Source organism: Bradyrhizobium sp. Cp5.3 (assembly GCF_000426265.1).
Lineage (GTDB): Bacteria > Pseudomonadota > Alphaproteobacteria > Rhizobiales > Xanthobacteraceae > Bradyrhizobium > Bradyrhizobium neotropicale.
Map to the genome: position 1 here is coordinate 282,866 of NZ_AUFA01000003.1, position 111,245 is coordinate 394,110.

A 111,245-nucleotide genomic window follows, 5' to 3' on the forward strand; every position below is an offset into this window, starting at 1 on the left:
CCTCGTCCACGCATTTGATTTCCTGGAGGCAGACGATGTCCGGTTGGCATTCCCTGAGCCATGTGAGCAGAAGATCGATCCGCTGTCGGACCGAGTTCACGTTCCAGGTGGCTACTCTGATGGGCATTGTCGGGCGGCTCCAGGCGGGGCCACCGTTAGAACAAACTGCAAACGCGCCCGTCAAGGCGGCGGCCTGCCCGGCGCAAAATCACCCACAAAATTAACCCGGCTTAAGCGGCCCTTCTGCCATTGATGCCAAAAAGGTTGCTCGGATGGGATGGCCCGAAAAGTCCTCAAATCGACATCAGCCGCGTGACGGCCTCATCGGCGCGTTCCTGTATTGGCTCGGCGGCTTCGAGATCGAGGACGGCCTGACCGCCGATCTCAGCGAGCGCGAGATGCGCCGCATCCGCGCCAAGCAGGTCGATGCGGTGACGCGGCTGATCCCGGTGACGATGGCCGTGAACCTGCTCACGGTCGCGATCGTGCTGATCCTGTTCTGGGGTAGGGGCTGGAACAGCTTCCTGGCGATATGGGGCATCACTCTCGCCATCACCGCCTCGCTCGCGCTGCGCTCGTGGCGGCGGGCGCACCAGAACCCGCCGCAGGAGGCCTCGCCCCGCGCCACGCGGCAGATGATGCGGCAGGCGTTTTTCCTCGCGGCGATCTGGGGCACGCTGCCGCTTGCGCTGTTCAGCCGGATCGAGCCGACCGGCCAGCTCATCCTCGCCTGCCTGATGGTCGGCATGATGTCCGGCGGTGCCTTCACGCTGTCGACCTTCCCGCGTGCAGGCCTCGTCTATCTCGCGACCATGACCATCGCCTGCGCCGGCGCGCTGCTGCTGTGCGGCGCCGGGCCGTATCTCGTGACCGCGGGGTTCCTGCTGCTGTTCGCGTTCTTCATAGCGCGCAACATCGTCTCGCAGGGCAACCTCTTCCTCGGCAACCTGAAGGCCCAGCTCGCACTCGAACGGCAGACCGAGATCATCTCGCTGCTGCTGAAGGAATTTCAGGAGAATGCCAGCGATTGGCTGTGGCAGACCGACGCCGAGGGGCATCTGACCGACGTGCCCGAGCGCTTCGCAGCCGTCGCGCAGCTCCCGCTTCCGCTGTTGAAGGGATCGCACTTCGTCGACGTGCTCGACATGCTGTGTCCCGAGGACAAGACGGCGGCCTACAACGTCGTCGGCCTGATGGAGCAGGGCGAGCCGCTGCATGAGATGAGCATCAAGGTGGTCGCCGGCGGCGAGGCGCGGCTGTGGTCGCTGACGGCCAAGCCTGCCTATGACCGCGACGGCCAGTTCCTCGGCTATCGCGGCTTTGGACGCGACGTGACTGAGCGCTGGCGCGCCGAGAAGGCGGAGGCGGAGAGCCGCGCCAAGTCGGACTTTCTGGCGGTGATGAGCCATGAGATCCGCACGCCCATGAACGGCGTGCTCGGGCTCGCCAGCATGCTGCTCGAGACCAAGCTCGATCCGGAGCAGCACGAGGCCGTCACCACGATCCGCGAGTCGGGCGACAACCTTCAGCGCATCCTCAACGACATTCTCGATCTCTCCAAGCTCGAGGCCGGACGCTTCGCGTTCGAAGCGATCGATTTTGCTCCGCAGGCGCTGGTCGAGGCGGTTGCGACCGTGGTGCGGGCGAGCGCCAAGAGCAAGGGGCTGGCCGTCAAGGTCGAGCTCGACCCCACCCTGCCGCCGACGCTGCGCGGCGACGTCGCGCGCATCCGACAGGTGCTGCTCAACCTCGCCTCCAATGCCGTGAAATTCACCGACGCCGGCGAAGTGACAATCGCCGCGACCTGCCAGGCGCGGCGCGACCTGCTTGCCACGGTCGAATGGACCGTGACCGACAGCGGCATCGGTATCGCGCCGGAGAAGGTCGGCAAGCTGTTCACTGACTTCTCGCAGGCCGACGCCTCGATCAGCCGTCGTTTCGGCGGCACTGGGCTTGGACTCGCGATCTCCCGGCGCATCATCGAGCAGATGGGCGGCACCATCGGCGTCGCCTCGACGCCGGGCGAGGGCTCGACGTTCCGTTTCACGCTGGTGCTGCCCTGGAGCCAGGCGCTGGCGTCCGAGCAGGACGCCGCCCGCGACGAAGAAGACGAGCTCAAGGCCCGCATCGCCGCGCTCGATCGGCCGCTGAAGGTGCTCGTTGCGGAGGATGATGCCGTCAACCGCATGGTCGTGAGCAAGATGCTGGGCGCCTTCGACGTCGATCTTCGCGTCGTCACCGATGGTGTCGAGGCCGTGCAGGCGGCGTCCGAAGGCGATTACGACGTCGTCCTGATGGACGTGCGCATGCCAGACATGGATGGCCTTGCCGCGACCCGGGCGATCCGCGCGCAAGGCGACCGGTTCACGGCCTTGCCCATCACCGCGCTGACAGCCAACGCGTTCCCCGAGGACGTCAAGATCTGCCGCGAGGCGGGAATGTCAGACTTCCTGGCCAAGCCCTTGCGGAAGCCCGCGCTGGTCGCGGCGCTGCTGCGGGCGCTGGACCACGTGGGGTCGGAGGGGGCCCCGCTTCAGCCGGAGCTGATGCCGGTCGACGCGGATTGGACGGACGAGGAAAGGCAGATAACCGGCGCCTAGCCTGTCAGATCGAAAAACTCGTCCCGCAGCCGCAGGAAGCGGTCGCGTTGGGATTGTTGACGCGGAACGAGGCGCCGATCAGATCGTCGACGAAATCGACCTCGGATCCTGCCAGGAACGGCCGGGACGCGGAATCGACCAGCACCACAGCGCTGTCCCGTTCGATCACGAGATCGTCGTCGGCCCGCGCACGGTCGATGTCGAACTTATACTGAAAGCCGGAGCAACCGCCGCCCTCGACCGAGATCCGCAGCATCGCGCCGGAACCTTCGCCCTTGAGGATCTCCCCAATCCGGCGTGCGGCGCGGTCGCTGATGGTCACGTCAGTCGTCATCGTTCGCCTCCGGTCGCAGCGCAGTCATACCAAGTTCACTTGCCCAATTCAGTTGGTATCCCGCGTCCGGCATAGTTAAGTGCAAGGGTCCGCAGAATCAAATGGATAGGGACTAAATTCGTCGTGTCCGTCGGAATGGCTGCCCCCCGCGCGCCCTATGCATGTGATCCCGATCGCAGTCGCGGCCGGCTGGTCGCGGAGCCGCCGAGCCGGACTCGCAGCCCGTTCCGGCGCGATTGCGACCGCGTGATCCATTCCACCGCCTTCCGCCGCCTCAAGTACAAGACCCAGGTGTTCGTGTTCCATGAGGGCGACCACTATCGCACCAGGCTGACCCACTCGCTGGAAGTGGCGCAGATCGCCCGCGCGCTGGCCCGCCAGCTCGGACTGGACGAGGACCTCACGGAAACCCTGGCACTGGCCCATGATCTCGGTCACCCGCCGTTCGGCCACGCTGGCGAGCGGGCGCTCGACGCGTGCCTGAAAGATTTTGGCGGGTTCGATCACAACGCCCAGGCCCTTCGCGTCGTCGCGGCTCTCGAGCACCGCTATCCCGAGTTCGACGGGCTCAATCTCACTTGGGAGTCGCTGGAGGGCATCGTCAAGCACAACGGCCCACTGACGGATCGCAGCGGCGCGCCGGTTGGCCGCTATCGCGAGCATGGCATTCCCGTCGGCATTGCCGACTATATCAAGACCTATGACCTCGAATTGTGGAGCTTTGCCTCGCTGGAGGCGCAGGTTGCGGCGATTGCCGACGACATCGCCTATGACGCCCATGACATCGACGATGGCCTGCGCGCAGGCCTGTTCCACCTCGATGATCTCAAGGTGATGCCGCTCACGGCCGAGATCATCGCCGAGACGGCTGCGCACTATCCCGCCCTCGAAGATGTCAGGCGTGGCGCCGAGCTGGTGCGCGAGCTGATCTCGCATCTGATCGGCGCGGTGTTCGCGGAAGCTCAGAAGAACCTCGCCGCGGTCAAGCCGCAATCGGCTCAGGACGTGCGCCAGCAGAGCCGGGCACTGATCGCATTCCCGGTCGCGGTGGCCGAGGAGGAAGCCGCCATCAAGGCGTTCCTCTATCAGCACATGTACCGTCACAAGCGGGTGATGCGGGTGATGGGGGAGGCGGAACAGATCCTGTTCGACCTGTTCGCGAAATACCTGGCATCGCCGGCCGAGCTGCCGCCGGAGTGGCTGCTGGGGGCGGAGGGCGACGGCGAGGGCGACCGGGCCCGCCGGATCGGCAATTTCATTGCCGGAATGACCGACCGTTTCGCCCTGACCGAGCACCAGCGGCTTTTTGACTCGACCCCGGATTTGCGTTAGGCGGCGCCCATGCCCGACACATCCTCATCTCTGCACCTGTTCGCCGACGTGCTCGCGCGCGTGCACGCCGCTTGCCACGCGCTCGCGGCGGAAGCCAATTGGCCAGAGGGTATCGATTTCTCGCGCGTGGTGGTCGAGCCGCCGCGCGACCCGTCCCATGGCGACATGGCGACCAACGCCGCCATGGTGCTGGCGAAAGAAGCCAAGGCCAAGCCGCGCGACCTCGCCGAGCAGATCGCCGAGCGGCTCCGTGCGGATGCGCTGATCGCCATGGTCGACGTCGCCGGTCCAGGCTTCATCAATCTGACGCTGAAACCCGCCGCCTGGGCCGAGGCGCTGCGGACCGTGCTGCGCGAGGGCGCCGATTACGGCCGCGTTCGCGGCGGCTCCAAAGTCAATGTCGAATATGTCTCGGCCAATCCAACCGGGCCGATGCATGTCGGGCATTGCCGCGGCGCCGTGTTCGGCGACGCACTTGCGAGCCTGCTCCAGTTCGCCGGCTATGACGTCACGCGCGAATATTACATCAACGATGCCGGCGCGCAGGTCGACGTGCTCGCGCGCTCCGCCTTCCTCAGGTATCGCGAGGCGCTGGGCGAGAACATCGGCGCGATCCCGGATGGGCTCTATCCGGGCGACTATCTGAAGCCGGTCGGCGCGGCGCTCGCGAAGGAGCACGGCGACAAGCTGCTCACGATGAATGAAGCCGAGTGGCTGCCGACGGTACGCGCCAAGGCAATCGCGATGATGATGGACGAGATCAAGGACGATCTCGCCGCCCTCAACATCCGCCACGACGTGTTTTTCTCCGAGCGCTCGCTGATCGAGAACGGCAACAACAAGGTTGCCGAGACCATCGATTTCCTGCGCGCCAAGGGCGACATCTATGAAGGCCGCCTTCCGCCGCCGAAGGGCGCGCCGGTCGAGGACTGGGAAGACCGCGAGCAGCTGCTGTTCAAAGCGACGGCTTACGGCGACGACGTTGATCGTCCGCTGATCAAGTCGGACAATTCCTACACCTACTTCGCCTCCGACATCGCCTACCACAAGAGCAAGTTCGATCGCGGGTTCGCCGAGATGATCGACGTGTGGGGCGCCGACCATGGCGGCTACATCAAGCGCATGCAGGCGGCGGTGAAGGCGACGACCTCCGGCAAGGGCTCGCTCGACGTCAAGATCGTCCAGCTCGTCAAGCTCCTGCGCAATGGCGAGCCGGTGAAAATGTCCAAGCGGTCCGGGGACTTCGTCACCTTGCGTGAGGTGGTGGATGAGGTCGGCCAGGACGCCGTCCGCTTCATGATGCTCTACCGCAAGAACGACGCGGTGCTGGATTTCGACCTCGCCAAGGTCATGGAGCAATCGCGCGACAACCCGGTGTTCTACGTCCAGTACGGTCATGCCCGCGGGCACTCGATTTTCCGGAACGCGCGGGCGGAAGTATTCCCGGAACTCCCCGAGGATACGGAGAAGCGTATCGCCTGGCTCAGCGACTCGTCGCTCGAGCGGTTGTCTGATACGGCTGAGCTCGACCTGCTCAAGCGGCTCGCAATTTATCCGCGGATGCTGGAAGGGGCCGCCGCGGCCCATGAGCCGCACCGAATTGCCTTCTATCTCTATGATTTAGCCAGCGAATTTCACGCGCTTTGGACGAAGGGGCGCGATCTGCCCTATTTACGCTTCATTATCAATAATGATGCACAGCTTACAAAGGCGCGGCTGGCGATGGTCCAGGGCGTCGTCTCGGTCCTGGCATCGGGCCTCGCCATCCTCGGCGTCCATGCCCCGGACGAGATGCGGTAGTTTGGGGCGAACTACTTAATGGGAATTCGGGGGTAACCGGCAGAAGCCGGATCGCTTAGACTTGGTTCAAAGCCTTGTGGGTCGAAAGCCGTGTCTTGGTCGAGGGGCGCGCGGCTTTCCCGAAGGGACGCATCATCACGATGGCCGATCGATATCAGCAAAGACCGTTTCCTTCCGATGATTATGGTCGCGGCGACCAGCATGGGCGGGCGGAATCCGATCCCCTGGCCGAACTCGCCCGCCTGATCGGGCAGACCGATCCGTTCGCAGCGCAGAGCCAGCCCAGCGCGCGGCAGGCAGCGCCTGCGCCCGCAGCGTTTCAGGAGCCGGCCCAGCACTATCCGGAAGACGATTATCCGCAGAACAACTATCAGCAGGGCTACGAGGAGCCCGCACCGCCGCCGCCTCCACCGGGGCCGCCATCATGGATGCGCCGCGCCAATGTGCAGCCGCAGCCGGCTCCCGCGCCGGAGCCCGATTATCCCGTGACCGTGAATCCTGTGCATCCTCTGCATCGCTACTCGGCGGCGCCGGCACAGCCCGAACCTCACTTTCATCAGCCGCAGGCCCATCAGGGCCAGACGACGTATCAGGATCACGCTTACCAGAAGCAAGCCTACCAGGAGCAGGCCTACCAAGAGCAGGCCTACCAAGAGCAGGCTTACCAGGATCAGGCCTACCAGGATCAAGCCTATCAGGACCCGCACCAGCAGCCCGATCCGTCGCGCTACGATGAAGCGCTTTACGGACGGCTCGAGGCAGGCCACGAGGATTTCCAGCGCGAGCCGGCCTATCCGGACGATCCCTACGCGTTCCAGAGCGACTATCCCGAAGCGGATCTCGACGAGCCCAAGAAGCAGCGCGGTGGTATGATGACGGTCGCTGCGATCCTGGCGCTCGCCGTGATCGGCACCGGCGCCGCATTCGCCTACAAGAACTACATGGGATCGCCGCGCAGCGGCGAGCCGCCGATCATCAGGGCCGACAACTCGCCGACGAAGGTCGTGCCGGCGCCGACCGATTCCTCGGCCAAGGTGCCGGATCGCATGGTGAGCGGTGACGGTGCCGAGAAGATCGTGCCGCGCGAGGAGGCCCCCGTCGACCTCAACGCCAAGTCGGGCGGTCCGCGCGTCGTGTTTCCGCCGCTGAACCAGAATGCAAATCCGCCGCCGGTTGCGAGCGTCTCGCCGTCTACGCCGCCGCCACCGAACGCGGGGCAGATGGCCAGCAACGGGACGCTGCCGAATAACGAGCCACGCCGGATCAGGACGCTCGCCGTGAAGGGCGATCAGACCGACAGCACAACGCCGCAAACCGCGGCGGCTGCCGCGAAGCCCACGACGCCGCCCAAGCCCGTCGCGGCACCCGCTGCGCCGGCCCCATCCCACAATCCGCCGACCTCGGCCAATGCCAGCGCCAATCAGCCGATGTCGCTGGCGCCGCAGGCAACCTCCGAACCGCCTGCGCCGCTAGCGGGACAGCGGATGGCGGCGACGAACCCGACCCAAATCGTGCCCGCGAGCAGCGCCGGCGGCGGCTATCTGGTGCAGGTCTCCTCGCAGCTGAGCGAGGAGAGCGCCCAGGCCTCCTACCGCGTGCTCCAGGGGAAGTATGGCAGCGTGCTGGGCTCCCGGTCGCCTGTGATCAAGCGGGTTGATCTCACCGACAAGGGCAAGGGGGTCGTCTATCGCGCCTTCGCGGGTCCGTTCAGTTCGGCGGAGGAAGCGGTGCAGGCCTGCAACAATCTGAAATCTGCCGGTGGACCGCAGTGCCTCGTCCAGAGGAATTAACGGCGGTTTCCTTGACCCCCTAGCGGGGTAGGGTTAATCGGCCCTTATGAGCACGCGGGCCTTCATTACCGGCGTATCCGGAACGGAACTGACCGCCGCTGAGCGGGAGTTTATCCGTGGAGAACGCCCATGGGGCTTCATCCTCTTCAAACGCAACATCGATAATCCGGCGCAAGTTGCTTCGCTGGTTGGTGAATTGCGCGACATTGCGGGTGCCCCTGAGGCCCCCGTCCTGATCGACCAGGAGGGGGGCAGGGTGCAGCGGTTGGGGCCGCCGCACTGGCCGGTCTACCCGCCGGGCGCCGTTTTCTCGGCCCTGTACGACACTGATTCGGCCCTTGGGCTGACCGCCGCGCGTCTCAGTGCCCGGCTCATCGCCGCTGATCTCGCCGATCTCGGCATTACCGTGGACTGCCTGCCGCTTGCGGACGTGCCGGTTCCGGGGGCCGATGCCGTGATCGGCAACCGCGCCTACGGCACCGAGCCCGGCAAGGTTGCAGCGATCGCACGGGTGGTCACGGCCGGGCTGGAACAGGGCGGTGTGCTGCCGGTTCTCAAGCATATTCCCGGCCACGGACGGGCGACCGCGGACAGCCATTTGAAGCTGCCGACGGTCGACACGCCCAGGGATGAGCTGGAGCGGACCGATTTCGCCGCCTTCAGGCCGCTGGCGGACCTGCCGATGGCCATGACTGCACATGTTGTGTTTAGCGCCTTCGACCCCGCCCATCCGGCGACGACTTCTGCGACAATGATCGCTCAGGTGATTCGTGGCCTGATCGGGTTCCAGGGTTTGTTAATGAGTGATGACGTGTCGATGAACGCGCTGGCAGGAGGCATCGCCGAGCGAACCCGGGCTATCTTCGCGGCCGGCTGCGACATGGCTCTGCACTGCAACGGCAACATCGAGGAGATGCGCGATGTCGCCGGCCAAACGCCTGAACTCAAGGGCAGGGCGCTGGAGCGGGCGAACGCTGCGCTCGCCGCGCGCAAGCCGCCGCAGCCGTTCGACCGGGCGGCCGCACGCGCTGAACTGGATGCATTGATCGCACGGGCAAACACGGCTTCCGCATGACCGCAGAAATCCTATCGTTCGAAACCGGGCGGCCCGCCGAGCTCGCCGAGGGTGAGCCGGCGCTTGTCGTCGATGTCGAGGGCTATGAGGGCCCGCTCGACCTGCTGCTCGCACTGGCGCGGCAGCAGAAGGTCGATCTCGCCAAAATCTCGATCCTGGCATTGGCCGATCAGTACCTGCACTTCATCGAAGCGGCGCGAAAGATCCGCCTGGAGCTCGCGGCCGACTATCTCGTGATGGCGGCATGGCTCGCCTTCCTGAAGTCGCGCCTGCTGTTGCCGGAGCCGCCAACGGCGGAAGGTCCGAGCGCTGAAGAGATGGCGACCGCGCTCGCCAACCGGCTGCGCCGCCTGGAAGCCATTCGCGAAGCCGCCAACCGCCTGATGAACAGACAGCAATTGCTGCGCGACATCTTTCCGCGCGGCGAGCCCGAGCAGATCGCCGAGGTCAAGCATCCGAAATACACGGCCACGCTGTACGACCTGCTCACCGCCTATGCCTCGCAGCGCCAGTCGCGCGTGCTGGCGAGCGTGCATCTCGCCAAGCGCACGGTGTGGTCGCTCGCCGAGGCCCGCGCCACGCTGGAGCGGCTGGTCGGCAGCATTACTGAATCGGACGACTGGGGAAATCTCGACGACTTCCTGGTCCGCCATGTCGCGGATCCGTCGCAGCGCGCGACGGTGTTCGCCTCGAGCTTTGCCGCCGCGCTCGAACTGGTGCGGGAAGGTCAGCTGGAATTGAACCAGAAAGAGGCATTTGCGCCCATCTATTTCCGGAAGGGGCGCCACAAGCCGGTTCCGGACGCAGCTCCTGCGCCTGATGCGCCGGTCGGTTAAGTGCAAGAAGGAGAAGCTGCCATGGCAAGCCTGGCTGAAGTGCGGATAGAAGAGGCGGAGCCGATGGAGAACGAATCCCAGGCCCGTCCCGAAGAGCTGCGTCTTCTCGAAGCTCTCTTGTTTGCATCGAGCGAACCGCTGGATACCGCGACGCTGGCCAAGCGGATGCCGGAAGGAGTCGACGTCAAGGAAGCGCTTGCCCAATTGCAGGCCGAATATGCAACGCGCGGCGTGAACCTCGTGCGCGTCGCCAACAAGTGGACCTTCCGCACCGCCGGCGATCTCGCCTGGCTGATGACGCGGGAAAGCACCGAGACGCGTCGCCTGTCGCGCGCCGCGATCGAGGTGCTGGCGATCATCGCCTATCACCAGCCGGTGACGCGCGCCGAGATCGAGGAAATCCGTGGTGTCGTGACCTCGAAGGGCACGTTGGACGTGCTGCTGGAAACCGGTTGGATCAAGCCGCGCGGCCGGCGCAAGACGCCGGGGCGTCCGCTGACCTTCGGAACCACCGAGGGCTTCCTGTCGCAGTTCACCCTGGAACAGCTCGGCGATCTGCCGGGCCTGGAAGAGCTGAAGGGCACGGGTCTTCTGGATTCACGGCTGCCGACCGGCTTCAGCGTGCCGAATCCGTCCGACGATCCTGCATTGCGCGAGGACGAAGATCCGCTGGAACCGGGCGAGGATCTCGATTTGGCGCTGGCGCCTGCACCCGAGCCGGAGACGCCGGAAAGTGGCGGCGAGGGCGGCGGCGAGGACTGACGTCCCGGCCTTTTACGGGCCCCTGCGACCAGTTAACACTAGCAAGATTGCGTAGCGCCAACAGCGAATTGGCGCTGCCTTGGTCCTTGTTTTTGACACCTGCGAAGCCTAGGTTTCGGTAAAGATCGGCCGGGTCGCCGGCCATGCGTGTTTGGAGGGTTGCAGGATGGGTTCGCTTAGCATTTGGCACTGGATCTTGGTGATCGCAGTGGTCCTGCTGCTGTTCGGCCGCGGCAAGATTTCGGACCTGATGGGTGACGTGGCGCAGGGCATCAAGGCTTTCAAGAAGGGCATGCAGGACGACGACAAGCCCGCCGACAAGCCGGAGCCGGCCAAGTCCATCGAGCACAATGCTGCGCCGACCGCGGCACGGTCCGACGTCGGCAGCAAGGCCGTCTGAGCCAAAGATCGGACAGACGCGAGCGGTCCCGATCCCAGAGCGAAGAGGATTGGGCTGGTTGCGACTGGCCTGAACGGAAGACCTCATGTTCGACATCGGCTGGAGTGAACTGGTCCTCATCGGGGTCGTAGCGCTCGTCGCCATCGGCCCGAAAGAACTGCCGGGCGTGCTGCGCATGGTCGGACAGTGGATGGGCAAGGCCCGCAAGATGGCCGCCGAATTCCAGGGGCAATTCCAGGAAGCGATGCGCGAGGCCGAGATGGCCGACCTCAAGAAGAGTTTTGATGAGGTCAAGGAAGCCGCCTCCGGCTTCACCGGCAACAATTTGATGACCTCGCTGCAGAAGGACGTCAGCGACGCCCTGCGCGTCGACGCGCTCGACAAGCCGGCCGAGACCTCGACCACCACTGCGGTCGAACCGTCGGCGACTTCAAGTGAAGTGCCGGCAACTTCAAGTGAAGCGCCGGCAATTCCAACGACACCGGAAACTCCGACGCCCGAGACCTTTGTGGAAGCGGAGGCGCATGCGGCAGTGAACGAACCGCGCGCCATTACCCGCGAGCTTGACCAGGCGCCCGTCACCCAGGACACCGCGCCATCCGAAGCGATCAAGGACGCCAAAGCGTCATGAGCGACGCCGATATCGAGGCCAGCAAAGCCCCTCTGATGGACCACCTGATCGAGCTGCGTTCGCGGCTGATCAAGGCGCTGCTCGGCTTCGGCGTGGCCTTCATCTTCTGTTTCTTCTTCGCCAAGCAGATCTACAACGTGCTGGTCTGGCCGTTCGTGTGGGTCGCGGGGCCGGAGAACTCGAAATTCATCTACACGGCGCTGCTGGAATATTTCATCACCCAGCTCAAGCTCGCGCTGTTCGGCGCTGGCTTCATCTCCTTCCCGATCGTTGCCACGCAGATCTACAAGTTCGTGGCGCCGGGCCTCTACAAGCACGAGAAGCAGGCCTTCCTGCCATATCTGGTCGCCACCCCGTTCTTCTTCGTGCTGGGTGCGATGCTGGTCTATTTCGTCGTGCTGCCGATGCTGATCCGCTTCTCGCTGGGCATGCAGCAGTCGGGCGGCGAGGAGACCGCGCAGATCGCGCTGTTGCCCAAGGTCGGCGAATATCTGTCGCTCATGATGTCGCTGATCTTCGCCTTCGGCATCGCCTTCCAGCTGCCCGTGATCCTGACGCTGCTCGGCCGCATCGGCATCATCACGGCAAAAATGCTGCGCGAGAAGCGCCGCTATTTCATCGTCATCGCCTTCATCATAGCGGCGGTGCTGACACCGCCCGACGTGCTCAGCCAGTGCTCGCTCGCCATTCCCTTGCTGGCCCTCTATGAGGGCTCGATCATCGCGGTGGCGATGGTGGAGAAGAAGGCGGCCGCCTCGCAGGCTTCCGGCGGCGCCTCGTCGAGCGCTAATCCGGCGGAGTAGGGCGCCGTACCCGCCGGTGTCATTCCCCGCGAAAGCGGGGAATCCAGTACGCCGCTGCTATCGAGGAATTGCCCCCGTCTCTGGAATACTGGATCGCCCGCTTTCGCGGGCGATGACGCCTGTGGTAGTGGGAAGCGCGGCGCAAGCTTCCAGCACAAGCGTTGGCTGTTGCGCGCTCATCCAGGACCCTCGGCCATGCACGACATCAAATCGATCCGCGACAATCCGCAAGCTTTCGACGCCGGTCTTGCACGGCGGGGTCTGAAGCCGTTGTCGGCGTCGCTGCTCGCGATCGACGAAAAGCGGCGGGCGGCGATCCTGGCTTCCGAGCAGGCGCAGGCGCGGCGCAATGCCGCCTCCAAGGAAATCGGAGACGCCAAGAAGGCGAAGGACGAGGCGCGCGCGGCCAAGCTGATGGCCGAGGTGGCGGAGTTGAAGACGACGATGCCGCAGCTCGAGGCCGCTGCGAAGGCCGCCGACGAGGAGCTTGCGAAGGAGCTCTCCGCGATCCCGAACATTCCGCTCGATGAAGTGCCCGATGGCGTCGACGAGCACGGCAACGTGCAGCACCATGTCTTCGGCGACAAGCGCAATTACAGCTTCGCGCCCAAGCTGCACGACGATCTCGGCAGCGCGCTCGGCTACATGGATTTCGAGGCGGCGGCCAAACTCTCCGGCGCGCGCTTCGTCGTGCTGAAGAAGGGGCTGGCGCGGCTGGAGCGCGCGATCGGCCAGTTCATGCTCGATCTGCACACGACCGAGCACGGCTACACCGAGATCAACCCGCCGCTGCTGGTGCGCAACGAGGTCATGTTCGGCACCGGGCAGCTGCCGAAATTCGAGGACGATCAGTTCTGGGCGATCAAGGGCGAACTGCTCGCCGCGCCCGATCAGGAGCGGCTGCGGACCGAGCGGCTCGGCCTGATCCCGACGGCGGAAGTGTCGCTCACCAACCTCGCGCGTGAATCCATCCTCGACGAGAAGCAGTTGCCGATGCGGCTCACCGCGCTGACTCCGTGCTTCCGCGCCGAGGCGGGCGCTGCCGGACGCGATACGCGCGGCATGATCCGCCAACACCAGTTCACCAAGGTCGAGCTGGTGTCGATCACGACGCCGGAGGCCAGCAAGGACGAGCTGGAGCGGATGCTTGCATGTGCCGAGGAGGTGTTGCGCCGCCTCGACCTGCATTACCGCGTGATGACGCTCTGTGCAGGGGATATGGGTTTCTCCGCGCAAAAAACCTATGACATTGAGGTCTGGATGCCCGGGCAGGGCGAAGGTGGCATGTTCCGCGAGATATCGAGCTGCTCGGTCTGCGGCGACTTCCAGGCGCGGCGCATGGATGCGCGCTCGCGCGGCCCCGATGGCAAGCCGCGCTTTGTGCACACGCTGAACGGCTCCGGCACCGCGGTCGGCCGCGCGTTGATCGCGGTGATGGAGACCTATCAGCAGGAGGACGGCTCGATCGCCGTGCCCGACGTGCTTCAGCCCTATATGGGCGGGGCGAAGGTGGTCGCGCGCGAGTAGCGCGCCGATCGCGGGTTGCGAAGATTGGGCGGCCGGTTATCCTGACGGCAGCCCTAGAACTCGAAACGTCCCGTCCATGGCCTTGCATCGCGATATCTTCTGGGTCGGCAGACAATGGGCGGTGACCGGATTCGGCATCCAGGCCGTCGACCAGCGGCTGCGCGGCGTGCTGGATATCGAGATCGCGCGGCTCTGGGACGACGATCTCATCCAAAACCGGCGAACCAGGCCTGGCGTCAATGCCCAGGATTTTGACAAGGCGGTGACGGTGGCACGCGGACGCTATCCGCAAGAGCCGCCGGCGGCCCCCATCATCGCGCAACCGGATGTACTCGACGCGGCGCCGGCCGCGAGCCCGTTCGTGCCGGCGATGAAATTGCGGGCCGAAGGCAGGCTTGCGCGCTTCCTGCCGCAATGGCGCATCCGACGCTAGTCGGGCATGGCCGGTTTGGGCAGAACTCCTGCCCGGGAAAAACAGCGGATGGTGGTTCCCAGATCCAGAGCCGTCCCGGCGGCTGAAATCCCGCAAGCCGCCCGGTTTGCCTGATCGGCTATAGCCGGATAAGACGGCCCCACCCAATCCCTGGAAACGATCTTCGGTATGCGAATCCTCTGCACCAATGACGACGGTATCCACGCCCCCGGCCTCAAGGTCGTGGAGGAGATCGCGCGAGCGCTGTCCGACGATGTCTGGGTCGTGGCTCCCGAGCTCGACCAGTCCGGCGTGTCGCATTCGCTGTCCTTGAACGATCCTTTGCGCCTGCGCGAGGTCGGACCGCAGCACTTCGCCGTGCGCGGCACCCCGACCGACTGCGTCATCATGGGCGCGCGCCATATCCTGGGCGCCAAGCTGCCCGACGTCGTGCTGTCGGGCGTCAACAAGGGCCGCAACGTCGCCGAGGACGTGGTCTATTCCGGCACCATTGCCGGCGCGCTGGAAGGCACCATCCTGGGTCTGCCGTCGTTCGCGCTGTCGCAGGAATTCAGCATCGAGACGCGCGAGCGCCCGCCGTGGGACACCGCGCGCAAATTCGGGCCCGACATCCTGCGCAAGGTGATCGCCGCAGGCATCCCGAAGGATACGGTGATCAACGTCAACTTCCCGTCCTGTGCGCCGGAGGACGTTCTCGGCATCCGGGTGACGCGGCAAGGCAAGCGCAATCTCGGCTTCCTCAGGATCGACGAGCGCAGGGATGGCCGCGGCAATCCTTATTTCTGGATCGGCTTCGAGCGCACCGCGATGCTGGACACGCCCGCCGAAGGTACCGATCTCGCCGCGCTGCGGGATCGTTACGTCTCGGTCACGCCGCTCAGGCTCGACCGCACGGACGAAGCATTTTCCGAAGCGCTCGACGGAATCCTGAAATAGGAGCTAGCCGGCGCGAAGCGCCGCTTCGATGGTCTTGCCGAGCGCGTCGAGCTGAAACGGCTTCTGCAGCGCCGGCCGGTCGCGATATTGCTCGGGCAGTCCCGACGAGCCATATCCGGTCGCGAAGATGAAGGGGCAGCCCTTGGCCTTGATCAGATCGGCGACCGGCGAGATCACCTTGCCGTTGACGTTGACGTCGAGGATGGCGAGGTCGAACTCGGTCGATTGGGCAAGCCGCATCGCTTCGGCGATGTCGCCGGCCTCAGCCGCGACCTTGTAACCAAGCTCTTCCAGCATATCCGCGACCATCATCCTGATCATGACCTCGTCTTCCACGAGGAATACAGAACGGCCCGACAGCCTTCCCGCAGTCATAAGTGAGTCCTTGCCCATTCGCATAAACGTTCGCAGATAACGCCAAGCGGCGCAATGCGCGTTTCGGCTTACGGAAACCTGCAAATGACGATGGCAGTTGATCCGTTTGCTAGCCAAATGTGGTCAAACACTGCGCCAAAAGGTTATCATGAGTTCCTGAGCCGGAACAAGAATCTGCCGCGCCTGCACACCCATCACATCGACCTGAACTCCAAGAGACGAACACAGGCAAATGGCCTCCCATCAGCAGCCGCCGGAAAAAATGATGTTTCAGCTCACGCTGCGACGTCGGGGCATCAGCGACCAGGCAGTGCTGCGCACCATGGAGGAGGTGCCGCGCGAGTTGTTCGTCGATGAGGTCGATCGCGAGGACGCCTACCGCGACAGCGCGCTGCCGATCGCCTGCGGACAGACCATCAGCCAGCCCTTCGTCGTCGCCTACATGACCGAACAGCTGCAGCTGAAGAAGCAGCACCGCGTGCTCGAGATCGGCGCCGGCTCCGGCTACCAGGCTGCCGTGCTATCGCGGCTTGCCGGCCAGGTGCTGACGGTCGAGCGCTACCGCAGGCTCGCCGATGCCGCGCGCGGCCGGCTCGAGAAGCTCGGCTGTCACAATGTCGAGGTGATGCTGGGCGACGGCCTCAACCTGCCCGCCAATATCGGCCCGTTCGACCGCATCATCGTGACGGCGGCGATGGAGCAGATTCCGGAGAACCTGATCGAGCGACTTGAGGTCGGGGGGATCCTGATTGCGCCGGTCGGACCGCATCAGGGCGTGCAGACGCTGATCCGTCTGACCCGCGGTGAAGCGGGCATCGAGCGCAAGGAACTCGTCGATGTCCGCTTCGTGCCGGCGCTGCCGGGCGTGGCTCGGGAGCTGTAGATTCCCGGATCGGTTGTGCTGCCAACACCTTATTGGGAGGGTTAAGCCGTTATTTACTCGGCGCGTGTTTACTTAAAAGACCAGTTCAGTTGCGTACGAGTGAGTAACCATGTCCGCTGTCGCCGAGTTGCTTTACTCGCGCCGCGTGCCGCAGGTCGCGGTGCTGGCGCTGATCTCGTTCGGTTTCGCGGGGTGCAGTGCCGACATGTCGTCGCGCCTCTCCCAGTCGAATTTCTCCAATCCTTTCGCCTCCGACTCGACCGGTTCGGTGCAGCAGGCACCGCCGCCGCAGCGTGAGCTGCCGCAATATGCGCGGCCGCAGACCCAGCCGGGCTACTACCAGTCGCAGCCCTTGCCGCCGCCGGCGGTTGCTGCGCCGCAATCCTATCCGGTTTCGGGTGGGGGCGTGTCCGGAGGCGGGCGCGGTGTGAGTTCCTATGCGCCGCCGTCCCAGCCGCATCTCGAGACCACGGCCACCGTGCCGTCGCGCTCGGTCGCGGCCGCTCAGCCGGCCGGCGGGACCAAGATCATCGTCGGCACCAGCGACACGCTCGACGTGCTCGCCAAGCGCTACCACGTCACGCCGCAGGCGATCCTTGCCGCCAACGGCTACAAGGGGCCGCGCGCACTGTCGCCCGGCCAGCAGCTGATCATTCCGCGTCCGGGTGCAACGGCTGCTGCACCCGCACCGGCTCTGGCTCCCGTCGCCGCTGCTCCCGCGATGGCGCCGGCGACCAAGCCGGTTGCCGTCGCCGCGCCGCCGAGCATCCACTTCGTCAATCGCGGTGATACGCTCGCCAGCATCGCCCGCAAGAACCACATCTCCGCCACCGAGCTTGCCCGGGCCAACAGCCTCGAGCCGTCCGCCAAGCTCAAGCTCGGCACCAAGCTGACCGTGCCCGGCGCCAAGACCGCCGCGCTCGCTGCGCCCGCAGCTCCCGTCCCGGCGCTGGTTGCGCCGGCACCGGTGGCCGTCGCTCAGCCCGCCGCGGTTGCGCCAGCACCGGTCACCAGGGTCGCTGCCGCGGCGCCAGTGCAGAGCGCTCGCCTGGCTCAGCCGACCGCCAACATCGAAGAGAAGCCCACCGAGGCGCCGGCGAAGGCCGCGGACGCCACTGGCGCGCTGCCGACCTTCCGCTGGCCGGTGCGTGGCAAAGTGATCACGACCTACGGCGCCAAGACCAACGGCAAGTCCAATGATGGCATCAACCTCGCGGTGCCCGAAGGCACGCCGGTCAAGGCGGCGGAAGACGGCGTCGTTGCCTACTCCGGCAACGAGCTGAAGGGTTATGGCAATTTGGTTCTGGTTCGGCATTCCAACGGCTACGTCACCGCATATGCCCATGCGAGTGAGCTATTGGTGAAGCGCGGCGATACCATCAAGCGCGGCCAGGTCATTGCCAAGTCGGGTCAATCCGGGGAAGTGGCGTCGCCGCAGCTCCACTTCGAGATCCGCAAGGGATCTAGTCCGGTTGACCCGCTTCAATTCCTGAACGGGGCGTGAGGCCTACGTAGCATCCGCACTGAAGCAGTCGTCGTCCGGCTTGACCGGCCGACGCAGTATTCCAGAGACCGTGACTGGATGCGGATCAGCCGCGGCGTACTGGATCCCCGCTTTCGCGGGAAACGACAGTTGGGCACGAGGCGAAATCTCACGCTACTTCGCGGCCAGCTTCACACCCAGTCGCCCAGCGAGCTCCTGTACGAACTGCCAGGCGACACGGCCCGAGCGCGAGCCGCGCGTCGTCGACCATTCCAGCGCCTCGCGCTCCAGCGCTTCGTCGTCGATTTTGATGCCGAAATGGCTGCAATAGCCGCGCACCATCGCGAGGTATTCGTCCTGGCTGCAACGGTGGAAGCCGAGCCAGAGGCCGAAGCGATCCGACAGCGAAACCTTCTCCTCGACCGCTTCGCCGGGATTGATCGCGGTCGAGCGCTCGTTCTCGATCATCTCGCGCGCGAGCAGATGGCGGCGGTTGGAGGTGGCATAGAGGATGACGTTCTCGGGCCGGCCTTCGATGCCGCCTTCGAGCACCGCCTTGAGCGACTTGTACGAGGCGTCATTGCCGTCGAAGGAGAGGTCGTCGCAGAACACGATGAAGTTGAAGGAGGAGGCCCGAAGCTGCTCCATCAGCGCCGGCAGGCTCTCGATGTCCTCGCGGTGGATCTCGATCAGCTTCAGTCTGTCTGCGGCCTTGCGGTCGGCATTGATGCTGGCATGCGCGGCCTTCACGAGCGACGACTTGCCCATGCCGCGCGCGCCCCAGAGCAGCGCATTGTTGGCGGGCAGGCCGTTGGCGAAGCGCTCGGTGTTCTCCATCAGGATGTCGCGCATCCGATCGACACCCTTCAAGAGGAAGAGCTCGACGCGGCTGACCCGCGGCACGGCCGAGAGGCGGCCGTCCGGGTGCCAGACGAAGGCATCCGCCCGCTCGAACGATTCGGGCGCCGCGTCCGGCGTCGCCTGGGCGGAGAGGTGCGTCGCAATGGTCTCCAGCGCGCGGACGATGCGCTCCTGGGAGAGGTCGGCGGGGGCTGCCGTGGGGCGTTTTGCCGCGATGCGGGCGGGCTTTCGGGCAGGGGTCTTGGGGCCTTTGCCGGCCGGGCTTTTGCTTGGTTTTCTGGGCATGTCCGAAGTTCCTGAGAACGCAGCCTTATCGGGCCTGAACGCCCGCCGCAAGGTGGCCAAATCGACGGTCTGGCAGCGTTGCAATTGGGGCGGTGGCCGCTATAGTCCGCGCGAATTTGACCGAACCGGTCGCCTGAAGGGCCTGACCGGCTTTCCCCCGTTCTCACGAGGATCGTCCGAATGTTGATTACCCCTGCGTATGCCCAGGCTGCGGGCGCCGGCGACACCAACAGCATGTTGATGTCGCTGCTGCCGTTCGCCCTGATCTTCGTGATCATGTACTTCCTGATTCTGCGTCCGCAGCAGAAGAAGGTGCGCGACCATGCCGAGCTCGTGAAGAACATCCGCCGCGGCGACACCGTGGTCACGTCGGGCGGCCTCGTCGGCAAGGTCACCAAGGTCGTCGACGACGACCAGATCGAGTTCGAGATTTCCGATGGCGTGCGCGTTCGGCAGATGCGCCAGATGATCTCCGGCGTACGCGCCAAGGGCGAGCCGGCCAAGGAAAGCGCCAAGGACGATACCTCGGCAAGCTGAGCGCTCGTGCGAGCCTCAAGAGTCTCCTGATCTGACAGGTCCAGTCGATGTTGTATTTCACGCGGTGGAAGGCGCTGGGGATTATCCTGACAGCGCTGATCGTGTGCCTCTGCGCGGTCCCGAACTTCTTCCCCGAGGCGCAGGTCAAGACCTGGCCCGCCTGGGCCCAGCGCCGGCTCGTGCTCGGCCTCGACCTGCAGGGCGGTTCCTATCTGCTGCTGGAGGTGGACTCCAACTACATCAAGAAGCAGAAGCTCGACCAGATTCGCGACGACGTCCGCCGCGTGCTGCGCGACAACAAGATCGGCTATACCGGGCTTGTGACCAAGGGCGATGCGGTCGAGGTCCGAGTCAAGGATACCGAGGCAACGACCGCGCTGGAGAAGGTTCGCGAGCTGTCACAGCCGCTGGGTGGATTGCTCGGTTCCAGCGGACAGCGCAGCCTGGAAGTCTCGGACGCCGGAGGTGGCTTGATCCGGTTGACAGTACCTGAGGCGGCCGTCACCGACCGGATCAGGCAGACCATCGAGCAATCGATTCAGATCGTCGAGAAGCGCGTCAACGAGCTCGGCACCGTCGAGCCGGTGATTCAGCGGCAGGGTACCGATCGCATCCTGGTGCAGGTACCAGGCCTGCAGGATCCGACCCGACTGAAGGCCATTCTCGGCCAGACCGCGAAAATGGAATTCCGGATGGTCGACACCTCCGTGCCGCCCGATCAGGCGCAGCAGGGCAGGGTGCCGCCGGAATCCGAGCTCCTGATGAGCGCGTCACCGCCGCCGACCCCCTATGTTGTCAAGAAGCAGGTCCTAGTCGCGGGCGGCGACCTGACCGACGCCCAGGCGGCGTTCGACCAGCGCACGGGCGAGCCGATCGTCAGCTTCAAGTTCAATACATCAGGTGCGCGCAAATTCGCGCAGGCCACGACTGAGAACGTCGGGCTGCCCTTTGCGATCGTGCTCGACAACAAGGTGATCTCGGCGCCCGTCATCCGCGAGCCGATCACCGGTGGCCAGGGCCAGATCTCGGGCAATTTCACCGTGCAGTCGGCCAATGACCTCGCGATCCTGCTGCGCGCCGGTGCGCTACCGGCGCCGTTGACGGTGATCGAAGAGCGCACCGTCGGTCCGGGCCTCGGCCAGGACTCGATCGAGAAGGGCGAGCTTGCCGCCTATGTGGGCTCGATCCTGGTCATCGTGTTCATGCTGTTGACTTACCGGCTGTTCGGCGTGTTCGCCAACGTCGCGGTGGCGATCAACGTCGCCATGATCTTCGGCCTGTTGTCGCTGCTCAACGCCACGCTGACGCTGCCCGGCATTGCCGGCATCGTGCTCACCGTCGGTATCGCGGTCGATTCCAACGTGCTGATCTATGAGCGCATCCGCGAGGAGCTGCGCGGCGGCCGCAACGCGATCTCGGCGATCGACGCCGGCTTCAAGCGGGCGCTTGCCACCATCCTCGACTCCAACATCACGACCTTCATTGCCGCTGCGGTGCTGTTCTACATCGGCACCGGCCCGGTGCGCGGCTTCGCCGTGACGCTCGGCATCGGCATCATCACCACGGTGTTCACCGCCTTCACGCTGACCCGGCTGATCGTGGCCTGGTGGGTGCGGTGGAAGCGGCCGCAGAGCGTGCCGATCTAGGAGCTAAGACCGTGACTCACTACGTTCTCATCGGGCTTGGCATCCTGATTGCCATTCTTACCGTGGTTGCCGCGCTCGGCTTGCTGCCGTCGCTGCGCATCGTCCCCGACAACACGCATTTCGACTTCACGCGCTTCCGCCGCATCAGCTTCCCGATCTCGGCGGTGCTGTCGATCGTCGCCATCACGCTGTTCTTCACCCACGGCTTGAATTTCGGCATCGACTTCCGCGGCGGCACGCTGCTCGAGGTGCAGGCCAAATCCGGCACGGCCGACATTGCCGCGATGCGTACGACGCTGGATGCCTTGGGTCTCGGCGAAGTCCAGTTGCAGCAGTTCGGCGGCCCCGAAAACGTCCTGATCCGCGTCGCGGAGCAGCCGGGCGGCGACGCCGCCCAGCAGGAAGCCGTGCAGAAGGTCCGTGGTGCGCTCGGCGATTCCGTCGAGTATCGCCGCGTCGAGGTGGTGGGTCCGCGCGTCTCCGGCGAGCTGCTGGCCTTCGGCATGCTGGGCCTGATGCTCGCGATCGTCGCGATCCTGATCTATCTCTGGTTCCGCTTCGAATGGCAGTTCGCGCTTGGCGCCATGATCGCCAACGTGCACGACATCGTGCTGACGATCGGCTTCATGTCGATCAGCCAGGTCGATTTCGACCTGACCAGCATCGCCGCGCTTCTGACCATTCTCGGCTATTCGTTGAACGACACGGTCGTGATCTACGATCGCATCCGTGAAATGCTGCGGCGGTACAAGAAGATGCCGATGCCGCAGCTTCTCAACGAGTCCATCAACTCGACGCTGTCGCGCTCGATCATCACCCACGTCACCGTGACGCTGGCGCTGCTTGCGCTGCTCCTGTTCGGCGGCCATGCCATCCACAGCTTCACCGCGGTGATGATGTTCGGCGTGGTGCTGGTCGGCACCTACACCTCGATCTTCATCGCGGCGCCGATCCTGATCTATCTCGGCGTCGGCACGCATCGCGAGGATGCTGCGGATACGGCTACGCCGGCGAAGAAAAACCGGCCATGATCCGAACCGCGCGCCCTCGCACGAGTTTGCGAGGGCAGTAGGCCAATTCGGACGAAGCTCATGACCGGCGATCCCAACGCTCCGCATTTCCCGCGCTCGGCGCCGATCGAGGCCTATGGCAAGGGCGGCTTCGCCTTTGCCGGCATGTCGCATCGCGGCTCGCTACTTTGCCTGCCTGATGCGATCTGGGCCTGGGATGTGACGGATCCCACGAAGATCGACCGCTATTCGCTCGACCGGGTCTTCACGGCAGCCAATAGCATCGACACGCTGCTGATCGGAACCGGAACCGGCCTCTGGCTGCCGCCGCCGGAGCTGCGTCAGGCGTTGAAGGCGGTGAGGGTGGTGCTGGACACGATGCAGACCGGGCCCGCCGTGCGCACCTACAACATCATGATCGGTGAACGGCGGCGCGTCGCGGCCGCCTTGATCGCCGTGCCATGAGCAGCACTGAGGCTCCTGCCGACGCGGCCGCCTTCTGCGCAGATCTCGTGCGCAGCCACGACTTTCCGCGCTATGCCGCAACTCTGTTCATGCCCGCCGCCGAGCGCCGCGCCCTGCTGGCGCTCTACGCCTTCAATGTCGAGATCATCCGCGTACGCGACCAGGTGAGCCAGCCCTTGCCCGGCGAAATCCGCCTGCAATGGTGGACCGACATGCTCGCGGGCCAGGCCCATGGCAGCGCCGAGGGCAATCCGGTGGCGGCCGAGCTGCTGCGCGCGATCCACGATTTCGAGCTGCCGGTCGAACCGTTGTCGCTGCTGGTCGATGAGCACCAGTTCGATCTCTACAACGATCCGATGCCGACCATGGCGGCCCTGGAAGGCTATCTGGATGCGACCTGCTCAGCACTGTTCACGCTGGTGGCCCGGATCGTGGCGCCGCCGTCGGCGGCGATCGAGCATCTCGCACGCCATGCCGGGCTCGCCCAGGGCATCGTGCTGGTCGTGGCCAACCTGCCGCGCGATGCCGCGCGCCGGCAATTGTTCCTGCCGCGGCAGATTCTGGACAGCCATGGCTGCCGCATGGAGGATGTGTTCGCCGGCAAGCAGACGCCCAGCCTGCGCACCGTTCTGGATGAACTCTGCAATGAAGCCCGGCAGCATCTTGCAACGGCCTCGTCGCTGCTGGCTGAGCTCCCGCCATCGGTGCGATCTGTGTTTCTGCCGCTCAGCCAGGCGCGTGCCGACCTGAAGCGGCTGTCGCGGGCGGATCGCAATCCCTTCACGCCGGCCCCATCGTCGCGATTGCGCACGCTGTGGACGCTTTGGCGGGCCTCGCGCTCACGTGAATTTACCAAGTAGGGCTTGGCTTATCGCCTGGGCCACCCAAATGCTCTATGCTGTCCCATGGCTGAGTTGCCCCAAACCGCATCCGCTGCGACCGTCGATCCGGTCGATCTGACCGGCCTTCCGGTTGTGCCGGCCGATATCCGCGCCGCGGCCGACATCATTCGGGGCGCCGTCGTCGAAACGCCCTGCAACTACAGCCGCACGCTGAGCAGCATTTGCGGTTGCGACCTCTGGCTCAAATTCGAGAACCTCCAGTTCACCTCCTCGTTCAAGGAGCGCGGTGCTCTCAACCGGCTCACGGCACTGACGCCGGAGGAGCGCGTGCGCGGCGTGATCGCGATGTCGGCGGGCAACCACGCGCAAGGTGTCGCCTATCATGCCAAGCGGCTCGGCATTCCCGCCACCATCGTGATGCCAGTCGGCACGCCGATGGTGAAGGTCGAGAACACCAGGCACCACGGTGCCGAGGTGATCGTCACTGGCGCGACGCTGGAGGAGTCCGCGGCGTTTGCGCGCGGCCATGGCGAGGCCCGCGGCATGATATTCGTCCATCCCTATGATGATCCGTTGGTCATCGCGGGGCAGGGCACGGTCGGGCTGGAAATGCTAAGGGCGGTGCCGGAGCTGGATATGCTGGTCGTCCCGATCGGCGGCGGTGGCCTGATCAGCGGCATTGCGATTGCGGCGAAATCGCTCAAGCCCTCATTGCGGATATTGGGCGTCGAGGCTTGGCTCTATCCCTCGATGTACAACGCGATTCACGAAGGCAATTTGCCCGCGCGCGGCGACACGCTGGCCGAGGGCATCGCGGTGAAATCGCCCGGCAAGATCACCACAGAGATCGTCCGCCGTCTCGTCGACGATATCGCGCTCGTGAATGAAGCCGAGCTCGAGCGTGCGGTTGCGACCCTGATCTCGATCGAAAAGACGGTGGTGGAGGGCGCCGGCGCCGCTGGCCTTGCCGCGATCATGTCCGATCCGTCTCGCTTTGCCGGCCAGAAGGTTGGGCTGGTCCTGAGCGGCGGTAACATCGACACGCGGCTGATCGCGTCCGTCCTGACCCGCGAGCTCGCGCGCGAGGGACGGCTGACTCAGTTGTCGCTCGATATTCCGGATCGGCCGGGCCAGCTGGCTGCGGTTGCTGCACTGCTCGCCGAGGCGGGCGCCAACATCATCGAGGTCTCGCACCAGCGGACGTTTTCCGACCTGCCGGCCAAGGCGACGCTGCTGCAACTGGTCATCGAGACGCGCGACAGCGCGCATCTCGATGAAGTCATGGCGAAGCTCAGCGCATCCGGATTGAGTGCGCGCTGCACCTGAGCGGCAGGACGCCCGGGAACCTCGTATCAAGCGCGGACGTTCGAGGCAGAGGCTCGAGCGTCCGCCTCTGTTTCCAACGTAAGCAGTGCAACTGCGGCAGTTGGCCGCCCGTGGTGGCAGCCAGGCGAGGGAAGTTCTAAGCTGGCGCACGCATGGGGAGTGGGCGCGACTTAGAACCGAGACTTGGAACTGAAAGGACCTGCGATGGCGAAGAACACGATTTGCCTCTGGTACGACAAGGATGCCGAAGCTGCTGCCCGCTTCTACGCCGAGACGTTTCCCGACAGCGCAGTGCACGCCATCCACCGCGCGCCCAGCGACTATCCTTCAGGCAAGGCCGGCGATGTGCTGACGGTCCATTTCACCGTTGCCGGCGTTGCGTGTCTCGGCCTCAACGGCGGCCCTGTGTTCAAGCACAACGAGGCCTTCTCGTTCCAGATCGCCACCGACGATCAGGAGGAGACCGACCGCTACTGGAGCGCCATTGTCGGCAATGGCGGGCAGGAAAGCGCGTGCGGCTGGTGCAAGGACAAATGGGGCATTTCCTGGCAGATCACGCCACGTGTGCTCACAGAGGCGCTGGCGGCCGGCGGAGCTGAAGCGAAGCGCGCATTTGAAGCGATGATGGGTATGACAAAGATCGACGTCGCCGCGATCAAGGCGGCGCGGCGCGGTTGACGCCACGGGCGCTTGAACTCCTACGCCGATCGAGACGGTGTGCTCGCGATCGAGCGCGCCGTCTTACCACCAGCCCCGCTGCATCGGCTGCATTGGTTGCATCGGCTGATAGTACTGGTACTGGCCGCTGCGGCGGCGCGGATTGACAGGTTGCAGATTCGGATCGCGCTGCTGGAAGAAGAACCCGAAACCGCCGTTGTCCCCCCAGCCGCCGTCTTCGCTCGCCACGGCCATCGGGGCCGTCGGCTTGCGCGTGATGAAGCCGCCCTGCGGCTGGTTGCTCAGCACCGCGACGAACTCGGTGCGATAGTTGGTCTCTTTGCTCAGCGGCTCGTCCGAGATGATGATCGACGAGCGCGGCATGGCGGTCGGGGCGATGCGATCCAGCACATCCTGCGGGATTGTGATCCGGTCGAGCGCGTCCTTGGCGTCGTCGCCATTGTCGATCGTGACCACGCTCCAGCGCAGACCGGCATCGTTCTTCGCCATCGCCGTGAAGATGTGCGTGCCGAGCGGCTGGTCGGGATTGCGGATAGTGACGGGAACTTCGATGCTGGTATCGAACACCTCGCCGCCGCCGTCCGGCGCCGGCTTGTGTGTGTTGCGCCGCACGTAAAGCTTCTGCGTGGCACGGCTGATGTAGACCGAGACCGGCTCGAGCGCGAGCTTCGCCTCGGTCGCCGCCTTGACGGCATCGGCCTTCTTCGTCGCTGCTTCCTTGGCGGCCTCCTTGGTGGCCGCGGCGGCGTCGCGCTTGGGCTGCGCATCGGTCTTGGCGGCGTCGAACTGCGTTGCTGCATCCGCAGCCTTGGTGGCGGCCTTCTGCTTCAGCTCCTCGGCCTTTGTCCGGGCCTGATCCGTCTTTGCGGTTGCGAGCGCCTTGTCGGCGTAGGCGAGCTCGGCGTCGGCGCGCGCCTTCAGCCGTTCCAGATTGCGCAGCGTCGCCGGAAGCGCTGCGGCCTCGCGTGCCGCCGCAGCGGCAGCCTTCTTCGTCTCGTCGGCGGCCCGGGTGGCCTCCTCGGCCTCGCGGGAGAGCTTGTCGGCGCGCGCAGGGGCGGCCGCAATGGCCTCCTTCTTCGGCACGAACAGCGCGGGGTGGGAGAAATCGACCGGGGCCGCATCGTTAGGCGAGATGATCACCCGCATCCCGATGTTCGTCTTCTCGAACAGATTTTCTGCGAAGCCATAGGGCATCCGCACGCAGCCGTGCGAGGCCGCATAGCCGGGCAGCGGGCCGCCATGCAGCGCGATGCCGTTCCAGGTGATGCGCTGCATGTTGGGCATCCAGGCATCGTCATACATGGTCGAGTGGTGGTCCTTGTCCTTCTCGATGACGGCGAAGACGCCGGCCGGCGTCTCGCGTCCGGTCGTGCCGGTCGACACCGGGGCACGAAGGATCCAGCCGTCGGCGTCGTAGAAGGTGACTCTCTGGCTCTGGATCGACACGATCGCCATGATCGGCTCGCCGGCCTCGCGCGGCGCCGTCGCCTCGACAGCGGCCGCGGGGCGCACCTGCTTGGCCGCGGCGCCTGCGGTCTGCGCCGTCAGCGCGATCATCGCGGCGAGCGTGACAATGCCCGGAGAGCCCCAACGCCGGATCGCCGTGGTGGATTGCGCCGCCGTCAACCGATCTGCCATGCCATTCCTCGAAATGCCTATCCGCGCCTGCGTCGATCAGATGTCAGCTTGCGACACTCGGATTAACGAACCTGCCGCCATCAACGCCGCCAACTCGCTTCTGGGGGCATTTCGGTGGCAAATTCCTCATATATGACCGCCTGCGTCTGAGGAAGGGTGGCTCGCCCGTGGAGCTGGTCCCAAACTGGTGGTCGATTTGCCGCAGGTGGTCTTTCGCTTTGCAGCGAACGGCGCCAGCTGGCCTCAAATGCACAGACTGAGCAGCTTGATGTGACAGCTATCGGTTTTGGGCCGGCTTGGGGAGGGGACCTCACGCTTCACGGCAACGAGGGGTTCCTTGTCCTTTTTGCCCTTGCCCGGCTTCGGCTCGTAATCGCCCGCAATCACCATGGCCCAGTAGGTGCGCTTACCGCTGGCGTTCCTGGCGCTCGCGATCCCGACGCGGGATGCGTTGTGCAGCAGCAGGTTCTTGCGGTGCCCGGAGGAGTCGATCCACTGACCGAGCGTCTTCTCGAAAGTGTCGTAGCCGTAGGCGATGTTCTCTGCAGCGCGACCCGCATGCGCTGGCGCGACCCGCCTGGTGAACGGGCCGAGGGCGTCGTGGCTGAGATCATCCTTTGCCGCCATCGCACGGGCCTGCTCCATCGCGATGCGGTCGAGGGTTGCGTCACGGACGACGCGGGCCTCGCCATGTTTGACACGGAAGCTGGAGATCTGTTCGGCCGGGGACTCCGCGGCGATCGCGGGCGCGGCGGCCAACAGCATAAGGCCGGCGACCATTCCGCCAGCCACACGACCGGTTATCCTCCCCCAAATATCCATTCCCCACCAAGCGGACCGCAATACCCGGGTCGGTTGTCCATTGGCAATGTGGAGGCTTCAAGGCGCCGTCCAGGCTAGCTTGCCGGCAGGTCCGCCTCGAAATTGAAGCGGTCGCGCAGGTTTTTGCGCTGCTCCAGGATGTCCTTGAGAAAGGCGCGGTCCTGGTCGTTCTTCATCATCGGCTCGATCAGGTCGACCTGGTTCATGGCGACCAGTTGCAGGATCTCGGTGCGCGGCTTGCCGCTGATATCGCGCGGCAGCGCATGCACGACCTGGATGTGTTCCGGGGGCTTTGGTCCCTTGGCGGCGGTCAGCTCGCTGCGAAGCTGGCCCTCGAGCGCGGCCTGGTCGGCCTCGACGAAGGCATAGAGCCCGACGCCCGAGCGGCGGTCCGCGAAGGCGACGATCGCGGTGTCGCGTACGGCCGGATTCTTGCGGATCAGGGCGGCCAGCACCGGCGCGTCGTTGACCAGCCGGCGGCCGCCGCCCTCGCGGTCGGTGAAGTTGAACAGGCCGCGCGTGATGGCGCGGTAGACCTTCTTGCCGGTGGCGAGCCACAGGCTAGCGGCGAAGGATTTTTTCGCGAGGATCTTGCGCTCCCGCGGCGTCAGCGCATCCGGAGCATAGGAGCGCTTGTGCTTGAGGAGATGCCGGAGGTCCTCATAGGCGAGGATGCGATAGAGCCGGCCACGGTTCTTGAAGCAGGCGGCGAGCTGGAAATCGGTCACGTAGGCGCGGCCGTCGCGGCCGACCAGCCAGTTCTGCTCCTTGGCGAGGTCGTTGTGGCAGATGCCGGCACGGCGCAGCCGGCGCAGCGCCGCTTTGGCCGAGCGGAAATAGGCGAGGTCGCCATGCGGCTTTGCCAGATGCAGCGCGACGCCATCGACGAAGCCGCGGACCAACGCGCGGCGGCCGGCCCACAAGAGTTCGGGGCCGACGTTCAGGCCTTTGGCGAGCGCCAGCGCATGCTTCTCGCGCGCGAACAGATGCCGCGCCAAGAGGAACGACCACCACGGCACTTCATCGAGCCGGCGCAGGACGGCCTCGACCTCGCCGGCATCGCCGCGGAAGCGGCCACGCTCGACGGTCGAGAACACGTCGCGCTTGAGCAGCACGCCGTCGGTCCAGCGCGCCGACAGCACTGCGGCGTCTTCTTTTGAGAGGCTCATCGAAGGCTCACGCCGCTGCGGCAATGTGCAGGTGATCGGCGATCCAGCGATCGAGATCGGCGAGCGCCCGCGCGCTCAACGCCTGCTTCTTGGCCACAGTCTTCTCGTTGCCGCGCAGACGCGTGCCGTCGGGCTTCTTCGTTGGCGCGCTTGCGAGCGGCGGGAACAGGCCGAAATTGATATTCATCGGCTGGAACGAGCGCGTGCCCGCTTCGATGGTCTCGATGTGCCCGCCGGTGATGTGGCCGAGCAGCGATCCGAGCGCCGTCGTGGCCGGCGGGCTCGCGAGTGTTTCTCCGCGCGCGTCCGCTGCCGCATAGAGGCCGGCGATCAGGCCGACGCTGGCGGACTCCACATAGCCTTCGCAGCCTGTCATCTGGCCGGCAAAGCGCAGCCGCGGCTGTGCGCGCAGGCGGAGCTGGCCGTCGAGCAGCTTGGGCGAGTTCAGGAAGGTGTTGCGGTGCAGGCCGCCGAGCCGGGCGAATTCGGCTTTCTCGAGCCCGGGAATGGCGCGGAAGATGCGCTGTTGCTCGCCGTACTTCAACTTCGTCTGGAAGCCGACGATGTTGTAGAGCGTGCCGAGCTTGTTGTCCTGGCGAAGCTGCACGATCGCGTAGGCTTTTGTGGTGGGATCGTGCGGATTGGTGAGGCCGACCGGCTTCATCGGGCCGTGGCGCAGCGTCTCGGGCCCGCGCTCCGCCATCACCTCGATCGGCAGGCAGCCGTCGAAATAGGGCGTGTTGGTCTCCCACTCCTTGAACTCGGTCTTTTCGCCCGAGAGCAGCGCGGCGACGAAGCCGTCATACTGGTCCTTCGTCATCGGGCAGTTGATGTAGTCGGCGCCGTTGCCGCCGGGACCGACCTTGTCGTAGCGCGACTGGAACCAGGCCACCGTCATGTCGATGGAGTCGCGGTGCACGATCGGCGCGATCGCATCGAAGAAGGCGAGCGCGTTCTCGTCGGTCAGTTCGCGAATGGCGTCGGCCAGCGGCGCAGAGGTGAGGGGGCCGGTCGCAACGATCACATTGCCCCACTCGGCCGGGGGCAGGCCCGCGATCTCGCCGCGGGCAATCTCGATCAGAGGATGGTCTTCGAGCGCCTTGGTGACGGCGGCCGAGAAGCCGTCGCGATCGACCGCCAGCGCGCCGCCTGCCGGCACCTGGTTGGCGTCGGCGGCACGCATGATCAGCGAGCCGAGGCGGCGCATCTCGGCGTGGATCAGTCCGACGGCGTTGTTGGCGGCATCGTCGGAGCGGAACGAGTTCGAGCAGACGAGCTCGGCAAGCCCGTCGGTGCGGTGCGCCTCGGTCATGCGGGTCGGCCGCATCTCGTGCAGCACGACGGGGATGCCGGATTTGGCCACCTGCCAGGCGGCCTCCGAGCCGGCTAGCCCAGCGCCGATCACGTGCACAGTGTTGGATTGGGATCCTGTCATGGGCGGGACAGGTAGCGCTTTTCGGCGGCCGTTGGAATCGCCGAGATCGAGTTTTCTGCCTTTCAGATACGACAACGCCCGCACAAGGCGGGCGCTATCGGTTCGTCCGGTAAGGGCTGATGCGGTATCAGCCCTGATATTGACCGGCGGCAACGCGCGGGATGTCCGAGCGATCGAGGCCGATGTCGGCCAGTTCGCGATCGCTGAGCTGGGACAGCTCGGCAACATTGCGCTGATAGTCCCGGAAGGCCTGGATCATGCGGATGAGCGAGAGCAGCATAGTAGTCTCCTGTAGTTCGATTCAACCCTTGACCTGAGCGTCATCGTTGAAATGAATATAGATGGGAGTGTTGCAGTGCGGAAGTTCCGATGTTGCGATGCAGCTAAGCGAAGAACGCATAGCGTGAGTAAGAGACGCTTAACCTCTCGGCGAGCCTGCCCAAGCGGCGGGCGGGATTACCCGGAGTCAACAACAAACGTCCGTGAAATCACGGACTTATGACCGCATCTGCGGTTCCATAGAAACTGGAAATAGGTCGCGCAGCGGTCGTCCGCAAGCCAGCTGGATAGCTTCTAGACCCAAGTGACGCATGCGCGAATCGCATGTTTCGGGAACTTTTCGTGTGAATATTGATTCAATCCTTTGATTGAGAATCGATCGATGCATCTGAAGCCGATCGTCGGTACTTTGCACGGAGCCCGATGGCTCGCGCTTGGTCCCTGGAAAGGTCGTCGTCGATCTCAGGCCGTTTGCAGGCCGGCTGCTGCGCTGGACGCACGCCCAGCGTGTACGGTCTGATTACGAAGTTGTAATGAAAATCAGAAAATTCGCATGCGGCTCTGCGCAGCGCGCAACATCACGCAATTCTCGCGGGGAATTTATTGCGGCAAGTTGACGCGTCCGGAGGAAAGTCATGCCGCAGATTCCGGCAATGTCGTCGGTTCTGTGTTCAAGAATAAGAGAAGGAAAGTAACATCATGACGAAGTTACTCGGGGTTATCGCAATTGCTGCCGTTGCCTTTGCCGTCGCGCCGGCTCAAGCCGCCAAACATGCCGCGGGTGGGTGCAGCTCGGCCAATCTGGAGCACACGGAGACCGCCATCGAGAACATGGCTGATGGCGACAGCAAGTTCGTCGCCCAGAAGGAGATCGCAGCCGCTCAGGACTCGTTGCTCAACGGCAAAATGGGTGCGTGCGGTGCGCACCTGAACAAGGCGATGCGCGCCACCACGGGTAAGTAAACGCTCGAAGAGGGCCGGTCGCGATGCGATCGGCCTGCTTTTTGTTCAGGACTTGTTTTAAGGAGCGCGCGCGAGCTGGGCGGCGAAGTAGGCCACCGTCTTGGCGTAGACCTCGCTCTTATTCCACTGCTGCAGCACCGCGAAGTTCGGGCTGCCCGGCTGCCAATCCTTGCCGCGCTGCCAGCCATAGCCGGCCAGATAATTGGCGGTGGAGGCGAGTACGTCGGGCGCGTTGTGCAGCAGGTCGCGCTTGCCATTGCCGTCGAAGTCGACGGCATATTTCATCCAGGACGATGGCATGAATTGGGTCTGGCCGATCTCGCCGGCCCAGGCACCGCGCATCTCGGCTGGCGCCAGATCGCCGCGCTGGACGATGCGCAGCGCATCCATCAGCTCGCCCCGAAACTGTTCGGCGCGCCGGCAGTCATAGGCGAGCGTGGCGAGCGAACGTATCGTCGGAAACTTGCCGGTGTTGACGCCGAAATCGGTCTCGAGCCCCCAGATCGCGACCAGCACCTCGCCCGGCACGCCATACGTCTGCTCGATGCGGGAGAGCACCGAGCCATACTGCTTCATCATGTTGGAGCCGCGCTGCAGGCGCGGCGGCACCATGCGGCCGGAAAATTCCTCAAAGGTCTGGCTGAAGACCTTTTGCGAGCGGTCGCGATTGAGCACGGCCTGATCGAGCGTCACGCCGGCAAGCCCCGCAGTGATGGCTTGCTGCGAGATGCCTTTGGCGGCTGCTTCGGTTTTGAAATCAGCAAGCCAGGCGTCGAAATTGCCGGACCCGCATGCGGTCGCGGCCAGCGCAGGTTCGGCTGAGACGATTGACGCGGCGAGGGTGAAAGCTACGAGAGCAAGACGAGAAATCGTCGGGGTCATTCGAAAGAATTCATTCCGTGAAGTGGTATGACCGGCGGCGGGAATGTCGGTGGTAACCGCGGCCAAAGCAAGGCCTATGAAGATGATCCGATCCTGCCCGGCATGCGGGCAGGATCGAGTGTTGCTGCATGTTACTAGGCTTCTGTGTCATTCCGCCAGGGGAAGAGGTTGGCGGGGAAGTCCGCTGCCGGCTTGCGCGGGCGATGCGGCGGTGGCGGCACCGGCCGTGCATCGGGATCCGACACGATCACCTTGCGGTAGAGGTGCCAGGTGGCGTGGCCGAGCAGGGGGATGACCACGGCGAGACCCAGGAAGGCGGGAATCGTGCCGAGCGCCAGCAACACCGCCACGACCAGGCCCCAGCCCAACATCGGCACCGGGTTCTTGGCGACGACGCGAAGCGAGGTGACCATCGCCTCCAGCGCACCGGCATGCCGGTCGAGCATCAGCGGGAACGACACGGCGCTGATGCAGAGCGCGGCCAGCGCGAAGACGAAGCCTATGCCGCAGCCGACCACGATCAGCCACCAGCCTTGCTGCGTCGTCAGCACGCGCCTCGCGAAATCCGAGATTCCGGTCACGCCCTCATAGCCGAAGGCGGCAACATAGATCGCCTGCGCGGTCGCGACCCAGGTCACGAACAGAGCGAGCAGCAGCGTGCCGAGACCGAGCATGGCGCCGAAGGAGGGCGAGCGCAGCACCTCCATGGCATCCCAGGCGCTGGCTTCTTCACCGCGTTCGCGCCGGCTGCTGAGTTCGTAGAGCCCGAGGGCCGCGAACGGGCCGATCAGGGCGAAGCCCGCGGCGAGGGGAAACAGCAGCGGCAGCACCGAATAGCCCATCACCACGCGGGCGAGCACGAGGCCCAGCACCGGATAGATCACACAGAGGACGATGGCGTGACTCGGAACCGCCTTGAAATCCTCCCAGCCGCGCTTGAGCGCATCGTGCAGATCGGACAGTTCGATGGTTCGGATCACAGGTCCAGCCGCATCCGCGCTCTGGGCCATCGTGGGGACATTGCCCTGGGATAGTGTGGCCATGATCGCTAGCTCCCTTGCCATGCGGCCGCATCCGGCGCCGGCAACGGCGCAAGCGGCCGCTCTTCGTGAATTTTCGCGATCCCGGCCAGACGCGAATTTCCGGATGGCATCGCGAGCTGAACGGAAAAGCTACTCCCAATTCCGAGTCCTGTCCCTCACGCTTGGGTGAAATTCGATGTCGCAGTGCAACCTCGAATGTGTCATTCGGTCGTCATTTCGCCGCAGATAAGCTCATGCTTGGCGGTTCGCTGAACTCGGCGGGCGCGACGCAGAAACTTCGTCTATAAGTGCCAACTTGAGGCCCTTCCAACGGATCCTTTTCGGGGAACAGACATGAGCATTTTCGGAAAAATCATGAGCGCGATCTTCGGCAGCCAACCGGCTTCCGCCGCGCCCCCCGGTGGCGCAGCTTCGGGCGGCGCGTCCGCAGGGGCCGCGCCGAGCGGATCGGCGCCATCGTCCGCGCCGGCTGGCGCGCCCATGGCAACCGTGGACGTCGCCGCGATCGTCGACAAGGCCGCCGCCGCCCACAAGGGCGAGAAGCTGGAGTGGCGTACCTCGATCGTCGACCTCATGAAGGCGCTCGACATCGATTCGAGCCTGGCCGCCCGCAAGGATCTCGCCAAGGAGCTCGGCTACACCGGCGACATGAACGACTCGGCCAGCATGAATGTCTGGCTGCACAAGCAGGTGATGTCCAAGCTCGCCGCCAATGGCGGCAAGCTGCCGCCGGAGATCAAGCACTAAGCGGCACCGCCGTCGCAGCAGGGGCCCGCGATGTCGCGGGTCCTTTTGCTTTCAGGCGACGAGATCGGCATCCTCCGGATGCCTGTCGAGATAGTCGGCGACGAAGCCGCAGCCCGCGATCACCTTCTTGCCGTCGCGGCGGATCAATTCCAGCGCGCCCTTGATCAGTTCGGAAGCGATCCCGCGGCCGCGCAGCGCGCGCGGCGTCTCGGTGTGGGTGATGATCACGGCCGACGGCGTCAGCCGATAATTGGCGAAGGCGACCTCGCTGCCGATGTCGAGCTCAAAGCGGCTGCTGTCCTTGTTGTCGCGTATCGATGCCGCCATGCGAGATCCTTTCGAAGCCGAGCTTGCTCCGTGATCTAGGCGCCTGAACCCGCCCTTGCCAAGGCGCGACCAAGGAAGGTTGCCGCAGGGGAGATATCCGAAAAATGCGTGTCCCGATCAGTCTCATGGCCGTGCTTGCCGCGCTCGTCGCTGCCCTGCCGGTGCCGGCCTCGGCCGAAGGCGGTCCGGCCTGGGAGGCCTGCGTGGGACTGACCAGCACGCCGGAGGAGCGGGTCAAGGCTTGCTCGACCGTAATCGACACCAGGAGCGAGAGCGGCCGCAGGCTCGCCGGGGCCTATTGCAATCGCGGCCATGGCCTCACCGAGAAGCGCGAACTCGACGCTGCGCTGTCCGACCTCGACGAGGCGGTCAGACTTGCTCCGGACTACGCTTGCGCCTTCAACAATCGCGGCCGCGTCTTTTCCTTCAAGCGCGACTATGATCGCGCCATCGCCGACTACGACGAGGCGATCAAGCTCGATCCGTCGCTGGCGCTTGCCTACAGCAACCGCGGCGAGTCGCGCTACAACAAGGGCGATCTCGACGGCGCCTTTGCCGATTTCAGCGCTGCCATCAAGCTCGATCCCAACTATGCCACGGCCTATACCAATCGCGGCCTAGTCTATTACCGCAAGCGCGACATGCCGCATGCGCTGGCCGACTACACGATGCGGATCAAGCTGGCGCCCGGCCTGCTCGCCTATATCGACCGCGGCAACGTCTATCGCGACAGCGAGCAGCTCGACCGCGCCGCCGCCGATTACGGCGAGGCGATCCGGATCGCTCCGACCGATGCGCGCGGCTGGCGCAATCGCGGCATGATCCGGCTCTACCAGGGCGATAACAAAGGCGGGCTCGCCGACTACGACATGGCGCTGCAATACGATCCGTCCGACGTGTTCTCCTGGAACAATCGCGGTCAGGCCAGGATGCGGCTTGGTGACAAGCAGGGCGCCATCGCCGATTTCAGGAAGGCGCTGGAGCTGCGTCCCGGCCTGCCGATGGCGCGCGAGGCGCTCCAGAAGCTTGGGGCCGGATAGCCGCAGTGCGGCATGGGTGTCGACCAGCGAGCATCGCGCGGCGACCGCAAATAATCCTCGACATCGCTCTTGCAAGTTCCACTGGGGTTCCCACGTCCTTTGAAGGACATACGCCCGAATGCGGCAGGCAGGGTCGCTAAACATTCGGAGTGTCATGATCGCCAGCCGCAGACGTATGCCTCTGTTGGAGGAGGGTACGATGTCGGACTTTGGTTTCTTGAATACTCACCGAACTTGGGAAGACTGGTGCGGGATGCTGGTCGGCGCGTTGATCGTCGCGTCGCCATGGTTCCCTGTCCAGGATCAGCCGGCGATCGTCTCAAATCAGATGGTGATCCTGAATTCGGTCGCCGTCGGCCTGGTCGTGTTTGGCATCAGCCAGCTCGAATATGTCGCGCTGCAGCGCTGGCAGGAGATAACGACGATCCTGGTCGGACTGTGGCTCATCGCCTCGCCCTATGTCCTCGGCTATTCCGGTGAAGGCTTTCTCCGCATCTACCACACGAGCCTCGGCGCGGTGGTGGTGCTGCTCGGCGTTCTCCAGCTGTGGCAGGACTGGGACATGAGCGACCAAGACCTGCTCAAGCATGGGCAATAAGTCGTAGATATCGGCAGGCCCGCTCCGCTACGAGCGGGCCTGTGCTCTCATCTCTTCAGAATATCCGCATAGTCCGGATGCTTGTCGATCCACGCCTTCACGAACGGGCATTGCGCGATGACTTTCAGGTCTGCGGTGCGGACCTGGTCGAGTGCGCCCTTGACGAGTTTTGAGCCGATGCCCTTGCCGCCGAGTTCGGCGGGCACCTCGGTGTGGACGAAGGTGATGACGTCGCCGTCGAGCCTGTAGTAGGTCGCAGCGATATGGCCTTCGACATCGAGCTCGTAGCGGTTGTGGGCCTTGTTGTTGATGACGTCGCTCACGTCGTCTCCGCTCAACTCTTCAGCGAGTCCGTCAGCATCTTGCGGATCGACCAGGCCTCGCCATCGGAGGAGCCCTTGATGTCGTCGATCTTCCAGCTGTTGGCCTCACGCACGAAATCATAACGCACGATCTGGTCGGCAGGTTTGCGGTCGTTGCGATGACCGGTGATGGTCACCGCGACCGTAGCCTTGTCGGCCTCCATCTTCTCGGCGTCAATCTTGAACGATTTCACGTCCGGTTCCTGCGAATTGGTGACGGGATCGAAATCGACCGGACCGACGTCGCCCTTGGGCGTATGTGCATCGGCCTTGGCCCACAGCGCGACCAGCGCTTTGGAGAGATATTTGGCCTTGGCCGCCTTGTTCTCGACGACGAAGGCGCCGCCACCATCCCCCTTGCCCTTGGCTGCGCGGGTGTAGATTGCAGTGAGGATCGCCACCGGATCGGTTGGCGCGGGCGTCTGGGCGAGGGCCGGGTTGATGCTGGCGAGGAGGGAGGCGGCAATGAGGCTACGGCGGGTCAGCATGGAATTCCCTTGAGATGATGGCGCACAAGGATAGACCGGAGCGGGCTATGTCAGCGCGTATCTCTGTAGACCGAAGCGGAGGCAGTTCGGTTCAATCGGCCGCTTTGGCGAGCCGCGCGTCTTCAGGCTGGTGCCGCGGGCGCAGGCAACCCTGACAGATGACGAGGGAGCGGTTGATGTGAGCCTCCTGCTCGGCCTCGATACCGTCCTGCGCCTGCCACCATTCCTTCGAATAGGGTTGAATCCCGGCCTGCGCGTTGTTGTGCTCAGGTCTGGCGGCGGTCCGCATCGCGCGCGATGGCTCGGCGGTGGAATGTGGCTGATTGGGATTTTCTCCGGCGCCATCCCAGGCATAGCGCGCCGGCGCGAAGGCCGGATCGGACGCTAGACGGGCTTGCGGAGCCACAGCACACCCGGCGAGCGCCAGCGACAACAGGAGGACGGCGGGCGCTTTGACCATGATGAGGCACTCTGTACGCGAGAACTGCGCGAGGTTGCGCCGATCATGTTTAAGATTCCCTGAACGATCGCGGCTGTGCGAACGACCAACGCGAATGCGATACCTGATCCTGCTGTTCGTTCTACTCGCGACTGCCGCCCGCGCTGACGACGTAAAACCGTTCAATCCGGCCGACTATCCGTCCGAGGTGCAGAAGGCGCTGCGCTATGCCAACGAAGAGTGCGACAGCCAGGGCGGCGGGCAGGTGAGCTTCACGCCGGACACGGTGCGCAGGATCGATCTGACCGGCGATGGCCGCGACGACTACATCGTTGATTTCCACGACACCAAGTGCGGCGATCGCGAGACGACTTATTGCGGAACCGGCGGCTGCCTCCTCGACATCCTGGTGACGCTGCCGGACGGCAGCGTGCGTCCCGTCTTCGACGGTTATGTCCGCAGCTACGAGATCAAGGCAAAGCCGATGAAGCGCGGCGCCGCGCGAACCATGCGCTTCGATCTGCATGGGAGCTTTTGCGGCGGCTTCGGCGCGCAGGCCTGCTTCAAGGAGAAGGCCATCTCGGCGACGCCGTTCGAGTTCAGGAAGCCGTAGGGCAGGTGCGCAGCCGGCGGCCTTGCGGGGCCGCGGGCGATGGCGATAAATGGGCCGCAAAGGGCGGGGCGCGTGCGCGCCGTCCGCCATCGATGAGGAAGCCCGATGCAGCCCTTGCGCATGTCCCGCCGCGTCATGAATCTCGCTTACATGCTGACCCAGAATGCGCGGCGGCACGATTCGCGCCCCGGCTTCGTGTGGGGCGACAAATCCTGGACCTGGCGCGAGATCGATGCGCAGGTCTCGGCGTTGGCCGCCGCACTTGCCGCGCGCGGCATCAAGAAAGGGGACCGCATCCTCGTCCATTCCAAGAATGGCGACGAGATGTTCGTCTCGATGTTTTCGGCGTTCCGGCTCGGCGCGGTCTGGGTGCCCACCAATTTCCGTCTGATGCCCGACGAGGTCGCCTATCTTGCCCAGGCCTCCGGTGCGAAGGCGTTCCTTTGTCATGTCGATTTTCCCGAGCACGCCGCGGCGGTGAGCTGCGGTGCACTGGAGTTTACCTGGAGCATCGACGGCAAGGCTTCGTTCGGCGAGCGCACGGTGGCCGATGCCATTACCTCGCAGACCGGCGCTGATGTCGCGAATGTCGACGTCGAATACGACGATCCCTGCTGGTTCTTCTTTACCTCCGGCACCACCGGCCGCTCCAAGGCTGCCGTGCTCACCCACGGCCAGATGGGATTCGTGGTGACCAATCATCTGGCCGATCTCACGCCCGGCACGACGGAGCAGGATGCATCGCTCGTGGTGGCGCCGCTGTCGCATGGCGCCGGCGTGCACCAGTTGATGCAGACAGCGCGCGGCGCGCGTACCGTGCTGCTGCCGACGGAAAAATTCGACATCAACGAGGCGTTTCGCCTGATCGAGGCCCACCGCGTCAGCAATCTCTTCACGGTGCCGACAATCTTGAAGATGATGGTCGAGCACCCCGCCGCAGACAAATACGACCATTCCTCGCTGCGCCAGGTGATCTATGCCGGCGCGCCGATGTATCGCGAGGATCAGAAGGCCGCGTTGAAGAAGCTCGGCAAGGTCATCGTGCAGTATTTCGGCCTGGGCGAGGTCACCGGCAACATCACCGTGCTGCCGGCGGCACTGCATGATCCCGAGGACGGCCCGCATGCGAAGATCGGCACCTGCGGCTTCGAGCGCACCGCCATGCAGGTCTCGATCCAGGACGATGAAGGCCGCGAACTCGGGGCCAACCAGAGCGGCGAAATCTGCGTGATCGGTCCTGCGGTGTTCGCCGGCTACTACGACAACCCCGAGGCCAATGCAAAAGCGTTCCGCAACGGCTGGTTCCGCACCGGCGATCTCGGCCACATGGACGAGGAGGGTTTTGTCTACATCACCGGCCGCGCCTCCGACATGTACATCTCCGGCGGCTCCAACATCTATCCGCGCGAGATCGAGGAGAAGATACTGACGCATCCCGCGGTCGGCGAGGTCGCCGTGCTCGGCGTGCCCGATCCGACCTGGGGTGAGGTCGGCGTCGCCGTCTGCGTCGTGTGCGACGGTGAGAAACCCGTGAGCGAAGCGGAGATGGCGGCGTTCCTGAGCCCGAAGGTGCCGCGCTACAAGATGCCGAAGCGGTTCTTCTTCTGGGAGGCGCTGCCGAAGTCCGGTTATGGCAAGATCCCGAAGCGCATGGTGCGCGACGAGCTCGAGGCGCGCGGGCTGCTCGATCTCGACAAGACCAAGGCGGGCTGAGCGGCATCATGCGCAGCATCAAGCAGCCGGGCGCGCCGATCGCCGAGCGCATCCAATGGGTGGAGGCGAGGGGACGCGCCTTCTCGTTCACGCTCCAAGCCGGCCTGCCGCTGCTGCAAGCCGTTCACCGCGGCCTTGCGGCGGAAGGCTTTGCCGGAGGTGTGTTGAACTTCCGGCGCGGCGCGCTCGGGCCGTTCGCCTACGTCATGCCGGCGCTCTCGAAGACGGGCGAGAATGCTGCGTTCTACAGCGACACGTTCCGGCCCGGCGGCATCACGCAGACGAAGCTCGGCGGCATGACGCTTGGCCTGCGCGACGGCGCGCCCTTCTTTCATTGTCACGGACTCTGGACCGAGGCAGATGGCCGCGCCAGCGGCGGCCACATGTTGCCGGATGAGACGATCGTTGCCGAGCCGTTCGAGGTCGAAGCTTTCGGGCTTGATGGTGCGATGTTCACCGCTGAACCTGATCCCGAAACGAATTTCAAACTGTTCGGGCCGGTGGCTGCTGTGAGCACCCGCGCGCGCACGACGAGCCGCGCCTTCGCGCTGCGGCTGCGGCCGAACCAGGATTTTGCGGAAGCGCTTGAAGGCTTCTGCCGCGCGCACGGCATCGCACGTGCGAAAATCCATGGCGGTGTCGGCTCGACCATCGGTGCACGCTTCACCCATGGCGGCGTGACCGAGCCGTTTGCCACCGAGTTGGCCGTGACGACCGGGACGATCGCGCCCGGCCAGTCCGGAGCGCTCGAAGCCGCGCTCGATGTCGCCCTGGTCGACTACACCGGCGGCCTCGCCGAGGGGCGCCTGATCCGCGGCGACAATCCGGTGCTGATGACCATGGAGCTGGTGCTGGAGGTGTTAGGCTAGTATCGGCGAGCAGGCCGGAACCCGCTATCGTGACGCCGCAATAGATGCGGCGAGCGATCATCAGGGGTGAGCACGTAGCTTGGCAATGGCCAGGAACGTAGATTCACTTACCCCTGATATGGCTGAGCTCGATCCTTGAAAGAGGTCGAGCAGCGGAGATTGAGCCTGACCGGTGCTCTGGTTGTTTTTGATGTCATACATGGCGGAGAAACGGTTCAGCAGCTTTGCAACCTTCGCGGGATCGGAAAGATCCTTGATCTTCATGAATCTGTCCACGAACTTGGCCTGCTGATCGATCGGCATCGCCGCCATCGAATCAGGAAGATCGAAGGTGGTCCTGAACACCTCCGAAAGAGCCTTGTCGGCAAGGATGTCATATGCGGACGTGATTTCCCCCGCCTTTCGCTGGAAATAGAGCGCCAGGCGCACGCCGGGATTCGTATCCCCCTGCTGCTGCTCCAGGCTTTGCTGGAGATAGTTCGCCTGTGTTTCCCGAAATTGATCTCGCTTCTGAGGACCCATCATCGGCAGGCGCGCGACGTTGCCCTTGTTGTCGAAGTTGAACGACGCCACGATTTCAGCAAAGCGCGGATCGCTTTGCGTGTTTGCGAAGCTCTTTGGATTGCTCAGATCGGAGCTGAAGATCTTCTTGAGATATTCGGTGCTGACTTTCTTGGGGTCCAAGCCTTTGGCGACGAGAATGAAATCGACCATCTTCCGGTTTGCGAGCAGATCGGAAACGCTTCCTATGTCCGCGATCGCTTCCTGATAAGTCGTCGCGTCTTTCTGGGCTTGGTCCCGAACTGCCTTCTGCTGCTGAGGGCTTGCCTGTTTCAGCGCTGCAATGACGTAGTTCCTGGCAATATCGAGGACTTCAGCCGAGTCCTGAGCCACCAAGGGGGTCGTCAGATTGCCTTTTGCGTCGAAGTTGAAGGCGCGTGCGAGCTCTACGTATCGATCGTCCTTGAGGGTATATACGTAGCTCTTGGGGTTGCTGAGGTCGCTTTCGAGGACGGCCTTGATAGTGGCCTGCGAGACCTCTTTGGGATCGAGGCCGACGGCTCCCAGCGCAAAATCATACACGTTTGGTGTCGATACGAACGCCTGGACCGAATTGACCTTGAGGATGGCCGTTCTGAATTGCCTGATTGCAAAGGCTTCGTTCAGCGGGCTTGCCGCCGAATAGACCGCGGCCTTGCTGTCGTCGAACCTCTGTTTCGTGATCGTGACATTTGCAGCAGTCTGCGCGGACACACCTGGCGGAAGCGACCCGTCAGGCGAAAACTCGAACGCGCCGGCCAGATCTACAAACCCGCCAATCGTCGCTATCTCGCCGCTGAGGCTGGAAATGCTGTTCGTATATGACTCCAGGTGATGCTTTTCCACCAGGATCTGGACGTTCAACTGGGTCACGTTGGCGCCCGGTTGCGATAGTTGGGCGGTGTAGTCGGCTATCTTTGAATTGGCGGCGCTGACATCCGATCGGGCTTGAGCAAGCTGGGCGTTGAGGCCAGTCAACCGAGAAGCGAAGGTGGTGTTGACGTAGCTGTTTGGATCGGATGGATCGCTGCGCAGGACCTGGCTTATCGTGTCACGCGGCCACTTGCTTTGATCGATCCCATATGCCGAATAGACATAGTTGCGAAGACGGTCGTTGTTCAGGAGCTGGTCTGCACCGCTGATGTTGCCGATTTCTGCGCTGTAGTATGTCGAGTCGTCGGCAAGTGCATCGACCTGGTGCTTCTTGGTCGCCGTGTACAGACCGATCATCTCGTCGGTCTGGTTCTCCGATTGCGCAACCGGCGTTGCACTGCCATTGAAGGAAAATGCCGCGGCAAACTCCCGGTAACGCTTGTCCACCAGCTTGTTGACGAAGCTCTTTGAGTCGGAGAGGTCGCTCTCCAGCACCTTTTTCATGAAAGCCTTGGCGTACGCCATGTCTTCCAGGCCATACGCCTTCATCGCATAGTGATACAGGCGATAATCCTTCATAAAATCGTCGACGGTCTTCACCTTGCCGATGTTGGCCTTGTAATAGGCGGCCTCTCGCGCCACGTCCGGTTGCTGTTCGACCCGCGTCAGGGACTGCTTGAGATTGCGCGTAATGTAGTTGTAACTGAAATACGTTGACACCATCGCGCATTCCTCGCGGCTTTACGGTCCCGGACTTCCGTCAATCATTGCCGGGTCGCGAGGTGGAGGCTGGCATCATGCCAGCAGACTGTCTCAGAGCTACGTCTTCTTAAGGCGATTCTAGCCTACAATCTTAGGTTTCAATTTGCGTCCAAGTGACGCATATCGGGTTTATTTCTATCTGTTTCTGTATGTTTCTCAGATGCGGCTTTCGCGAAGATTGCGTTCCTGATATGTTCCGGTCAAGATAAGATCGGAATGGGGAACCGGGCATGAGCCGAAGAGGCAGTCGAACGATCAACCTGCCTGCGCCGTATCTGAAGCGGGTCTGGCTCGACCCGTCGCAAGTTCGCGATCGCGAGGTCTATCCGTTCTGCCTGCCCATCTTTCCGGATGATTTCGAACTCAACTTCGAAGCCGCCATTACGATCATCGTTGGAGAGAACGGCACCGGAAAGTCGACGATCCTCGAGGGCATCGCAGCGCTCGCCGGCTACGACGATGCCGGTGGCGGCAAGGGTTACATGCCGGTCGATCATTCCGAAGCACGCGAGAAGATGGGCGGCCAGCTCTCCAAGGCGCTGCGCGCAAGCTGGCTGCCGAAGATCACCAATGGCTGGTTTTTCCGCGCCGAGAGTTTTTTCTCGGTGGCGCGATATCTTGACAAGGCCGCACGTGATGCCGGCCAGGTTGGCCCCGATTTCCTGTCGCATTCCCATGGCGAAGGCTTCCTGCGCTTCTTCGAAGAGCGCTGCCAGCGCCAGGGCATTTTCATCTTCGACGAACCGGAATCCGCGCTGTCGCCATCGCGGCAGATCGAATTCCTCAAGCTGCTGCGTCGCATGGAGGACTCCCGCATCTGCCAGGTCATCATGGCCACCCACGCGCCGCTGCTGATGGCCTATCCCAACGCGCGGCTGCTGCGGCTCGGAAAATATGGGCTGGAGCCGACGACGGTGGAGCAGACTGATCATTATCGGGTGATGTGGGAATTCTGTACCGATCCGCGCGGGTTCGTCGAGGCGACACTGGCGGAATAGGCGAAACATTCCCGACGGTAGGTCCCGCCACGGCGGTGCCACGAACTTGTCTCCCCGCGGTCCAAAAATGCGTTACGATGACCCCAGCGCGCACCAATCGCGCTAGGTCAAAGAGACGAGATGAGGACACGACATGAGGGTGACGATCGGTAAGGCGATCGCCGGGGTGGCGGCGCTGGCGGTGGTGGGGATGGTGTTGACGGCGGCTTTTGAGCCGGTTTGGGCGCACGGGCCGACCCGGCAGAAGGTGCGGGAATCCATCGAAATCAATGCTCCGCCGGCCAAGGTGTGGGCGGTGATCGGCAATTTCCAGGACATGAGCTGGTTGGCGCCGGTCACCAAGACCGAGGGCGAGAAGGGCAATGAGATCGGCGCGACGCGGCGGCTGACGCTGACCGGCGGGGCCACCGTAGATGAGGAACTCTACAAGTTCGACGCCGGCGCGATGACCTATTCCTACCGGATCACCGCCGTCGACGTGAAGGTGCTGCCGGTCAACAACTATTCCTCGACGCTCACGGTGACGCCGAGCGCCGACGGCAAGGGGTCGACGGTGGAATGGGCCGGTGCGTTCTACCGCGGCTTTCCCAACAATGATCCGCCGCCCGAGCTGAATGACGAAGCCTCGGTCAAGGCGGTGAAGGGGCTCTATCAGGCCGGCCTCGAGGCGCTGAAGAAGAAGATCGAGAGCGGAAGCTGACCGTGCGGGCCCTGGTTCTGGCGGCGCTCGCCGCCAGCCTTGGTAGCGCCGGCCTTGCCAGCGCGTCGGCCGAAGAGGCGTTCGTCACCAACCAGCTCAGCGACGATCTGATCATCGTGGACCTCGCCACCTCGCGCGCGGTCGCGACCATCCCGATCGGTGGCAAGCCTGCGGGCGTGGCCGTCACTGCGGACGGACGCTTTGCCTATGTGACGAGCCCGGACGCCAAGGCGGTGACGGTGGTGGACGCCGCAACGCGGCAGGTCGCCGGCCGGATCGATGTCGGCGGCGGGCCGCTCGGAATCGCCGTGGCGCCCGATGGTCGTACCGTCTATGTCGCCGATTGGTACGCTGCGGCGGTCCGCGTGGTCGACCCGGCGGCGCGCAGCGTCGTCGCCAGCATCACGGTCGGCGCCTCGCCGTCCGGGCTGGCGGTGACGCCCGACGGCCGGCTGCTGCTTTCGGCGGATCGCGACGACGACAGCGTCTCGGTCGTGGACACCGCGACGCGCGAGCGCAAGGCAATCATCAAGGTCGGCACGCGCCCGTTCGGCGTCACCATCGATGCCGACGGCAAGCGCGCCTACACAGCCAATGTCGGCTCGAACGACGTCTCGGTCATCGACATCGCCGCTGGCAACGAGATCGGCCGCGTGCCGGTCGGGATGCGCCCCTATGCGGTGGCGCTGACCCTCGGCCGTGGCTTCGTCACCGACCAGTATGGCGGCACCGTCAGCGTGTTCGATACAGCGACGCTGAAGCCGGTCAAGCGCATCACCGTCGGCGACTATCCCGAAGGCATCGCCGCAACCGCGGACGGCAAGCGCATCATCGTGGCCAATTGGGAGAGCAATACGCTCAGTATCATCGACGCGGCCGAGCTGAAGGTGATCGGCGGGATCAAGACCGGCGACGGCCCGCGCGCGTTCGGGACGTTTTTGCGCCGGACGGAGTAGGCGATTGTAGGGTGGGTTAGCCGAAGGCGTAACCCACCACTGGCTATCACCGCGGAAACGAAACAGGTGGGTTACGCCAGCGGACTGCGCTTCGCGCAGCCGCGGGGCTACCCCCCTACGAGCTCGACCCAGCAAACGCCTTCAGCTTCAGGAAAAAGTCCCTCAGGATCGGGTTGCGATCCACGTAGGTCACGTAGCGGATCGCATGCCGCCGGCGATCGATGCTCCACGTGATCTGATCCGTGACGATCGGCGCCGGGATGATCACGCTCGGTGCCCACACGGGGTTGAGCAGCCAGCCGATCGGCGCCATGTCCCAGATCTCCTTGGCCCAGCCGAGATGGTCGGACGAATACTCCTTGAAGCGCATGGCGAGGAACGCGCCGATGCTGCCGTGCGGCTCGACGTAGCGCTCGATCTCCGGCACCGTGCTGTGCAGGTGCGAGGTGACGCCCCTGCAGGGCACGAGAACCAGCGGCACGCCGCTGTCGAACAGCACTTGCGCGCCGCCGACATCCTGCTTGAGATTGAACTCGACGGTATCAGGCCATTCGAGCGCATGGCCGCCGAGCCAGACCACCACCACGCGATCGATGATATCGGGTGCCTTGAGCAGCGCCGACGCGACATTGCTGATGGCGCCGATGGCAATGACGTAGAGCGGATGGTCAGGCGAGCCGGCGCGCGCCCGGGCTATGAGGTCGTCGACGGCGGGCGCCGCCTGCGCCGTCTTGCCGGGGCCGACATAATCGGTGACGCCGCGATGGACGAGGCCCTCCGGCGCGATGTTCAGGCGTTCCAGCAGGCGAAGGATTTCCTGATAGCTCAGCTCCATGCCGTGGCCGGGGCTCTCCGACCGTTTGTTGAAGAACGGCGCGGCGTAGATCGCCTCGACGTCAAGGCGGTCCTTCGACAGCAGCATCTGCACCAGCGCGAACTGATCGTCGATCTCGTTATAGGTGTCGGTGTCGAGCACGACGCGCACCTTGCCGACCGGCGGCTCCAGCAGTTTCAGGCGGGCTGCGTCCGTGAGGGTCATCACCGTCTCCTTGGGCCGTGCGTGGCGATTGCGGATCAGGCCTTGAGCGGAATCCGGCAAACCACGTCCGCGATCTCCTCCATCTGCGCGAACATGTGGTCGGGCGCAAGCGCCTGCAACGCCGCCGGCGCGGCATAGCCCCAGCCGACCGCGCCGCAGGCGATGCCCACCGCGCGCGCCGCTTCGATGTCGCGGACCTCGTCGCCGATTGCAATGACCTCTGCTGGGACGACACCGGCACGCCGGATCACGCGGCGGAATTTGGCCGGCTTGCCGAACACCGAGGCAGCGCAGTCGAAATGCGCGAACAGCGCCGCGGCACCATCGAGCTTCTGCCGCGCATTGGCCTCACTGTCGGAGGTCACCAGCGCCAACTGCACGCCGTTATCGGCGAGCGTCCGGAGCATCGCCTCGACGCCCGGAAACAGCGAAATCTCCGCCGCCGCCTCCGCCTTCAGCCGCCGCGCATGCCGCGCGATCGCCGGCAGCTTCCACAGCGGCACCTCAAGGCGGGTGAGAATCTCTCGCGTCGAGGCATGCCGCAGCCCCTCGACCTCCTCATCTGCAACGCGGCGAAAGCCGAAGCGATCGGCGACGTCGTTGATGGTGCGCAGAAACCAGGGAAAGCTGTCGGCGAGCGTGCCGTCGAGATCGAAGATGGCGAGGGCGTAGGACATCAAGCCGCCGCATATCACGCCAGGAGAGACGGCGGAATGCGAAAATCACAAATCCGGAAGCGGTTCGAAAGGTCCGTTCACGATGAATGAGCCGCGTACGCGGGCCGAAGAACCATTCAACTAGTGGCGTTCGCCTTCGGCCTCTTGCTCCAACTGCAGGATATGGGCGCGCAATGCATCGAATCGCGTTTCGGTGGCATCGCTGAACAGTGGATCCTGATGAGGGGACAACGCCGCAGCGATTTCCGTCCAATCGGCGGGCTGCAATGCCTTCAGGGCCGCAGGGAAGAAATCACGATCTTCCATCATGATGTGACGCCGCTCGTGATCGAGGAAATCGTGAATGATGGTGTCCACGTCCTGGCGAAGGATCTCGCGTCCTTCGAGGACAGCGTCGACCGCTTTTGCGAGCCGATGCAGTCGCTCGGCCCCTTTCTTGTGTTCACGCGCGAGATCGCCGACTTTGGCGGCGGCAGCGGGATCGCGAATTTTCAGCTTGGCAAAGACCCGGTCTTCCTGGGGATGGTGGTACAGCTCGGTGTAGACTTCAAAATAGGCGATGATGGCGCGGATAACCTCGTAGTCCGGTCGGTCTGCGCGATCGAAAATATCCTGTTCGTGTTCGAGGACCGCGAGCAACCGTTCAATATTACGGTGCTCCCGGCTGAGCAGCTCGATGATCATTGCCGTGATCCACAGAGTGAGCCACGACAAAAACTAACGCAAATGATCGCTATGGCATTGCGCTAGATCAAAACCGCGATCGAAATAAATGCAACGAGTTTGCTCGTTGAAGCAGACCGCTGCGGCGATATTGCGCCGCCGCCAAGCGGAAGGGCGTTGCCGCCTCGGAAAACCGAGGTTACTCCGCCGCCTCGCTCGTGCTCCTCCGCTTCGGCTTCCGCGCCTTCTTCAGCACCGGGTCCAGGAACTTGCCCGTGTAGCTCCGCGGTGCCTTGACGATGTCCTCGGGCGGGCCCCAGGCGACGATTTCGCCGCCGCCGTCGCCGCCTTCGGGGCCGAGGTCGATCACCCAGTCTGCGGTCTTGATGACTTCGAGATTGTGCTCGATGACGACGACGGTGTTGCCCTGAGCGACCAGCTCGTGCAGCACCTCCAAGAGCTTCTTGACGTCGTGGAAGTGCAGGCCGGTGGTCGGCTCGTCCAGGATGTAGAGCGTGCGCCCCGTCGCGCGCTTCGACAGCTCCTTTGCCAGCTTGACGCGCTGGGCTTCGCCGCCGGACAGCGTGGTGGCCTGCTGGCCGACATGGATATAGTCGAGGCCGACGCGGTGCAGCGTGTTGAAGGTTTCGCGGACGCGCGGGACGGCCTTGAAGAACTCGGCGGCCTCCTCGACGGTCATGTCGAGGACGTCGGCGATGCTCTTGCCCTTGAACAGGACCTCCAGCGTCTCGCGGTTGTAGCGCTTGCCCTTGCAGACGTCGCAGGTGACGTAGACGTCGGGCAGGAAGTGCATCTCGATCTTGATGACGCCGTCGCCCTGGCAGGCCTCGCAGCGGCCACCCTTGACGTTGAAGGAGAAGCGGCCGGGCTCGTAGCCGCGCGCCTTGGCTTCGGGGAGGCCCGCGAACCACTCGCGGATCGGTGTGAATGCGCCGGTATACGTCGCGGGATTGGAGCGCGGGGTGCGGCCGATCGGCGACTGGTCGATGTCGATGATCTTGTCGATGTGTTCCAGGCCCTCGATGCGGTCGTGTGGAGCTGCGCCTTCGCTGGCGCCGTTCAGCTTGCGCGCGATCGCCCGGTAGAGCGTGTCGATCAGCAGCGTCGACTTGCCGCCGCCGGAGACGCCGGTGACACAGGTGAACAGGCCGAGCGGGATTTCAGCGGTGACGTTCTTGAGGTTATTGCCGCGCGCGTTCACCACCTTGATGGTGCGGCGATGGTTCGGCGGACGCCGATCCGGTACCTCGACCTCGAGCTCGCCGGTGAGATATTTGCCGGTCAGCGATTTCGGGTTGCGCATGATCTCCGCGGGCGTGCCTTCGGCGACGATGTGGCCGCCATGCATGCCGGCGCCCGGGCCGATGTCGAGCACGTAGTCGGCAAGGCGAATGGCGTCCTCGTCATGCTCGACCACGACCACGGTATTGCCGAGGTCGCGAAGGCGCTTCAGCGTATCGAGCAGGCGCGCGTTGTCGCGCTGGTGCAGGCCGATCGAGGGCTCGTCCAGCACGTAGAGCACGCCCGTCAGACCCGAGCCGATCTGCGAGGCCAGGCGGATGCGCTGGCTCTCGCCGCCGGACAGCGTGCCGGAGGAACGCGAGAGGGTGAGATAGTTGAGGCCGACGTCGAGCAGGAAAGTCAGGCGCTCGCGGATCTCCTTGAGGATGCGGCCCGCGATCTCCTTCTGCTGCGCGTTCAGTGCCTCCGGCACGCCCTCGAACCACTCGCCGGCGCGCTTGACCGACAGCTCCGAGATCTCGCCGATATGCTTGCCGCCGATCTTGACGCAGAGCGCCTCCGGCTTGAGCCGGAAGCCCTTGCAACCCTCGCAGGGGACGTCGTGGAAATACTTCGCCAGCTCCTCGCGCGCCCACTCGCTCTCGGTCTCGCGATAGCGGCGGTTGATGTTGGTGATGACGCCCTCGAACGGCTTCTTGGTGTCGTAGGAGCGCACGCCGTCTTCATAGGAGAACTTGATCTCGTCCTCGCCGGAGCCATAGAGGATCGCGTTCTGCGTTTTCTTGGGCAGATCCTTCCATTTGGCGGTTTGCGCGAACTTGTAATGTTTGCCAAGCGCAATCAGCGTCTGAATGTAATAGGGCGATGACGACTTGGCCCAGGGCGCGATCGCGCCCTTGCCAATGGCGAGCTCCTTATCGGGGACGACGAGATCCTCGTCGACATGCTGCTCGACGCCGAGGCCGCCGCAGGCCGGGCAGGCGCCATAGGGGTTGTTGAATGAGAACAGTCGCGGCTCGATCTCGGGAATGGTGAAGCCGGAGACCGGGCAGGCGAACTTTTCCGAGAACAGGATGCGTTCGGGGCCGCTCTTGTCGTGGATCTTCGCGGTCTTCTTTTTCTCCTCGGCAGGAGCTGCCGCCGGCGCGTCGGCGAACTCGACGACAGCTAGTCCCTCGGCGAGCTTCAGCGCGGTCTCGAAGCTTTCGGCAAGCCGCTGGCCGATATCGGCGCGCACCACGATGCGGTCGACCACGACGTCGACGTCGTGCGGGAATTTCTTGTCGAGGCTCGGCGCCTCCGCGAGCTCGTAGAAGGTGCCGTCGATCTTGACGCGCTGAAAGCCCTTCTTGAGCCATTCGGCGAGCTCCTTCTTGTACTCGCCCTTGCGGCCGCGCACGACCGGCGCGAGCAGATAGAGGCGGGTGCCTTCGGGCAGCGCCAGCACGCGGTCGACCATCTGCGAGACGGTCTGGCTCTCGATCGGCAGGCCTGTGGCGGGCGAATAGGGCACGCCGACGCGCGCCCAGAGCAGGCGCATGTAGTCGTAGATCTCGGTCACCGTGCCGACGGTGGAGCGCGGGTTCTTCGAGGTGGTCTTCTGCTCGATCGAGATCGCCGGCGACAGGCCGTCGATCTGGTCGACGTCCGGCTTCTGCATCATCTCCAGGAACTGGCGCGCATAGGCCGACAGCGACTCCACGTAGCGGCGCTGGCCTTCGGCATAGATCGTGTCGAAGGCGAGCGAGGATTTGCCGGAGCCGGACAGACCCGTGAACACAACGAGCTTGTCGCGCGGAATCTCAACGTCGATGTTCTTGAGGTTGTGCTCGCGCGCGCCACGGATCGTAATTGCGCGCAGGCTCGAGCCCGCGTTCTGCTGTTGGCGCTTCGCCTTGATCACTTCATCCATCCTGGTGGTCCCCAAGAACCCAAAGAGCAAACCCAACGGGAAAATCCCAAAGGCGCGCGGCCGCGCCAGCGTTCAGGCGCGCTTTGCCCGGAACCGGGATTGGCGCCGATGGGTATGTCAGCGAACGTAGGAAGAACGGGGACGGATTTCCAGTGCGACTTGCGAATCGTCAACGGATTGTTGGCGCGCTGGCGGCACGTGGCAGTAGCAACGCCCGCAGCGTTCGGAAAGCCGAAGGGCCGACGCGAGGCCGGCCCTTCGTTCGTGGGCGGGAAGCCGATCGCTTAATGCGCTTGAGCCGGCCTTGGCGGGTTCCTGCGGATGGAATCAGGAATCAGTATTTGGCGACGAGGGGACCGCCCCAGCGGTAGTTGACGCGGATCACGCCGATGTCGATGTCCTGGCCGATCCGATCGGTGCGCGCGAGCAGGCCGCCCGGCACGGTGGCGAAGTCGGCGCTGTGATGGCCCAGGAACACGTGGTCGTACTCGCCGCCGACCGACCAGTTCTCGGCAAAGCCGTACTCGATGCCGAAGCCCACCGCGTAGCCCCAGCGGGTCTGGTTGACGCTGTTGAACACCGTCGCCGGGACGCCGGGGACGAAAGTGTCGTATTTGTCGCGCGCCACCGCGGCGCCGGTTTTGCCGTAGAACAGCAGGCTGTTCACGGCGTAGCCGAGCTGGCCGGTGAACAGGCCGAACCCATCGATCCTGGTCTGGTTCGTGAACGCGGGCCGTGCGACGCTGACATTGCTGCCCTTGAAGTCGGCCCAGTTGCCCTGGCCCTCCAGCCCGAAGACCCAGTGCGCCTTCTGCCAGCGATAGCCGATCTGTCCGCCGATCGTGCCGCCGCTCGCATTGTGGCAGCCTTCGCCGGCGGCCGGGTCCACGACGGCGCCGAGCGCGTCGGTGATGCTCCAGCAGGCATGCGCAAGGCCGGCGCCGCCGTTGATGCCGGCATAGACGCCGGTCCAGTCATAGGCGAGCACGGGAGCCACCGGCGCCTTGTACAGCGGTAGATCGGCGGCACCGGCCGGCGCGAGCGCGCCGAGTGCGAACAGGCTGACTGATGCCAGCAGCAACGTCTTCATTTCAATTCCCCAACTGTCCCGACTCGATCGCCGGCGTTTGCACACCGCACTCTCGATTCCATGACGGTTGGGCGCGACGGCGCGCGAAAACAAAAAGGCCGGCGCGAGGCCGGCCTTTCGTGACGTAAGACGTCGTTCGAGGAGATCAGTACTTCGCGACGATCGGGCCGCCGAAGTGATAGTTCACGCCGACCTGCACGGTGTGGAAGTTGAGCGTGCCGGTGGGCAGCGCGCCGGAGAAGTAGCTTTCGCCGCCGAGGCTGCGATAGAGGTACTCGCCCTTGACCGACCACTGCGGAGCGAAGAACGCCTCAACGCCCGCGCCGACGGTCCAGCCTGAGTGCCACTTGCTGTCCGAGGCAGTCACGCCGAGCGCCGAGAGGGTGATCTTGTTGTCGATCCAGGCGTAGCCGCCGGTGCCGTAGAACAGGACGTTATTGACCGCCCAGCCGATGCGGCCGCGCACGGTGCCCATCGCATCGGTCTTCGAGCTCGCCGTCGTGGTCACGACACCGAAGCCGGGGACAAGGGTGGCGCCGGTCGCCGAAGCGCTGACGTCGGCCCAGGAGCCATCGGCCTCGAGACCGAACACGACGTTGCCGGTCTGCCAGTTGTAGCCGGCCGTGCCGCCGACGAAACCGCCCTTCATCTTCGGGTCGCCGGAGCCGTTCTCCCAAGCGCCGCCGCCGACGATGCCGAGGTAGAAGCCGGTCCAGTTGTAGACCGCTGCCGGCATCGCCGGAGCCTTGGTGTAGGGGCGGGCTGCCAGATCAGCAGCCGTGGCGGGAGCGAACGCGCCCAGTGCGAACAAACAGGCCGAAGCCAACAAAACTTTCTTCATTTTCAACTTAGTCCCAGTCCCAGTTTCTGTTCTTGCCTTCCTGCGAAGGGAAGGATCGGACGCGGTGGTCCAATTGCCATCGGCTTACACCGGTAAAGCCGCAAGTTGTGTACCCCAAAAGCCACAACAGATTTGAGAAAGAGGCTGTATTGCTGACCTATTTAACTTCCCGCGCAGCGAACGGCAAAAAGGCCGGCGCAAGGCCGGCCTTCAGGAACGATTGATATTCAAACGATATCAGTACTTTGCGATGGCCGGGCCGCCCCAGCGATAGTTCAGGCGGACGAGGCCCATGTCGACATCCTGGCCGATCCGCTCGGAGCGCGTGGCAACGCCGAGGGGCGCAATGAGGAAGTTGCCGGAACCGGTGAAGGTGGTGGTGTGATGTCCGAGGAAGATGTGGTCGTATTCGACGCCGACCGACCAGTTCGGAGCGAAGCCGTACTCGAATCCGGCACCCACCGTACCGCCCCAGCGGGTCTCGTTGGCCCGATCGAATTCCAGGCCGTTGGCCACAGCGAAGCTGCGATATTGGTCACCGACGACGGCGGCGCCGCCCTTCACGTAAAACAGGGCGTTATTCCAGGCGTAGCCGACCTGACCGGTGATCAGACCAAAGGCGTCGATCCTCGAACGATTGCGAAGGCCGGGCGCAACCACGAACGTCGTGCTGATGTTGTCGCCGGTGAAGTCGGCCCAGTTGCCCTGACCTTCGATGCCGAACACCCAATTGGTCGACTGCCAGCGATAGCCGATCTGGCCACCGACCGTGCCGCCGGTCGCATTGTGGCAGCCTTCGCGTGTGACGACTGCGCCGCCGAGGGCGAGGAAATCCCAGCAATTGTGGCTCGATCCGCCACCGCCGTTGATGCCGATGTAGAAGCCGCTCCAGTCGTAGATCGCGGCGACCGCCATCGGCGGAGCCTTGGTGTACGGACGCGCAGCGAGGTCCGCCGCGTTCGCAGGAGCCGCCAGGCTAAGGGCCACAGCTCCGATTGCACCCACCAAAATCTTATTCATTGCAGTCTCCCCGGTTTCGTCCGCTTCTTGAAATCCCCGAAGCGGTCAATCAGGCGCGACGCCCATATTAACTAATTCCGAGTCAGACCGTAGCTGAATGCCGGACCGGAGTCCGTCTCCGAAATGCAACAGTCACGGGCGAACGAGCGGTCTGTAACCTAATGAATGTTAGATAGTTTTCCCGTTCGCGAGAACTCGAAAAGGTTCCATCCGGCTTGCCATCATATCGATGCATCCTTGTCATTTGGCTGTCTTATTCCGCCTCGGTTTTGCTGAGGAACAAATCTGGAACAAAGTGGCTGTCGGTGCTATATGTGGGGATAAGTTGGGGGATGGCGGGCTGACCGGCGCCTGCGAGCGTATAGGGTCCCCTTAGCAGGCGGCGGATGGCGCGACAGCGCGCGGCCTTTTCAGTGACATTTGGAGTGGAGAGCGGCGATGGCGGGAAGCATCAACAAGGTCATTCTGGTCGGAAATCTCGGCAAGGATCCGGAAATCCGCCGTACCCAGGACGGGCGACCGATCGCGAACCTGTCGGTGGCGACCTCGGAGACTTGGCGGGACAAGGCGACGGGCGAGCGCAAGGAAAAGACCGAGTGGCACCGCGTGGTGATCTTCAATGAAGGTCTCGCCAAGGTTGCCGAGCAGTACCTGAAGAAGGGCGCGAAGGTCTACGTCGAAGGCGCGCTCCAGACCCGTAAATGGACCGACCAGAGCGGGGCTGAGAAATACTCCACCGAAGTCGTGCTCCAGGGCTTCAACTCGAACCTCACCATGCTCGACGGCCGAGGCGGTGGAGGAGGCGGCAGCTTCGGCGAGGAGCCGGGCGGGGACTTCGGCTCCAGCGGTCCGGTCAGCAGTGCGCCGCGCCGCCCGGTTGCCGCCGGTGGCGGCCGCAACAGCGACATGGACGACGACATCCCGTTCTGAGGCGGCGAGCTCTTCGCATCCTTGATGCAGTCACTCGCGTAAAGCGGCAGGAGTCCTTACCAATTATCGGATAAAGCTCGGTATTTTCGGGCTTACTTCATGCTGGGCCTGAAGCTCTTTGACCGGGCGCGATGTGAATGGTATTAACTTGATGTTAATCCTATTCACATTGCTATTGTTCCCTCCGGGAGAACGCCCGCATGAGCCTTGCACCGCTGATCGAGGCCGCCCCGGCCATCCCGCTCCATGCCTTCGCGGCGATGGCCGCCTTCGCGCTCGGTCTCGTGCAGTTCGCTGCGCCCAAGGGGACGTTGCCGCACAGGACGATCGGCTGGATCTGGGTGGCCTTGATGGTCGTCGTGGCGACGTCCTCGTTCTGGATTCACGGCATCCGTCTGGTTGGTTCCTTCGGCCCGATCCATCTCCTGTCGATCTTCACGCTGGTGGTGCTGCCGGTCGCGGTGTGGCGCGCGCATACCCATCGGGTGACCGATCACCGGCGGATAATGATCTTCATCTTCACCGGCGCGCTGGTGGTGGCAGGCGTATTCACGCTGGTGCCCGGGCGCCTCATGCACCGGGTGATTTTCGGGTCCTGACGGACGGCTCCAGGCCGCTCCATCCGGCGGTTCCCGAGGCGGTGGTGCAGAGCGCGTAAGTCTCTGGAAAAACAGTCGGAAAAAGCGCTTCCGAGAACGCCGCAAGGGTGGTTATCAAGCCCCCGATGCGCTATATGATTCCCAGACAAAACTTCACCGGATTCCCCCTTGGCTGACGACGACAACAAGCCCGGCGACCAGCCGGCGCAACCCTCGGACATTCGCCCCGTCTCCATCCTTGATGAGATGAAGAAGTCCTACCTCGATTACGCCATGAGCGTGATCGTGGCGCGCGCATTGCCTGATGCCCGCGACGGACTGAAGCCGGTGCACCGCCGCATCCTGTACTCGATGAACGAGCAGGGGCACACGCCCGACAAGAAGTACGTCAAATCCGCCCGCGTGGTCGGCGACGTCATCGGTAAGTATCATCCGCACGGCGACCAGTCGATCTACGACGCCATGGTCCGCATGGCGCAGGACTTTTCGATGCGGGTGCCGCTGATCGACGGCCAGGGCAATTTCGGCTCGGTCGATGGTGATCCGCCGGCCGCCTATCGTTACACCGAAGCGCGCCTCACGCCGTCCGCGCTGGCTTTGCTCGCCGATATCGACAAGGACACCGTCGACTTCCAGCCGAACTACGACAACAACGAGACCGAGCCGTCGGTTCTTCCGGCCAAATTCCCGAACCTTCTGGTCAACGGGGCGGGCGGCATCGCGGTCGGCATGGCGACCAACATCCCTCCGCACAATCTCGGCGAGGTCGTCGACGCCTGCGTGGCGCTGATCGACAATCCCGCGCTCACCATCGACGAGCTCATGAACATCGTGCCGGGACCGGACTTCCCGACCGGCGGTGTCATTCTCGGACGCCAGGGCATCCGCGCCGGCTACCACCTCGGCCGCGGCTCGGTCGTGATGCGCGGCAAGGTCACGATCGACACCATCCGCAAGGAGCGCGAGGCGCTCATCATCACCGAGATTCCGTACCAGGTGAACAAGGCGACGATGGTCGAGCGCATCGCCGAACTGGTCAGGGAAAAGAAGATCGAAGGCATCGCCGACCTGCGCGACGAATCGGATCGCGATGGCTTCCGCGTCGTCGTCGAACTGAAGCGCGACGCCGTACCCGACGTGGTGCTGAACCAGCTCTATAGATTCACGCCGCTGCAGACGAGCTTCGGCGTCAACATGGTGGCGCTCGACAGTGGTCGGCCGCAGACCATGAATCTGAAGGACCTGCTCGCCATCTTTGTCGATTTCCGCGAGCGCGTCGTCACACGGCGGACCAAGTTCCTCCTGGGCAAGGCGCGCGACCGCGCGCATATCCTTGTCGGTCTGGCGATCGCGGTAGCCAACATCGACGAGATCATTCGTGTCATCCGCACCTCGCCCGATCCGACGACGGCGCGCGACACTCTGATGTCGCGCGACTGGCCGGCACGGGACGTCGAAGACATGCTGACGCTGATCGACGATCCGCGCCATCGCATCGGCGAGGACGGCACGATCCGGCTGTCGATGGAACAGGCCAGGGCCATTCTCGACCTGCGCCTGCAACGCCTCACCGCGCTCGGCCGTGACGAAATCCGTGACGAGCTCGACAAGCTTGCCGGCGAGATCGGCGATTATCTCGACATTCTGCGCTCGCGCGCCCGCGTGCTGGGCATCATCAAGACCGAGCTGGCCGAGGTGAAGGCCGAGTTCGCCACCCCTCGCAGGACCATGATTATCGAGCAGGAGGGCGAGGTCGAGGACGAGGACCTGATCCAGCGCGAGGACATGGTCGTCACCGTCTCCCACGCCGGCTACGTCAAGCGCGTGCCGCTGTCGGCCTACCGGGCGCAGCGCCGCGGTGGCAAGGGCCGCGCCGGCATGCAGACCCGCGACGAGGATTTCGTCAGCCGGCTGTTCGTGGCCTCCACGCATACGCCGGTGCTGTTCTTCTCCTCGCGCGGCCAGGTCTACAAGGAGAAGGTCTGGCGTCTGCCGATGGCCGCGCCCAACGCGCGCGGCAAGGCGCTGATCAACATCCTGCCGCTCGAGCAGGGCGAACGCATCACCACCATCATGCCGCTGCCGGAGGATGAATCCACCTGGGGCCAGCTTGACGTGATGTTCGGGACCACCGGCGGCAATGTCCGGCGCAACAAGCTGTCCGACTTCGTCGACGTCCGCCGCTCCGGCATCATCGCGATGAAGCTTGACGACAATGAAGCGATCGTCGACGTGCAGATCTGCACCGAGCGCGACGACGTGCTGCTCACCGCTGCCGGCGGCCAGTGCATCCGCTTCCCCGTCACCGACGTGCGCGTGTTTACCGGGCGCACCTCGATGGGCGTGCGCGGCATCGCGCTGGCGGAGGGCGACAAGGTCATCTCGCTGGCGATCCTGCGCCACGTCGAGACCACCTCGGACGAGCGCGCGGCTTACCTGAAGATGCGCCGCGCGGTGGCCGGCGAGGGCGTTTCGGAGGAGACTGCCGCGGATGCCGAGGCCGAGGAGGCGTCCGGCAGCTTCCAGCTTCCGCAGGAGCGCTATGTCGAGATGTCGGCGCAGGAGCAGGTCGTGCTCACCGTGTCCGTCAACGGCTACGGCAAGCGGACCTCGTCCTACGAGTACCGCACCACGGGCCGCGGCGGCAAAGGCATCGTCGCGATGAGCGTCAACAACCGCAACGGCAATCTGGTGGCCTCATTCCCGGTGGAAGAGGCCGACCAGATCATGCTCGTCACCGACAAGGGCCAGCTCATCCGCTGCCCCGTCGAAGGCATCCGCATCGCCGGGCGCTCGACGCAGGGCGTGATCGTGTTCGATACCGCCGAGGACGAGCACGTGGTCTCGGTCGAGCACATCACGGAAGAGGCCGAGAACGGCAACGGTGCGAATGGCGAATAGCGAGTGGCGAATAGGGTGCGTTGCTCTATTCGCTATTCGCCACTCAACATTCGCTAGATCTCCAGCTCCGTCCCGAACTCCACCACCTGTCCGGTCGGCACGCCGAAGAACGCCGCCGAGCGTTCGGCGTTGCGCTGGAGGAAGGCGAACAGACCTTCGCGCCAGACCCACATGCCCGGGACGTCTTCGCGCGGGATGATGGTCTCGCGGCCGACATAGTAGGTGATGTCGGAAAGGTCGACGCCGGCCAGCTTGCCCTGGCGGCACGCGACCTTCAGGCCCTCATAGATCGTCGGGTTCTGCATGAAGCCGTAATGCAGGACCACGCGGGTGATTCCCGGGATGATCTCGACCACCTCGGCGCGGTGTTCGTCGTCAATGTGCGGGGATTCCTCGATCAGGACCGTGACGAGGACGATGCGCTCGTGCAGGACGTGGTTGTGCTTGACGAACTGCGTCAGCGCCAGCGGCACGCCTTTCGCCGCGGAGGCCAGGAATACGGCGGTGCCGGGCAGCCGCGCGTTGCACTTGTTGACCGCGGTCTCGATCAGGTCCTCCTCGGGCTGGCGCAGTCTGCCGCGCGCGGCCTCGACCAGCTTCACGCCGCTGCGCCAGGTCAGCATCAGGAAGGCGACGAGGCCGGCGAGCAGCAGCGGAAACCAGCCGCCCTCGAACAGCTTGATCGAGTTGGCCGAGAAGAAGATCACATCGATCACGAAGAAGAAGCCGTTGACCGCGACCACGAGCCACGGCGAATAGCCCCACTGGATCGCGACCAGCGCGGCGAGCAATGTCGTGATCGCCATCAGGAGCGACACCGCGATACCATAAGCGCCGGCGAGCGCGTCTGAGCTGCCGAAGCTCAAGACCGCGCCCAGCGTTGCGGCGGCGAGCAGCCAGTTCACCAGCGGCACGTAGATCTGGCCCATGGCGTGGCTCGTGGTATGGCGGATCTGCATGCGCGGCAGGAAGCCGAGCTGGATCGACTGCTGCGTCAGCGAAAACACGCCGGAGATGATCGCCTGCGAGGCGATCACCGTTGCGACTGCCGAGAACGCGACCAGCGCATAGTGCAAGGCGTCGGGACAGAGCTGGAAGAACGGATTCTCGATCATGCCGGGATCGGTGATCAGCAGCGCAGCCTGGCCGAAATAGTTCAGCACCAGCGCGGGCAGGCAGATGCCGAACCAGGCCAGCCGGATCGGCAGGCGGCCGAAATGCCCCATGTCGGCATACATCGCCTCACCGCCGGTCACAGCCAGGAATGCCGCGCCCAGGATCGCGAAGGAGATGTGGAAGTCCTGGTGGATCAGGAATTCGAAGGCATAGAGCGGGCTGAGTGCCGCGAGCACGGCCGGCGCCTTGACGATGCCGTGGATGCCGAGGGCGGCCAGTACCACGAACCAAGCCAGCATCACCGGGCCGAAGATGCGGCCGATGAAGCCGGTGCCCTGCTTCTGCATCATGAACAGCCCGACCAGGATCGCGACGGTCACGGGCACCACGACGGGCGCGAGCGAGGGCGCATCGACCTTGAGGCCCTCGATGGCGCTGAGGACCGAGATCGCCGGCGTGATCGCACCGTCGCCATAGAGCAGGGCGGCGCCGACGAGGCCGACCACGAGCAGATGGGCACGCCAGGTGCCGGGTTGGGCGTGGCGGGCATGCAGCAGCGCCAGGAGCGCGACGATGCCGCCTTCGCCGCGGTTATCCGCGCGCAGGATCAGCAGCGCATATTTGAGCGAGATGATCAGCAGTAGCGCCCACAGGATGAGCGAGGCCACCCCCAGCACGGCTTCCGGAGACACTGTGCCGCCATGGGCGGCTGCCTTGGCGGCTTCCCTCAGGGCGTAGAGGGGGCTGGTGCCGATATCGCCATAGACCACCCCGAGGGCGCCCATGGTCATGGCAAGCGGCAGCGGATCAGGATGATGGCCGGAAGCGACTGCGGGCGTACTGGACAACGGCGACCCCCCAATGGGTTCGCGCCCGACGGGCCATTCCGAGGGGCGCGAGCTTCACGCAGTCTGCGACGAGACGTCGCAAAATTCCATGAGATTTATACTGGGGATTATGTGACGCGAAGCTGACAGACCGCCTACGGGGTGCGGTCGGCGGTCACCAGCCGGGCCTCCCGGACGTCGGCCTTGGTGCCGGCGCGGCGGAGACACGAAGCCTCGAAATTCGGCCAGGCCTGCTGCGAGCAGTCCTTGCCGATGGTCCGGATGTCGAGCCGATCGGCCTTGGCGAGCGGCTGCGGCACGCTGGCTTCGACGCGCGGTGCAAAGCCGGGCAGCACGGTGAGGGCTGCGGCAACACACGCGGCAATGGCAATTGCTGAAAGAGCCTTGATCATCGACGGTCCCCTGTGATGCGGCCGCTGCGCTTTGTTTGCGGCCCGTCATTTCGTTGGGCGGGTTAGTAACCATGGCCAGTTTCCAGACATCTTCGCCAAACAGGGGAAATGGTTTCGTTCGCGGTCCGTTTTGTTTCGTGGGTGCCCTCAGGACGAAACAAACGGGCCGGTGCCGACAGGACCGGCACCAGATTCAGCGGGAGACCGGCACGGAACCTGTCCGGCTTGCCGGGCCGGGCCGGGCGCGGTAGGACGGGGCCATGTCGCGCATCGCCTTCTACCCAGGTTCCTTCGACCCGATCACCAACGGCCATCTGGACGTGGTCCGGCACGCCGTTCCGCTGTGTGACAGGCTGGTCGTCGCGATCGGCGTGCACCCCGGCAAGAAGCCGCTGTTCTCGACCGAGGAGCGGCTGAAGATGCTCCACGATGTCTGCGATCCCGTGGCGGCCCAGGCCGGCTGCGTTCTCGAGGCGACGACGTTCGACGACCTTTCCGTGACCGCGGCGCGCAAGCATGGCGCGACGATCATGATCCGGGGCCTGCGCGACGGCACCGACCTCGACTACGAAATGCAGCTCGCCGGCATGAACGAGGCAATGGCGCCCGAGGTGCATACCGTCTTCCTGCCGGCCTCACCCATGGTCCGCCCGATCACCGCCACACTGGTACGCCAGATCGCCGGCATGGGCGGGGACGTCTCGACCTTTGTACCGCCGCTGGTTGCGGCGCTGCTCAAGGCAAAGTTCGCCGTCTGACGACGGCACGCGTTCATCTCATCTGATCCGGAGTTTTCATGATCCGCATTCTCGCAGTTCTTGCCGCGCTCGTGTTCGCGGTCCCGGCGCTCGCGCAGTCGCTGCCTTCTGGTATCGACAAGGCCAATGCGATCGTCATCGACACGACCAAGGGCCGCATTGTCATCAAGCTCAGAACCGATCTTGCGCCCCAGCACGCCGAGCGGATCAAGCAGCTCGCGCGCGAAGGCTATTACAATAATGTGCCGTTCCACCGCGTGATGGACGGCTTCATGGCGCAGACCGGCGACGGCCAAAATTTCAACGGCACCGGCGGATCGAAATACCCGAACCTGAAGCAGGAATTCTCCAAGGTGCACTTTGCACGCGGCATCGTCGGCATGGCACGGCGCGGCGACAGCGTCGACAGCGCCAATTCGCAGTTCTTCATCATGTTCGCGGATGGCGGCAGCCTTGATGGACAGTACACTGTGATCGGCGAGGTCGTGCAGGGCATGGACGTCGTCGACAAGCTGAAGAAAGCTTCGCCCGGATCGGCGAGCGGCACCGTCACCGACCCCGACAAGATGGTGAAGGTGCAGGTCGCTTCCGACATCAAGTAGGGGGCGCGATGGCACGCCGTGGCGAAAAGCTCCTGGTAGCTGCCGCGGCGTTGCTGCTTGCCACCTCCGGTGCGCGCGCGCAGACACCTGACCGGGTCAACACCATCCGCGACGTCATCGTGCGGCTGGGCAGTTGCTGGAGACCGCCGCCGCCCTCCCGGGCCCGCGCACTCGACATCACCGTCGTCGTGAGCTTTAACCGGACCGGCGACATTCTGGGCCATCCGAAGATCACCTATGAATCTGCGGAGGCCTCCGACAATGACCGGCTCCAGTACCGGATCGCGGTGATGGAGGCATTGCAACGCTGTACGCCAATGCCATTTACCGAGGCGATGGGCGGCGCCGCTGCGGGGCGTCCATTCGCGGTCCAGTTCCACGGCCGGAAGACTTCACCCCCAACCCAAGAGAGACGAGCATGAGCGCCACCGAAAACACCCTGATCCTCGAAACCACGCAGGGCCCCGTCACCATCGAGATGCGGCCCGACCTCGCGCCGATCCATGTCGCGCGCATTAAGGAGTTGGTGCGGGAAGGTTTCTACGACGGCATCGTGTTCCATCGCGTCATCGACGGTTTCATGGCGCAGACCGGCTGCCCGCACGGCACCGGCACCGGCGGCTCCGGCCAGAAGCTGAAGGCCGAGTTCAACAAGGAGCCGCATGTCCGCGGCACCGCCTCGATGGCCCGCGCCGCCAACCCGGATTCCGGCGATAGCCAGTTCTTCATCTGCTTCGACGACGCCCGCTTCCTGGACAACCAGTACACGGTGTGGGGGAAGGTCACCGAGGGCATGGAGAACGTCGACAAGATCAAGCGCGGCGAGCCCGTGCAGAATCCCGACAAGATCGTCAAGGCGCGGATGGCCGCGGACAAGGAATAGCTGCTGCTCCTCATGGTGAGGAGGCGCGTAGCGCCGTCTCGAACCATGAAGGCCTCGCTGCTGCATCTCGGCCTTTCATCCTTCGAGACGCGCTCTAAAGGAGCGCTCCTCAGGATGAGGGGCGACCGCTGCCATGCTGAGTTAAATGCGCACCGATCTCTTTGATTTCGATCTCCCCGCCGAGCGCATCGCGCTGCGCCCGGCGCAGCCGCGCGACTCCGCGAAGATGCTGGTCGTGGAGAACGGGGCGCTGCGCGACCAGATCATTTCCGACCTGCCGCAATGGCTGCGGCCTGGCGACCAGCTCGTCGTCAACGACACCAAGGTGATCGCGGCGCAGCTGAAGGGCCGCCGCATCGGGCGCGAGACCGAGCCGAAGATCGAGGCGACGCTGATCAAGCGGCTCGACGGCTCGCGCTGGCAGGCACTTGTCAAGCCTGCGAAAAAACTGGTCGCCGGTGATCGCATCCGCTTCGGCAATGAGGGCAAGGTCTGCCTGCTCGGCCATCTCGATGCCGAGGTCGAGGCCAAGGGCGTGGAGGGCGAGGTGACGCTGTCATTCTCGTTCCACGGCCCGACGCTCGACCAGGCCATAGCGGATCTCGGCAGCCCGCCGCTGCCGCCCTACATCGCCTCGAAACGCATGCCTGACGACCAGGACTTGGCCGACTACCAGACCATGTTCGCGGTCAACGAAGGCGCGGTAGCGGCGCCGACCGCTGGGCTGCATTTCACGCCGGCGCTGGAGCAGGCGTTGCGCGACCGCGGCGTCGGCATCAACCGCGTCACGTTGCATGTCGGGGCGGGGACCTTCCTGCCGGTCAAGGTCGACGACACCGAAGGCCACAGGATGCATGCCGAGTGGGGCACGATCTCGGCGGAGACGGCGGACGTGCTGAACACTGCACGGAACAGCGGCGGCCGCATCGTCGCCGTCGGCACCACGTCGTTGCGACTGCTGGAGAGCGCCGCCGCCGAGAACGGCACGATCGAGCCGTTCGCGGCAGAGACCGCGATCTTCATCACCCCCGGCTATCGCTTCCGCGCCGTCGATATCCTGCTGACCAATTTCCACCTGCCGCGCTCGACGCTGTTCATGCTGGTGTCGGCTTTCGCCGGCCTCGAGACGATGAAGGAGGCCTACGCGCACGCGATCGGGAGCGGCTATCGGTTCTATTCCTACGGCGATGCGTGCCTGCTGTTTCGGGCGGGCGCGTAGCGTCGGCGCACTTGTAGGGTGGGTTAGCCGAAGGCGTAACCCACCACTGTTTGTCTCCGGGGAAGCGAAAGTGGTGGGTTACGCTGCGCTAACCCACCCTACGCATCTTCCTCGTTACGCCATCACGCGCTGCGGCAGCAGCTCCGCGATCTGCACCGCGTTCAAGGCCGCGCCCTTCAGGAGCTGATCCGCCGCCACGAACATCGAGATCGAGTGCCCCGAGGGATCACTGAGGTCCTTGCGGATGCGGCCGACCAGGACGTCGTCCTGGCCTGAGGCGTCGATCGGCATCGGGAAGTAGTTCTTGGCGCGGTCGTCGACCACCGTCACGCCGGGCGCCTGCGCCATGATGGCGCGGACCTGGTCCTCGGTGATCGGCTTCTCGCATTCGAAGGTGATGGCCTCGCAATGGGCGCGCAGCACCGGCACCCGCACGCAGGTGACGCCGATTGCAATCTTCTCGTCTTCGAAGATCTTGCGGGTTTCCTTGATGACCTTGGTCTCTTCGTCGTTGTAGCCGGTCTCGGGATCTACGGCGGTGTTGTGGTTGAAGAGATTGAAGGCGTAGGGATGCGGCATCACCTTCGGCGTATAGACCTGCCCGTTGAGATTGGCGCGCGTGGACTCGACAAGCTCGTCCATCGCCGCCGCGCCGGCGCCGCTGGCGGCCTGGTAGGTCGAGATGATCACGCGCTTGATGCGGTTCTTCTGGTGGATCGGCCAGAGCGGCACCAGCGCGGTGATCGCGGCGCAGTTCGGGTTTGCGATGATGCCCTTGTGGTCGCGGATGCGGTTCGCGTTGATCTCGGGGATCACCAGCGGCACGTTCGGATCCATGCGGAAGGCCGAGGAGTTGTCGACCACGACCGCACCGGACTTGACCGCGATCGGAGCGAACTTCTTCGAGATGCCGCTGCCGGCGGAGAACAGGGCGATGTCGACGCCGTCGAAAGAACGCTCCGTCAGTTCCTCGATCACGACATCCTTGCCCTGGAACGATACCGTCTTGCCGGCCGAGCGGGCGCTCGCCAGCGCCTTCAGCTTGCCGACGCGAAAGCCGCGCTTGTCCATGGTGGCGATGAATTCGGCGCCCACCGCACCGGTGACGCCGACAATCGCGACGACGGGATCGTTACTCACTTTCTCCTCCATTGAGTTGCAGACAACAAAAAAGCCCCGAACCATCGAGGGCGGGGCTTCGGTAGAGCTGATGCGTTAAGTCGACGACTACGCGCGCACGCCTCCCCGGGCCCCGAAGGCCGTGGTGGTTTTAGTCGTGCGTTTGGTGGTCGTGAACATGGCGGCGACTTATGCGGGAGAGTTTTGCGCCCGTCAATGGCTTTTCGGCGGGATTGTGGCCGCGGCGCGACTGGCCGCTATTTGGTCCGGGCGCCCGGAGGCTCGAGGAGGACCTCCTTGAGATCGTCGCCGCTGATGACGACGATCGCGAAATTCAGCCGGCCGCGTTCGCGCACGAGCCCGCCGCTGATGGCCTTGCCCGATGCCGCGCGCTCGGCGACGTGCACGGCATCCGCGAGGCGATGCCGGATGGCGCCAAGTGCTGCAAGATTGCTGCGATCATCGGCGTCGAGTTGTGCCAGGGGGAGGGCGGCCTCGCCGCCGATGACTTCGCCGGTCGTGGCATTGATCGTGTGCCGCCAGATGCGATCGTGGTGCAGGGTCTTCACCCGGTAGACCGGTACGCCCGAGGCGCCGTCGAAGCTCACATCGGCGGTCGTCGCGCCGGCGTGGCGCGCCTCGGCAATCGCCATGGCCTGACTGAGCGAGATTGACGAGCTGCGGAAGCGCTCGATCTCGCGGCTGACCGCCTGGCGGTCGGCCTCGGGATCATCCGTTTCGTTGTGAAGAGCGGTGGGCGTGCCGCTGGTCGTGACGACCGCGCGCGCCGGCGCCGCGACGAGCAGCGCCGAGAGGGGGATCGCAAGCAGCAGCTTCCAATCTTTGAGGGCACGCACTGTCTTAGTCTCCATGCCGAGACCCGTATCTTGGCGGCCGACCGGCCGGATCGTCTTGAACAGAAGCGCGCGGCCGACCAGGGGCAACAGGCCGGCCGCGGAGCGTCGAGAACGGGCTATACCCGATTTCGGTGCTCAAAGTCTGAAGAGCGATGCGGGCCTGCCGGGGGGCTGGTTACCGGCTGGACCCGCACCTTGCTTATAAACTAAACCATACCGTATCGTTTTATTTCAATCAAGGCGCTGTTTGTCCCAAGGCGGGGATAACCCTCGGTGTCACGAAGTTGTTAGCGGGAGGTACGACGGCGCGAGGCGCCGGCGGTCTGGACGCGGTCCGCAGGACCCAGAGCGCCGGCCAGGAACAGCTTGATCGCCGCGCGCATCCGCTTTTCCGCGGACTTGAACTCCAGGGCCATTCCGAACGTTGCCATGCGGTGGGTGTGACCAACGACGACATCGAGGAACACCTCGGCCGCGATGGTGGTGTCGTCGAGGTCGAGAGCACCCTGGGCCACCAGGTGGTCAAAGAAGCGCGCCGTAGTGGCGACGGCCTTGAGCCAACCCTCTTCCTTGCCGAGCTTGGCGATGTCGGGGAAGTTGATAGCCTGTGACGTCATCATGCGGCTGAAGGCGACAGCATCGGGCCCGCAGGTGAATGTCAGCATCTCCCGCCCGACCTCCACCAGTCGCTGCTCGACCGAGACGTCCGAGGAGCTGCCGAGCTGCGTCTCGGCCGCGGCGGACAGCGGAGCAAGCCAGCGGTCGATTTCGCGCCTCAGCACGGCCGTGAACAGGCCGCGCTTGTCGCCGTAACGGGAATAGACGGTGGGCTTGCTGACGCGGGCGGCTTCCGCGACCGCATCAAGCGAGGTTGCGTCAAAGCCGCGGTCGAGGAAGAGGCGGGTCGCGACCTCGATCAGTCGCTGATCGCGCTCGAGGGCGGCGCTCTTCGTCGGCCGGCCGCCGCGCGATTTCGGCACCTCGCGCCGTGCGGAGCGCGTTGCCGTTCTTGTCTTGGTCGCAGCCAATCCCATGCCCAATGATTCCTGCGCGTTTCCAACGGTCGTCATTCGCTCTATATCGCGCAGGAGCGAGGGCGTCATCGCGAATCTGGCCGAATTGGCCGTATCGTCAACGGTTTCGCTAGGTCGTCGTTCCGTCACGCGGGGCTCACGGCAGCGTCGAGGTCCAGGCTTGGCCGGCTGCGGCCTTCTCATATCCGTACTGATAGAGCGCCCGCATATAGGCCGTGTCGAACCCTTCCGAGGGCGCCGCGGGATAGTCACGCTCGATGTAGGAGAGGTGGAAGCCGAGCCGGTTGCGCTTGGCGAAATCGTACGTCGAGAAGATGATCGAACGCGTCTGCGACTGGGTGATCGACGACAGGCTGCGCGAGGCGACATCGATGGTGCTGTTGGACACCAGCTCGAAGTTTCGTTCGATCTTCTTGTTGACGAGGATGTAGATGTCCATCTTCGCGTTGCTGGGCAGGCGGCCCTGGAAGAGCAGGGCTTCCGGCAGCGTCAGCACCGGGGCCGTCACGCCGCCGTCGACATGCATCTCCTGAAAGCGCCGGCCCTGGCCCTCGGCTTCGATCATGATAGGCGGAAACACCAGGGGGATGCTGGCGGAGGCTGCCATCACGTCGCGAAACAGGTGCAGCGCCTCTGGCGTGCCGACAGCGGCGATCTTGCCCATGTCCCAGATGGCGGTGCGCTGGGTGTCGAGATCGGTCGTCACGACCAGCAGCTTCCGGCCTTTGGTATTTTCGCGTGCGACTTGAGCGAGGATCTCCGGCCCGACATAGCGCGCCACCAGCTCGCGCAGCCGCTTGTTGCCGAACAGGCCGGATCCGAACAGCACGCGCATGATACTGGGGTCATTCAGCAGGCTCTCCGCGATGCCGCTGGTGTAGACCTCCCGCAGCGTGTCGTCGTATTGCGGCCCGAGGAATGCAAAGGGCGCGATCAGGCCGCCGGTGCTGACGCCCGAGACGACCGAGAAGGTGGGACGGTTGCCGGCTCTGCTCCAGCCGTTCAACACACCGACGCCATAAGCGCCATCGGCGCCTCCGCCGGAGAGCGCCAGATAGGCTCGGCTTGCAGCGCTATACTCTTTTTCGAAACTGAATTTCGTAATGGGCTCGTCGGCGTAGCGCCGCAAGCCGTCGATATCGAGCACGCGCGAGGTGCTGGCCTCGGCCGCGGTGTAGGGCGTTCGCGGCAGGGAGGTGCAGGCAGACAGCGCGAGGCTGGACACCAGCACCGCCGACGCGATCAGGCGGGCGGCAGTCCGGTTGATCCAACCGCCGGTGGGGATGGACATGTCAGTCGAACATGAAGGGGAAAGCATGGGTTGGCGGCTGGAGATCACGCATATGCTACCGCCGTCAGCGTCGCCGCGGCGTCTCGTCCAGCCCCGGTATAAAACTACACTGTATCGTTTTATTTAACAAGCCGCCGTGTTCCCCAACTCCGCGATAATTGTGTCCCAGCTTGGGGCAGAAGCGGCTCCAACTGGGTCCCGGGCGGGTTGATCGGCCTCCTCCGACACGCAATAAGCACCGCCATGAATCTTCCCAACAACAGTCTTCCCAATCATTTCGAGCTGCTGGCCACCGATGGCGCCGCGCGCGCGGGTCGCCTGACCACGCCACATGGTGTGGTGCGGACGCCGGCCTTCATGCCGGTTGGCACTGCCGGTGCGATGAAGGGCATGCACTGGCGCGAGGTGCGCGATGCCGGCGCCGACATCGTGCTCGGCAACACCTATCACCTGATGCTGCGTCCCGGCGCCGAGCGCATCGCGGCGCTCGGAGGCTTACAGAGGTTCACCGGCTGGAACGGGCCGATGCTGACGGATTCCGGCGGCTTCCAGGTGATGTCGCTGTCGGACCTGCGCAAGGTCAGCGAAAACGCCGTGACCTTCCGCTCGCATATCGACGGTGCCAAGGTGGAGCTGTCGCCGGAGCGTTCGATCGAGGTGCAGCGCTTCCTCGGTTCGGACATCGCGATGCAGATGGACGAATGCGTGCGCCTGCCGGCCGAGCGCGACGATATCGAGCGCGCGATGCAATTGTCGCTGCGTTGGGCCGAACGCTCCAAGCGCGCCTTCGAGAGCGCCCCCGATGGCTACATGCTGTTCGGCATCGTGCAGGGTGGCGATGTGCCACAACTCCGTCATGCCAGTGCCGAAGGGCTCGTCGAGATCGGCTTCCACGGCTATGCAATCGGCGGCCTTGCCGTCGGTGAGCCGCAGGAGGTGATGCTGGCGATGATCGACGAGACGGCGCCGGCGCTGCCGTCCGATCGGCCGCGCTATTTGATGGGTGTGGGTACGCCGGACGACATTCTCGAAGCGGTGAAACGCGGCATCGACATGTTCGATTGCGTGATGCCGACGCGCAATGGCCGCCACGGCGTCGCCTTCACGCGCTTCGGCCAGGTGAACCTGCGCAACGCGCGCCACGCCGACGACCCGCGTCCGCTGGATGAAGAAAGCTCATGGCCGTCGGCGCGCAACTACGCACGCGCCTACCTTCACCACCTCGTCAAGGCGGGCGAGACCCTGGGGGCGATGCTGCTGTCCGAGATCAATATCGCTTACTACCAGTCCCTGATGCAGGGCATCAGGGATGCGATCGCACGCGGAGCGTTCGAAGAATTCTATCAGCGCACGCGCGAGGACTGGGCGCGGGGCGACATCGCCCCGCGCTAGCTCAGTTGCACGTGAATCGCGATTTGACGGCGTGCTTGGTCACGAAGCCATAGCCGCAGGTGTCGCAGGTCCAGAGGTAGCTGATCACGTGGTCCGAGACATAGGCAGAAGCTTCGGCGGCGACCATCGAGTCGGCGCAGACGGGACAGGTGGGCAACTCGCTGCAACGCGGATCGCGGTTCAGCGCGACGGTCGACAACACTTCAGCGACTGCTGACATGGTGGGGACCTCCCTGCTTTGAGACCTAAGTCTAACATAAGCAGAATCAGTTGACGAGGTCGCAACACAAATGCGTTGGTTTTCTGATATTTGCAGCTCACGCGATTTTGCGATGCAGCGTATTTAACATGTGCCGCATTGTCGCTTGCGTGTCGTCACAAGCTGTCTGTAACTGCGCAAGAGCTGCGATCAACGCACGAATTGTTGCCACAGGGAGTTCATCATGGACGCATCGTCCACCACGGGTGCAGCGCACCAACCCGGCCGCGGCCGGGTCTATGACTCGATCGTCGAAGCTTTTGGCGACACGCCGATCGTGCGACTGCGCCGGCTGCCGGGCATGCACGGCGTGAACGCGACCATTTTGGCGAAACTTGAATATTTCAACCCAGCCGCGAGCGTGAAGGATCGCATCGGCGCAGCCATGATCATCGCGATGGAGAAGGCCGGCATCATCAAGCCGGACACGGTGCTGATCGAGCCGACCTCCGGCAATACCGGGATTGCGCTCGCCTTCGTCGCCGCTTCGCGCGGCTATCGCCTCAAGCTGGTGATGCCGGAATCCATGTCGATCGAGCGCCGCAAGATGCTGGCGTTCCTCGGCGCGGAGCTGGTGCTGACGCCGGCCGCCCAAGGCATGAAGGGCGCGATCGCCGCTGCGGAGGAACTTCTGAAGACGACGCCGAACTCGGTGATGCCGCAGCAGTTCAAGAACCTCGCAAATCCCGAGGTGCACCGCCGCACAACCGCGGAGGAGATCTGGAACGACACCTCCGGCAACATCGATATCTTCGTCGCCGGCGTCGGTACCGGTGGCACCATCACTGGCGTCGGCCAGGTGCTCAAGCCACGCAAGCCTTCGTTGCGGGTGGTGGCCGTCGAGCCGGAGGAAAGCCCCGTGCTGTCCGGTGGCCAGCACACGCCGCACAAGATCCAGGGCATCGGCGCCGGCTTCGTTCCCGATATTCTCGACCGCTCCGTGATCGACGAGATCGTGAAGATCAACTCCACGACGGCGATCGATATGTCGCGGGCACTGGCGCGGCACGAAGGCATCCCGGGCGGCATCTCCGCGGGCGCCGCGATCGCCGGCGCGCTCCAGATCGGCAAACGTCCGGAGTCCGCCGGCAAGACCATCCTGGCGGTGGTGCCGTCCTTCTCCGAGCGCTATCTTTCGACTGCGCTGTTTGAGGGAATCTAGGACATGGCGGACCAACCGAGACGGCCGCGGACGCTGGGCGATGCCCGGACCGAGGCAGAGGCAGCGTTCAAGAAGGTGACCGCCAAGGTCGCCGAGGCGCCGCCGAAGAAGAACGTGGCGCCCGGCATCAAGGAGCAGGTCACGCTGCGCATCGACCAGGACGTGCTTGAGTTCTTCCAGGAGGGCGGTCCCGGCTGGCAGGACCGCATCAACGACGCCCTGCGCAAGGCTGCGGGGAAGTAGGCTCTAACTCCTCATGGTGAGGAGGCGCGTCAGCGCCGTCTCGAACCATGGAGGCCCGTGGCTGCAGCCGGGCTTTCATCCTTCGAGACGCTTGCTGCGCAAGCTCCTCAGGATGAGGGCGAGCAAGAAAAAAGCCCGGCGCGAGCCGGGCTTTTGCGTTTCGAAACTGGCGTACGCCTCAGCGGCGGAACATGCCGCCCATCATGCCGCCGACAACGCCGCCCACGAAGGCCGCGCCGGCATCGCTGGGGGGGCTGCTGCGGTGGGCCGGCGGCGGCGCGCTGCTGGGCGCGGGGGCGCTGGCGCGCCGGGCAGCTCTTGCGCTGTCATCGCTCGCGGTCGGCGTCGTCGCCACGATCTCGGCAAGCAGGGCCTTGTGCTGGAGCTTGTTGAGATAGCCGGACGACGGATAGCCGCGCGCGGCCTGCCAGCGCTTGAGCACCGAACGGGTCTCCTCGCTGAAGTCACCGGTGACCTTGGTGTCGAAGCCGAGCCCGGTCAGGCGGCGCTGCACGTCGCGGCGCTGGCCCTTGTTGAGGCCGATCTGGTCCTCGGTGAGCTGGGTGGCTTCATCCGTGAAGGTCGCGGGATCGACGCCCGCATTCAGATTGCGCGTCGTGGTCGACGGTCCGCTCTTGATCGCCGCGATCCGCGCCAGCGCCAGCGCCTTGAACTGGCCGTTCGGATAGGCGGAGAGGTAGGCGTTGAGCTCTTCCGGTTTGTTGCTCTCCTTGACCGAGCGCCAGTATTCGAGCTCGAGATTGGCCGCATCCGTATTGCCGCCGCTTGCGGCCGCCGGCACGCTCCCAGCCGCAGTCGGCGCCGCATTGGCGACCTGGGTCGTCGGGGCCTCGTTGAGGTAGACCGCGCCGATCAGGTTGGTGTGGCCCCAGGGAAGCTGGCCCTTGTGGGTCTCTTCATTGACTTGCGCGCGCACCGAGGTCATCGCCTGCTGGATCTCGACGCCGGGCTTGGTGATGTTGTCGATCAGCGCCCGGGTGAACGGGCTGTTGTTGCCTTCCTGGCCGTCGAGCGCGGTCTGGCCCGGACCGGTGGCGAACGCGATCAGCGTGCCTTCACCCGACTTCATCTCGGCAAGACCGCTCTGCACGTTGACACTGCGCGTTGCGGAGCTGGACTTGATCTTGGCGGCAAACGGATTGTCGCGGCAGGCATCGAGGAAGACGAGCTTGACCTTGGCATCGCCCATGGTCTGCTCGAGCGTCAGGTCGATGTTGATGGCAGCGCCGAGCTTGACGTCCATCTCCGACTTGATGTCGGCGTCGACCGGCAGGAGATAGTTGGTGCCGCCGACGGCGATGCCGTGGCCGGCGTAATAAAATATGGCGATGTCGGAGCCCTGCGCCTTGCGGCCGAAGTCCAGGAGCTTTTCCGTCATCTGGTCGCGGCTGAGATTGGAGCCTTCGATCACCTCGAAGCCGACATTGCGTAGCGTCGATGCCATCGCCTTGGCGTCGATCGGCGGGTTCGGCAATTGCGCGACGTTCTTGTAGTTGCCGTTGCCGACGACGAAGGCGACGCGACGGTCGGCCTTCGCAGCGCTGACCGACAACGCCACGCACATCAGCGAGGCGAGGAGAGTGAGATAGCGCATCTGAAATCCCCAACAGAATCGAATTGCAGGCAGCAACAAATTGGCAACGAACCTACACGAAGTGCCCGACTTCGCGCCACCAAAACGACGGTGCGTCCAACCCCTTGCTGTGCGGCCGAGTGTGCACGATGGGACTGCCCTCAAGCGTGATCCAAATCACGCTCGACCACTTTGTTTGGTCGTCCGAGCGGGCTTGCGGTTCATTGCGCGCGGGCGGGAACCGGCGCAGTCGGCTTCAAATTCAGGAGGTTGCCGAAAAGAATCAGCGCCGCGCCGAGCACAGTCCAGGCGTCGAGCCGTTCTGAATACAGCAGCCAGCCGGCGGTGGCGGTCAGCGGAACGCGCAGGAAGTCCATCGGCACGACAATGGTTGCGTCCGCATAGCGCATCGCGCTGGCGAGGCAATAATGTGAAAACGTGCCGCAGACGGCGATGACGCCCATCCAGGCCCAGACATAGGCGGACGGCCAGGTCCAGACGAACAGGGTCGGAACGAAGCCTGCGACAGATTGCACCACCAGCATCCAGAACAGGATCGACAGGGCGCTTTCGGTGCGGGTCAGCGATTTGATCAGCGCCATCGAAATCCCGAACCCCATGGCGGCGCCAAGCGCGATGAGCTGGCCCGGATTGATCTCGCCGGTCGCGGGTCGGACGATGACGGCGACGCCGACGAGACCGAGCACGATGGCCGCGCTCTTCCACGGCGTGATGCGCTCGGACAGGAAGCTGGCCGCGAGGATCGCGGTCCAGATCGGCATGGTGAACTCGATCGCCACGACCTGGCCGATTGGAATCAGCGTCAGCGCAAAGAACCAGCCAAGCTGGGCGGCGTAGTGGACCAGGTTGCGCCCGATATGCTCGGGCAGGCGCGTCGTCCGCAGCACCTTGAAGCCGCCGGCGCGGTAGATGATCGGGGAGAGCAGAATGAAGCCGAGCAACGAGCGTACTTCCATGATCTGGAAGACGTTCAGCTCGCGCGTGGTCTCGCGCCCGGCGACCGCCATGATCAGCATCAGCGACAGCCAGCCGGCCATCCACAGCGCAGCCATCGTTTTGGAGGGTATCGTGCTCATCGGCGCAAGCTGCAGGGGAGAGTTCTGAGGGATCGCCGGTATCGGCGACATCAACGGCGTTTGCAACGGCCAAATCTGCGGATGCAGCGATGCATGGCGGCGTGCTAAGGCTGCACCGAACAACAAGAAAATCGGGAGATCTCGCTCATGCGTATCTTGCAGCCGGCCGAATGGTCGAAACCGCGCGGCTTTTCCCACGGCGTGGTGGTGGAAGGGTCGGGCCGATGGGTGGTGCTCGCCGGGCAGACCGGCGGCGACGAGACCGGCAATTACGCGCCGGACCTGTCGACGCAGGTGGCGACCGCGCTGAAGCGGATCATCAAGCTCTTGGCGGAAGCCGGCGCCGGCCCCGAGCACATCGTCCGCCTGACCTGGTACCTGACCAGCCGCAGCGAATATGAGGCCGCGGGCGCCGGCATCGGCGCGGCCTGGAAGGAGACGCTTGGGCGCAATTTCCCGCCGTCGACGCTGCTTTACATCGGTGGCCTGGTGGATGAGCGGGCCAAGGTCGAGATCGAGGTGACGGCGTTCGTTCCCAATGCCTGAACGCAAAACGGTCCGGCGCAAGCGCCGGACCGTTTGTCGCGTCCGTCGTATTGGCTTAGCGCGACAGCGTAATGTTGGCGCCGCGGAACTGGCTGTCCGCCCGCATCGTGACGGTCTGCTTGTTGCCGGTCGTTTTCAGCGCAATGTTGGCGTTGAAGCCGGCGGTGGAGGCGACCACCTCGAAGTTGCCGCCGCCGCCGCGGCCCTGCAGGGCGCCGCTGATATTGCGGCTGGCCTCGCTCCAGCTGCCGGTGATGGCGCTGCCCTCGGCCCGGACATTGGCGGCGAGGTTGAACTTGTAGGCATCGCTGGCGCAGGTCAGCGACATCTCCATGGTGGGGCCGATCGGCGCGTATTTGGCCCGGCAGCGGATGCGCTCGGAGGAGCCGTCGTCGAGGGTGACGGTGCCGGCGCCGCTCCACGTGCCCGCCATGGGCGCGAACGGACCAGCCTGGGCGTGGCTCTCGGAGTTGGCGATTGATGCCACAAACAAAACGGCGGCCGCCATCAGCAGCCGCCGGTTTCGGGCACGAGCCTCAGTTGGTTTATTGGCGCGATGCTTCCCAGCGCCCGCTGCACGGTATGCCTGCTGATGCTCCATTCCACTTCCCCGATCCGGCGTTGCCGTTGAGTTGACCGTTGGCATATGCACCATTGATCGAAACCCGCACAAGACCCTCCCGGCCGATGGTGCCGGAAACGTTAGCGCCGGGCGCAGTGATCCTGCCGTCGGCAACGGTCAACATCGAGCTTGCGGTGGGCTCGCAGGAGCCGGACTTCGTCACGATCGTGACCTGCCAGTTGCCGTCATAGGGGTTCTGGGCGAACGCGGGAGCGGCGAGGGTGCCGGCGAAAATTGAAGCGGCACAGATCACCGCATTGCGAGCAAAACGCATGAATTCCGTCCTTGAATATGTCTGAGATACTGACGCGTTATTCGGGCGAAATGTGACAGAAGTTTGTTGCAATGCCAAAGCGAAAATTGTTCCTGTGGGAACAATGGTTTATTTGCAATTCCGGCTCCGATTTTTGAAGCGGAATCAATGCGGCCGGCCGTTAAGGGTAAACGTCAGGAGAGACTCGGCGCCGAGGTCGCGAACTGCTCGTCCTGGGGCTTGTTCGGCAGCGCCTTGTGCACCGTGGCATAGTCGATCACATCGGCCAGCAGCTTGAGGCCGAGCGGGGCCAGGGCACGTTCCCACAGCTCGCGGGCGGTCTCGCCCTTCCTGACGAAGCACCAGTCCTGGGCGGCGATGGCGCCGGCGTCCATGCGCTCGGCGAGGTGGTAGATCGTGCCGCCGGCGACCGGATCGCCTTCCTTGATGGTCCATTCGACCGCGGCCTTGCCGCGATGGCGGGGCAGGAGCGACGGGTGATAGCCGATCCCGCCGAGCTTGGCGGCGGCAAGCGCGTCCCGGCCGATCCGGGCGTGGCTGTGCGCCGTGATGATCAGGTCGGTGTCGGGTGCGATCTCCGAGGCGACCACCAGCTTCGGATTGGCCTGGACCACCACGTCGATCCCGGCGGCCTCGGCGGCCGCGGCCAGGCGATCCCCGCCATCGGCCACCACGACCCTCACCACAGGCACGCCGTGCTCCCGGAGCATGTTCAGGGTGGTCACGCCGAAATGGCGGGAGCCGACGAGGGTAATGCGCATGTGTGTCCGATCCGTCTCGCAACTGCGTCATATTCCCGATAACACGTCAGGTCGTTCTGTCACCACCCGCGGGGCAGTTGCGCCGGTTATCAACAATGCACATGGGCAGGCCGCATCGAACCGGTGGCCCTGTCGCTGCGTCCAATACCCCGTCCAAGCGGGGGGATGCCGTGTCGCGATGGCCAAAGCTGATGCTGATGAGCGGGATCACATCGGGATTGCTGATCTATGAGATCACGAGCGCGACAGAGGCGCCGAGCCGGGCGCTCGCCATCCTGCAATACGCGCTCCTGGCATGTGCGCTGATCGGGTTGGTCGGCTCAGTCGTGATGTATGTGCAGGAGCGCTGAATTCCGCGTTGCCTCGGCGTGATCGTTGCCACGCGGGCGCCTGCCCCAAGCCCAGCAAAGTCGGTTCCTGTGTTTGATTCTGGACAGAACGATTCTTGCGCCCGCGGTTAGATGTCCGGACCGGGGCTGGCGACATTTCATCCCGCATCCCTTTTCGAACCCGGTTCGGCCGCTGGCGTGATCGCCAGCGGCTTTTTCATGCCGTGCGCCACCAGATCATCGAACGGTAACACGTTCTCAACCTGCTTCGCGTATCGACGAATCTGTCGCGGATTTGTATTGCGTACCGCGACACTGAAAATGTCCCGCCGGCGCCAATGCCGCGCGGGGTTTTCTGCCGGGGCTGATTTCATGCCGAGCGCGATTGAGCAGATCGTCGAGACCTATGTCCGGCTGAAGAACCGCCGCGGCCTGGACCAGCTGATGATGCACAGGCAGCGGCTCGCGGTCGATCTCAAGAGCAAGTCCGGCTACGATTTCAGCCTGCCGATCGGCCAGATCGACGCGGAGATCGCGATCATCGAGTCCGGCATCAGCCGCCTGAAGACGGATTCCGCCGCGGCCTGAGACGCGCGTCAGTCCCGCTTGCCGCCGTCGATGACGGTGAACAGCGGCCGCGCCGGGGTTGGCTCGACCAGCAATTCCTCCACCAGCGCGGTTGCCGCATCGACATATTTGCGCGTCGGCCTGTCGAGGGGACGCTTGGCCTCGTCGTCGAGCGCGACCTTGGCGGCTTCGACCAGCTTGCGCATCCGAACCGCGTGGTCGTCGCCGGCCGTCAGCGTCGCGCGAGCCAGCGAGCGCAGCACGAACAGTTCGCCCTCGAGGCGGAGCAGGCGGTCGTTCAGCCTGGTCAGGACGGCATTGAGGTCGGGCATCACAGGGCATTCGGTGAGCGGAGGATCATCCTGATCTAGCGGCGATGGGTGAACGGACTCCAAATGCCCATGGTGCAATTTCGGCTGATCTTTGGGACTGGCGACATTTCGCGATGCCGCCGATGTGACCGGTCGTGACCGCGCGGCGCGTGGGCGCGGCATGGTTCCCGCACCACATCGAAGACGGGTGGAATCTGGAGCACGTTCAATGCGATCTGTCCTGGCCTTGGCCCTCTTGATCTCGGCATGCGCCACGGCCGCCGCCGCACCGGCGCATCACGCCCGCCCGCGGCCACATGCCGTGGTTCGTCCCTCTGGCGATGCAGCCGTTCCGCCCGGCTGGTACAAATTTCCCGGCTATCCGCCGATCCCGCCATCGGAGAACAGGAATCTCGACCCCTCCAATTACGGCGGCGGCTGATCGCCGGTTCAGGCCGCGCTCCTTCACGCTGCAGTTCTGGCCAGATAGTCGCGTGCGAATGCGAGATACCAGTCGAGGCAGGCGGGGTTGGCCATCGCCTCCTTGTTGATGACCTTTTCGACGGGATGGCCCAGCAAGAGCTTCTTGATCGGCAGCTCCTGCTTCTTGCCGGAGAGTGTGCGCGGGATCTCGGCGACGGCGAAGATCTCGTTCGGCAGGAATCTGCGCGACAGGCCGGCCTCGATCGCCTTGTTGATCTTTGCCTGCATCGCGGCATCGAATGTGATGCCCTCGCGCAGCACCACGAACAGCGGCATGTAGCTGTCGCGGCCGAGATATTCGAGGTCGACGACGAGAGAGTCGAGCACCTCTGGCAGCGCCTCGATCGCGGAATAGAGCTCGCTCGTGCCCATCCGCAGGCCGTGCCGGTTGATGGTCGCATCGCTGCGGCCATAGATCACGCAGGAGCCGTCGGGATTGACCTTGAGCCAGTCGCCGTGCCGCCACACCGGTCCCCGGCCGCTGCCGTCGAAATTGTCCGGATAGGTCTCGAAATAGCTGGAGCGGTAGCGCACGTCGCCCTTGTCGTTCCAGAAATAGAGCGGCATCGACGGCATCGGCTCGGTGCAGACGAGCTCGCCGACCTCGTCGATCACGGCGCGGCCCTGTTCGCTGAAGGCCTCCACGGCGGCGCCGAGCAGGCGGCACTGCATCGCGCCCGGCGTTTGCGGCAGCTCGCGGTTGCCGCCGATGAAGGCGCCGGCGAAGTCGGTGCCACCGGAAATGTTCGCCCACCAGATGTCGGCCTGCGCCTTGCTGCCGTTTGTCTTCGACAGCGCCGCGAAGTGCGTGTCGAACCAGCCTTGCGTGTCGGCGCTGAGCGGCGAGCCGGTGGAGCCGAGGCAGCGCAATTGCGAGAGATCGCCGGTGACGGTCAGGTCGATCTCGGCCTTGGCGCAGTTCGCGAAGAACGCCGCGCCTGCGCCGAAGAACGTCGATCTCGACTGGGCGACGAAGCGCCAGAGCGTGGTCCAATCCGGCTTGTCTTTGGTGCCGCCGGGGCTGCCGTCGAAGATGCAGCAGGTGGTGCCGCTGAGCAGGCCGCCAACTTGCGAATTCCACATGATCCAGCCGGTCGAACTGTACCAGTGATAGCGCTCGCCGAACGAGTTCGCGTGGTAGGAGCAGCCGATGTCGTTGTGCAGCCCGAGCAGCGCCAGCACCACGATGACGATGCCGCCATGGCCATGCACGATCGGTTTTGGCAGGCCGGTGGTGCCACTGGAATAGACGATCCAGAGCGGGTGATCGAACGGCAGCCACACCGGCTCGAACGCATCGATTGCCGCCCCCATCCTTGCAAGGATGCTGGAGAGCTGCGCGTCCGGTGCGGCGGCCTGTTCGCCGTGCAGGATGACATGCTCGACCGTCGGCAGGGATCGCCGAAGCTCGTCGACGACGTCGCTTCGGTCGTGCCGCCGCCCGGCATAGGTGACGGCGTCGCACGCGATCAGCACTTTCGGCTCGATCTGCTTGAAGCGGTCGATGACCGCAGGCGCCGCCATGTCGGGCGCGCACACACTCCAGACCGCGCCGATGCTGGCGGCGGCCAGAAACGCGATGATGGTCTCGGGGATGTTGGGTAGATAGGCCGCGACACGGTCGCCCGGCTTGACGCCCTTGTCGCGCAGATGCAGCGCGAGCGCGGCGGCCTTGCGCCGCAGCTCCGGCCAGCTCGTCTCCGTCAGCCTGCCGTCCTCGCCGCTGCCGACGATCGCGGGCAGGCCGGCGGCGTCCGCCGCCTCGACATGCCGGAACACCTGGCGGGCGTAGTTGACCTGCGCGCCGGGAAACCAGACCGCGCCAGGCATCTTGCGCTCGGTGATCACGGCCGAGAACGGCGTCGGCGATTGCAGATCGTAATAGTCCCAGATGCTGCGCCAGAAGCCGTCGAGATCACGCACGGACCATTGCCGCATCTCCTCATAGCCGGCGAAGGAGAGGCCGCGCTGCTCGGCAAGCCAGCGGCGGTAGAGGGCGATCTGGGGAACGAAAGCTGCGGTCATTACGTCCAAAACTCGACTGCGGAGCAGGGGAGTCTAGCCGGGGCCGGAGCAGAGGAGAAGCGGCGTCCGCCTGTTGGAATGGCAGACATGACATTGCCGTCTCGCGGCGGGTCGCGCCCGAGAGTTGGTGTCGCCTTTTGCCCTCGCGACAGGAGGGCGCAGGGAAGGCCGGGTGCCGGCAGGCGCCCGCGATCCGTGCGAACGGGATCCAAAGCTAGGCGCGGTCTGCCCACGGGGGCGGACGGCGGTCATTGCCGCGCGACAGAGCGGGATTATACTCCGAGGCTCGGGAACGCGTTGCAACCTGGAAGGAGGCTGACCGTGAACAGCTCCAAGCGCTCCGTTCTGATCCTGACTATTCTAGCCACGACTCTCGTGCCAGCCAGCAGTCCATTTGTGAGACTGGCTTATGCCGAAACGGACGCGGACTTGCTCGCGACCCAGATACGCAGCCAAGGTCATACGTGCGACAAGCCACAGCAAGCTACGCGCGACACGAAGCTATCAAAGCCGGACTACGACGTGTGGGTCGTCAAATGTGAGAACGCCACCTACAGGGTCGGCCGATATCCGGACCTTCCCGCCAAGATCGAAAAGCTGAACGAGGAGGGCGCCGAGCACAAGAAGTAGCGTTCTCAGGGGGCGAGTAAATCATCTTTGAGGCGGACGATTAACGGAATAGTTACGGCTGCTTGCCAGCCTGTGACCATTGCGGATCGTCGCAGCAGCGACCTCGGAAAATATCCAGTCTATCTAACCCGTACCTGCTCGGTTGGCAGTCTCTTCGTTGGAGACGTCGCTATGTGCAAGGGAATTTTGATTACGCTTCTCGCGTTAGTCTTTTTGGCGATGTGCGATCTAGTTTGGTCAAACGGTCGCTATACTGATGCTGCCATCGTGATGGCGAAACAGATCAGGTACTCTTACGGTGTCTGATTGAGCGGTTTTTTATGAGCTCGATATGCCCGAAGCCGTTACGCTTGACGCGTTGAATAAGAGGGAATGCCCGGATTGCCAGTCGAAAAGAATGTCGTCTGGATTGCGGATTGATATTGCGGAGCATTTGACGTGCCTCGCCTGTGAGGCGCGCTTTTACGTGGCTCCGCGACCCCCACATGCCCAAGTCTTCATCCGGCAATAGGCTTGTTCGACAACAGGCTAATCGCGCCGCATCTCAAGACATCTGCCATGGGCCGACGGCCGCAATCTCCTACTTGCAGTCGCGGCAGATCGTCAGCTTGCGTTTCAACGCCTCATCTTCCTGATCGATCGATTCCTGCGCCGTGATGCCATCTGTCTCCAAATGGGGCTTGGAGGCTTTTGCTGCGCGCGGCCTCGTGGGGCGCGCCGGCTGGCCTGACGTGGCACTGTCGTCGACGGTGCCGACGCTAAAGCCATCGTAGTCGGCGGCTGGATTGGGCGGCAGCGGAGGCCTGCTGATCGCCGGTGTGGACGAGAGCTTGTCGGACGCCGCCGGCGGGAGGGCGTCGTTCGCCGCCGATGACGGCTCGCCATTGGGCTTTGCCGGAGGCCTTTTGGCGGTTGCTCGGGGCGGCGCCGCCTTGGGTGTCGCCATTGGCGGCCAGGGGTTGTTGGTGGTGCCCGAAGGCGCGGCCCCCTGTTCGGTCGGCGGTGGGGCAAGCGAAAGCGGCGGGGCGCCTGAGGTCTGGCCTCTCGCGCTGTCCAGCAACCCGACACCGGCAGACAGGAAGCCAAGGGCAAAGAGCGTCACGCTTTTCATCCGCGTCCTTCAAACAGCTTTGGTTGAACGATCGATCGCATGACCGTCCAGAGCCACGCGGTGCTGAAATATCCGGGATTCAGATGGCGAACAAAGTTGACGGAAATGGGGAGCGGGGGGCATCCGACCGGACTGCCGGATATGGCGATTGCGCCACCTCTCTCGAAGACGGTCCCTGAACGCCTTGCCGTGTTGACCGGTTCTCATCTGCCGAAGCTGCCAACGCAGTTCGTCAACATGGGTTGCCCTCAACGGGCGTCAGTCCTCTCGCAACAGAACTCGCGAAATTTAATAGCGAGGGCTTTCACAAGCGTCACGGCTGAATTGGCTGCAAGCGACAGCGGCGCGCGTCAGCGCCCGCCTACCATTCCACGCCGGCCCAGCGCCGGCCGAACACGGGCGGTCTGGTCTTCACCGCTGCCCAGCCGAAGAAGTGATGATGGCCGGACCAAGTGTGGACGACGCCGTTGCAGATGCTGCATTTGAAGCTGCCGGAGTGCTGCTCGGTGTGGTCTTCCTTGGTCGCGGTGTAATTCATGCCGCAACCCGGGCAGGTGAATTCTTCGATCGTCCAGATGCTGTTGGCCATTGCACGCAAAGTGTTTTCGGGGACCTCGGCGGAAAGCGTAGGAGAGGGCGCTTGCATCGGCGTAAACCGGCTAGACGAAATCCGGTTAACGGGTGTTAGGCAAACCCGGTTTCGGACCGCAATTGCCGGGGAATAATGGGCCCCCGCCAGTCCAGGTCACTTCTAGGGCGTTGGCGCCTGGCCGTCGCGCATGTCACGATCGATCCGCATCGTCACGCGCCTGATGGCGAGCAGCGGCAGCCGGCCCTGAACCCGTCCGGCGCGGACTTTTGCGCCGATCACGTAGGCGTAGCGCCAATAGCCCGGCGCGGCATTCCGCTTGAGCGAATAGTGAATGCCGCGATGAATGCCGCTGTGTTCATCGGACTGTTGCGGTCGGTGCGCCATCGTCTCGAAATGCACAATCGGCGTGCCGCGTTCCTATTTTCGGGGGCATCCGTGTCGTCTTCCCCGGTGCAGGCGGGACCGGGTCGTCTTGACGCCCGGTCCGTTGCTGGCAATAACGCTGGGCCGCGCAAGCGGCGGGGACCCGCGTTGATGCCGCAAGGAAGGCCGTGCTCGTGAAAAGTCTTCGTCAGCTCCTGACCGGAGAGGACATCATCCAGCTCGTGATCCGCCTCGGCCTGCTGGCCCTGCTGATCATCTGGACGTTCCTGATCATCCGGCCGTTCGTGCCGATCCTGGCCTGGAGCGCCGTTCTCGCGGTCGCGTTCTATCCGGCGTTCAGCTCGCTCGCCAAGTTGCTCGGCGGCCGTCCAAAGACGGCGGCGGTGATCCTCACCTTGATCACACTCGGCATCGTCATCGGCCCTGCGACCTGGCTCGGCCTCAGCGCAGTCGAGGGTGTGAAGGAGATCGCGCGCCAGCTCGGCACCGGCGACCTCGCGCTGCAGTCGGCGCCGGAGCAGATCAAGTCCTGGCCGATCATAGGCCCAACGCTCTACGAGCTCTGGGATCAGGCCTACAACAACATCCGTGCGGTGCTGCGCGAGGTTACGCCCTATCTCCAGCCACTGGCGGGGCCGCTTCTGTCGCTGGCCGGCGATGCAAGCCTCGGGACGCTGCAGTTCCTGGTCTCGGTGTTCGTTGCGGGCTTTCTCTTTCCCCATGGTCCGCGGCTGGTCGAGGCCGGACGTGGTTTCCTGTTTCGCATCGTGCCCGAGCAGAGCGAGCATTTCCTGGAGCTCGCGGGGGCGACCATCCGCGCGGTGGCGCAAGGCGTGATCGGCGTTGCGATCGTGCAGGCGCTGCTCGCCGGCGTCGGTTTCAAGCTCGCGAGCGTGCCGAGCGCCGGCCTGCTCGCCTTCATCGTGCTGCTGCTCTCGATCGTGCAGATCGGCGCCTTCCTGGTGCTGCTGCCGGTCATCATCTGGATCTGGACCGCCAAGGACGTCACCACGGCGCTGCTGCTCACGGTGTTTCTCGTCCTCGTCGGCTTCATCGACACCATGTTGAAGCCGCTCGTCATGGGGCGGGGCCTCAATACGCCGACCATCGTGATCTTCGTCGGCGTGATCGGCGGCACGCTCGCCCACGGCATCATCGGCCTCTTCATCGGGCCAATCATCCTGTCGGTGGCGTGGGAGCTCGCGGCAGCGTGGATCAGGACCGATCAGGCGGAGGCGGGGACGGCGCGCGAAGAGTGAGCTCACCCTTTGCGAGCGCTCGGTCCGTCCGGCAACTCGCATCGACGGCGCCTCGCCTTGTGGGAGGCAACGATTTTCACAGGGCGGTCGCCGAACTTGTCTATCCAAATAGACAAGTTACGATTGGCCCGATTCTGGTATTAGTTTACGGCAGCAATGGCGAAGGCTTCCAAGCTGGTTGCCGCGAAGCGCGGCAAAGTTCTTTTGGTGAGGCGACGGTCGGACGGTCTGTGGATGTTCCCCGGCGGCCGCAAGCGCGCGCGCGAGTCCGAGAAGGATTGCCTGCGGCGGGAGATCAAGGAGGAACTGCCAAAGCTCAAGCTGGGCAGGATCAGCCTCTGGAAGGAAGTGAAGGCCAGGAACAAGCGAACCGGCCGCAAGATGAGCGATGCGATCTTCATCGCCAAGAACGCCAAGGGAGGGCTGGCGATCGGCGACAAGAAGGAGATCGATCGCGCCGCCTGGCAGAAGCCGCGCGGCATCCGCCTGACGCCGACCTCGCGCTACATCCGAGACCGGCTGTTTCCGAGGAAGCCGCAGCGGCGGAGCTAAGCTACGTCGGCGCCTCGCCGCGACAGGCCGGCGGGCTCAGAGTTAAGCCCGCGCAGTCGGCCGCTATGGCTTGCGGCCGCTATGGCTTGGCAACGGGCCCATCGAGGCAATGGTTGAGATAGGCGGTGCGATCTCTGGGCAGCACCTTGTCCAGATCCGCCTTCAGGGCGCATTCGCGTTGCCGCAGCTGCTCGGCCCGGCGCTTCTCGGCAGCCTCGCGATATTCGGGCGCAACCTTGTTGGGATCGACCAGCGTCTGTGATCGTGCAGGAGCCGCCGCAGCAAGCAGCGTGATGACCGCGATGCAAATGATCCGCTTCAAATGAGCCTCCGTGAAAAAGCCGATCCTAGCGCGCGGCGTGTCAACGCTCAAACCGTCGAGCGGTAGCGCGTTCCGGCCTGTGCCGGGGCGTGGCTGGGCGGGGGGTCGTGTGTTTTCCGAGCAGGCGTGTGAACCAGTTCACAAGCGTTTGCCGCGTTCGCTGCTATGAAGACGCCATTGCTCGACCAATTCATATTTTGAACGAGATGCCCCAGCGGTGCTCCAAGCGCTGGGGCTTTTCGTTTTTGCGCGCGGGCTTCGCCGGTGGACGCGCGCCGAGCTACGGCCCCGGGAAGAATGCACTCGTTCTTCCAAGTGCGCGATATGTGGCGAGGCCGATCCATTCCCGGCTGGCGACGTGGACGAGAAGGACGGAAGAGGCGAAGTTACCGAGGTCCAGCCATGTGGTGTGCCCGCTGGTCAGCCAGCCGGTCGGAACGGGCTCGACAGGAAAGCCGGCCGCGCGGAAGAGTCCGACGGCGCGTGGCATGTGGTAGGCCGACGTGACGAGCAACCAGTGGTCGTCGGGCTTTGGAGAAGCTGCAGCCTTTGAGAAGGTCGCGTTCTCGGCTGTGTTGCGCGAATAGCCTTCGATTTGAACGCGATCCCTTGGGATGCCAAGTTCGCCCAGGATTCGCAGAGCGTAATCGGCTTCGCGCAAATTCCCCGGAAGCAGATCGGGACTACCGCCTGAGTAGATGATGCGTGCATTCGGATAGCGCCGGGCGAGCATCGCACCGGTGATAAGTCGGTCCACTCCGATGTCGGAAACCGGAAATCCGCGTGCCGCAGAGACCTCGGGTTTGGTGCTTCCTCCCAGGATGATGATGCCGTCCGGTGCGTCCGCGCCGGGGACCCATGGTGGAAAGCGATCTTCGAGAGGCCTAAGCAAGAGGCTTCCCGCGGGGCTGAACCCACACACCGCCAGGCCCACGAAGGCGCCGATCGCAAGTTTGCGGCCAGCCGCGACGTATCGCGTCAATATCAGCAAACAGCCGAACAGGCCGATTGCCGCGAGAAAGTTCGGCAGGATGGCGAGTGCGCCCAGGGTCTTGGAGAGCAGGAACACGGCGAGTTGCGGCTACTTCAGACCCAGCTGGCGCTTGTCATTGCATTTGGGGAGAGGAGGGCGGCGAGCAGTCTAGAGCCTGATAAATCCCGCCTGCGCGGCGAGACACCAAACGGCAGACAATAGAACGATCGCCGTAAAAAGCTTCGGAGCGACCCAGCCATCGTCGAGCAGGGCCCCTTGCGCCCGCGCCCTCATCCTCAGGCTGATGGTACCTACGCTGGTGATCAAGGCGGCCACGCAAAGGAGCAACGCTATCGTGTTAAGGCCTGCCGCGAAGCAGAAGACCGCAATCGTCCCGAGCACCCAATCCATAACCTGCAATCCTCTCTGTGCCACTTAACCAGCGCCGCGAACAAAAGGTTCAGCTGGCGTGGGTTCCATGGAGCACCGTTGGATTGCCCCCATTCACATTGTTTGCCGGTTTGCGGCTTTCTCTTTTCCGACCGCGTGGCACAAATTCGTCCCCGGACGACTACTACCGTAAATTGCTGCGCTGCGCACGGGGAAAATTGCAGGCGGGCGGAATATTGTTGCGGCTGTCGCTTTCCGCAAATCGAAAAGCGGGGAAGCAAGCAACTGATTTTGCTGGTGAAAGATCTGACCATCACCTGGCCGGCGTCGGCCTCCATCCGTAGGACTGGTGCGGAATTTGGCCGGTGATGTCGGCGCCCTTTTCGTCAGAGAGGCGCCAGGCCGCCACGCCAAAACACACGGTCAGCATCAGAGCCATCGCTAGCAACAAAACGGATAAGAACTGGCTCACCTCCGCACCCCGCAACCGGAACTCTGGGAAGAGCGAGCACGGAGCGCCGATTCGGAAAATGCAGAGGTGCTGACGCAAGGGCGGTTTTTCCCCAAACATCACCAGCGATGGATCGGGCGTTTCGGCCGTTGCTTCAATCAGCCTTCGCCGGGCGATGATGCTCTACAGCGGCAAGGCGCACAATACGCCGGGCCGTTCACAGCGATCCGAGAAACTGCCAGATCAACAGCTCAGGAAAATTCGGCCGGTTCTGTCCGGAACGGAGCCGCCAATGTGCGGAAGCGAACAGAACAACTCTTCGAGCTTTGAGTAAGCTTGCTGTCGCTTGGTCCTTCCCCAAGGTCCCAAGCACCTCCAAACGGCCCCGGCCCACGATCCCCTATGAAGCCCCCACGGCCGGGGCCGTCTTTGAGCCGCTATCGATATCCTTTAGCGGCAAGCCCATCCCAGTTGAAGCCCGGCCGGATCTCGGCTCCCCGCTTTCCACAAGCCGCGGCGATGGGACGCCAGTTGATCTCGCATCTGGTTGCGATCGGATGCAATCCAACGGGGAAGGGCTCATGCGCGGCTTCTGAAACAGCAGCCATGAAGCGCCGGCGCCGATCACACAGGAAACGCAACCGGCAGCGGCTGGCGGCACACCCCCGCCGGCTGAGGCGGTAGTTATCCACAATCCCGGCGGTGCTGGCGTTTGCTTCGGTGCTGCCGGGGTCCAGGATCAAAATCGCGACTCATCAGAGGAGCGCGGAACATGCGCAATAGAAAAGCGGCGGAAGTAAATGCCGATGTTGAGACGCGGATTGCTCAAATCGAGCAGATGACGCTGGAGCAGATCGCAACGTTTCAGGGCAGGATGCTGGCCGATATTGCGACGGGAAGAATCGCGCCAAGAGAAGCCAGCGCCATAGATCGCGCTCTTAGAAAGCGGCTGAAAGCGATCGAACAGGAACTCCGCTAGGACGGCTAGGCGTTGAACAAGAGGCCCGCCGGTTCAGGCTGGCGGGCTACTTCACGATCCGATATTTCTTTCGCCTTGCGCCTTGGTGGTGTGTCCGGCGTACGCTGTTTTCCGAGGTCTCAAACAGGGTCAGGAAATAATGTCGGCGACAGAAATCCTAAAGAGCGCATTCACGCTCGCCCTTTGTATTACGGCGACAACGACGACGCTCGCAACCGCCCAAGAAGCGACATTTTCAGAAGGCGAGCGACTTGGCCTTGCAGCTTGTTTGTCCAAATGCCCCGATAACGACAAGGCATGCAACAATCGGTGTATCTCAAATTCTCAAACCAAGGGCCGTGTGTGGGGCGACGATGTGCGCGCTTGCATTAGGGGTTGCCGGGTAGGCGCCCAAATGAAAGATCAGATATTTGGTTGTATAACGGGCTGCCGCCTTGATCGGATCGTCCGGTAGAAGCCAAGCGATGTATTCGCCGGCATCGCGCAGCGTCACCAGGCACTTTGATCGGATCGTCAAATGGGCGGGCCCAGCCCCGATCTGTCATTCCTTGCGTGTAGCGCTACGAGCGCTTTGTTGTCCACCGTGTCGATCGCGACACACCGCATCGGCGCGACTCGCCGTAGGCTTTTGTCGCGTCCTTCATGACGCTTATCCTCCCTTGGACTTGAGCCCGTCGCGAATGGCGGGCTTCCTTCGATAGGACCGTCTGGGTTAAGCGATGTCTGTCTTCACGAGCCGGACGTAGTGCCGCTCTCGTGCAGCTCGAGCCAGCCGCGTTCAACTGAGGAATAGGCGACGCCGAACGATGGCATGCCTTGTTCACGCTGGCGGGTTTCTATTTCCGTCGGCAGTGTTGCATCCAAGCTCTAGCGGAGCAGCCACATTGTCGCCATGATTGGTTCCAGCCGGTCGGGTCGACCAGCGCGCTGGCATGGCTAGGCTCGGCACATCTTCGGCGGGGGCGTGTGCCGGGCCGCCAAGCCCTGCTCGCGGTTCATCGCCCGATCTGCCTCACAGAGAACAGCGCGCGCTTCGGTCCGCACTCACTCTGCTGGGCGCGGACGTCAAATCCGATCGGTTCAGCTTGTCGGTTTTCTCGTGCCAGGGCTGGGCGGCTAGCTCCGGATCCCGCTTTTCAAACCGATGCCATCGAGCCGCCGGCTCCGCTTGCTGCTGAAGTCGGGTGGTCCACCGCCGTTCGCACTGTCTTTGAAAGTCCAGGGGAATGCTGCTCATGACAACTCGCAGTTCAACCCTGACCCAAGCGATAAGTAGCACACGCTCGTGCAGGAGGCGATTGTGCTTTAGTTGACGCGTCAGGCCAGGCGGGACAGCGCGCTAGGCGAATTTGGGCAGTGCTTCTGCCTTCGGTCCCGCGCTCAGATGCGTGGCTCACCACAAGACGGATACGAGCACTAGCAGGCCGCCCGCAGCTAGCATCCAGGTCAGCACATGGATCATCGTTGTTCGGTCGCGCGTCATGTTGCGCCCCCGGGGCTGCCCCACCTCGAAGGAGGCGCCCGACTGGCAAGCGAGCATTGAGCTAGATCAAGCTCGATCGCGGGATGGCTGCGGTGCCGGCACTTTCTGCTGAAGCTGGGTCGACGCGGCGAGGTTCTTAAAGTAACCGAGGACGAACACGCGTATCGCGGAAGATAGATTACCTTGCTGGCGGTTGCGGTCGATCTCTCCGACCAACTGCGAGAGCGTCATGTTGCGCAGGCTAGAAATCTCTTTCAGGCCAGTCCAGAAGGCCTCCTCGATGCTGACGCTGGTCCTGTGGCCGTCGACGACGATGGATCGTTTCGCTACCGGGGATTTCACGGCTATTCCTCGCGCTCGATGCAGTCCGACTGCAAACGAGAACGGCCCCGGCACGCGAGGCTGGGTACACGCCGGAGCCGTCCCTCTCTATGCGCACCGCCGCGCGCAAAGCCACTGTACCGGGAAGGAGCGGCAAAGTGAGATGCGCTCTGGGAGTAACCCCTTAGGTATCTCGATAGCTATCGAGGGCGGACTCCTTGTCGGAGTCTGATCCGCGGCTATGGGGGCGGGATCAGCACATCATCGACGAACTCAGGGCGTTCGAGCGCGCCGGCTTACTTGAGACGGCGAGCAACCATCGCGCGGAGATCTCCGACCGCGTGCGCGGCAAGTTCCTGTCCGGAAGACTACTGCCATGGCGCTCGTTGGGTGGAGCTTGAAGCGCCGGCCGAGCGGCAAAATCATTGAGGCTGGCCGCCAGATTGGGACGCTTGGCCGCCGCCGAATCCGGAGGTATTGCCGCCGCCGCAACCGCAACCTCGGCAGCCTCGGCAGCCGCAACCACGACAGCCGCCGCAGCCGCAGCCACGCGCGATCTGTTGGAAACCGGTGCCAACGTTCTCTTTGTCGAAGAGATGGAACGTGGCGAGACTGACGTCGGCCATTTCCTCTTCGCCAAGAACGAAGCGCCGATTGGGCGAGGTATTATCAGATTGCGGGATACCAGCAGTGGGCATCGTGGATGCGGATGCACTACCCATCAGCGAAAGACCCAGTCCGGCGGCACCCAGCACCTTCATGGCGGCGGCTTTGGCTGTGCGTTTTTGCTTCGAAGCTTGCTTAACCCTTGGCATGGTCGCATCCCTCCGGAAGTTCTTTTTGTGAAAACGCTTGGCAAGCGTGCGCTCGGCTAAACCGGCGCGCAAGAGTTAACCTGCGCCATGCGGCCGTCTTGGACAGCCTCAATGTTGGCGGCGAGCTCGACCAGCTTACGTGCGGCGGCTTCGGGGTTGGCGAAGGGGCGTTCGGTGGTGAGTTTCATTGCTGGAATCAGAACCTGTAGCCCATGCTTGATGCGTAACTTGCCGGGGGATGTCATGCCAGTTGGGGACGATGTTCACAGATCCCGGGGCGCCACACTCCGAGCAGACCATGCGTAAGCCAACACGCGACCACGGCTGATCCTGTGGAAGAGTGTCGAGCCGGACGTCGACCCTGCGATCGCAGCGGTCGTTCAGGCACTGGATGTTGCAGGTGACATGGCCATCGGCCAGCCAATCGGCAGGGCCGCGGGGCGGGTAGTGGCCGGTCCATTTCGTGTATCGACGGCGAGAGCGCATGCCGCCATCAAAGCGGCACGTAATGCAGCGTCAAATTATCGATTCCTAGCGACGTGGAACGTGCGTGAGCTACTGCCGGTCGTGGGTGTGGAGAACGGCCGGAGACGAGTGCGGGACATCGGGGGCATCGTAGGCCCAGACTGCGCACAGCATCAGCACGGCGCCGACCAACATTCCCATCGTGAAGCTATCGAGCATTGGGCGTCCGCTGCCTTTGGGGAGGCGCGCCCATAGCTCGCGACCGGCGATCGCGAGCGTCATGACAAGCCCAATGAGAGCAATCACGGTTGCTCTCCCGTGTGCACATCGTGTGCACGCGGGATTTTCGGCCTCAATCTTGGTGTCGGAATTTCAGGCTTAAGTCTTTGATTTTATTTGGTGAGCGCGCTGGGGCTCGAACCCAGGACCCCGTGATTAAAAGTCACGTGCTCTACCGGCTGAGCTACGCGCTCCCATGGCCGCTGGATGGCTTTGCGAGATCGGTCGCCATCGTCTTCGGTCATTCGAGAAGCATGTCTTGCCGCCACGTCTGATCGTGCGTCGCGGGGAAAACCGGTAAGGCCATTTCCGGATCATGCTTTCGGCCCGCGCTGTGTAGGGGGAGCGGCCGCTCAGGTCAATAGTGCGGGTGGGCGCCGAACTTCGCAGCAGGAGCAGGGATTCCTCCGGCGTTCCCGCCGTTTAGGCCGGAATTCTCAACCCGATTGGCGCCGCGTCATCCACGCCGAAGTGTGCGGGATGACGCCAGAGTGCTAGGCCAGTTAGTTCACCTCGCGGCGGACCTCGCTCGGCACGGGTTGGGAGGAACCGGCCGGTGTCGGCAGCGCGACGGGGCGCAGGCCGATCAGCTCGGCGGTGCGGATCGCGCTGTCGCGCCAGAACTGGAACGAGTTGATGCGGCTGAGCTCGAGGATTGCGATCGCCACCGCGGCAAGGAACGGCAGGCTCTGCAGCACCAGTACGCCGGCGAAGATGTAGATCTCCGTGATCTGCCTGAAACTGTTGGAGGCGATCAGGACGCCGGCGCCGACCAGGAGCAGGGTGCCGATCACGGCCTCCCAGAACGCCTGGAATTCGATCGACATGCGAGACAGGCCGCCCTTGGAAGTGCGCGCGAATGCGATGTGCTCGGTGATCAGTCCTTGAGCGACCGCGCGCGACACCGTCCATTGCACGCTCATCGCCGCGATCATGGCGCCCAGCATCTGGCCGGGCTTCACCGCGACGCGCAGGCGGTACATCGACAGGAAGTGCGCCAGCGAGACGATGAAGGCGGCGATGATCGGCAGCGTCAAGATCTTGTCGGGAATGGCGATGTCGGCAAACGCGACGATCGGCACCCAGACGAGGTTGAGCAGCGCCACGACCACGCCGAGACTTTCGGCCCCTAACCAGTTCAGCCAGCCGAGACCGTACTCGCGCTTCTGGTCGGGCGTCAGCCGGCTCCTGCCGGGCATGAAGTGGCGCCAGTGCTTCTTCACGATCTGGAGGCCGCCATAGGCCCAGCGGTGACGCTGCTTCTTGAAGGCCTCATAGGTGTCCGGCAGCAGGCCCTGGCCATAGCGGTGGTTGGTGTAGTGGGTGGTCCAGCCAAGCTCCTGGATCGCGAGGCCGAGATCGGAGTCCTCGCAGATGGTGTCGCTCGACCAACCGCCGGCCATGTCCATTGCGGCGCGGCGGATCAGGCACATCGTGCCGTGCACGATGATGGCGTTGGCCTCGTTGCGCTGGACCATGCCGATGTCGAAGAAGCCCGCGTACTCGCCGTTCATGATGTAGTGCATGATCGACAGGTCGCCGTCGCGGTGCTCCTGCGGCGCCTGCACGAGGCCGACGCGCGGATCGGCGAACGCCGGCACGAGATCCTTCAGCCAGTCGGGATCAACGACATAGTCGGCATCGAGAATGCCGATGATCTCGGCATCCGCCGCGGTGCGGTCCATCGCAATCCGCAGCGCGCCGGCCTTGAAGCCCTGCACCTTCTCGGCGTTGATAAACTTGAAGCGTTCACCGAGCGCGCGGCAATGGTCCTGGATCGGTTGCCAGAAGGCCGGATCGGGCGTGTTGTTGATGATGACCACGCATTCGTAGTTCGGATAGTTCAGCCGCGACAGCGCATCGAGCGTCTGCTTCAGCATGTCGACCGGCTCGAAATAAGCGGGGATGTGGATCGAGACCTTCGGGCAGTAGTTCTCGGGTACGTCAGCGATCGGCTTGCCCTTGGCCAGCAGCCGCTGCGGCGGCCGGCCGAAGGCGACCGCCGCGATCTCGTCGACGCGGGCCATCGCAATGAGGACGAGCGGAACAAGCAGGATCATGCCGAGCGTCAGCGCGAAGGCCGAACCGAAGATGAAATAATGCCCGTTCCAGAAAGCGAACACGGTCGCGGCCCAGGCGCCGACGCCGTTGGCGGTTGCCGACAGCAGAAAGGCCTGCTTCGCGGTCGGCTGTTCCAGTCGCAGGATCGGCAGCGACAGGAGGATGCCGACCAAGAGCGCGATCGTCATCAGCTTCCAGTAATCGGGATTCTCGACCGGGCCGGTCCACGCGAATTTCGGCTCGCGGCTGGCGTTGAGGATTCCCCAGTACGGACCGACGCCGCCTTCGAAGAACTTCCAGGGCTGATCGATCGCCTCGACGATGTTGTATTCCATGCCGAGCGCTTCGGCGCGACTGACGAAGTTGCGCAGCGTCAGCGCCTGCTGGAACGGACCGGGGTCGGCGTTGCGCAAGTTGTAGCCGGCGCTCGGCCAGCCGAACTCGGCGATCACGATGCGCTTGCCCGGGAAAAGGTTGCGCAGCAGGTTGTAGCGGTCGACGGCCTGGTCGACCGCCTGATCCGAGCGGAAGTTTTCCCAGTAGGGCAGGACGTGGGCGGCGATGAAGTCGACGTTCGAGGCAAGGTCCGGATTGTCGCGCCAGATGTTCCAGATCTCGCCGGTGGTGACGGGAACGCGGACCGCGCTCCTGACCTTCTTGATCATCTCGATGAGGTCTTCGACCTTCTGCTCGCCGCGGTAGATCACCTCGTTGCCGACGACGACGCCGATGACGTTGCTGTTCTTGCGGGCGAGCTCGATCGCGGCCTTGATCTCGCGCTCGTTGCGATCCTTGTCCTTGTCGATCCAGGCGCCGACGGTGACCTTGAGGCCGAACTCGGCCGCAATCGGCGGCACCAGCTCCACACCACCCGTGGACGAATAGAGACGGATCGCGCGTGTCATCGTCGACAGCGTCTTCATGTCGGCGCGGATCTGCTCAATCGTCGGAATGTTGTCGACGTCGGGGTGGCCTGAACCCGCGAACGGCGCATAGGAGACGCTCGGCAGGAGCCCCTTGAAGTCGGGTGCGGGTTCCTTGTCGCGCAAGACTACCCAGATGCCCGCGTGGAGCACGGACACGAGCAACAGAACGGCGGCGACAACGCGCATCGCGGCTAAACCAAACGGGGCTGAGGTGGCAGGGAAGCGGATCCGACCCCGAGATCCGACCAAGTCCGCGGCAAATGGAGCATACCTCCGCCGCGCGGTTTCACAACTGTCATGGCCTCATGTCCTTATGAGGGCATGTCTTTCGGAAAGCAGCGTGGCGGTGCCAACCGCTGCTATCGCCGATCGTTCCTGAACGCAGGCTGAAACGATCGCGGCTATTTCTGGGGCGCCGGTGTCGGGCTGGCCGCAGGCGATGGGCTCGCCGCCGGCTGCGTCGGCGGCGTCGCGCCGGTCGTCGGCGCGGCGGGCTGCGAGGCCGCGGCCGCCGCCTGCTGCGGCTGCGCCGCCGGGTTGATCCAGCAGGCGTGCACGCGGCTGTCCAGCGTCTCGGCGACCTTGGGATCGATCTGGGCGCCGAACCGCGTCAGGCAGCGGAATGCCGCCTGGATGTGGCCGCCGGGGCAGCCGAAGCGGTCGTAGAGGTCGAGGTGGCGGAACGCGGTATCGAGGTCATCCCGCCACATCAGCCGCACCACGCGCCGCCCGAGCCAGACGCATTCGGGGTTGCCGGCGGGGCCGTTGATGGCCTGCGCGGCCTCGGCGAACTCGTCGGTGCGGCGCTGGTTCTGGGCTGCGTCCTTGGTGGCGTCGGCAGGCTGTGCGGCCGCCTTGCCCTGGTCCGGGGCGGGGTTGCCGCTCTGGGCCGAGGCGCCGCCGAGACCGATCATGATGACAAGGGAGGGGACGGCCAAGGTGGCGGCGAACTGCCGCAGGACCGCATTTCTTAACTCGAGCACCCGTCGCCGCATGAATTCCCCAATTTCTCCACTGACCGCCCGCATCAGACCTCGCGGACGCGCAGGTGATGGCGTCCAAATGGGTCTCCAATGCGGCGGAAAATTCCCGCGGAATCCCATGACCTGTATTTGGATTTTTGTCCAGCAAAGTCACGCGTGTAAGGCCCGGTCGAACGGCCGCAGGTTAATTCGCCGGGGAGATGGCGCCGCTCGCGCATGCCACCCCCTTGGCAGATGGCGTGCGAGCAGGTAATCGACGAGCCCTTCGCGGAGGACGGAACCGATTTCTCTTCGTACGCCACTGGCGCTTCTGCTCGTTTCCCTGGGTGCGATTGCTGCCGTGTGGTGGTGGCTGGCCACGCCGATCACGCTCGCGCGCGCCCCCATTGACCCCAGCGACAAGCTGCAATGTGTCTCCTATACGCCGTTCCGCGGCGATCAGACGCCGCTGAACGAATGGACCCATATCGAGGCCGACCAGATCGAGCAGGACCTGCGCCAGCTCAAGGAGATCACTGAGTGCGTCCGCACCTACTCGATCGAGAACGGGCTCGATCAGGTGCCGGCGGTCGCGACCAAGGTCGGCGGGCTGAAAGTGATGCAGGGCATCTGGCTCGGCAGCAACCGCGCCAAGAATTTTGCGCAAGTTGCGACCGCCATCCGCCTCACCAAGGAATTCCCTGGCACCATCTCTTCGCTCATCGTCGGCAACGAGGTGCTGCTGCGCGGTGAGATGACGACGGCCGATCTGATTGCCATCATCCGTTCGGTGAAGGCGCAGGTCAGCGTACCCGTCACCTATGCCGATGTCTGGGAATACTGGCTGAAGAACCGCGACGTCTATGACGCCGTCGACTTCGTCACGATCCATATCCTGCCCTATTGGGAAGACATCCCGGTGCGCGCGAAATTCGCCGCCGCCCATGTCGAATCGATCCGCGAGCGGATGGCGGTGGCGTTTCCCGGCAAGGAGATCCTGATCGGTGAGACCGGCTGGCCGAGCGAAGGACGCATGCGTGAAGTCGCGCTGCCCTCGCGCACCAATCAGGCGCGCGTCGTCTCGGAGATCCTGGCCCTGGCGAAGGCGCAGAAATTCCGCGTCAACCTGATCGAGGCCTACGATCAGCCGTGGAAGCGCCGGTTAGAGGGCACCGTCGGCGGCTATTGGGGCCTGCTCGATTCCGCGCGCCGACAGCTGAAATACCCGCCTGGCCAGCCGATCAGCAATTTCCCGTACTGGAAATGGTACATGGGCGCCGGCATGGCGCTCAGCGTGCTGGTGTTCGCGGTCGCCGGCATCACACTGCGGCGCAGGCCCTGGACGCCGCGCTTCTCGGCCTGGCTCGGTGTCGGCATCTCGGCGACGACCGCGGGCATCCTGCTCGGGATCGGCGCCGACAAGATGTACTATGAGAGCTACGGCTGGGGCGGCTGGCTGCAGTGGGGGACTCTGCTCGCCGCCGGCATCCTGTCGCCGATCTTCTGTGCGCAGGCCCTCGTCATCGGCCGCAGCCTGCCGACGTTCCTCGATATTCTCGGTCCGCGTGAAGAGCGCAAATGGTCGAAGCTCACGGCCGTGCTCGGCCTGACGCTGGCGGTGACCGCGGTGATCGCGGCCGAGACCGCGCTCGGCTTCGTGTTCGACCCGCGCTACCGCGACTTCCCCTATGCCTCGCTGACGATGGCGGTGGTGCCGTTTGCAGTGTTGATGCTGAACAACCGGCCGCAGATCGGCGTACGCCCGATTGCTGAAGCCGTGTTCGCCGGCCTACTGGCGCTGTCGGCAGCCTACGTCCTGCTCAATGAAGGCCGCGACAACTGGCAGTCGCTGTGGACCTGCGCGATCTATCTGTTGCTCGCGCTCACGCTGTGGCGGGCGCGGGCCGAGCAAAGCCAAGGATGAGCAGGCCGATCGCCAGTCCCGACAGGATGATGTTGTAGAGGACGATGCCGAGGCCGGCGGCGACGACGCCGAGCGTGAGCAGCACGATCGAGGGCCGCATCAGGTTCAGCGTCGCGATCACCAGCGCGACGATGCCGAACACCGAATTCTTGAACAGCGAGGTTGAGACCGAGCGCGCCTTGCAGATCATGGTCTGCAAGCCGGCATCGCACGCGAGCGCCACTTGCGAGAACTCGATCGCGAGATAACGGACATAGAGCGCCCACCCGACGGTGACGAAACCGACGACGAGCAGGAACTGCACCTGATACGGCGTCAGGCGAAAGGGCTTTTTCTTCATGGGGCCAATATGGTCGGGAAGGCGCGGGCGGGCAACAGGGGAAGGTGAATCTTTCCCGCAAACTTGCCCGAGAAACCTAACCCAATTTGCTGATGGGATGGCGCTTTCGGGGCGGATTACCGCCTGAAGAACGATGACAGCGTCGATCCCGCGGAGGCCGTCTCCGGCCTGGCCGGAGCCGGCTGTGCCGCCGGCGGTGGTGGTGGCTCCTCGCGCTTGGAGCGCTTCGACGAATAGCTGCGGTGGCGCTGCGGCTTCTCGGGCTTGGCGGCGGGGGCCGGCGGCGTCTCGGCTTGCGTCGCCGTGTCCTGATCCTTGCTCGTCTCCGCGCTCTTGTCCTGTCCCTTGTCTTGCGCCTTCTCTTGACCTTTTTCCTGCCCCTTGTACTGAGCCTTTTCCTGGCCGCCGCGCATCGACAGACGCTGGCCGTCGAACACCGTGGTCTCGCAGTGGCGGTTGTTCTCGGACAGGCCTGCGCAGAGTTTTGCCGCAGCGGCGGCGTTGATCAGGGGGCCGGCGCCGAGGCGGAGCTGCATGCCCAGGGCGTTATTGCCTTCCTTGATCATGATGATCGGCCGGAGTGTCGCGATCTCTGGATTGGATTTGGAGAGGCCACGCCAAAGCGCGCGCAAACCGTCGATCGAATTTGCGCCGCCGAGGTCGATCGCAAAGCGCGTCTGCTGAACCGCAATCGCGGGCGCCTCGCTCTCGGCTGCTTCAGGCGGCTTCGTCGCCGCCGCGACTTCGGTGGAGGCAGGAGCGGGCTCGGCCTTCTTCTCGGCCGCCTCGGGCTGCATCAATTTTTGCGCGGCCGGATCAGGCGGCGCCATGATCGACTTCGATGTGACCAGCGGAATGGTCGGCAGGGCAGACGGCGCGGGCGGTGACTGCGGCACGAGCGAAGCCGCAGCCGCGGTCTGCGGCGGCGGGCCCGGCTGCTCCTTTGCGGCCTCTTTCGAAGTGTCCTTCGGCTCCTTGGCGGCACCCGCGCGCGGCTTGTCGACCAACGATGCCGCGGTCGAGGCGACGGGTGCGACGTCAGGCGCCGGCTGCGCGGCCGCGACCGGCCCGTCCTGCGGCTTCGAGGCTGACGCCTGCGGCGGCGTGGTATGCTTGGCGATGGCACCGGTGACGGAATCGAGCCCTTGCTCCAGCACAGTGACGCGCGCGTAGAGGCGGTCGCGATCACTGCTCAGCGTCTCGATGGCGGAGGCGAGCCTGCGGGCCTCGCTCTGGCTCTCTCGCGTCAGCATCTGGAGTCGGTCGGCCTGGCGCGCCAGATCGGTGGCCGCGACCTGGTCGCGCCGCCAGCCGAGCTGCGCCTGGTTGGCGAAGACGGCCACGACCACGGCGCCGACGGCCGCGACGCCCCACGAGCCCAGCCGCCACAGCATGCGGCGGTCGAACGCGCTCTCCTCGGCCACCAAACCGGAGAAAAGCCCGCTGGTCTCCTTGGTGTCGAAGGCATTGGCCAGAGGGTCGGAATCCTTTGCCATGAACTTGAGTGCCCAGCCCCGTTCAACTTCCCCGAATCAATCAGGGAACATTAACAGGAAATGGGTCCTACACTTGAATTCCGGGCGTTTGCGGGGGTAGCAAGGCGCCGTTAAAAAAGGCCGCCGGCTGCTTCCCGCCGGCGCCGGTTGATTCGGCCATATATGACAGGATTGCAATGACCGCCCGCTCAAGCCTCACGATCGTGCTCGCCGCTGGTGAAGGCACGCGCATGCGATCGAGCCTGCCCAAGGTGCTGCATCCCGTCGCAGGCCAGACGCTGCTCGCCCATGTGCTCGCCGCCGCGCCACAAGGAACCGACACCTCGCTCGCGGTCGTGGTCGGCCCTGACCACCAGGCGGTTGCGGACGAAGCCAGGCGGATCCGGCCTGACGCGCTCACCTTCGTGCAAGCCGAGCGGCTCGGCACCGCGCACGCGGTGCTCGCGGCGCGCGAGGCGATCGCGCGCGGCGCGGACGATCTGCTGATTGCGTTCGGCGACACGCCGCTGATTTCGGCCGAGACTTTTGCGCGGCTGCGCGCGCCGCTCGCCAAGGGCGCGGCGCTCACCGCGCTCGGCTTCCGCGCCGCCGATCCCACCGGCTACGGCCGCTTCATCGTCGAGGGCGACCGCCTCGTCGCGATACGCGAGCAGGCTGACGCCAGCCCTGAAGAGCGCAAGATCACGCTGTGCAATGCCGGCGTGATGGCGCTCGATGGGCACCGCGCGCTGGCGATCCTCGGGCAAATCGGCAATGGGAATTCGAAGGGTGAATATTATCTCACCGATGCGGTCGGCATCGTCCGGGAACAGGGAGGGGAGGCCGTGGTGATCGAGACCAGCGAGGACGAAGTGCGCGGCATCAATACCAAGGCGCAGCTTGCCGAGGCCGAAGCCGTGATGCAGGCGCGGCTGCGGAAAGCTGCGATGGACGCCGGCGTCACGCTGATTGCGCCGGAGACCGTCCATCTCTCCGCCGACACCGTGTTTGGCAACGACGTGACGATCGAGCCGTTCGTGGTGATCGGCCCCGGCGTATCGATCGGCGACGGCACGGTGGTCCATTCCTTCTCGCACATCGTGCAGTCCTCGCTCGGCAAGAACGTCTCGCTCGGCCCCTTTGCGCGCCTTCGGCCCGGCAACTCGCTCGGCGACGGCGCGCGCATCGGCAATTTCGTGGAGGCCAAGGCCTCGACGCTGGAGGCCGGCGTCAAGGTCAACCATCTCTCCTACATTGGGGACACAACGGTCGGTGCCAATTCCAACATCGGTGCCGGCACCATCACCTGCAACTACGATGGCTTCAAGAAGCACAAGACGACGATCGGGCGGGGCGCCTTCATCGGCACCAACTCCTCGCTGGTCGCTCCTGTGAAGATCGGCAACGGCGCCTATATCGGCTCGGGGTCGGTGATCACGCGTGACGTGCCCGACGATGCCATGGCGTTGGAGCGCACCCAGCAGACCATCCGGGAAGGCGGCGCCACGCGCTATCGCGAGCTGAAGACGGGCGGCAAGAAGCCGGAGAAGTGAGCGGGCTTATTGGTCCCCGGCAGCGAGCTCATGGTCGATCTCATTGGTCGCTTGCTCAATACGCTCGTTGAGGTGTTCGTCGAGGCGACGGGGCGAGCAGTGCTGAAGCTGTTCGGCGCGCGCCGCCCGCACGAGCTGGCGTGCCTTGTCACAGGATTGGTGTTCTGGACGTTCGTCGGCATCCTCCTGCTCGCGATCGTCCGCGTCCTGGCGCGCTGAGCAACCTCCGGCCCGCTATTCGTCGTCGGCGAATTCCGAGAAGATCGCGCGGGTCAGGCGCCAGCCGCGCGGCTTGGCGCGCTTCACCGGCTCGCCTGCCGGGTGCTTGACGAAGACGGGTTTGCTTTCCTTGCCGCGCTGGGGCGGCGGCCAGTGCGCCAGATTCGTGCCCGCGGTCTCGCTGGCGCGCAAGTAAATCGACGACAGACCCTTGCGGTCGGATGAGCTTCTCATGGCCGTCTCTCCTGGGCAGGAATCGTTGGTCAAACTCATTGACAGCGAGTTAATGTGCAGGGTTAAAGGCCGGCCAATTCGACGCATGTTAGAGCTGCCGCCATTTTGTGCTGTCGCAATCCGCAACAATTGTTGAGTATATGCTTCGTTGCGAACTTCGATAAAAACCGGGCGCGTCGTTTTGGCGATTTTTCGACGATTTAGGGGATATTGAACCGCATGTGCGGGATTGTCGGCATTCTCGGGCGCGAACCGGTTGCGGAGCAGCTGGTGGATTCGCTCAAGCGTCTTGAATATCGCGGCTACGACTCCGCGGGCGTTGCCACCCTCGAAGGCAGCCATCTCGAGCGCCGCCGCGCCGAAGGCAAGCTGAAGAACCTGGAGAAGCGGCTTACCGCCGAGCCCCTCAAGGGCACGACCGGCATCGGCCACACCCGCTGGGCCACGCACGGCAAGCCGACCGAGCACAATGCGCATCCGCACGCGACCGAGCGCGTCGCCGTGGTCCACAACGGCATCATCGAGAATTTCCGCGAGTTGCGCGAGGAGCTCGAAACGACGGGAACGGTGTTCCACACCGAAACCGACACCGAGATCGTGCTGCATCTCGTCGACGATCAGCTCAAGCGGGGCAACAAGCCGGTCGAGGCGGTGAAGCTGACGCTGGCGCGGCTGCGCGGCGCGTTCGCGCTCGGCTTCATCTTCGCAGGCGAGGGCGATCTCATGATCGGCGCCCGCAACGGGCCGCCGCTCGCGATCGGCTACGGCGACGGCGAGATGTATCTCGGCTCGGACGCCATCGCGCTCGGCCCGTTCACCGATACGATCAGCTATCTCGATGACGGCGACTGGGTGGTCTTGACCCGCAACAGCGTCACGATCTTCGACAAGGACGGCCATGCCGTCCAACGCGAGAAGATCAAGCACGCCGCCTCGACCTCGCTGGTCGACAAGGCCAACTACCGCCACTTCATGGCGAAGGAGATTCACGAGCAGCCGGAAGTGGTCGGCCATACGCTGGCGCGCTACGTCGACATGGCGACCGAGCGCGTGCTGCTGCCGGTCGAGCTGCCGTTTGACTTCGGCACCATCCAGCGCGTCACCATCACGGCCTGTGGCACCGCCAGCTACGCCGGCTATGTCGCAAAGTACTGGTTCGAGCGCTTCGCGCGCCTGCCGGTCGAGGTCGATGTCGCCTCCGAATTCCGCTATCGCGAGGCGCCCTTGCGCAAGGGCGATCTCGCCATCTTCATCTCGCAATCCGGCGAGACCGCCGATACGCTCGCCGCGCTGCGCTACGCCAAGGCCGCCGGCGTGCACACGGTGGCCGTGGTCAACGTGCCGACCTCGACGATCGCGCGCGAGAGCGAAACCGTTTTGCAGACGCTCGCCGGCCCCGAGATCGGCGTCGCCTCGACCAAAGCCTTCACCTGCCAGCTCATGGTGCTTGCCGCACTCGCGGTCGCCGCCGGCAAGGCGCGCGGTGAACTATCCGAGGCCGACGAGACCAAGCTCGTGCACGGCCTCGTCGAGGTTCCGCGCCTGATGGCGGACGCGCTCACCACCGAGCTGCAGATCGAGAAGCTCGCGCGCGACATCTCAAAGTCGCGCGATGTGCTCTATCTCGGCCGCGGCACCAGCTTCCCGCTCGCGCTTGAAGGCGCGCTGAAGCTGAAGGAAATCTCCTACATCCACGCCGAAGGCTATGCCGCCGGCGAGCTCAAGCACGGGCCGATCGCGCTGATCGACGAGAACGTGCCGGTGGTGGTGATTGCGCCGCACGACCGGGTGTTCGAGAAGACCGTCTCGAACATGCAGGAGGTGGCCGCCCGGGGCGGCAACATCATCCTGATGACGGATGCCAAGGGCGCAGCCGAAGCGACGGTCGCTTCCCTCGTCACCATCGTCATGCCGGACATGGCGGCCGCTTTCGCGCCGATGGTCTACGCCGTCCCCGTGCAGCTGCTCGCCTATCATACGGCGGTGGTGATGGGCACCGACGTCGACCAGCCGCGCAATCTCGCCAAGTCCGTGACGGTGGAATAGGCAGACGGGCCGGTCGCCGCTCGCTATCTGGTCTTCAAAAATCTGCTAGAAGACCCTAGCTAGTGAGTTGCGACCGACCTGGAACCCGAATGACCACCCGCGACGACGCGCCTGCGCCTCTGCCCGATCCCGTTCCGGAACCGCATACCGGCCTGATGGGCCGTTTCCGCAACTATTTCCTCACCGGCCTCGTCGTGACAGGGCCGATCGCGATCACCCTCTATCTGGTCTGGTGGTTCGTCACCTGGGTCGACGGCGTGGTGCGGCCGTTCGTGCCGCTGGCCTATCGGCCGGAAACCTATCTGCCCTATGGCGTTCCCGGCTGGGGACTGATCGTCGCATTTTTTACGCTGACGCTGGTCGGCTTCCTCGCCGCCAACCTGATCGGCAGGACGCTGGTCGATGTCGGCGAGACTTTCCTTGGCCGGATCCCGGCCGTTCGCGCTATCTACCGTGGCTTGAAGCAGGTGTTCGAGACGCTGTTCTCGGGCAAGGGCTCGAGCTTCCGCAAGGTGGGCCTCGTCGAGTTTCCATCGCCGGGCATGTGGTCGATCGTACTGATCTCGCAATCGCCGAGCGAGGACATCGCGCGCAGCCTGCCCGGGCAGGAGGAGCACGTCTCGGTGTTCCTGCCGTGCTCGCCGAACCCGACCACCGGGTTCTTCTTCTACGTGCCCAAGAGCAAGATCATCGAGGTCGAGCTGAGCGCCGAGGATGCCGCGACGCTGATCATGTCGGCCGGCGTGGTGCAGCCAGGCTCGGCGCCCGATCCGAAACGGGCGGCGGCGCTCGCGGGCATGGCGAATGCCGCGCGTATCGCCAATGCCTCGACCGCGCTCCAGCCGGAGCCCGCGAAGGTGGAGTGAGCGGCTGGCGGAAGGCTGGCTATGCGCTGGAGCCGTATCCCGGTCCGGACAGCGGCACTACCGCGCCGGACCGCGGCAAGTAGAATCGGCGACCGACGGCTGGCCTTGGCTTTTGGCCTGAACTCGATCGGAGCCGACGATGACAACCACGATTGCAATCCTCGCACCGGGCGCCATGGGCAGCGCTGTGGCCCGCCGGCTGGGCGAGCATGGCGCGCGCGTGCTCACCTCCTTGAAAGGGCGGAGTGAAGCGACGCTGAAACGGGCGGCGGATGCCGGCATGATCGGCGCCGACGATGATGCGATCGCAGACGCCGACATCATTCTCTCGATCGTGCCGCCGGGCGAGGCCGTGGCGCTGGCGGAGCGGCTGGCGAGCCTGATTGTCAGGCGTGCGAAGAAGCCGGTCGTCGTCGACTGCAATGCCGTCAATGTCGATACGGTGCTGCGGATCGAGGAGATCATCGGCTCGGCGCAGACGCCGTTCGTCGATGCCGGCATCATCGGCTTCCCGCCGCAGCCCGGCGGTAAGAGCCCAGCGTTCTACATGTCTGGCGAGCATGCCAGGGACGTGGCGGTGCTGAAACAGCTCGGGCTGGATGTGCGCATCGTCGAGGGTCCGGTCGGCGCGGCCTCCGCGCTGAAGATGTCCTACGCCGGAATCGTCAAGGGCCTGGCCGGGATCGGTTCGGCCATGGTGCTCGCCGCGACCAAAGCGGGCGCTGCGGATGCGCTCCGTGACGAGCTTGCGCTGAGCCAGCCCGCGATCCTGGCGCGGCTCGAAGTCGCGCTGCCGGACATGATCCCGAAAGCCTATCGCTGGGTCGCGGAGATGCGGGAGATTTCCGGCTTCCTCGGACCGGATCACCCGGCGAGTCAGATCTACGAGGGATTTGCGCGCTGGTTCGAGCATCTTGCTGCGGATGCCAGGGGCGAGGCGGTGGATGCGGCGCTGATGAAGGCGTTCGCGGCCAACATCCCAAAGAAAAGCTAGATTGGACTTGCGAGCCCGATGCGCTCGTGAAGGCTCGGGCAGGTTTGCCTCGATCTGCGTGTCAGGAAAGGTCCTGTTGGAGCAGCCTCGGCGCTGGAGATTGTCCTACGCCGGTATGGTCAAGAGTTCACCTACGGCGGACAGGCTCGCAGAGAGCGGGCCTTGCATTGGCCATGGATTAGCCCGCACTGGTCCATTTGCGCCACTGGGTCGGCTGAATGTCGGCGTGCGCTTTGCCGGATCCGTCGACCCAATTGGATCCGTCCTTGTGACAGGGAAAAGGAAGCGAATGGACAATACCATCAAAGTCCAGCGCACAGATTTCGAGGTCTCCGTCTGACGGAGCTGTCGAAGTGGACTGCCATTCGGTGGAGATGAACTGCATGATCGACCTCCAGCAGGGATGCAGGGATAGTTCCAACGTACGCTCGGCCGGCGATCCCGGAATGCTGCCTCCCCGAGGTAGCACCTGCTCTGCCTCGCTTGCCTGCATACCCAACTTTAGCACGAGTGATCCGTCCTTGAATGTGAACCAGATCGCAACAAAGCAGCTAAACTGTACGCTTCATTCGGGCAATCGCATTGTCCTTGCCTCGAGCGCCTATGATACCACCGGGCGCACATCACCGCTTGCAAGTGAGTCTGTCTCGGAAGCCGACGGTTCAACGAATTGAGACGATCAACCCGTCATGCGCGAGCTCGACCGGTGCATCTATCAAAGATACATCGCCAAGAGCCGCTTCGGTTGATGGGATTGCCGGAGCAGGCTCGGCAATGACGAGAACGCTTCAACCCGCCCCGATCAGTGGGATCGCCTCGTCCCGCTCGTAGAGATACAAGAGGCAGCGCAGCGCTTCACCGCGCTCGCCCTTCAGCTTCGGATCGTCCTTCAGGATGCGCAGCGCCTCGTCGCGAGCCTGCGTGATGAGCTGGCCGTGGACCTCCGAGCGCGCGATGCGATAGCCGGGCAGGCCGCTCTGGCGTACCCCTAACACGTCGCCTTCGCCGCGCAGCTTCAAGTCTTCCTCGGCGATGCGGAAGCCATCGGTGGTTTCGCGGATCACCTTCAGCCGTGCTTTCGACATCTCGCCCAGCGGCTCGGAGTAGAGCAGCAGGCAGGTCGAGGCTTCCGAGCCGCGCCCGATGCGGCCGCGCAACTGGTGCAGCTGGGCAAGGCCAAAGCGCTCGGCATTCTCGATCACCATGATGGTGGCGGCGGGCACGTCGACGCCGACTTCAACCACGGTGGTCGCGACCAGGAGCCCGATCTCGTGCGCGGCGAACTGGCCCATCACGCGATCCTTTTCAGTGCCCTTCATCTGACCGTGGACAAGGCCGACGCGATCGCCAAAGCGCTTCTGCAAACCTTCGAACCGCTTGGTCGCGTTGGTCAGGTGCTCGGTGCCTTCGGCCTCGGACTCCTCGACCAGCGGACAGATCCAGTAGACCAGCTTGCCGGACTGCAGCGCGCGGCCGACGCCGTCCATGACCTCCTCGATCCGGCTTATCGGCACCGTGCGGGTGTCGATCGGCCGGCGGCCGGCGGGCTTCTCGCGCAGCTCGCTGATGTCCATGTCGCCGAAATAGGTCAGTACCAGCGTGCGCGGGATCGGCGTGGCGCTCAACACCAGCACGTCGACGGCTTCGCCCTTCGAGGTCAGCGCCAGCCGCTCGCGCACGCCGAAGCGATGCTGCTCGTCGACGATGGCGAGCGCGAGGTCTTTGAAGAGCACATCGTCCTGGATCAAGGCGTGAGTGCCGACGAGGAGATCGATCTCGCCCTCGGCAAGGCGCATGACGATATCGCGTCGCTCCTTGCCCTTTTCCCGGCCGGTGAGGATCGCGACCCGCATGCCGGCGCGCTCGGCGAGCGGTGCGATGGTCTTGATGTGCTGGCGCGCCAGAATTTCGGTCGGAGCCATCAGTGCGGCCTGCTTGCCGACCTCGGCCACCGCGGCGGCGGCGAGCAGCGCGACCACGGTCTTGCCGGAGCCGACGTCGCCCTGGAGCAGACGCAGCATCCGCACGGGCTGCTTCAGGTCATCGGCGATGGCGGCTGCCGCGCTGCGCTGGGAGGGCGTCAGCGCATAGGGCAGGGCATCGATGATCCTGTTGCGCAGATGCCCGTCGCCGGCATTGCGCACGCCGGCGGGCCTACGCAACTGCGCGCGGATCAGCGCGAGCGCCAGTTGCCCGGCCAAGAGCTCGTCGAAGGCGAGGCGCGACCAGTAGGGCTGATCGGGCAAGACGTCGGTGAGCTCGACCGGCTGATGCACGCGGGTGAGCGCCTCGGCGATCGGCGGAAAATTGCAGCGACGCACCACCTCCGGGCTGATCCATTCCGGCAGAGGCGGCAGCTTCTGCAGTGCCTGGGCGATCGCACGGCGCAGCGAGCCGAGCGCCAGCCCTTCGGTCAGGGGATAGACGGGGTCGATGCCCGATAGCTTTGCGATGGCCTCCTCGTCCAGCACGCGGTCGGGATGCACGATCTGCGGGATTCCGTCATACATCTGCAGTGTGCCGGAGACGTAGCGCTTCTCGCCCATCGGCAGCAGTTTTTCGACATAGCCGGGCTTGGCGCGGAAGAAGGTCAGCACGACGTCGCCGGTGTCATCGCTGGCGTAGACGAGGTAGGGGGCACGCGCGTTGCGCGGCGGGGGCGGGCGGTGGCGCTCGACCGTCACCTCGAGCGTCACCACGGTTCCCGGCACGGCGTCGCGAATTTTCGGCCGGGCGCGGCGGTCGACGACGTTGCTCGGCAGATGCAGGAGCAGGTCGACCAGCCGCGGCGTCTCATCGCGGCTGAGCAGATAGCGCAGCAGCTTGTCCTGCTTCGGACCGACGCCGGGCAGGCTGGTCACGGGAGCAAACAGCGGATTGAGCAGGCTGGGGCGCATGGGAGGAATCTAGGATCGTTTCGGCCCGTCATGCCCGGCTTTATGCCGGGCATCCACGTCTTTTTCGCGCCCTCTGCGCGGGCGGCGGGCCAATCGATGGCCTGAACTGCCGCAACAAAGGGCTGACACGGCCGGCCCGAGTGGCTATATCACCCCCGCCCGGCACGTCCGGGCTTTTCGCGTTGGACTGGATTTGAGACATGACGGGAACGACACGATCGAGCGACGGCCTGGATGACCGCCGCAAGCGGCTTTTGTTCCGCTGCTGGCACCGCGGCACGCGCGAGATGGATCTGATTCTTGGCCGCTTTGCCGATGCCGAGATCGGCAACCTGTCCGATGACGAGCTGACCGAGCTCGAGCGCCTGCTCGAGGTCAATGATCCCGATCTCTACGCCGCCATCACCGGTGACAAGGTGCTGCCGGCCGGGGTGGCCGGCGCACTCTTCACGCGCATCAGGGTGTTTCCGATCGCGGACGGCAATGCATGAAACAGCCGTCGAAATCGCCGGCCGAATTGCTGGCACCCAGCCGCGCCCTGACGCTCGCCAATGTTGCCGAGGGCGCGGAAGGTCTCGTCATCTCCGATCTTGCCCGTGCCATCGCGGCGCGGCCGAAGAAGCCGGCCGTCAGCCTGGCGGTGGTCTGCCGCGACGGCCCCCGCATGCAGCAGGTCGAGCGCGCGCTGCAATTCTTCGCGCCCGACCTGCCGGTTCTGACGTTCCCGGCCTGGGACTGCCAGCCCTATGACCGGGTCTCGCCGCATGGCGGCATCCTGGCGCAGCGCCTGACCACGCTGGCGCGGCTCGCCTCGCTCACCGGCAGCGACAAGCCGCTGATCGTGCTGACGACGGTGAACGCCGTCGTGCAGCGCGTGCCGTCGCGCGACCTCGTCGCGGCGCAGGCGCTGTCGGTCGCGCCCGGCAACGTCGTGCCGATGGACACCATTGTCGCCTGGCTCGAGCACAACGGCTACAACCGCTCCTCCACCGTGCGCGAGCCCGGCGAATATGCCGTGCGCGGCGGCATTCTCGACCTGTTTCCCGCCGGCCTCGACCAGCCGGTCCGCTTCGACTTCTTCGGCGACAGCCTGGAATCGATCCGCACCTTCGACGCCGAGACCCAGCGCACGCTGCTCGACATGCGCGCGCTCGATCTCGTGCCGATCTCCGAATTCCAGCTCGTCACCGACACCATCCGCCGCTTCCGCATGGGCTATGTCGCCGAGTTCGGCGCGCCCGAGCGCGACGATGCGCTGTACGAGGCCGTCAGCGAAGGCCGCCGCCATCCCGGCATGGAGCACTGGCTGCCGCTGTTCCAGGACCGGATGGACACGCTGTTCGACTATCTGCAGGGCGCAGCGATCGCGATCGAGCCGCAGGCCGAGGATGCCATCCGCGAACGCTTCAAGCAGATCCTCGACTATTACGAGGCCCGCCGTGATGCGTTGGACCATCCGAGCGGCGGCGCCATCTACAAGCCGCTGCCGCCGGACCGGCTCTATCTGACGGAAGAGGAGTGGACGAAGCGCGAAGGCGACATCCCGCTGGCGCGGCTGACGCAGTTCTCCGTGCCGGCCGACGGTGTGACCGTCGTCGATGCCGGCGCGCGCAAGGGCCGCGACTTCGCTCCGGAGCGCAACGACGCGACTGTCAATGTGTTCGAGGCGGTGGTCAGCCACGTGATGGCGCTGCAGGCGCAGCGCAAGAAGGTCGTGATCGCGCTGTGGACCGAAGGCTCGCGCGACCGCATGACCTCGATGCTGCGCGACCACAAGCTCACGCACACCACCAGTGTCAATAGCTGGCGGACGGTGCAGGCGACCCCGCGCAACGAGACCATGCTTGCGGTGCTGGGCCTCGAAAGCGGCTTCGAGACCGACGAGATCGCGCTCATCAGCGAGCAGGACATCCTGGGCGACCGCCTGGTGCGGCCGCGCAAGGCAAGCCGCAAGCTCGACAATTTCATCTCGGAGGTGACGAGTCTTGCGGCGGGCGACATCGTCGTCCACGTCGATCACGGCATCGGCCGCTTCATCGGCCTGCAGACGCTGGATGTCGCCGGCGCGCCGCATGACTGTCTCGAGCTGCATTACGCGGCCGAGACAAAGCTGTTCCTGCCGGTCGAGAACATTGAGCTGTTGTCGCGCTACGGCTCCGACCAGACCACGGTCGAGCTCGACCGCCTCGGCGGCTCCGGCTGGCAGACCCGCAAGGCCAAGCTGAAGAACCGCATCCGCGAGATCGCGGGCGAGCTGATCAAGATCGCTGCCGCGCGCCATTTGCACGAGGCACCCAAGCTCCCGGTGCAGCAGGGCCTCTACGACGAGTTCTGCGCGCGCTTCCCCTATGACGAGACCGAGGACCAGCTCGGTGCCATCGAATCCACCCTGAAAGATCTCGAGCTCGGCCGTCCGATGGACCGGCTGATCTGCGGCGACGTCGGCTTCGGCAAGACCGAGGTTGCGCTCCGCGCGGCCTTTGCCGTTGCGCTCGAAGGCAAGCAGGTTGCGGTCGTGGTGCCGACCACGCTGTTGGCGCGCCAGCACGCAAAAACCTTCACCGAGCGCTTCAAGGGCTTTCCGGTGAATGTGGCGCAGGCCTCGCGCCTGATCGCGACCAAGGAGCTGAACCAGGTCAAGAAGGGCATTGCCGACGGTTCGGTCGATATCGTCGTCGGCACCCACGCGCTGCTCGGCAAGGCCATCAAATTCCGCGATCTCGGCCTCGTCATCGTCGACGAGGAGCAGCATTTCGGCGTTACGCACAAGGAGCGACTGAAGGCGCTTCGTTCCGAGGTGCATGTGCTGACGCTGTCGGCGACGCCGATTCCGCGTACGCTGCAATTGGCGCTCACCGGCGTACGCGAACTTTCGATCATCGCTTCGCCACCGGTCGACCGCCTCGCGGTGCGCACCTTCGTCGCCCCGCATGATCCCCTCATGATCCGCGAGGCGCTCCTGCGCGAGCGCTATCGCGGCGGCCAGGCATTCTACGTAGTGCCGCGCATCGACGACCTCGCCGACGTCAAGGACTTCCTCGACAAGAACGTGCCGGAGATGAAGGTTGCGGTCGCGCACGGGCAGATGCCGCCTGCGGTGATCGAGGACATCATGAC

General features: G+C 64.3%; 115 protein-coding genes and 1 tRNA gene (2 of these 116 running past the window's edge). 60 read left to right on the top strand and 56 right to left on the bottom strand.

What is annotated here, in order from left to right; translation table 11 throughout:
• Positions 1-127 carry the 5' portion of an exodeoxyribonuclease III gene (xth, locus tag K289_RS0106650; protein WP_035684030.1) on the bottom strand. 677 nt of this gene lie to the left of the window's left edge, so the window shows 127 of its 804 coding nt (coding positions 1-127); its start codon is at positions 125-127; its stop codon lies off the left edge, out of view.
• A gap of 145 nt (positions 128-272) precedes the next feature.
• On the opposite strand from xth, the gene K289_RS0106655 reads away from it, so the two are divergent.
• The gene (locus K289_RS0106655) at positions 273-2,600 is read left to right on the top strand and encodes an ATP-binding protein (RefSeq protein ID WP_027550778.1); all 2,328 of its coding nucleotides are present in this window, start codon (positions 273-275) and stop codon (positions 2,598-2,600) included.
• A gap of 4 nt (positions 2,601-2,604) precedes the next feature.
• Here K289_RS0106655 and erpA read toward each other — a convergent pair whose 3' ends face one another.
• Positions 2,605-2,934 carry an iron-sulfur cluster insertion protein ErpA gene (erpA, locus tag K289_RS0106660; protein WP_027550779.1) on the bottom strand — a complete coding sequence of 110 codons (330 nt, stop codon included), beginning with the start codon at positions 2,932-2,934 and terminating at the stop codon, positions 2,605-2,607.
• A 135-nt stretch (positions 2,935-3,069) separates the two neighbouring features.
• On the opposite strand from erpA, the gene K289_RS0106665 reads away from it, so the two are divergent.
• From K289_RS0106665 to surE, 12 genes are all read left to right on the top strand, one after another.
• Positions 3,070-4,266 carry a deoxyguanosinetriphosphate triphosphohydrolase gene (locus K289_RS0106665; protein WP_035684034.1) on the top strand — a complete coding sequence of 399 codons (1,197 nt, stop codon included), beginning with the start codon at positions 3,070-3,072 and terminating at the stop codon, positions 4,264-4,266.
• 9 nt (positions 4,267-4,275) lie between these two features.
• On the top strand, positions 4,276-6,066 hold the full coding sequence (gene argS / locus K289_RS0106670; protein WP_027550781.1) for an arginine--tRNA ligase: 1,791 nt from the start codon (positions 4,276-4,278) through the stop codon (positions 6,064-6,066).
• Between the two features lie 140 nt (positions 6,067-6,206).
• Positions 6,207-7,856 (top strand): SPOR domain-containing protein, encoded by a 1,650-nt coding sequence (locus K289_RS0106675; protein WP_027550782.1) that lies wholly within the window; start codon positions 6,207-6,209, stop codon positions 7,854-7,856.
• 46 nt (positions 7,857-7,902) lie between these two features.
• Positions 7,903-8,931, top strand: coding sequence for a beta-N-acetylhexosaminidase (nagZ, locus tag K289_RS0106680; protein ID WP_027550783.1), 1,029 nt, complete (start codon positions 7,903-7,905; stop codon positions 8,929-8,931).
• The gene (locus K289_RS0106685) at positions 8,928-9,767 is read left to right on the top strand and encodes a ScpA family protein (protein WP_027550784.1); all 840 of its coding nucleotides are present in this window, start codon (positions 8,928-8,930) and stop codon (positions 9,765-9,767) included. Before nagZ ends, K289_RS0106685 begins: the two co-directional genes overlap by 4 nt.
• Before the next feature lie 21 nt (positions 9,768-9,788).
• Positions 9,789-10,529 (top strand): SMC-Scp complex subunit ScpB, encoded by a 741-nt coding sequence (gene scpB / locus K289_RS0106690; protein ID WP_027550785.1) that lies wholly within the window; start codon positions 9,789-9,791, stop codon positions 10,527-10,529.
• A 166-nt stretch (positions 10,530-10,695) separates the two neighbouring features.
• Entirely contained in the window at positions 10,696-10,929 is a 234-nt protein-coding gene (locus K289_RS0106695) for a twin-arginine translocase TatA/TatE family subunit (RefSeq protein WP_011087519.1), read from the top strand.
• Between the two features lie 85 nt (positions 10,930-11,014).
• Positions 11,015-11,560, top strand: coding sequence for a Sec-independent protein translocase protein TatB (gene tatB / locus K289_RS0106700; protein ID WP_027550786.1), 546 nt, complete (start codon positions 11,015-11,017; stop codon positions 11,558-11,560).
• A complete protein-coding gene (gene tatC / locus K289_RS0106705) occupies positions 11,557-12,363 on the top strand; it encodes a twin-arginine translocase subunit TatC (protein WP_027550787.1) in 807 nt (268 codons plus the stop codon). The genes tatB and tatC overlap by 4 nt, the downstream gene beginning before the upstream one ends.
• Before the next feature lie 195 nt (positions 12,364-12,558).
• Positions 12,559-13,890: a serine--tRNA ligase gene (gene serS / locus K289_RS0106710; RefSeq protein ID WP_027550788.1), complete on the top strand. Its 1,332-nt coding sequence runs from the start codon at positions 12,559-12,561 to the stop codon at positions 13,888-13,890.
• 76 nt (positions 13,891-13,966) lie between these two features.
• Positions 13,967-14,323 (top strand): hypothetical protein, encoded by a 357-nt coding sequence (locus K289_RS0106715; RefSeq protein WP_027550789.1) that lies wholly within the window; start codon positions 13,967-13,969, stop codon positions 14,321-14,323.
• A 168-nt stretch (positions 14,324-14,491) separates the two neighbouring features.
• On the top strand, positions 14,492-15,259 hold the full coding sequence (gene surE / locus K289_RS0106720) for a 5'/3'-nucleotidase SurE (protein ID WP_027550790.1): 768 nt from the start codon (positions 14,492-14,494) through the stop codon (positions 15,257-15,259).
• A gap of 3 nt (positions 15,260-15,262) precedes the next feature.
• Here surE and K289_RS0106725 read toward each other — a convergent pair whose 3' ends face one another.
• Complete coding sequence (locus K289_RS0106725) at positions 15,263-15,634, bottom strand: response regulator (protein WP_027550791.1); 372 nt, start codon at positions 15,632-15,634, stop codon at positions 15,263-15,265.
• A 232-nt stretch (positions 15,635-15,866) separates the two neighbouring features.
• Here K289_RS0106725 and K289_RS0106730 point away from each other — a divergent pair, with 232 nt between their 5' ends.
• Positions 15,867-16,517, top strand: a complete 651-nt coding sequence (locus K289_RS0106730) for a protein-L-isoaspartate(D-aspartate) O-methyltransferase (RefSeq protein ID WP_027550792.1) — start codon at positions 15,867-15,869, stop codon at positions 16,515-16,517.
• A gap of 109 nt (positions 16,518-16,626) precedes the next feature.
• Positions 16,627-18,021: a LysM peptidoglycan-binding domain-containing M23 family metallopeptidase gene (locus K289_RS0106735; RefSeq protein WP_027550793.1), complete on the top strand. Its 1,395-nt coding sequence runs from the start codon at positions 16,627-16,629 to the stop codon at positions 18,019-18,021.
• 153 nt (positions 18,022-18,174) lie between these two features.
• Here K289_RS0106735 and K289_RS0106740 read toward each other — a convergent pair whose 3' ends face one another.
• Positions 18,175-19,146, bottom strand: a complete 972-nt coding sequence (locus tag K289_RS0106740; protein WP_027550794.1) for an ATP-binding protein — start codon at positions 19,144-19,146, stop codon at positions 18,175-18,177.
• A gap of 180 nt (positions 19,147-19,326) precedes the next feature.
• On the opposite strand from K289_RS0106740, the gene yajC reads away from it, so the two are divergent.
• From yajC to K289_RS0106775, 7 genes are all read left to right on the top strand, one after another.
• Positions 19,327-19,683, top strand: coding sequence for a preprotein translocase subunit YajC (gene yajC, locus K289_RS0106745; RefSeq protein ID WP_027550795.1), 357 nt, complete (start codon positions 19,327-19,329; stop codon positions 19,681-19,683).
• 47 nt (positions 19,684-19,730) lie between these two features.
• Entirely contained in the window at positions 19,731-21,329 is a 1,599-nt protein-coding gene (gene secD / locus K289_RS0106750; RefSeq protein WP_027550796.1) for a protein translocase subunit SecD, read from the top strand.
• A gap of 11 nt (positions 21,330-21,340) precedes the next feature.
• Positions 21,341-22,360, top strand: coding sequence for a protein translocase subunit SecF (gene secF, locus K289_RS0106755; RefSeq protein WP_027550797.1), 1,020 nt, complete (start codon positions 21,341-21,343; stop codon positions 22,358-22,360).
• A gap of 60 nt (positions 22,361-22,420) precedes the next feature.
• Positions 22,421-22,804 carry an Mth938-like domain-containing protein gene (locus K289_RS0106760; protein WP_027550798.1) on the top strand — a complete coding sequence of 128 codons (384 nt, stop codon included), beginning with the start codon at positions 22,421-22,423 and terminating at the stop codon, positions 22,802-22,804.
• Positions 22,801-23,664: a phytoene/squalene synthase family protein gene (locus tag K289_RS0106765; protein ID WP_027550799.1), complete on the top strand. Its 864-nt coding sequence runs from the start codon at positions 22,801-22,803 to the stop codon at positions 23,662-23,664. Before K289_RS0106760 ends, K289_RS0106765 begins: the two co-directional genes overlap by 4 nt.
• Before the next feature lie 45 nt (positions 23,665-23,709).
• Positions 23,710-24,972, top strand: coding sequence for a threonine ammonia-lyase (locus K289_RS0106770; protein ID WP_027550800.1), 1,263 nt, complete (start codon positions 23,710-23,712; stop codon positions 24,970-24,972).
• 204 nt (positions 24,973-25,176) lie between these two features.
• Complete coding sequence (locus K289_RS0106775; protein ID WP_027550801.1) at positions 25,177-25,650, top strand: VOC family protein; 474 nt, start codon at positions 25,177-25,179, stop codon at positions 25,648-25,650.
• A gap of 63 nt (positions 25,651-25,713) precedes the next feature.
• Here K289_RS0106775 and K289_RS0106780 read toward each other — a convergent pair whose 3' ends face one another.
• The 5 genes from K289_RS0106780 to K289_RS48485 all read right to left on the bottom strand — a co-directional run bounded on the left by K289_RS0106780 (position 25,714) and on the right by K289_RS48485 (position 30,994).
• The gene (locus K289_RS0106780) at positions 25,714-27,288 is read right to left on the bottom strand and encodes a L,D-transpeptidase (protein WP_027550802.1); all 1,575 of its coding nucleotides are present in this window, start codon (positions 27,286-27,288) and stop codon (positions 25,714-25,716) included.
• 243 nt (positions 27,289-27,531) lie between these two features.
• On the bottom strand, positions 27,532-28,068 hold the full coding sequence (locus tag K289_RS0106785; protein ID WP_371260790.1) for a CAP domain-containing protein: 537 nt from the start codon (positions 28,066-28,068) through the stop codon (positions 27,532-27,534).
• 116 nt (positions 28,069-28,184) lie between these two features.
• Positions 28,185-29,279: a serine/threonine protein kinase gene (locus K289_RS0106790; RefSeq protein ID WP_027550804.1), complete on the bottom strand. Its 1,095-nt coding sequence runs from the start codon at positions 29,277-29,279 to the stop codon at positions 28,185-28,187.
• Between the two features lie 7 nt (positions 29,280-29,286).
• Positions 29,287-30,714: a methylenetetrahydrofolate--tRNA-(uracil(54)-C(5))-methyltransferase (FADH(2)-oxidizing) TrmFO gene (gene trmFO / locus K289_RS0106795; protein WP_027550805.1), complete on the bottom strand. Its 1,428-nt coding sequence runs from the start codon at positions 30,712-30,714 to the stop codon at positions 29,287-29,289.
• Positions 30,715-30,841: 127 nt separating this feature from the next.
• Entirely contained in the window at positions 30,842-30,994 is a 153-nt protein-coding gene (locus K289_RS48485) for a DUF1127 domain-containing protein (RefSeq protein ID WP_007590701.1), read from the bottom strand.
• Between the two features lie 698 nt (positions 30,995-31,692).
• On the opposite strand from K289_RS48485, the gene K289_RS0106805 reads away from it, so the two are divergent.
• On the top strand, positions 31,693-31,956 hold the full coding sequence (locus K289_RS0106805) for a hypothetical protein (protein ID WP_027550806.1): 264 nt from the start codon (positions 31,693-31,695) through the stop codon (positions 31,954-31,956).
• A gap of 57 nt (positions 31,957-32,013) precedes the next feature.
• Here the strand turns inward: K289_RS0106805 and K289_RS0106810 are convergent, their stop codons facing one another.
• Positions 32,014-32,838, bottom strand: a complete 825-nt coding sequence (locus tag K289_RS0106810) for a lytic murein transglycosylase (protein ID WP_027550807.1) — start codon at positions 32,836-32,838, stop codon at positions 32,014-32,016.
• A gap of 134 nt (positions 32,839-32,972) precedes the next feature.
• Positions 32,973-33,881, bottom strand: a complete 909-nt coding sequence (locus K289_RS0106815) for a DUF2189 domain-containing protein (RefSeq protein WP_027550808.1) — start codon at positions 33,879-33,881, stop codon at positions 32,973-32,975.
• Between the two features lie 333 nt (positions 33,882-34,214).
• On the opposite strand from K289_RS0106815, the gene K289_RS0106820 reads away from it, so the two are divergent.
• On the top strand, positions 34,215-34,628 hold the full coding sequence (locus K289_RS0106820) for a DUF3597 domain-containing protein (protein ID WP_027550809.1): 414 nt from the start codon (positions 34,215-34,217) through the stop codon (positions 34,626-34,628).
• A 51-nt stretch (positions 34,629-34,679) separates the two neighbouring features.
• On the opposite strand, the gene K289_RS0106825 is transcribed toward K289_RS0106820, so the two are convergent.
• Complete coding sequence (locus K289_RS0106825) at positions 34,680-34,955, bottom strand: GNAT family N-acetyltransferase (protein WP_027550810.1); 276 nt, start codon at positions 34,953-34,955, stop codon at positions 34,680-34,682.
• A 104-nt stretch (positions 34,956-35,059) separates the two neighbouring features.
• On the opposite strand from K289_RS0106825, the gene K289_RS0106830 reads away from it, so the two are divergent.
• Together K289_RS0106830 and K289_RS0106835 are read left to right on the top strand one after the other, a co-directional pair.
• The gene (locus K289_RS0106830) at positions 35,060-35,995 is read left to right on the top strand and encodes a tetratricopeptide repeat protein (protein WP_027550811.1); all 936 of its coding nucleotides are present in this window, start codon (positions 35,060-35,062) and stop codon (positions 35,993-35,995) included.
• Positions 35,996-36,149: 154 nt separating this feature from the next.
• Positions 36,150-36,593: an SPW repeat protein gene (locus K289_RS0106835; RefSeq protein ID WP_371260791.1), complete on the top strand. Its 444-nt coding sequence runs from the start codon at positions 36,150-36,152 to the stop codon at positions 36,591-36,593.
• A gap of 47 nt (positions 36,594-36,640) precedes the next feature.
• On the opposite strand, the gene K289_RS0106840 is transcribed toward K289_RS0106835, so the two are convergent.
• The 3 genes from K289_RS0106840 to K289_RS0106850 all read right to left on the bottom strand — a co-directional run bounded on the left by K289_RS0106840 (position 36,641) and on the right by K289_RS0106850 (position 37,903).
• Positions 36,641-36,916 (bottom strand): GNAT family N-acetyltransferase, encoded by a 276-nt coding sequence (locus K289_RS0106840; RefSeq protein ID WP_027550813.1) that lies wholly within the window; start codon positions 36,914-36,916, stop codon positions 36,641-36,643.
• A gap of 11 nt (positions 36,917-36,927) precedes the next feature.
• Positions 36,928-37,443 (bottom strand): DUF3828 domain-containing protein, encoded by a 516-nt coding sequence (locus K289_RS0106845; protein WP_027550814.1) that lies wholly within the window; start codon positions 37,441-37,443, stop codon positions 36,928-36,930.
• Between the two features lie 91 nt (positions 37,444-37,534).
• Entirely contained in the window at positions 37,535-37,903 is a 369-nt protein-coding gene (locus tag K289_RS0106850) for a hypothetical protein (RefSeq protein WP_027550815.1), read from the bottom strand.
• Positions 37,904-37,997: 94 nt separating this feature from the next.
• Between K289_RS0106850 and K289_RS0106855 the strand changes: the two genes are divergently transcribed.
• From K289_RS0106855 to K289_RS0106865, 3 genes are all read left to right on the top strand, one after another.
• Positions 37,998-38,495 (top strand): hypothetical protein, encoded by a 498-nt coding sequence (locus K289_RS0106855; RefSeq protein WP_027550816.1) that lies wholly within the window; start codon positions 37,998-38,000, stop codon positions 38,493-38,495.
• A gap of 105 nt (positions 38,496-38,600) precedes the next feature.
• The gene (locus K289_RS0106860; RefSeq protein WP_027550817.1) at positions 38,601-40,208 is read left to right on the top strand and encodes an acyl-CoA synthetase; all 1,608 of its coding nucleotides are present in this window, start codon (positions 38,601-38,603) and stop codon (positions 40,206-40,208) included.
• 8 nt (positions 40,209-40,216) lie between these two features.
• Complete coding sequence (locus K289_RS0106865; protein ID WP_027550818.1) at positions 40,217-41,077, top strand: PCC domain-containing protein; 861 nt, start codon at positions 40,217-40,219, stop codon at positions 41,075-41,077.
• A 60-nt stretch (positions 41,078-41,137) separates the two neighbouring features.
• Here K289_RS0106865 and K289_RS0106870 read toward each other — a convergent pair whose 3' ends face one another.
• On the bottom strand, positions 41,138-43,213 hold the full coding sequence (locus K289_RS0106870) for a DUF1217 domain-containing protein (RefSeq protein WP_027550819.1): 2,076 nt from the start codon (positions 43,211-43,213) through the stop codon (positions 41,138-41,140).
• Positions 43,214-43,482: 269 nt separating this feature from the next.
• On the opposite strand from K289_RS0106870, the gene K289_RS0106875 reads away from it, so the two are divergent.
• From K289_RS0106875 to K289_RS0106885, 3 genes are all read left to right on the top strand, one after another.
• On the top strand, positions 43,483-44,250 hold the full coding sequence (locus tag K289_RS0106875) for an AAA family ATPase (RefSeq protein ID WP_027550820.1): 768 nt from the start codon (positions 43,483-43,485) through the stop codon (positions 44,248-44,250).
• Between the two features lie 133 nt (positions 44,251-44,383).
• Positions 44,384-44,950: an SRPBCC family protein gene (locus tag K289_RS0106880; protein WP_027550821.1), complete on the top strand. Its 567-nt coding sequence runs from the start codon at positions 44,384-44,386 to the stop codon at positions 44,948-44,950.
• A 2-nt stretch (positions 44,951-44,952) separates the two neighbouring features.
• Positions 44,953-45,906, top strand: a complete 954-nt coding sequence (locus K289_RS0106885) for a cytochrome D1 domain-containing protein (protein WP_027550822.1) — start codon at positions 44,953-44,955, stop codon at positions 45,904-45,906.
• A 115-nt stretch (positions 45,907-46,021) separates the two neighbouring features.
• On the opposite strand, the gene K289_RS0106890 is transcribed toward K289_RS0106885, so the two are convergent.
• The 7 genes from K289_RS0106890 to K289_RS0106920 form a co-directional block, all read right to left on the bottom strand.
• Positions 46,022-46,945: a nucleoside hydrolase gene (locus K289_RS0106890; RefSeq protein ID WP_027550823.1), complete on the bottom strand. Its 924-nt coding sequence runs from the start codon at positions 46,943-46,945 to the stop codon at positions 46,022-46,024.
• Between the two features lie 35 nt (positions 46,946-46,980).
• On the bottom strand, positions 46,981-47,622 hold the full coding sequence (locus tag K289_RS0106895) for an HAD-IA family hydrolase (RefSeq protein ID WP_027550824.1): 642 nt from the start codon (positions 47,620-47,622) through the stop codon (positions 46,981-46,983).
• Between the two features lie 120 nt (positions 47,623-47,742).
• The gene (locus tag K289_RS0106900) at positions 47,743-48,306 is read right to left on the bottom strand and encodes a hemerythrin domain-containing protein (RefSeq protein WP_027550825.1); all 564 of its coding nucleotides are present in this window, start codon (positions 48,304-48,306) and stop codon (positions 47,743-47,745) included.
• A 178-nt stretch (positions 48,307-48,484) separates the two neighbouring features.
• The gene (gene uvrA / locus K289_RS0106905) at positions 48,485-51,460 is read right to left on the bottom strand and encodes an excinuclease ABC subunit UvrA (protein WP_027550826.1); all 2,976 of its coding nucleotides are present in this window, start codon (positions 51,458-51,460) and stop codon (positions 48,485-48,487) included.
• A 334-nt stretch (positions 51,461-51,794) separates the two neighbouring features.
• The gene (locus K289_RS0106910) at positions 51,795-52,550 is read right to left on the bottom strand and encodes an outer membrane protein (protein ID WP_027550827.1); all 756 of its coding nucleotides are present in this window, start codon (positions 52,548-52,550) and stop codon (positions 51,795-51,797) included.
• Positions 52,551-52,695: 145 nt separating this feature from the next.
• Positions 52,696-53,391, bottom strand: coding sequence for an outer membrane protein (locus K289_RS0106915; RefSeq protein ID WP_027550828.1), 696 nt, complete (start codon positions 53,389-53,391; stop codon positions 52,696-52,698).
• A 237-nt stretch (positions 53,392-53,628) separates the two neighbouring features.
• Positions 53,629-54,411, bottom strand: coding sequence for an outer membrane protein (locus tag K289_RS0106920; RefSeq protein WP_027550829.1), 783 nt, complete (start codon positions 54,409-54,411; stop codon positions 53,629-53,631).
• A 438-nt stretch (positions 54,412-54,849) separates the two neighbouring features.
• Between K289_RS0106920 and K289_RS0106925 the strand changes: the two genes are divergently transcribed.
• The 3 genes from K289_RS0106925 (at position 54,850) to gyrA (ending at position 58,841) form a co-directional block, all read left to right on the top strand.
• Positions 54,850-55,341: a single-stranded DNA-binding protein gene (locus tag K289_RS0106925; protein WP_027550830.1), complete on the top strand. Its 492-nt coding sequence runs from the start codon at positions 54,850-54,852 to the stop codon at positions 55,339-55,341.
• 200 nt (positions 55,342-55,541) lie between these two features.
• Positions 55,542-55,940, top strand: coding sequence for a DUF2306 domain-containing protein (locus K289_RS0106930; RefSeq protein WP_027550831.1), 399 nt, complete (start codon positions 55,542-55,544; stop codon positions 55,938-55,940).
• A 168-nt stretch (positions 55,941-56,108) separates the two neighbouring features.
• Positions 56,109-58,841: a DNA gyrase subunit A gene (gene gyrA, locus K289_RS0106935; protein ID WP_027550832.1), complete on the top strand. Its 2,733-nt coding sequence runs from the start codon at positions 56,109-56,111 to the stop codon at positions 58,839-58,841.
• Between the two features lie 53 nt (positions 58,842-58,894).
• Here the strand turns inward: gyrA and K289_RS0106940 are convergent, their stop codons facing one another.
• Together K289_RS0106940 and K289_RS0106945 are read right to left on the bottom strand one after the other, a co-directional pair.
• A complete protein-coding gene (locus K289_RS0106940; RefSeq protein ID WP_027550833.1) occupies positions 58,895-60,748 on the bottom strand; it encodes a potassium transporter Kup in 1,854 nt (617 codons plus the stop codon).
• A 191-nt stretch (positions 60,749-60,939) separates the two neighbouring features.
• On the bottom strand, positions 60,940-61,197 hold the full coding sequence (locus tag K289_RS0106945) for a hypothetical protein (RefSeq protein ID WP_027550834.1): 258 nt from the start codon (positions 61,195-61,197) through the stop codon (positions 60,940-60,942).
• A gap of 260 nt (positions 61,198-61,457) precedes the next feature.
• Here K289_RS0106945 and coaD point away from each other — a divergent pair, with 260 nt between their 5' ends.
• From coaD to queA, 5 genes are all read left to right on the top strand, one after another.
• A complete protein-coding gene (gene coaD, locus K289_RS0106950) occupies positions 61,458-61,955 on the top strand; it encodes a pantetheine-phosphate adenylyltransferase (RefSeq protein WP_027550835.1) in 498 nt (165 codons plus the stop codon).
• 38 nt (positions 61,956-61,993) lie between these two features.
• Positions 61,994-62,557 carry a peptidylprolyl isomerase gene (locus K289_RS0106955; protein WP_027550836.1) on the top strand — a complete coding sequence of 188 codons (564 nt, stop codon included), beginning with the start codon at positions 61,994-61,996 and terminating at the stop codon, positions 62,555-62,557.
• Positions 62,558-62,565: 8 nt separating this feature from the next.
• The gene (locus K289_RS0106960; RefSeq protein WP_027550837.1) at positions 62,566-62,979 is read left to right on the top strand and encodes a hypothetical protein; all 414 of its coding nucleotides are present in this window, start codon (positions 62,566-62,568) and stop codon (positions 62,977-62,979) included.
• Entirely contained in the window at positions 62,976-63,440 is a 465-nt protein-coding gene (locus K289_RS0106965) for a peptidylprolyl isomerase (RefSeq protein WP_027550838.1), read from the top strand. The genes K289_RS0106960 and K289_RS0106965 overlap by 4 nt, the downstream gene beginning before the upstream one ends.
• Before the next feature lie 145 nt (positions 63,441-63,585).
• Entirely contained in the window at positions 63,586-64,659 is a 1,074-nt protein-coding gene (gene queA, locus K289_RS0106970; RefSeq protein ID WP_027550839.1) for a tRNA preQ1(34) S-adenosylmethionine ribosyltransferase-isomerase QueA, read from the top strand.
• Positions 64,660-64,773: 114 nt separating this feature from the next.
• Here queA and K289_RS0106975 read toward each other — a convergent pair whose 3' ends face one another.
• The 4 genes from K289_RS0106975 to K289_RS0106990 all read right to left on the bottom strand — a co-directional run bounded on the left by K289_RS0106975 (position 64,774) and on the right by K289_RS0106990 (position 68,960).
• Complete coding sequence (locus K289_RS0106975) at positions 64,774-65,811, bottom strand: aspartate-semialdehyde dehydrogenase (RefSeq protein ID WP_027550840.1); 1,038 nt, start codon at positions 65,809-65,811, stop codon at positions 64,774-64,776.
• Between the two features lie 224 nt (positions 65,812-66,035).
• Positions 66,036-66,650 carry a PepSY domain-containing protein gene (locus K289_RS0106980; protein ID WP_051310517.1) on the bottom strand — a complete coding sequence of 205 codons (615 nt, stop codon included), beginning with the start codon at positions 66,648-66,650 and terminating at the stop codon, positions 66,036-66,038.
• 272 nt (positions 66,651-66,922) lie between these two features.
• Entirely contained in the window at positions 66,923-67,669 is a 747-nt protein-coding gene (locus tag K289_RS0106985) for a TetR/AcrR family transcriptional regulator (RefSeq protein ID WP_027550842.1), read from the bottom strand.
• Positions 67,670-67,805: 136 nt separating this feature from the next.
• Complete coding sequence (locus tag K289_RS0106990; protein WP_027550843.1) at positions 67,806-68,960, bottom strand: patatin-like phospholipase family protein; 1,155 nt, start codon at positions 68,958-68,960, stop codon at positions 67,806-67,808.
• A 243-nt stretch (positions 68,961-69,203) separates the two neighbouring features.
• On the opposite strand from K289_RS0106990, the gene tgt reads away from it, so the two are divergent.
• The gene (gene tgt, locus K289_RS0106995) at positions 69,204-70,352 is read left to right on the top strand and encodes a tRNA guanosine(34) transglycosylase Tgt (RefSeq protein WP_027550844.1); all 1,149 of its coding nucleotides are present in this window, start codon (positions 69,204-69,206) and stop codon (positions 70,350-70,352) included.
• A 1-nt stretch (position 70,353) separates the two neighbouring features.
• Here the strand turns inward: tgt and K289_RS0107000 are convergent, their stop codons facing one another.
• Positions 70,354-70,572: a hypothetical protein gene (locus K289_RS0107000; RefSeq protein ID WP_027550845.1), complete on the bottom strand. Its 219-nt coding sequence runs from the start codon at positions 70,570-70,572 to the stop codon at positions 70,354-70,356.
• A 223-nt stretch (positions 70,573-70,795) separates the two neighbouring features.
• Here K289_RS0107000 and cysK point away from each other — a divergent pair, with 223 nt between their 5' ends.
• The gene (cysK, locus tag K289_RS0107005; RefSeq protein WP_027550846.1) at positions 70,796-71,773 is read left to right on the top strand and encodes a cysteine synthase A; all 978 of its coding nucleotides are present in this window, start codon (positions 70,796-70,798) and stop codon (positions 71,771-71,773) included.
• Between the two features lie 3 nt (positions 71,774-71,776).
• Complete coding sequence (locus K289_RS0107010; protein WP_027550847.1) at positions 71,777-72,016, top strand: BrnA antitoxin family protein; 240 nt, start codon at positions 71,777-71,779, stop codon at positions 72,014-72,016.
• Between the two features lie 178 nt (positions 72,017-72,194).
• On the opposite strand, the gene K289_RS0107015 is transcribed toward K289_RS0107010, so the two are convergent.
• On the bottom strand, positions 72,195-73,631 hold the full coding sequence (locus K289_RS0107015; protein WP_027550848.1) for a caspase family protein: 1,437 nt from the start codon (positions 73,629-73,631) through the stop codon (positions 72,195-72,197).
• Positions 73,632-73,831: 200 nt separating this feature from the next.
• The gene (locus K289_RS0107020) at positions 73,832-74,707 is read right to left on the bottom strand and encodes a DMT family transporter (protein WP_027550849.1); all 876 of its coding nucleotides are present in this window, start codon (positions 74,705-74,707) and stop codon (positions 73,832-73,834) included.
• A gap of 147 nt (positions 74,708-74,854) precedes the next feature.
• Between K289_RS0107020 and K289_RS0107025 the strand changes: the two genes are divergently transcribed.
• Complete coding sequence (locus tag K289_RS0107025) at positions 74,855-75,253, top strand: RidA family protein (protein WP_027550850.1); 399 nt, start codon at positions 74,855-74,857, stop codon at positions 75,251-75,253.
• Positions 75,254-75,308: 55 nt separating this feature from the next.
• Here K289_RS0107025 and K289_RS0107030 read toward each other — a convergent pair whose 3' ends face one another.
• The 3 genes from K289_RS0107030 to K289_RS0107040 form a co-directional block, all read right to left on the bottom strand.
• Positions 75,309-75,854, bottom strand: a complete 546-nt coding sequence (locus K289_RS0107030; protein ID WP_027550851.1) for a hypothetical protein — start codon at positions 75,852-75,854, stop codon at positions 75,309-75,311.
• Entirely contained in the window at positions 75,799-76,149 is a 351-nt protein-coding gene (locus tag K289_RS0107035) for a hypothetical protein (RefSeq protein WP_027550852.1), read from the bottom strand. Before K289_RS0107035 ends, K289_RS0107030 begins: the two co-directional genes overlap by 56 nt.
• 173 nt (positions 76,150-76,322) lie before the next feature.
• Complete coding sequence (locus K289_RS0107040; protein ID WP_027550853.1) at positions 76,323-76,910, bottom strand: formyltransferase family protein; 588 nt, start codon at positions 76,908-76,910, stop codon at positions 76,323-76,325.
• A 170-nt stretch (positions 76,911-77,080) separates the two neighbouring features.
• Between K289_RS0107040 and K289_RS50220 the strand changes: the two genes are divergently transcribed.
• Positions 77,081-77,260, top strand: a complete 180-nt coding sequence (locus K289_RS50220) for a hypothetical protein (protein ID WP_156917837.1) — start codon at positions 77,081-77,083, stop codon at positions 77,258-77,260.
• 137 nt (positions 77,261-77,397) lie between these two features.
• On the opposite strand, the gene K289_RS50225 is transcribed toward K289_RS50220, so the two are convergent.
• The gene (locus K289_RS50225) at positions 77,398-77,613 is read right to left on the bottom strand and encodes a hypothetical protein (RefSeq protein WP_156917838.1); all 216 of its coding nucleotides are present in this window, start codon (positions 77,611-77,613) and stop codon (positions 77,398-77,400) included.
• On the opposite strand from K289_RS50225, the gene K289_RS0107050 reads away from it, so the two are divergent.
• Complete coding sequence (locus tag K289_RS0107050; protein ID WP_027550854.1) at positions 77,612-77,827, top strand: hypothetical protein; 216 nt, start codon at positions 77,612-77,614, stop codon at positions 77,825-77,827. The genes K289_RS50225 and K289_RS0107050 overlap by 2 nt on opposite strands.
• A gap of 8 nt (positions 77,828-77,835) precedes the next feature.
• Here K289_RS0107050 and K289_RS0107055 read toward each other — a convergent pair whose 3' ends face one another.
• Positions 77,836-78,138, bottom strand: coding sequence for a hypothetical protein (locus K289_RS0107055; protein ID WP_027550855.1), 303 nt, complete (start codon positions 78,136-78,138; stop codon positions 77,836-77,838).
• Positions 78,139-78,346: 208 nt separating this feature from the next.
• Here K289_RS0107055 and K289_RS0107060 point away from each other — a divergent pair, with 208 nt between their 5' ends.
• Positions 78,347-78,559: a hypothetical protein gene (locus K289_RS0107060; protein WP_027550856.1), complete on the top strand. Its 213-nt coding sequence runs from the start codon at positions 78,347-78,349 to the stop codon at positions 78,557-78,559.
• Between the two features lie 23 nt (positions 78,560-78,582).
• Here the strand turns inward: K289_RS0107060 and K289_RS0107065 are convergent, their stop codons facing one another.
• Positions 78,583-80,625: an acetoacetate--CoA ligase gene (locus K289_RS0107065; protein ID WP_027550857.1), complete on the bottom strand. Its 2,043-nt coding sequence runs from the start codon at positions 80,623-80,625 to the stop codon at positions 78,583-78,585.
• Between the two features lie 321 nt (positions 80,626-80,946).
• On the opposite strand from K289_RS0107065, the gene K289_RS0107070 reads away from it, so the two are divergent.
• Positions 80,947-81,255 carry a hypothetical protein gene (locus tag K289_RS0107070; protein ID WP_245283859.1) on the top strand — a complete coding sequence of 103 codons (309 nt, stop codon included), beginning with the start codon at positions 80,947-80,949 and terminating at the stop codon, positions 81,253-81,255.
• A gap of 580 nt (positions 81,256-81,835) precedes the next feature.
• On the opposite strand, the gene K289_RS50230 is transcribed toward K289_RS0107070, so the two are convergent.
• From K289_RS50230 to K289_RS0107085, 3 genes are all read right to left on the bottom strand, one after another.
• On the bottom strand, positions 81,836-82,366 hold the full coding sequence (locus K289_RS50230; RefSeq protein ID WP_027550859.1) for a hypothetical protein: 531 nt from the start codon (positions 82,364-82,366) through the stop codon (positions 81,836-81,838).
• 361 nt (positions 82,367-82,727) lie between these two features.
• Positions 82,728-82,955, bottom strand: a complete 228-nt coding sequence (locus K289_RS0107080; protein WP_027550860.1) for a hypothetical protein — start codon at positions 82,953-82,955, stop codon at positions 82,728-82,730.
• A gap of 162 nt (positions 82,956-83,117) precedes the next feature.
• On the bottom strand, positions 83,118-83,342 hold the full coding sequence (locus tag K289_RS0107085) for a hypothetical protein (RefSeq protein WP_035684167.1): 225 nt from the start codon (positions 83,340-83,342) through the stop codon (positions 83,118-83,120).
• Positions 83,343-83,509: 167 nt separating this feature from the next.
• On the opposite strand from K289_RS0107085, the gene K289_RS0107090 reads away from it, so the two are divergent.
• Both K289_RS0107090 and K289_RS0107095 read left to right on the top strand, forming a co-directional pair.
• Entirely contained in the window at positions 83,510-84,601 is a 1,092-nt protein-coding gene (locus tag K289_RS0107090; RefSeq protein ID WP_027550862.1) for an AI-2E family transporter, read from the top strand.
• Between the two features lie 156 nt (positions 84,602-84,757).
• On the top strand, positions 84,758-85,153 hold the full coding sequence (locus K289_RS0107095) for an NUDIX hydrolase (RefSeq protein WP_027550863.1): 396 nt from the start codon (positions 84,758-84,760) through the stop codon (positions 85,151-85,153).
• Positions 85,154-85,232: 79 nt separating this feature from the next.
• On the opposite strand, the gene K289_RS0107100 is transcribed toward K289_RS0107095, so the two are convergent.
• The 3 genes from K289_RS0107100 to K289_RS0107110 form a co-directional block, all read right to left on the bottom strand.
• Complete coding sequence (locus K289_RS0107100) at positions 85,233-85,475, bottom strand: hypothetical protein (RefSeq protein WP_027550864.1); 243 nt, start codon at positions 85,473-85,475, stop codon at positions 85,233-85,235.
• A gap of 280 nt (positions 85,476-85,755) precedes the next feature.
• Positions 85,756-86,544 (bottom strand): YdcF family protein, encoded by a 789-nt coding sequence (locus K289_RS0107105; protein WP_051310509.1) that lies wholly within the window; start codon positions 86,542-86,544, stop codon positions 85,756-85,758.
• A 72-nt stretch (positions 86,545-86,616) separates the two neighbouring features.
• Positions 86,617-86,859 (bottom strand): hypothetical protein, encoded by a 243-nt coding sequence (locus K289_RS0107110; RefSeq protein WP_027550866.1) that lies wholly within the window; start codon positions 86,857-86,859, stop codon positions 86,617-86,619.
• 1,202 nt (positions 86,860-88,061) lie between these two features.
• Between K289_RS0107110 and K289_RS0107120 the strand changes: the two genes are divergently transcribed.
• Positions 88,062-88,268 carry a hypothetical protein gene (locus tag K289_RS0107120; protein WP_027550867.1) on the top strand — a complete coding sequence of 69 codons (207 nt, stop codon included), beginning with the start codon at positions 88,062-88,064 and terminating at the stop codon, positions 88,266-88,268.
• Positions 88,269-88,584: 316 nt separating this feature from the next.
• Here the strand turns inward: K289_RS0107120 and K289_RS50235 are convergent, their stop codons facing one another.
• Both K289_RS50235 and K289_RS0107130 read right to left on the bottom strand, forming a co-directional pair.
• Positions 88,585-88,761, bottom strand: a complete 177-nt coding sequence (locus K289_RS50235) for a hypothetical protein (protein ID WP_156917839.1) — start codon at positions 88,759-88,761, stop codon at positions 88,585-88,587.
• A 1,056-nt stretch (positions 88,762-89,817) separates the two neighbouring features.
• Complete coding sequence (locus tag K289_RS0107130) at positions 89,818-90,093, bottom strand: ribbon-helix-helix domain-containing protein (protein WP_027550868.1); 276 nt, start codon at positions 90,091-90,093, stop codon at positions 89,818-89,820.
• A 431-nt stretch (positions 90,094-90,524) separates the two neighbouring features.
• Here K289_RS0107130 and K289_RS0107135 point away from each other — a divergent pair, with 431 nt between their 5' ends.
• Complete coding sequence (locus K289_RS0107135) at positions 90,525-90,947, top strand: hypothetical protein (RefSeq protein WP_027550869.1); 423 nt, start codon at positions 90,525-90,527, stop codon at positions 90,945-90,947.
• On the opposite strand, the gene K289_RS52835 is transcribed toward K289_RS0107135, so the two are convergent.
• From K289_RS52835 to K289_RS0107160, 5 genes are all read right to left on the bottom strand, one after another.
• Positions 90,944-91,075, bottom strand: coding sequence for a hypothetical protein (locus K289_RS52835; RefSeq protein WP_256379995.1), 132 nt, complete (start codon positions 91,073-91,075; stop codon positions 90,944-90,946). The two genes, K289_RS0107135 and K289_RS52835, sit on opposite strands and share 4 nt — an antisense overlap.
• A 367-nt stretch (positions 91,076-91,442) precedes the next feature.
• Positions 91,443-91,658 carry a hypothetical protein gene (locus tag K289_RS0107145; protein ID WP_035684056.1) on the bottom strand — a complete coding sequence of 72 codons (216 nt, stop codon included), beginning with the start codon at positions 91,656-91,658 and terminating at the stop codon, positions 91,443-91,445.
• 91 nt (positions 91,659-91,749) lie between these two features.
• Positions 91,750-91,825, bottom strand: a tRNA-Lys gene (locus tag K289_RS0107150).
• A 309-nt stretch (positions 91,826-92,134) separates the two neighbouring features.
• Positions 92,135-94,804 carry a glycosyltransferase gene (locus K289_RS0107155; protein ID WP_027550871.1) on the bottom strand — a complete coding sequence of 890 codons (2,670 nt, stop codon included), beginning with the start codon at positions 94,802-94,804 and terminating at the stop codon, positions 92,135-92,137.
• Between the two features lie 215 nt (positions 94,805-95,019).
• Complete coding sequence (locus K289_RS0107160) at positions 95,020-95,613, bottom strand: hypothetical protein (protein ID WP_027550872.1); 594 nt, start codon at positions 95,611-95,613, stop codon at positions 95,020-95,022.
• A 328-nt stretch (positions 95,614-95,941) separates the two neighbouring features.
• On the opposite strand from K289_RS0107160, the gene K289_RS0107165 reads away from it, so the two are divergent.
• A complete protein-coding gene (locus K289_RS0107165; RefSeq protein ID WP_027550873.1) occupies positions 95,942-97,504 on the top strand; it encodes a beta-1,6-glucan synthase in 1,563 nt (520 codons plus the stop codon).
• Here K289_RS0107165 and K289_RS0107170 read toward each other — a convergent pair.
• Together K289_RS0107170 and K289_RS0107175 are read right to left on the bottom strand one after the other, a co-directional pair.
• Positions 97,464-97,844 (bottom strand): hypothetical protein, encoded by a 381-nt coding sequence (locus tag K289_RS0107170; RefSeq protein ID WP_027550874.1) that lies wholly within the window; start codon positions 97,842-97,844, stop codon positions 97,464-97,466. The two genes, K289_RS0107165 and K289_RS0107170, sit on opposite strands and share 41 nt — an antisense overlap.
• A 116-nt stretch (positions 97,845-97,960) precedes the next feature.
• Complete coding sequence (locus K289_RS0107175) at positions 97,961-99,340, bottom strand: hypothetical protein (RefSeq protein ID WP_027550875.1); 1,380 nt, start codon at positions 99,338-99,340, stop codon at positions 97,961-97,963.
• A 176-nt stretch (positions 99,341-99,516) separates the two neighbouring features.
• Between K289_RS0107175 and glmU the strand changes: the two genes are divergently transcribed.
• Positions 99,517-100,872 (top strand): bifunctional UDP-N-acetylglucosamine diphosphorylase/glucosamine-1-phosphate N-acetyltransferase GlmU, encoded by a 1,356-nt coding sequence (glmU, locus tag K289_RS0107180; RefSeq protein WP_027550876.1) that lies wholly within the window; start codon positions 99,517-99,519, stop codon positions 100,870-100,872.
• Positions 100,873-100,902: 30 nt separating this feature from the next.
• The gene (locus K289_RS0107185; RefSeq protein ID WP_027550877.1) at positions 100,903-101,091 is read left to right on the top strand and encodes a hypothetical protein; all 189 of its coding nucleotides are present in this window, start codon (positions 100,903-100,905) and stop codon (positions 101,089-101,091) included.
• 15 nt (positions 101,092-101,106) lie between these two features.
• Here the strand turns inward: K289_RS0107185 and K289_RS0107190 are convergent, their stop codons facing one another.
• Positions 101,107-101,325, bottom strand: coding sequence for a hypothetical protein (locus tag K289_RS0107190; protein WP_027550878.1), 219 nt, complete (start codon positions 101,323-101,325; stop codon positions 101,107-101,109).
• Between the two features lie 219 nt (positions 101,326-101,544).
• Here K289_RS0107190 and glmS point away from each other — a divergent pair, with 219 nt between their 5' ends.
• The 3 genes from glmS (at position 101,545) to K289_RS0107205 (ending at position 105,231) form a co-directional block, all read left to right on the top strand.
• A complete protein-coding gene (gene glmS / locus K289_RS0107195; RefSeq protein ID WP_027550879.1) occupies positions 101,545-103,371 on the top strand; it encodes a glutamine--fructose-6-phosphate transaminase (isomerizing) in 1,827 nt (608 codons plus the stop codon).
• Between the two features lie 89 nt (positions 103,372-103,460).
• Positions 103,461-104,237 carry a DUF502 domain-containing protein gene (locus K289_RS0107200; RefSeq protein ID WP_027550880.1) on the top strand — a complete coding sequence of 259 codons (777 nt, stop codon included), beginning with the start codon at positions 103,461-103,463 and terminating at the stop codon, positions 104,235-104,237.
• A gap of 139 nt (positions 104,238-104,376) precedes the next feature.
• Entirely contained in the window at positions 104,377-105,231 is an 855-nt protein-coding gene (locus K289_RS0107205; protein ID WP_027550881.1) for an NAD(P)-dependent oxidoreductase, read from the top strand.
• A gap of 178 nt (positions 105,232-105,409) precedes the next feature.
• On the opposite strand, the gene K289_RS0107210 is transcribed toward K289_RS0107205, so the two are convergent.
• Both K289_RS0107210 and recG read right to left on the bottom strand, forming a co-directional pair.
• Positions 105,410-105,616, bottom strand: a complete 207-nt coding sequence (locus tag K289_RS0107210; protein ID WP_035684171.1) for a hypothetical protein — start codon at positions 105,614-105,616, stop codon at positions 105,410-105,412.
• A gap of 403 nt (positions 105,617-106,019) precedes the next feature.
• Complete coding sequence (gene recG / locus K289_RS0107215; protein WP_027550883.1) at positions 106,020-108,128, bottom strand: ATP-dependent DNA helicase RecG; 2,109 nt, start codon at positions 108,126-108,128, stop codon at positions 106,020-106,022.
• A gap of 200 nt (positions 108,129-108,328) precedes the next feature.
• Between recG and K289_RS0107220 the strand changes: the two genes are divergently transcribed.
• Together K289_RS0107220 and mfd are read left to right on the top strand one after the other, a co-directional pair.
• Positions 108,329-108,619 (top strand): succinate dehydrogenase assembly factor 2, encoded by a 291-nt coding sequence (locus K289_RS0107220; protein ID WP_027550884.1) that lies wholly within the window; start codon positions 108,329-108,331, stop codon positions 108,617-108,619.
• Positions 108,616-111,245 carry the 5' portion of a transcription-repair coupling factor gene (gene mfd / locus K289_RS0107225; protein WP_027550885.1) on the top strand. Its footprint extends 889 nt past the window's final position, so the window shows 2,630 of its 3,519 coding nt (coding positions 1-2,630); its start codon is at positions 108,616-108,618; its stop codon lies off the right edge, out of view. The genes K289_RS0107220 and mfd overlap by 4 nt, the downstream gene beginning before the upstream one ends.

Coding starts and splice junctions, on each gene's coding strand:
- K289_RS0106955 (WP_027550836.1), top strand. CDS start 61,994: ATGATCCGCATTCTCGCAGTTCTTGCCGCGCTCGTGTTCGCGGTCCCG.
- glmS (WP_027550879.1), top strand. CDS start 101,545: ATGTGCGGGATTGTCGGCATTCTCGGGCGCGAACCGGTTGCGGAGCAG.
- K289_RS0106880 (WP_027550821.1), top strand. CDS start 44,384: ATGAGGGTGACGATCGGTAAGGCGATCGCCGGGGTGGCGGCGCTGGCG.
- K289_RS0107050 (WP_027550854.1), top strand. CDS start 77,612: ATGCCGAGCGCGATTGAGCAGATCGTCGAGACCTATGTCCGGCTGAAG.
- K289_RS0107160 (WP_027550872.1), bottom strand. CDS start 95,613: ATGCGGCGACGGGTGCTCGAGTTAAGAAATGCGGTCCTGCGGCAGTTC.
- K289_RS0106990 (WP_027550843.1), bottom strand. CDS start 68,960: ATGTCCATCCCCACCGGCGGTTGGATCAACCGGACTGCCGCCCGCCTG.
- erpA (WP_027550779.1), bottom strand. CDS start 2,934: ATGACGACTGACGTGACCATCAGCGACCGCGCCGCACGCCGGATTGGG.
- K289_RS0106870 (WP_027550819.1), bottom strand. CDS start 43,213: ATGGTGTCAACGTATTTCAGTTACAACTACATTACGCGCAATCTCAAG.
- K289_RS0107085 (WP_035684167.1), bottom strand. CDS start 83,342: ATGGCGCACCGACCGCAACAGTCCGATGAACACAGCGGCATTCATCGC.
- K289_RS0106920 (WP_027550829.1), bottom strand. CDS start 54,411: ATGAATAAGATTTTGGTGGGTGCAATCGGAGCTGTGGCCCTTAGCCTG.
- K289_RS0106825 (WP_027550810.1), bottom strand. CDS start 34,955: ATGGCGGCATCGATACGCGACAACAAGGACAGCAGCCGCTTTGAGCTC.
- K289_RS0107120 (WP_027550867.1), top strand. CDS start 88,062: ATGCGCAATAGAAAAGCGGCGGAAGTAAATGCCGATGTTGAGACGCGG.
- K289_RS0106730 (WP_027550792.1), top strand. CDS start 15,867: ATGGCCTCCCATCAGCAGCCGCCGGAAAAAATGATGTTTCAGCTCACG.
- K289_RS0107200 (WP_027550880.1), top strand. CDS start 103,461: ATGACCACCCGCGACGACGCGCCTGCGCCTCTGCCCGATCCCGTTCCG.
- K289_RS0106735 (WP_027550793.1), top strand. CDS start 16,627: ATGTCCGCTGTCGCCGAGTTGCTTTACTCGCGCCGCGTGCCGCAGGTC.
- surE (WP_027550790.1), top strand. CDS start 14,492: ATGCGAATCCTCTGCACCAATGACGACGGTATCCACGCCCCCGGCCTC.
- K289_RS50230 (WP_027550859.1), bottom strand. CDS start 82,366: ATGAAAAGCGTGACGCTCTTTGCCCTTGGCTTCCTGTCTGCCGGTGTC.
- K289_RS0106770 (WP_027550800.1), top strand. CDS start 23,710: ATGGCTGAGTTGCCCCAAACCGCATCCGCTGCGACCGTCGATCCGGTC.
- K289_RS50225 (WP_156917838.1), bottom strand. CDS start 77,613: ATGAAATCAGCCCCGGCAGAAAACCCCGCGCGGCATTGGCGCCGGCGG.
- K289_RS0107065 (WP_027550857.1), bottom strand. CDS start 80,625: ATGACCGCAGCTTTCGTTCCCCAGATCGCCCTCTACCGCCGCTGGCTT.
- K289_RS0107175 (WP_027550875.1), bottom strand. CDS start 99,340: ATGGCAAAGGATTCCGACCCTCTGGCCAATGCCTTCGACACCAAGGAG.
- trmFO (WP_027550805.1), bottom strand. CDS start 30,714: ATGACAGGATCCCAATCCAACACTGTGCACGTGATCGGCGCTGGGCTA.
- K289_RS0107015 (WP_027550848.1), bottom strand. CDS start 73,631: ATGCGCTATCTCACTCTCCTCGCCTCGCTGATGTGCGTGGCGTTGTCG.
- K289_RS0107025 (WP_027550850.1), top strand. CDS start 74,855: ATGCGTATCTTGCAGCCGGCCGAATGGTCGAAACCGCGCGGCTTTTCC.
- K289_RS0107205 (WP_027550881.1), top strand. CDS start 104,377: ATGACAACCACGATTGCAATCCTCGCACCGGGCGCCATGGGCAGCGCT.
- K289_RS0106810 (WP_027550807.1), bottom strand. CDS start 32,838: ATGACCCCGACGATTTCTCGTCTTGCTCTCGTAGCTTTCACCCTCGCC.
- K289_RS0107080 (WP_027550860.1), bottom strand. CDS start 82,955: ATGGCCAACAGCATCTGGACGATCGAAGAATTCACCTGCCCGGGTTGC.
- K289_RS0107020 (WP_027550849.1), bottom strand. CDS start 74,707: ATGAGCACGATACCCTCCAAAACGATGGCTGCGCTGTGGATGGCCGGC.
- K289_RS0106775 (WP_027550801.1), top strand. CDS start 25,177: ATGGCGAAGAACACGATTTGCCTCTGGTACGACAAGGATGCCGAAGCT.
- K289_RS48485 (WP_007590701.1), bottom strand. CDS start 30,994: ATGCTGCTCTCGCTCATCCGCATGATCCAGGCCTTCCGGGACTATCAG.
- K289_RS0106900 (WP_027550825.1), bottom strand. CDS start 48,306: ATGATCATCGAGCTGCTCAGCCGGGAGCACCGTAATATTGAACGGTTG.
- K289_RS0107000 (WP_027550845.1), bottom strand. CDS start 70,572: ATGTCAGCAGTCGCTGAAGTGTTGTCGACCGTCGCGCTGAACCGCGAT.
- K289_RS0106675 (WP_027550782.1), top strand. CDS start 6,207: ATGGCCGATCGATATCAGCAAAGACCGTTTCCTTCCGATGATTATGGT.
- K289_RS0106740 (WP_027550794.1), bottom strand. CDS start 19,146: ATGCCCAGAAAACCAAGCAAAAGCCCGGCCGGCAAAGGCCCCAAGACC.
- K289_RS0106940 (WP_027550833.1), bottom strand. CDS start 60,748: ATGACCATGGGCGCCCTCGGGGTGGTCTATGGCGATATCGGCACCAGC.
- K289_RS0106850 (WP_027550815.1), bottom strand. CDS start 37,903: ATGGTCAAAGCGCCCGCCGTCCTCCTGTTGTCGCTGGCGCTCGCCGGG.
- K289_RS0106910 (WP_027550827.1), bottom strand. CDS start 52,550: ATGAAGACGTTGCTGCTGGCATCAGTCAGCCTGTTCGCACTCGGCGCG.
- K289_RS0107110 (WP_027550866.1), bottom strand. CDS start 86,859: ATGGATTGGGTGCTCGGGACGATTGCGGTCTTCTGCTTCGCGGCAGGC.
- K289_RS0107185 (WP_027550877.1), top strand. CDS start 100,903: ATGGTCGATCTCATTGGTCGCTTGCTCAATACGCTCGTTGAGGTGTTC.
- K289_RS0107060 (WP_027550856.1), top strand. CDS start 78,347: ATGCGATCTGTCCTGGCCTTGGCCCTCTTGATCTCGGCATGCGCCACG.
- K289_RS0106760 (WP_027550798.1), top strand. CDS start 22,421: ATGACCGGCGATCCCAACGCTCCGCATTTCCCGCGCTCGGCGCCGATC.
- glmU (WP_027550876.1), top strand. CDS start 99,517: ATGACCGCCCGCTCAAGCCTCACGATCGTGCTCGCCGCTGGTGAAGGC.
- K289_RS0106835 (WP_371260791.1), top strand. CDS start 36,150: ATGATCGCCAGCCGCAGACGTATGCCTCTGTTGGAGGAGGGTACGATG.
- K289_RS0107220 (WP_027550884.1), top strand. CDS start 108,329: ATGACGGGAACGACACGATCGAGCGACGGCCTGGATGACCGCCGCAAG.
- recG (WP_027550883.1), bottom strand. CDS start 108,128: ATGCGCCCCAGCCTGCTCAATCCGCTGTTTGCTCCCGTGACCAGCCTG.
- yajC (WP_027550795.1), top strand. CDS start 19,327: ATGTTGATTACCCCTGCGTATGCCCAGGCTGCGGGCGCCGGCGACACC.
- K289_RS0106790 (WP_027550804.1), bottom strand. CDS start 29,279: ATGAGCCTCTCAAAAGAAGACGCCGCAGTGCTGTCGGCGCGCTGGACC.
- K289_RS0106945 (WP_027550834.1), bottom strand. CDS start 61,197: ATGATCAAGGCTCTTTCAGCAATTGCCATTGCCGCGTGTGTTGCCGCA.
- K289_RS0106960 (WP_027550837.1), top strand. CDS start 62,566: ATGGCACGCCGTGGCGAAAAGCTCCTGGTAGCTGCCGCGGCGTTGCTG.
- K289_RS0106915 (WP_027550828.1), bottom strand. CDS start 53,391: ATGAAGAAAGTTTTGTTGGCTTCGGCCTGTTTGTTCGCACTGGGCGCG.
- K289_RS0107210 (WP_035684171.1), bottom strand. CDS start 105,616: ATGCAGTTCATCTCCACCGAATGGCAGTCCACTTCGACAGCTCCGTCA.
- K289_RS0106890 (WP_027550823.1), bottom strand. CDS start 46,945: ATGACCCTCACGGACGCAGCCCGCCTGAAACTGCTGGAGCCGCCGGTC.
- K289_RS0106980 (WP_051310517.1), bottom strand. CDS start 66,650: ATGGAGACTAAGACAGTGCGTGCCCTCAAAGATTGGAAGCTGCTGCTT.
- K289_RS0106975 (WP_027550840.1), bottom strand. CDS start 65,811: ATGGAGGAGAAAGTGAGTAACGATCCCGTCGTCGCGATTGTCGGCGTC.
- nagZ (WP_027550783.1), top strand. CDS start 7,903: ATGAGCACGCGGGCCTTCATTACCGGCGTATCCGGAACGGAACTGACC.
- K289_RS0106765 (WP_027550799.1), top strand. CDS start 22,801: ATGAGCAGCACTGAGGCTCCTGCCGACGCGGCCGCCTTCTGCGCAGAT.
- K289_RS0106985 (WP_027550842.1), bottom strand. CDS start 67,669: ATGGGATTGGCTGCGACCAAGACAAGAACGGCAACGCGCTCCGCACGG.
- K289_RS0106895 (WP_027550824.1), bottom strand. CDS start 47,622: ATGTCCTACGCCCTCGCCATCTTCGATCTCGACGGCACGCTCGCCGAC.
- K289_RS0106855 (WP_027550816.1), top strand. CDS start 37,998: ATGCGATACCTGATCCTGCTGTTCGTTCTACTCGCGACTGCCGCCCGC.
- K289_RS0106860 (WP_027550817.1), top strand. CDS start 38,601: ATGCAGCCCTTGCGCATGTCCCGCCGCGTCATGAATCTCGCTTACATG.
- K289_RS0106845 (WP_027550814.1), bottom strand. CDS start 37,443: ATGCTGACCCGCCGTAGCCTCATTGCCGCCTCCCTCCTCGCCAGCATC.
- tatC (WP_027550787.1), top strand. CDS start 11,557: ATGAGCGACGCCGATATCGAGGCCAGCAAAGCCCCTCTGATGGACCAC.
- tgt (WP_027550844.1), top strand. CDS start 69,204: ATGAATCTTCCCAACAACAGTCTTCCCAATCATTTCGAGCTGCTGGCC.
- K289_RS0106695 (WP_011087519.1), top strand. CDS start 10,696: ATGGGTTCGCTTAGCATTTGGCACTGGATCTTGGTGATCGCAGTGGTC.
- K289_RS0107035 (WP_027550852.1), bottom strand. CDS start 76,149: ATGCGTTTTGCTCGCAATGCGGTGATCTGTGCCGCTTCAATTTTCGCC.
- K289_RS0106715 (WP_027550789.1), top strand. CDS start 13,967: ATGGCCTTGCATCGCGATATCTTCTGGGTCGGCAGACAATGGGCGGTG.
- argS (WP_027550781.1), top strand. CDS start 4,276: ATGCCCGACACATCCTCATCTCTGCACCTGTTCGCCGACGTGCTCGCG.
- secD (WP_027550796.1), top strand. CDS start 19,731: ATGTTGTATTTCACGCGGTGGAAGGCGCTGGGGATTATCCTGACAGCG.
- K289_RS0107055 (WP_027550855.1), bottom strand. CDS start 78,138: ATGCCCGACCTCAATGCCGTCCTGACCAGGCTGAACGACCGCCTGCTC.
- tatB (WP_027550786.1), top strand. CDS start 11,015: ATGTTCGACATCGGCTGGAGTGAACTGGTCCTCATCGGGGTCGTAGCG.
- K289_RS0106785 (WP_371260790.1), bottom strand. CDS start 28,068: ATGGTCGCCGGCCTTATGCTGTTGGCCGCCGCGCCCGCGATCGCCGCG.
- K289_RS0106815 (WP_027550808.1), bottom strand. CDS start 33,881: ATGGCCACACTATCCCAGGGCAATGTCCCCACGATGGCCCAGAGCGCG.
- K289_RS0106655 (WP_027550778.1), top strand. CDS start 273: ATGGGATGGCCCGAAAAGTCCTCAAATCGACATCAGCCGCGTGACGGC.
- K289_RS0107190 (WP_027550878.1), bottom strand. CDS start 101,325: ATGAGAAGCTCATCCGACCGCAAGGGTCTGTCGTCGATTTACTTGCGC.
- K289_RS0106685 (WP_027550784.1), top strand. CDS start 8,928: ATGACCGCAGAAATCCTATCGTTCGAAACCGGGCGGCCCGCCGAGCTC.
- K289_RS0106965 (WP_027550838.1), top strand. CDS start 62,976: ATGAGCGCCACCGAAAACACCCTGATCCTCGAAACCACGCAGGGCCCC.
- K289_RS0106865 (WP_027550818.1), top strand. CDS start 40,217: ATGCGCAGCATCAAGCAGCCGGGCGCGCCGATCGCCGAGCGCATCCAA.
- K289_RS0107040 (WP_027550853.1), bottom strand. CDS start 76,910: ATGCGCATTACCCTCGTCGGCTCCCGCCATTTCGGCGTGACCACCCTG.
- coaD (WP_027550835.1), top strand. CDS start 61,458: ATGTCGCGCATCGCCTTCTACCCAGGTTCCTTCGACCCGATCACCAAC.
- K289_RS0107010 (WP_027550847.1), top strand. CDS start 71,777: ATGGCGGACCAACCGAGACGGCCGCGGACGCTGGGCGATGCCCGGACC.
- serS (WP_027550788.1), top strand. CDS start 12,559: ATGCACGACATCAAATCGATCCGCGACAATCCGCAAGCTTTCGACGCC.
- K289_RS0107155 (WP_027550871.1), bottom strand. CDS start 94,804: ATGCGCGTTGTCGCCGCCGTTCTGTTGCTCGTGTCCGTGCTCCACGCG.
- K289_RS0106805 (WP_027550806.1), top strand. CDS start 31,693: ATGACGAAGTTACTCGGGGTTATCGCAATTGCTGCCGTTGCCTTTGCC.
- K289_RS0107095 (WP_027550863.1), top strand. CDS start 84,758: ATGGCGAAGGCTTCCAAGCTGGTTGCCGCGAAGCGCGGCAAAGTTCTT.
- K289_RS0106830 (WP_027550811.1), top strand. CDS start 35,060: ATGCGTGTCCCGATCAGTCTCATGGCCGTGCTTGCCGCGCTCGTCGCT.
- K289_RS0106925 (WP_027550830.1), top strand. CDS start 54,850: ATGGCGGGAAGCATCAACAAGGTCATTCTGGTCGGAAATCTCGGCAAG.
- K289_RS52835 (WP_256379995.1), bottom strand. CDS start 91,075: ATGAAACTCACCACCGAACGCCCCTTCGCCAACCCCGAAGCCGCCGCA.
- K289_RS0107030 (WP_027550851.1), bottom strand. CDS start 75,854: ATGGAGCATCAGCAGGCATACCGTGCAGCGGGCGCTGGGAAGCATCGC.
- K289_RS0106780 (WP_027550802.1), bottom strand. CDS start 27,288: ATGGCAGATCGGTTGACGGCGGCGCAATCCACCACGGCGATCCGGCGT.
- scpB (WP_027550785.1), top strand. CDS start 9,789: ATGGCAAGCCTGGCTGAAGTGCGGATAGAAGAGGCGGAGCCGATGGAG.
- K289_RS0106820 (WP_027550809.1), top strand. CDS start 34,215: ATGAGCATTTTCGGAAAAATCATGAGCGCGATCTTCGGCAGCCAACCG.
- K289_RS0106725 (WP_027550791.1), bottom strand. CDS start 15,634: ATGACTGCGGGAAGGCTGTCGGGCCGTTCTGTATTCCTCGTGGAAGAC.
- cysK (WP_027550846.1), top strand. CDS start 70,796: ATGGACGCATCGTCCACCACGGGTGCAGCGCACCAACCCGGCCGCGGC.
- K289_RS0106930 (WP_027550831.1), top strand. CDS start 55,542: ATGAGCCTTGCACCGCTGATCGAGGCCGCCCCGGCCATCCCGCTCCAT.
- queA (WP_027550839.1), top strand. CDS start 63,586: ATGCGCACCGATCTCTTTGATTTCGATCTCCCCGCCGAGCGCATCGCG.
- K289_RS0106665 (WP_035684034.1), top strand. CDS start 3,070: ATGGCTGCCCCCCGCGCGCCCTATGCATGTGATCCCGATCGCAGTCGC.
- K289_RS0106875 (WP_027550820.1), top strand. CDS start 43,483: ATGAGCCGAAGAGGCAGTCGAACGATCAACCTGCCTGCGCCGTATCTG.
- K289_RS0107170 (WP_027550874.1), bottom strand. CDS start 97,844: ATGAAGAAAAAGCCCTTTCGCCTGACGCCGTATCAGGTGCAGTTCCTG.
- uvrA (WP_027550826.1), bottom strand. CDS start 51,460: ATGGATGAAGTGATCAAGGCGAAGCGCCAACAGCAGAACGCGGGCTCG.